Consider the following 111,805-nt stretch of genomic DNA (forward strand, 5'->3'; position numbering starts at 1 on the left):
GCGGCTGTCCAGCGTGTAAGTCCACTGGCCGTCGCTGCCCAGTACCAGGCTGCCGTAGTTGCCCTTCACCGTCTCGCCCACGAAGGCCAGATCGGCGTTGTCCGCGTCGCTCGCCGTCAGCTGCCCGCCGATGCTCGGCTGGCTGTCTTCCACCACGCTGCCCGTGCCGCGGCTGATCACCGGCGCGTCGTCGGTGCCATTGATGGTGATGGTCACCATGTGTTCAGTGCCGTCCACACTCTGCACCTTGAAGCTTTCGGTACGGGTTGCGCCCGCGCCCAAGTACTGCACCTTGCTGTTATCGACGTTGTAGGTCCAGGTGCCGTCCGCCGTGATGGTGAGGCTGCCCAGTACTTCGCCCTGCGCCACGCCGGCGCCGGCCTTGAAGGCTATTTCGGTGGCGACCTTCAGTTGTCCGGAATCGCTCAGCGTCGGAATCGCTGCATCTTCGGTGACTGCCCCACTATCAGTCGTTCCAAATGATCCCAGTTGGGCACTATCGCTACCCGCACCCTTATTGCCTGCCGCGTCGGTCTGCACTGCGTCAACCTTCAGTTGCTCGCCTTCGGCCAATACGCCTTCGTTGAAACGGATCACACCTTGGTCATAGGCGTACCCCATCAGCACTTTCCCCTGCGCATCGGTGAACTGCACGGTCCCATCGACAAACTTGACGGTGACCACGCGTGCGTCGGGACTGCCAGCGCGGTCTATCGTCAGGGAGACCTGGCCACCAGATTGCAGCGCGGCGTGATCGACACGCACCTCCACCTGTGCATGGCCATCTCCCGCCTCCTTGCCGTTCAGCCAGCCATCGTTATTGGCATCGTTGACGATTTCCACAGTGATCTTCGGCGCGGTCACGTCAACGTTGCCGTTGTCGCTCGCCTGTCCCTTGTTGCCAGCCGGGTCGCTCACGCTGGCGTCTGCCTTGTAGCCACCTTCCGGCAGAGGCTTGCTCACATCCACGCTGTAGCTGCCGTCCGGTTTCACGGTGGTGGTCAGCATCTGCTTATCACCCTTGGCGTCGGTCACCACGATGGTGACGGTGCTACCGGCCGGCGCGTCGGTCTTGCCGGTGATGGTCGGCGTGGTGTCGTTGCTATTGTCCGGCGCGTTGACGGTAATGATCGGCGCGGTCACGTCAACGTTGCCGCTGTCGCTCGCCGTGCCGGTGTTGCCAGTCGGGTCTTTCACGCTGGCGTCCACCTTGTAGCCGCCTTCTGGCAAAGGCTTGCTCACATCCACGCTGTAGCTGCCGTCCGGTTTCACGGTGGTGGTCAGCGTCTGCTTATCACCCTTGGCGTCGGTCACCACGATGGTGACGGTGCTGCCGGCCGGCGCGTCGGTCTTGCCGGTGATGGTCGGCGTGGTGTCGTTGCTATTGTCCGGGGCGTCGACGGAGATGGTCGGCGCGGTGGTGTCGACCGGTGCGTCTTCGCGCGCGGCAGTGGCCACTTGGCCGTCAGCCTCTGGCACCACCCGCGCATCCACACGAGCGGTTTCCAAGTTCAGCTCGTTCAGGGTCTCGACGATGCGGCCCAGGCGGACGAAGCCGTGGCCGCCGTCGGCGCCGCTGCCGCCGGTCAGGCCGGCGGCGGTTTCTTCGAGCACGCCCAGCGGGTCTTCGTTGCTGTTGAGCGCGGCGATCACCTTCTCGGCTTCGGCACTCAGCGGAGCGACGCGCGCTTCGGTGGCGTCGACGGCGTTCGGCTGCAGGGTTTCTTCGGCCAGCAGCACGGTGCGGCCGCCGTCGAGGCTGACTTGCTGGCCACCGGGTCGTTCGAAGGTGAGCGATGCGCCATTGGCAAGCTCGATCCGCTCGCCGGTGGCGACCATGTCGCCCGCCTTGAGGATACGCACGCTGCCGTCGGCCGCGATGGCCCTGACTACACCCTGAATGGCGACCACTTTACCTTGAGCCATGACCCGTCCTTCGCTGACACGATTGAGATGCTGTCAGGGTAAGACGGCAAATGCGAAAGAAATATCGTACCGAAGGACAATACGGGGCCATGCCAAGCAAAACGGCAGCCTCGCGGCTGCCGTCCTTGCGCGCAGGCTGCGCTTAGCCCAGCTTGATCAACAGCTGCAGGCGGTCTTCGACGCCGAACTTCTCGAACAGGTGGCTCAGGTGCGCCTTGACGGTGCGCTCGGCGATCTCGAGTTCGCGCGCGATCTCCTTGTTGGAGAGGCCGCGGCGCAGCGCGGCGACCACCTCGGCTTCGCGCGCGGTCACCTTGTCGCGCCACGCGCCGTCGCCGGCGGGCAGGCGCCCGGCGAGCTGGCGGCACAGTTGCGCGAGCAGTTCGCGGCCGACCCAGCTCGCGCCCCCTTCCACGGTGGCGACCACCTGGCGCAGCACGTCTTCGGTCGAGTACGCGTGCGCGTAGCCGGCCGCGCCGCGGCCAAGCCAGGCGACGCCCTCGGCGTTGTCGGGCACCGAGCTCAACGCAACCACCCGGGCACGCGCGCACAGCACTGGCCAGTCGGCCGCGTCCACCCCGGGCATGGCGAGGTCGACCAGCACGGTCTGCCCTGGCTGCAGGCCGGCGGCAAGCGTCGCCGTGTCGGCGACCCGCCAGCAGCGCTCCGCCCCCAGCGCGGCGCGCCAGGTGTCGGCCAGCGCCTCGCTCAGGGTAAACAGCACGATCTTCATGGCAAGCCTCCTCGTGTCAGCGTTCGGTCAGCGCGGCGGCCTTGGCGCGCAGCACCGGCTTGAGCAGGTAGGACAGGATGCTCTTCTTGCCGGTCATGATGTCCACCTGCGCAACCATGCCGGGGATGATCGGCAGCTTCGCCTCGCCCAGGCTCGAGCCCTTGGTGCGCACCTTGACGATGTAGAAGGCGTTGCCCTTCTCGTCGGTCACGGTGTCGGCGCCGATGGTCTCGACCACACCCTGCATACCGCCGTACACCGTGAAGTCGTACGCGGTGTAGCGCACCACCGCCGGCTGGCCGGGGCGCAGGAAGGCGATATCGCGCGGCGTGATGCGCGTCTCCAGCAGCAGCGACTCGTTCAGCGGCACGATCTCGACGATGTCCTTGCCCGGCTGCACCACGCCGCCGACGGTGTTGTTGTACAGGCGCTTGACCTCGCCGCGCACCGGGCTGCGGATCTCGGACAATTTCACCTTGTCCTTGAGGCCGACGCTGCCCTCCGACAGCGCGCCGACCTTGCCCAGCGTCTCCGAGAGTTCGGTGCTCGCCTGGTTGCGGAACATCAGCTCCACCTCGTCGATCTTGCGCTGCGCCTCGGCGATCGCCGCCTGGATGCGCGGCACCTGCGCCGCGGCCATGTCGCGCTCGCCGCGGTAGCGGCTGACGTCGCGCTCGAGCCTGAGCAGGTCGACATCGGACACTGCGCCGGTCGCCTTCAGCGGGCGGGTCACCGACAGCTCCTGGCTGGTCAGCGCGAGGCCCTGCGCGGCCTGGTCGCGGCGGGCGATCGCCTCGTTCAGCTCCTGCCGGCGCTGCGCGAGCTGCTGGCGCGCGATCGACACCGACGCGTCCAGCTCCATCTTCTTGCTCTGGTAGAGGTCCATCTCCTGGCGGGCGATGTCGGGCGCCTGCTCGAGCACTTCCTGGGGCAGCGCGAACGCCTCGCCATTGGCGATCGCCTTCAGGCGCGCCGCCTTGGCCGCCTGCGACAGGTATTGCGCCTGGTTCTCGCGTAGCGACGACACGAAGCGGGTGTTGTCGACCTTGACGAGCAGCTGCCCCTTGTCGACCACCTGCCCCTCGCGCACCAGGATCTGCGAGACCACGCCGCCGTCCAGGCTCTGTAACACCTGGTTCTGGCCGGATGCGACCACTTTCCCCTCGCCGCGCGACACCTCGTCGACCTTGGCCAGCGCCGCCCACAACAGCGCCACCACCACCACGGCGAGCATCAGCCACACGAACACCCGCGGGCGCTGCGGCTGCTGCTCGAGGATCGCCCAGTCGGCGTCGGCCGCGAAGTCGTTGCGGTCGGCGATGTCGCGCGCGCCCGCCCAGTCCATCAGCCGGTCCCACCACGGCGCACAGCGCGCCTGCGCGGCCAGCGCCCAGGCCTTGAGCCGTTCCATCCAGCGTTTCATCACGCGGCCCTTCCTACGCGGCCCTGCTGCAGCGCGGCCACCACTTCTTCGCGCGGCCCGTCGGCGACGATGCGCCCCTGGTCGACCACGATCAGGCGGTCGACCAGGTCGAGCAGCGCGTTATGGTGGGTGACCAGCAGCACGGTGCGCCCCGGCGCGATCGCGCGCAGCGTCTCGCGGATGCGCGCCTCGGAAGTGTGGTCCATATTGCTGGTCGGCTCGTCGAGCAGCAGGATCGGTGGCGCGTTGAGCAAGGCGCGCGCGATGGCGACCGCCTTGCGCTGGCCGCCGGACAAAGACTCGCCGCGCTCGCCGATCAGCATGTCGAAGCCTTGCGGGTGCGCGCCGACAAATTCGGTGAGGCCGGCCTGCTCGGCCGCCGCCGCCACCGACGCGTCGTAGGCGTGGGGCGAGCCCATCGCGATGTTCTGCCTGAGCGAGCCGTAGAACAGCACCGGGTCCTGCGGCACGTAGCCGATATGGCGGCGCAGCTCGGCCGGGTCGATCTGCTTGATGTCAACACCGTCGACGCGGATCGACCCGCCGGACGGCTGGAACAGGCCGAGGATCAGCTTCTGCAGCGTGCTCTTGCCCGAGCCGACGCGGCCGATCACCGCGACGCGCTCGCCCGCGCGGATGCGGAACGACACCCCCTTCAGCGCGACCATCGGGTTTTGCGGGTAGCTGAAGCTGACGTCGGAAAACTCGATCTCGCCCTTGAAGCTGACCCGGTGGAAGAAGTTGGCATCCTGTTCACGCTCGACGGGCATCTTCATGAATCCGTCGAGCGAGGCGAGCGAAGTCTTGGCGTTGTGGTACTGGGTCAGCAGGCCGACCACCTGCCCCAAGGGCGCCATCGCGCGGCCGGACAGCATGATCGCGGCGATCATGCCGCCCATCGACAGCTGGCCCAGCATGATCATGTAGACGCCGGCCACCAGCATCGCGACCGACACCAGTTGCTGGATGAAGCCGGCAAAGTTCTGCGTGGTCGACGCCAGCAGCTTGAGCCTGGAGCCGACCTGCGCGAGAAATAGCGTCGAGCGCTCCCACTTGCCCTGCAGTTCGCCCTCGGCGCCGAGCACCTTGATGGTGTCGAGACCAGCCAGGCTCTCGACCAGGTGCGCGTTGCGCTGCGCGCCGGCGCGCAGCGTGGTCTCCGCCATCTCCTGCATCTTCGCCTGCACCAGCCACGCAAAGCCGACCATCAGCAAAGCGCCGACCAGCACCGGGATCGCCATCCACGGCGAGATCCACGCGATGACCAGCACGAACAGCAGCAAAAACGGCATGTCGATCAGCGCGGTGACCGACGCCGACGCGATGAAGTCGCGGATGGTCTCGAACGCGCGCAGGTTGGCGGCGAACGCGCCGACCGAAGCCGGGCGCGCCTCCAGCCGGATGCCGAGCACCCGCTCCATGATCAGCGCCGACAGGGTCACGTCGACCCGCTTGCTGGCCAGGTCGATCAGGTAGCCGCGCGAGACCTTGAGCAGGAAGTCGAACATGAGCACCAGCGCGCCGCCGACGGCGAGCACCCACAGGGTGTCGGTCGCCATGTTCGGCACCACCCGGTCGTACACGTTCATCGAGATGATCGGGAAGACCAGCGCGAACAGGTTGATCAGCAAGGCGGCGAGCATCGCGTCGCGATAGAGCGGCGCGCTGGCGAACACCGTCTGCCAGAACCAGTGCCGCGAGCGGATCTGCGCCATCTCCGGCGCGCGCTTCTCGTACTGGTAGCGCGGCTTGACCAGGATAGCGACGCCGGCGTAGCGCGCCTCCAGTTCGGCAAGCGCCACCTCGACCACCGCGTCGGGCAGCTCGGCGTAGCTCACGCGCAGGGTGTCGCCGTCGCGCTCGCGCAGGATGCACGCGTCGGTGCCGTCGATGAGCAGCACCGCCGGCAGCAGCGCCTCGCGCAGCGACGCGATCGTCTGCCGCGTCACCCGCGCGGCGAGACCGGCGCGGCGCGCCGAGCGCGCGAACATCGAAGGGGAGAGCCGGTTGTCGGGAAGCGGGATGCCGGCGGTGAGCGACTCGCGAGTGACCGCGAGGCCGTAGCCGCGGGCGAGCGCGAACAGGCAATCAAGCAGGGGGTCGACGTGGGTCGACTGACGGGAGAGCCCGGCGCCGTCGGCCGGTACTTGGGTATGAAAAGCCATGATGGGACTCGCAGACTGGGTCGGCTTTATCGGTTCGCTATAGTGATTTTATACGCGCCCCGCACTCTACACGGCTTTTTATTTGAAATGAATAGATTGAAGCTGTTTGTCGTAAAAATACAAAACCCCCGCCCGTGCCGCGTGGGCGGCCAGAGCGGGGGTGAGCCGGAAAAAGGGTTCAGGCGGCGGCGCGGCCGGCACGCACGAAGGCGAGCACCGACGCGAAGAACAGCGTGCACAAGGCCGCCTGCGCCCAGCCGAAGGTGCTGGAGAGGCCGCTGTCGGCCCAGCCGCGCATCACGCCCTCGGCGAAGAAACCGAGGATGAACATGCTCGCCCACTGGTAGGTGTAGCGGCGCGCGCGCAGGATGCCCGGCAGCGGCAATAACAGCAGCGCGGCCTTCAAGACCAGCCAGGAGCCGCCCTCGCGCAGCGGCGCCCACCACAGCTCCCAGCCCACGTTGAGCAGGATCAGCGCGATCAGGCTGCCAATCGCGCCCCAGTGCGCCCACTGCCTCATGCCGCCTCCCCGTCCGTCTTGGCGGACGGCTTGCCGAGGAACACCGACAGCAGGATGCCGAGCTCGTAGAGGATCCACAGCGGCACCGCCAGCATGATCTGCGAGAGCACGTCGGGCGGGGTGACGATGGCGGCGATCACGAAGGCGCCGACGATCACGTAAGGCCGCCCCTCGCGCAACTGCTCGACGCGCAGGATGCCCATGCGGGTGAGCAGGATCACCACCACCGGCACCTCGAAGGTGACGCCGAAGGCGACGAACATGCCAAGCACGAAGGACAGGTACTTGTCGATGTCGGTCATCATCGACACGCCGTCCGGGGTGACCGAGCTCATGAAGCCGAACACCACCGGGAACACCAGGAAGTACGCGAAGGCCATGCCGATGAAGAACAGCAGCACGCTGGAGACCACCAGCGGCGCGACCAGCTTCTTCTCGTGCTGGTAGAGGCCGGGCGCGATGAACGCCCACACCTGGTACAGCGTGTTCGGCAGGGAGATCAGGAAGGCGACCAGCATGGTCACCTTGACCGGCACGAAGAACGGCGCGGTGACGTCGGTCGCGATCATGCTCGCGCCGGCGGGCAGCACGTCCATCATCGGTTTGGCCAGCAGCCGGTAGATGTCGCCGGCCCAGTGGAACAGGACGACGAACACGATCAGGATGCCGGCCGCGATGCGCACCAGTCGGGTTCTGAGCTCGATCAGGTGCGCCAGCAGCGGTTGTTCTGTCATGGACGCGGGGGAGGTTCGGGTGACGGGGCCGCCGCGGCAGGCGCGGCGGGTGCAAACAGGTCGGGCTGGTTCTCGTCGCGCGCCAAGGCGGCCGGCGCTTCGTCGTCGCGGTGCGCGGCGTCGATCAGCGCCTGCGGGTCAAGCTCGCGGGCGGCGTCGTCCAGCGCGGCGCCGACTTCGGCGTGCGCGTCGGCCACCGGCTGCGCCGCCTCGGCCGCCAGTGCCTTCAGTTCGCCCTGTTGGGCGCGCAGCACCTCGTTGACCTCGTCGACCTGGCCCTGCACCTGGCTGCGCAGCCCCTCGGCCGCGCTACGCAGGTCTTCTTGCAGGCCGGTCAGGCCGGTGGCGGCCGCCTGTGCGTGCATGTCGGCCTTCACGCCGGAGACGAAACGCTGCATGCGGCCGATCAGCGCACCCAGGGTGCGCGCGACGGTCGGCAAGCGCTCGGGCCCCAGCACGATCAGCGCGATCATGCCGATGAGCACCAGCTCGCCAAAGCTGATCTCGAACACGGCTGCGACTTACTTCTTGTCTTCGGTTTCGGCCTTGACGTCGATCACGCGGCCGCCCTCGGCCGGCTTCTGCTCTTCGTCGCCCTTCATGCCTTCCTTGAAGCCCTTGACCGCGCTGCCCAGGTCTTCACCGACGTTGCGCAGCTTCTTGGTGCCGAACACCAGGACGACGACGACCAGAACGATGATCCAGTGCCAGATGCTGAAAGAACCCATGATATGTCTCTACCCGATTGATGTATTGGTATGGACGCCAGCCGCGGGCTGGCGCGGGAAAACTCAGGCCTTGTGGCCGAACACGTGCAGGTGCAGGTGCGGCACTTCCTGGCCGCCGGCGCGGCCGGTATTGATGCCGCACTTGAAGCCGTCGGTCATGCCCTGCTCGGCGGCGATCTTGGGCGCCAACAGCAGCATGCGGCCCAGCATCGCCTGATGCTCGGGCTCGCAATGCGCGAGGCTGTCGACATGTGCCTTGGGAATGATCAGCACGTGCACCGGCGCGATCGGCCGGATGTCGTGGAAGGCGACGAAATCGTCGTCCTCGTAAACCTTGGTGGCGGGGATGTCGCCCGCCACGATCTTGCAGAAAATGCAGTCGCTCATTCGGATAGTCCTGTGTTACTCGGCCCGGCGCGAGGCCTTCTCGTCGATGCCGGAGATGCCCTCGCGGCGCTTGAGTTCCATCAGCACGTCCTCTGGGCGCAAGCCGTGATGGGCAAGCAGCACCAGGGTGTGGAACCACAGGTCGGCGACTTCGCGCACCAGGTGCAGGCGGTCGCCGTCCTTGGAGGCGAGCAGCACCTCGGCCGATTCCTCGGCCACCTTCTTGAGGATCGCGTCCTCGCCCTTGCGGTACAGGGACGCGACGTAGGAAGACTCGGACGCCGCCTCGCGGCGGGCTTCGAGCGTGTCGGCCAGCTTGCTCAGCACCTCGGTATCGATCATCGGGCAGCCCTTCGGGACGGTTCGAAAAGTATAAGGTGATTTTATTGCAGCAACGTGAATTTTCGATAGGGAAAACCCGCGATGCCTTGTCCGCCGTCAAGCGGACGGGCCGTGTCCGTAGATCTCGGCCGGGTCCTTGCGCACCGGGTCGGTCACCTGCCACGCGCCGTCCCGCCACACGCGGTAGAAGCAGGATTCTCGCCCGGTATGGCAGGCGATGCCGCCGGCCTGCGTGATCTGCAGCACGATCACGTCGCCGTCGCAGTCGAGCCGCATCTCGCTGACCGTCTGCAGGTGGCCGGATTCCTCGCCCTTCTTCCACAGGCGGCCGCGCGAGCGGCTGTAATAGTGGGCGACGCCGGTCTCGGCCGTCAGCGCGAGCGCCTGGCGGTCCATCCACGCGACCATCAGCACACGCTGGGTCGCCGCGTCCTGCGCGATCGCGGTGACCAGGCCCTTGTCGTCCCAGCGCACCGCGTCCAGCCAGCTGGCGGTTTCCATCTGTCCGTCCTTGCCTGCGCTCATAGCCGCACCTCGACGCCGGCCGCGCGCATCGCCGCCTTCGCCTCGCCGACCGTGTGGTCGCCGAAGTGGAAGATGCTGGCGGCGAGCACCGCGTCAGCCTTGCCTTCCTTCACGCCGTCGACCAGGTGCTGCAGGGTGCCGACGCCGCCGGAGGCGATCACCGGCACCGGCACCGCCTCGGACACCGCGCGGGTCAGCGCAAGGTTGAAGCCCTGGCGGGTGCCGTCGCGGTCCATGCTGGTGAGCAGGATCTCGCCGGCGCCGTATTCGGCCATCTTCACCGCCCACTCGACCGCGTCCAGCCCGGTCGGGCGCCGCCCGCCGTGGGTGAACACTTCCCAGCGCGTGTTGTCCGCGTTGACCGCCTTGGCGTCGACGGCGACCACGATCGCCTGGCTGCCGAAGCGGCCGGCAGCGTCGCGCACCAGGTCCGGGTCGGTGATCGCCGCTGTATTGATGCCGACCTTGTCGGCGCCGGCGTTGAGCAGGCGGCGCACGTCGGCGACGCGGCGCACGCCGCCGCCGACGGTCAGCGGGATGAACACCTGGTCGGCGACCGCCTCGATCACGTGCAGGATCAGGTCGCGGTCGTCGGAGCTGGCGGTGATGTCGAGGAAGGTCAACTCGTCGGCGCCCTGCTCGTTGTAGCGGCGGGCGATCTCGATCGGGTCGCCGGCGTCGCGCAGGCCGACGAAGTTGACGCCCTTGACCACGCGGCCGGCGGTCACGTCGAGGCAGGGGATGATGCGTTTGGCGAGCATGGCAAAAACCGGGAGAAAGTGCGGAGGGCGCCGCCGCCGGACAGGCCGGCAGCGGCGCAAGGTCAGGCGGACAACTCGTCGGCCAGCGTCTGCGCTGCGGCGAAGTCGATGGTGCCTTCGTAGATCGCGCGACCGGTGATCACGCCCTCGACGCCTTCGCTCTGAACCGCGCACAGCGCGCGCACGTCGTCGAGACCGGTCAGGCCGCCGGAGGCGATCACCGGTACGGTCAGCGCCTGCGCGAGCTTCACCGTCGCCTCGACGTTGACACCGTTGAGCATGCCGTCGCGGCCGATGTCGGTGTAGATCACCGACACCACGCCGTAGTCCTCGAAACGGCGGGCCAGGTCGACCACGTTGTGCTGGGTCACTTTCGCCCAGCCGTCGGTCGCGACCTGGCCGTCCTTGGCGTCCAGGCCGACGATCACGTGGCCGGGGAAGGCATCGCACGCATCGTGCAGGAAGCCGGGGTTCTTCACCGCGGCGGTACCGATGATCACGTACTTGAGGCCCATGTCGAGGTAGGCCTCGATGGTGTCCAGGTCGCGGATGCCGCCACCCAGTTGCACCGGCATGTCGTTGCCGACCTCGCCCAGGATGTCGCGGATCACGCCGCGGTTCTTCGGCTTGCCGGCGAACGCGCCGTTCAGGTCAACCAGGTGCAGGCGCCCGGCGCCCTGGTCTCGCCAGTGCACGGCCATTTTCACCGGGTCGTCGGAGAACACGGTCGCGTCGTCCATCACGCCTTGCTTGAGGCGTACGCACTGTCCGTCCTTGAGGTCGATAGCGGGTATCAGCAGCATGGTGCATTCATCTACGGAAGGTTAAACACTGCCATCCCAGGCGAGGAAGTTCTTCATCATCTGAAGGCCCGCCCGGTGGCTTTTCTCGGTGTGGAACTGCGTGGCAAAAATATTATCGCGGCCGACGATGCACGCGAAGCGGTCCGGGTATTCGGATTCGCCCAGCGTCAGCGCGCCGGTCGCCGGCGCGAAACGGTAGCTGTGCACGAAGTAGAAGCGCTCGCCGTCTTCGATGCCGGCAAACAGCGGGTGCGGCCGCGTCTGGAACACCCGGTTCCAGCCCATGTGCGGCACCTTCAGCCGCTCGCCCGCAGCGTCGGTCAGCCCCGGCGCGAAGCGCACCACGTCGCCGGCGAAGAGGCCGAGGCCCGGCGTATCGCCTTCCTCGCTGTGTTCGAACAGGAGCTGGGCGCCGACGCAGATGCCGAAGAAGGGCTTGCTGCGCGTGGTCTCCAGCACTGCCTCGGCGAGCCCGTGCGCGTTAAGTTCGCGCATGCAGTCGGGCATCGCGCCCTGGCCCGGGAACACCACCTTGTCGGCGCGCACCACCTCGTCCGGGTCGGAGGTGAGGAACACCTCGGCGCCGGCGTCGTTGACCGCCTGCACCGACTTCAGGACCGAGTGCAGGTTGCCCATGCCGTAATCGATGATCGCGACCTTCATGCCGTCAGCGTCCCCTTGGTCGACGGCATGCGCCCGGCCATCCGCTCGTCAAACTCGACCGCCATGCGCAGCGCGCGGCCGAAGGCCTTGAACACCGTCTCGGCCTGGTGGTGGCTGTTCACCCCGCGCAGGTTGTCGATGTGCAGGGTGACCATCGCATGGTTGACGAAGCCGTGGAAGAACTCGGAAAACAGGTCGACGTCGAAGCTGCCGATCGCCGCGCGGGTGAACGGCAGGTGGTACTCGAGCCCCGGCCGGCCGGACAGGTCGATCACCACCCGGCTCAAGGCCTCGTCCAGCGGCACGTAGGCGTGGCCGTAGCGGCGGATGCCCTGCTTGTCGCCGATGGCGCGCGCGAAGGCCTGCCCCAGCGTGATGCCGATATCCTCGACCGTGTGGTGCGCGTCGATGTGCAGGTCGCCGACCGCGTGGATGTCGAGGTCGATCAGCCCGTGGCGGGCGACCTGGTCGAGCATGTGTTCGAGAAAGGGCACGCCGGTGTCGAAACGGGCAATGCCGGTGCCGTCGAGGTTGACCGAAACGGTGATCTGCGTCTCGGCGGTGTTGCGGGTGACAGTCGCGCTACGCATGGTTCACGCCAGTTCCTGTTGCAGTGCGGACAAGACCGCGTCGTTTTCTTCGGGGGCGCCGACGGTGAAACGCAGGCAGTTTTCCAGCAACGGATGCGCGCCGTCGAGCTTCTTGATCAGGATGCCGCGCGCCTTGAGCGCGGCGAACAGCGCACCGGCGCCCGCCACCCGGCAGGTGACGAAGTTCGCTTCGCTCGCGAACACCTCGACCCCCGGCAGCGCGGCCAGACCGGCAAACAGCCGCGCACGCTCGGCGCGCAACAGCGCCGCCTGCTCGTCGAACAGCGCGAGGTGATCGAGCGCGAAGTGCGCAGCTTCCTGCGTCAACACGTTGACGTTGTACGGCGGGCGCACCTTGTCGATTTCGGAGACCCAGGCGGCGGCGCCTGCCGCGTAGCCCAGGCGGATGCCGGCCAGCCCCACCTTGGAGAGCGTGCGCATCACCAGGAGGTTGTCGACCTCGCCGGCAAGGTCCATCAGGCTGTCGTCGGCGAAGGCCTGGTACGCCTCGTCGACCACCACCAGGCCCGGCGCGGCGGCGAGCACCGCCTCGACGTCGGCGCGCGCGTAGCGGTTGCCGGTCGGGTTGTTCGGGTACGCGATGAACACCAGCGCCGGCTGGTGCGCCTCGATGGCCGCGAGCAAGGCGTCAAGGTTGAGGCTGAAGTCCGCGTTCAGCGGGACGCCGACGTAGCGCATGCCGGCGAGCTCGGCGTTCACGCGGTACATCACGAAGGAAGGCTCGAGCGCGAGCATGGTGGCACCGGGACGCGCCAGCGCCTGCGTCACCAGCGTGATCAGTTCGTCCGAACCATTGCCCAGCAACAGTTGCGCGGCAGGCGGGATGCCGAAGGCGTCGGCGAGCCGCACCTTGAGTCCGCCGCCGGACGGGTCGGGATAACGGTTGACGGCGACGCGGCCGAGGCGGCTGCCCAGTTCTTCCTGCAGGGCGGGCGGCAACGGGAACGGGTTTTCCATCGCGTCGAGCTTGATCATGCCGCGCGCGTCGGCGACATGGTAGGCGTGCATGGCGGCCACTTCCGGGCGCACCCATGCTTGGGCTGCTGGTTTCATCGGTCTGCTTCGTCTGGTGCGCGTCATCTGGACGACACGCGAAATATCCGCATATCGTAACGGTTTATCGGCCGGCGGGCGAGCGCGTCGCCCGCCCGGCTCAGTCCTGACCTGTCAGCCGCAGCTCGGCGGCGCGCGCGTGCGCGGTCAGCCCCTCGCCGTGCGCGAGCACGCTGGCGATGCGGCCGAGCTTGTCCGCCCCCTCGCGCGACACGCGGATCAGGCTGGTACGCTTCTGGAAGTCGTACACGCCCAAGGGGCTCGCAAAGCGCGCGGTCCGGCTGGTCGGCAGCACATGGTTGGGGCCGGCGCAGTAGTCGCCGAGGCTCTCCGAGGTGAAGCGCCCCATGAAGATCGCGCCGGCGTGCTTGAGCGCCGGCAGCCACGCGTCGGGGTCGGCCACCGACAGCTCGAGGTGCTCGGGCGCGATGTAGTTGGCGATGCGGCACGCCTCGTCGAGGTCGGTTACCTGCACCAGGGCGCCGCGGTTCTCGAGCGACGCGGCGATGATGTCGCGCCGCGGCATGTCCGGCAGCAGCCGCTCGATGCTCGCCGCGACCGCGTCGAGGTAGGCGGCGTCCGGGCACAGCAGGATCGCCTGCGCGATCTCGTCGTGCTCGGCCTGGCTAAAGAGATCCATCGCGATCCAGTCCGGGTCGGTGCTGCCGTCGCACACCACCAGAATCTCGGACGGGCCGGCGACCATGTCGATGCCGACCACGCCGAACACGCGGCGCTTGGCGGCGGCCACGTAGGCGTTGCCCGGGCCGGTGATCTTGTCGACCTGGGCGATGCTCTGGGTACCGTAGGCAAGCGCGGCGACCGCCTGCGCACCGCCGACGGTGTACACCTGGTCGACGCCGGCGATATACGCGGCAGCCAGCACCAGGTCGTTACGCTCGCCCCCCGGGGTTGGCACCACCATGACGATCTCGCCGACACCGGCGACCTTGGCCGGCAGTGCGTTCATCAGCACCGAGCTCGGATACGCCGCCTTGCCGCCGGGCACGTAGATGCCGACCCGGTCGAGCGCCGTCACCTGCTGGCCGAGCAGGGTGCCGTCCTCGTCCTCGTACTGCCAGGAGTGCGCGAGCTGCTTCTCGTGGTAGCGGCGCACCCGCTCGGCGGCGGCGGACAGCGCCGCGCGCTCGGCTTCGGGCAGGCGCAGGAAGGCCGCCTCAAGCGCGTCGCGGCCCAGCGTCAGCTCGGCCATCGACGAGGCCTGCATGCGGTCGAAGCGGTTGGTGTACTCGATGAGCGCCGCGTCGCCGCGCGCCTTCACGTCGGCGCAGATCGCGGCGACACGCTCGTCGATGGCCGGGTCCTGCGCTGTCTCGAACGCCAGCAGCGCCTGCAGGCGTTCGCCGAAATCCGCGTCACCGCTGTTCAACCTTTGCATGCTGCCTCCCCCTGGCGGACCACCGACGAGAACGCGTCGAGCACCGGCTGGATCGCGCCGTACTTGAGCTTGAGCGCGGCCTGGTTGACCACCAGCCGCGAGCTGATGTCGAGGATATGCTCGACGGCAACCAGGCGGTTCGCCTTCAGCGTGCCACCGGTCGACACCAGGTCGACGATCGCGTCGGACAGGCCGACCAGCGGCGCCAGCTCCATCGAGCCGTACAGCTTGATGATGTCGACGTGCACGCCCTTCTTGGCGAAATGCTCGCGCGCGATCAGCGGGTACTTGCTCGCCACCTTCAGGCGCGCTCCCTTCTTCACCGCGGCGTCGTAGTCGAAGCCCTCGGGTACCGCGACCATCATCCTGCAGCGCGCGATATTGAGGTCGAGCATCTGGTACAGGCCGTCGCCGCCGTGCTCGATCAGCACGTCGCGCCCGGCGATGCCCAGGTCGGCGGCGCCGTACTGCACATAGGTCGGCACGTCGGACGCGCGCACGATGACGAGGCGCACGTCGTCGCGGTTGGTGCCGATGATCAGCTTGCGCGAGGACTCCGGGTCCTCGGCCGGGACGATGCCCGCCGCCGCCAGCAGCGGCAGCGTTTCTTCGAAGATGCGCCCCTTGGACAGCGCGATGGTCAGCTTCATGATGGTTTCTTGGTGTGGATGGTCAACGGGTCAGCGCTCGGCGTTCTCGCTCGAGCTGGGCGACGTAGCGCTGGACGAGGCCCTCGCGCGCCGTGCTCATGTTCAGGAACTGGCAACCGATACGCGTCGCCGGGTTGCCGTTGGTCAGAGTCAGCGCACGCCGGTTGCGCACCTCGATGCCGACCGGCAGCACGCCAAGCCCGGGCAACTCGACGCTGCAGTCGGCGTAGCGCTGGCCGTAGTCGAAGCCGGCCAGGTCGTGCTCGGGCAAGTCGAGCGCCATGCCGCCGATACTGATGTCGAACAGCGGCAGCAGCAACTCGCCGGCGGGGTGGTCAAGCACGCGGCAGTACACCGGGTTCGCCAGCGGCGTCTTCACGCGGAACATCTCGCGCCGCTGCAGGCGGATCATCGCGGCGGGCAAGGCGGCTTCGAACGCCGGCCGGCCCTCGAATTCGATTTCGCGCGGCTGGCCGGTCGAGAACTGGGTCTTGATGCCGTCGGGCGCGCAGGCGAACACATTGTGCGGGCAGGCGAGCAGGATGCGGTTGGCGGCCTCGTTGCCGCCCCAGTCGAACACCAGCGTGCCGGTTTGGGCGTCGGCGGCGAGCACGCGGGTCAGCACGCAGTTCTTGCCCTGGTTCGAGTAGACGGTAAGCATCACCCCCACCTGCGCGAGACCGCGCAGGTGGTGGACGATTTCCAGCGGGGAAGTCAGCGTGTAACGCTCGAGCTCGGTTGCGCCGCCCTGGCTGCCGGGTGCTGCACTCACATCAAAATCCTGTCGTTCGGTCTTCGTGTCGCCACAGTTTACCGCAACAAAATACGAATATCATGGGCGAGCGCGTCAGCCGGCGTGCCGTACGCCTGGTAGACGCGCAACTGGCCGTCGCGGCCGATCAGGTAGGAGCCGGCGCTGTGGTCCAGCGTGTAGCCGCCGCCCTCGCCCGCCACCCTGTTCGCGACCACCTTGAAGCGCCCGGCGACGGCGGCCACCTCGTCCGCCGTGCCGGTCAGGCCGACGAAGGCCGGGTCGAAATGCGGCACGTAGCCCTTAAGCACGGCCGGCGTGTCGCGCGCGGGGTCGAGCGAGACGAACAACACCTGCAAGCCGCGCCCGTCCTCGCCCAGCGCGCGGCGCGCGGCGGCGTACTCGAGCATCGTCGTCGGGCACACGTCCGGGCAGTGGGTGTAGCCGAAGAACAGCGCGACCACCTTGCCGCGGTAGTCGGACAGCGCGACGCGCTGACCGTCGTGCGCGGTCAGCGCAAAGTCGCCGCCGAAGGCGACGCCGGAGAGGTCGCTGCCCTTGAACGGCAGCTTCTGCACCGGCGGCTCGGCGGGCGAACAGGCGGCCAGCACCAGAGGCAGGCACACGAGGCGTAACAGGCGAAGCAGGCGGGACATCAGCTGACGGGGATCATCCAGTAGTGGTCGACGAGCAGCGCGGCGAACATCAGCGTCAGGTAGCTGATCGACTGCCGGAACATGCGCCGCGCGGTCTCGTCGGCGTAGTGTATATGCAATTTGCGTGCGATGCCGATAAAGCGCGCGTTCAGCAGCAGCGCTGCCGCGAGATACAGTGCGCCGCTCTCGCCCAGCGCGACCGGCAGCAGGCTGACAGCGGCAAGCAACCACGCGTAGAGCAGCATCGACAGCGTGGTGAAGCGCTCGCCGTGGGTAAGCGGCAGCATCGGCAGGCCGGCGGCGCGGTACTCGTCGCGCCGGTACAGCGCGAGCGCCCAGAAGTGCGGCGGCGTCCAAGCATAGATGATCAGGAACAGCACCATCGCCATCGCGCCGACTTCGCCGGTCGCCGCCGCCCAGCCGAGGATGGGCGGCATCGCGCCGCTGGCGCCGCCGATCACGATGTTCTGCGGCGTGTTCGGCTTGAGCAGCAGGGTGTAGACGATGGCATAGCCGACGAAGGTCGCGAGCGTCAGAGACGCGGTCAGCGCGTTGACGAAGCCGACCAAGAGCGCCATGCCCAGGCCCCCTGCAGTGAGCGCGACCGTCAGCACCAGCGCGAAGCCCGCCTCGCCGCTGGCGGTGGCGCGGCGCTGGGTGCGGCGCATCCGCGCGTCGATGGTGCGCTCGACCAGGCAGTTGACCATCGCGGCGGCGCCGGCGACCAGCCCGATGCCCAGCGTCGCGGCGATGAGCAGGCCCGGTTCCGGTAAACCCGGTGTCGCGAGCAGCATGCCGATCACCGCGCAGAACACGATCAGCAGTACCACCCGAGGCTTGGCCAGCCGCCACAGTTGCGCGGGCAGCGCCGCCACCCGTCCTGCCTGCATCGTCGTCATCGCACGCCTCCTTGCTGGCCGAATAGATAAAGACGGCGGCCGACCGCCGACGCCAGCGGCGCGCGGGCACGCACCGCCACCGACAGCACGCCCGCCGCGAGCAGCATCGCCCCCGCGTTATGCGCGACCGCCAGCGGCAGCGGCAAGGCGAACACCACGTTGGCGACGCCCAGGCCGACCTGCAGCGCCCACAGCGACACCAGCCACCGCCGGCTCGCCCGCCACGCAGGCACCCCGCGCGTGTGCCACACCAGCGCGATCAGCAGCATGCTCAAGAGCAGCGCGCCCGCCCGGTGCAGCCAGTGGATGGCGACCAGCGCACCCCAGCCAAGCGGCGTGCCGTCCGGCCCCTCGCCCAGCGCGCGCGTCACGTGCAGCGCGGCGGTAAAGTCCATGCCCTCCGGCCACCACGCGCCGTTGCACTGCGGGAAGCCCTGGCAGGCGGGCGCCGCATAGTTGGACGTCACCCAGCCGCCAAGCAGCACCTGCACGGCCACCGCCGCGACCAGCGCCCAGGCGAGCCCTCGCACCGGCTGCGGCGCCGGCAGCGGTGCGAGGCTGGCGCGGGCGAGCAGCGCCGCAATCAGCGCGACGATAGCGACGCCGCCGATCAGGTGCAGGCTGACGATCGCCGGTTTCAGCAGCAGGGTCACCGTCCACATGCCAAGCAGCCCCTGAAAAATCACCGCCGCGAGCAGCACGCCGGCGAGCAGCCGCTGCGTACGCTGGCGCCACGCCAGCCAGGCGATGCCGACGATCACCAGCCCCAGCGCCGAGGCGAGGTAGCGGTGGCTCATCTCCTTCCACGCCTTGGCGAGGCTGACCGGCCCGTGCGGGTCGGCCGCGTGCACGTCGACGATCACGTCGCGCGCGTGCGCCGGGCTGAGCTTGCCGTAGCAGCCCGGCCAGTCCGGGCAGCCAAGCCCGGCGTCCGACAGCCGCACGTAGGCACCCAAGGGCACCACCACGCAGGCGATTAGAAGCGCGAGCCACAACAGGCGGCGCATATTGGCAGGCATCCTTCGCATGCTCAGCCCTCCCGCCCGAGGCCGTTGTTGGTCTTGATCACCTTGCCCACCTCGCGGATCAGGCGCACCGGGTCGGCCGACGCCGGGTAGGCGAGCACCTGGTTGCCCCGCGGGTCGACCAGCACCCGGCTGCCCGGTGCCTTGCCGGCAGCGGAGAGATGCAGGGTCGATAGCCGGTTCGCCTGCTCGCCCTGCGCGACGCGGATGCGCTCGAGGCCGGCGAGCCGGTCGCGGCAGGCGGCGTCACAAGGCGCCGCCTCGTACTGCACCAGCACCCAGCGCCCGGCGGGCCAGGCGCCCGGGGCGGCGTCGGCGAACGGCCGCGTCGGCAACAGGGTGCCGTAGCTCTTGCCGCCCGCCGGCGGCGCGCCGAAATACAGCGCGGTCGACAGCACGACCGGCGAGATGCACAGCGCGAAGATCAACGCGAGTTTGCCGCGGGGAGTCATGGCGTGGTCCTCCTGGAGGGTACGGTCAGCCGCCACGCGAGCGGCACGAGCAGCAGCCCGAGCAGCAGCCACTGCAAGGCGTAGCCGTAGTGGCGGCGCGGATCGAACGAAGGGCGCAGCGGCGATGCGGTGAGCCCCGCAAGCGGCGGCGCCATCACCAGCACGCCCGCCAAGAGGCCCGGGTAGCGCACGGAGAGCGCGGCGACGTCCGGCGCGTCGACCTCGCCCGCCGCGCCGTGCACGGCGCCGGCGAGGGTGAACGGCCGCGGCCAGCGCTGCCAGGACCCGCTGCCCGCCAGCCGCGCAGGCAGCTCGCCCCCCGCCTCGCCCTGCCCCGCGTCGACCATCAGGTGGCGGCCGTCCGCCAGACGCAGCGGCAGCCAGACCCGTACCCGCCCGTCCATCTGCCGCCAGAACAGCGCCGGCCCCGCCAGCTGGCCCGCAAACGCGGCGCGCCGGCCGGGTTCGGCGGTAGCGAGCGCGTCCACCGGCAAGGGCGCACGAGCGGCGGCGGCGGCCAGTGCCGCAAGTTCCGCGCTGCGCGCCGCGCCGCGCTGCCACTGCCAGGCGGCCAGCGCGAACGGCAGCAGGCAGAGCAGCCACAGCGCACTAGACTTGAGCAAACGTCCCTGGGGGGAGCCTTTCGTGAAAGCCTTGCTCGCTGCCGTCGTCGTCGCCATCCTCTACGTCCTCTTCTCCGGCCTTGTCGCGCTGATGCGCCCGCAATCGGATCCTGCGCGCCTCGCGCGGCTGTTGACGGTGCGCGTCGCATTGTCCGGGCTGTTGTTCGCGCTACTCGTCGGCGGCGGCGCGCTCGGCTGGTGGGGCCGCTAGCCCTACAGCCAGTAGACGAACACGAACAGCAACAGCCACACCACGTCGACGAAGTGCCAGTACCACGCGGCCGCCTCGAAACCGAAGTGGTGACGTGCGTCAAAGTCGCCGCGCGCCACGCGCAGCCAGATCACCGCCAGGATCAGCGTGCCGACCAGCACGTGCAGGCCGTGAAAGCCGGTCATCATGTAGAAAGTCATCCCGTACGCGCCGGAGGCGAAGGTCAGCCCCAGCTCGTGCATCGCGTGCCGGTACTCGTACGCCTGTAGCAGCAAAAAGAGCACGCCGAGCAGCACGGTCGCGCCGAGGCCGGCCAGCAGCCGGCTGCGCCTGCCGGCGAGCAGCGCCCAGTGCGCCCAGGTCAGCGTCGCGCCGGAGGTGAGCAGGATGGCGGTGTTGAGCGCGGGCAAGCCCCACGCGCCCATCGCCTGGTAGCCCGCCGGCAGGCCCGGCGCGGTGACCAGCGGCCACGCCGGGTTGAAGTCCGGGTAGAGCAGCTTGTGCGCGGCGTCGCCCAGCTCTGGCACCGAGATCACCCGCACGTAGTAGAGCGCGCCGAAGAAGGCGGCGAAGAACATCACCTCGGAGAAGATGAACCAGCCCATCCCCCAGCGGAACGACATGTCCTCGCGCGCGCGGTAGGCACCGGCGCGGCTCTCGCGCACCACGTCGCCAAACCAGCCGATGAGCATCCACACGAGGATGGCGGCGCCGATGGCCAGCGACCACGGGCCGATCAGCACGCCGTTCAGCGCGAAGGCGGCACCCAGCCCCAGAAAGAACAGCGCGAGGGCGCCGACCAGCGGCCAGCGCGACGGCGACGGCACGTAGTAACGGGTCTGCCGCGCGGCAGCGTCGGCGCCGTGCCCGTTGTCGGCAACTTCATGAGATTGCATCCCTAGCCTCCCGCGGCGGCGACGACGCCGCGCACCAAACCCCACAACAGGACGGCGGCCAACAGCGCGACCAGCAGCGCCGCCACCACCACCTCCCACCCCTTCAGGGCACGGTCCGCACCCGCTGCGCGGCCGCGCCGCACGCCGAAGAACGCAGCGAGTACCGCGCGCAGCGCCTGCCCGAGCCGCACCTAGGGCTCCCGCCCCGGCAGCGAGAACACCGAATACGCCAGCGTGATGCGGCCGATCTCGCTCGGCAGCGCCTTGTCGACCACAAACACCACCGGGAAGCGGCGCGTCTCGCCCGGCTCGAACGCCTGCTCCTTGAAGCAGAAGCAGTCGAGCTTCTGCACATGCGGCCCGGCCGCCGCCGGCAGGTAGCGCGGCACCGCCTGGCCGATCACCCGCCTATCGCTGCGGTTGGTGATCTCGTAGTCGACGCGGATGAATTCGCCGGTGCGTCCCTCCACCCGGCGGACCAGCGGCACCACCTGCCACGGCAGGCCCGGCTGCACGGTGGCGTCGAAGTCCAACGTCACCGGCACGCCCGCTACCGGGTTCTCCTCTGGCGCATCGCCCGCCTTGACGAGCTGGTTGATGCCGGTCACCTCGCAGATCACCCTGTACAGGGGCACCAGCGCCCACGCGAAGCCGAACATCAAAAGCGCGATCAGCAGGAACTTGCGCAGCAGGATGCGGTTGTCGGTACGCGAGGCCATCGCCGTCTCCTTAGTGGTGCTCGCCGCCTTGCATGGAGAGGATCACCCCGTTGTCGCCGGCCTTAAGCTCGGGCGCCTCGACGAAGCTGTGGTAGGGCGCCGGCGTCGGGATCTTCCATTCGAGGGTGTTGGCGCCCTCCCACGGCAGCTGCGGCGCCTCCTTGCCGTGCCTGATCGAGCGCACCATGTTGTAGAAGAAGATCAGCTGCCCCAGGCCGAACATCATCGCGCCCACGCTGGAAATCGCGTTGAAGTCGGTGAACTGCAGCGCGTAGTCGGGGATGCGCCGCGGCATGCCGGCCAGCCCCAGGAAGTGCATCGGGAAGAAGGTGACGTTGAACCACAAGAGCGACCACCAGAAGTGCAGCTTGCCAAGCCCCTCCGAATACATCTTCCCCGTCATCTTGGGGAACCAGTAGTAGACGGCGGCAAACAGGCTGAACAGGGCGCCGGCGACCAGCACGTAGTGGAAGTGGGCGACCACGTAGTAGCTGTCCTGCAACTGCACGTCGACCGCCGCCACCGACAGGATCACCCCGGACAGCCCGCCGATGGTGAACAGCATCACGAAGCCGATCGCGAACAGCATCGGCGTCTCGAAGGTCATGCTGCCTTCCCACATGGTCGCCACCCAGTTGAACACCTTCACCCCGGTCGGCACCGCGATCAGCATGGTCGCGTACATGAAGAAGAGCTGCGCGGTCGCCGGCATGCCGGTGGTGAACATGTGGTGCGCCCACACCATGAAGCTCAGGATGGCGATGCTGGCCGTCGCGTACACCATCGACGCGTAGCCGAACAAGGGCTTACGCGCAAAGGTCGGGATCACCTGGCTGACGATGCCGAACGCCGGCAGCGCCATGATGTAGACCTCGGGGTGGCCGAAGAACCAGAAGATATGCTGGTACATCACCGGGTCGCCACCGCCGGCCGCGTTGAAGAAGTGGGTGCCGAAGTGGCGGTCGGTCAGCACCATGGTCACCACGCCGGCGAGCACCGGCATCACCGCGATGATCAGGTAGGCGGTGATCAGGCTCGCCCACGCGAACATCGGCATCTGCATCAGCCCCATGCCCGGCGCGCGCAGGTTGAGCACGGTGACGACGATGTTGATCGCGCCCATCACCGAGCTCACGCCGAGGATGTGGATCGCGAAGATGGTCAAATCCATCCCCATGCCGCCCTGCGTCGACAGGGGCGCGTACAGCGTCCAGCCGGCCGCTGCCGCGCCGCCGGGCACCCAGAACGACAGCATCAACAACAGCGCCGCCGGCGGCAGCAGCCAGAAGCTCCAGTTGTTCATGCGCGCGAACGCCATGTCCGGCGCACCGATCATCAGGGGCAGCATCCAGTTGGCGAGCCCGGTGAACGCCGGCATGATCGCGCCGAACACCATCACCAGGCCGTGCAGGGTCGTGAGCTGGTTGAAGAGCTCCGGTTGCCAGAACTGCAAGCCCGGCATGAACAGCTCGGCGCGGATCGCCAAGGCCATCACCCCGCCCGAGATGAACATGGCGAACGCGAACCACAGGTAGAGCGTGCCGATGTCCTTGTGGTTGGTCGCGTACACCCAGCGCGCCCAGCCGCCCGGTTTGCCGTGCGCGTCGTGGGGCAGGTGTGCGCTGTCTTCGACGGTCGCCATCGCTTTCTCCTTACGCCTGGCCGCCGCGGGCAGCCTTGATGTCTTTCGGCTGTACCACCTTGCCGTCCCGGTTACCCCAGGCGTTGCGCTCGTAGGTGATCACCGTCGCGATCTCGGTGTCCGACAGCTGCTTGCCCCACGCCGCCATCGCCGCGTTCTTGCGGCTGCCGTTGAGCACGATGTCGATATGCGCGGCGACCGGACCGGTCGTGATGGCGCCGCCGGCGAGCGCCGGAAAGGTGCCGGGCACGCCCTTGCCGTCTTCCATATGGCAGGCCACGCAGTTCTTGCGGTACACCTCCTCGCCGCGCCTGACCGCTTCGTCGAGCTTCCACACCTTGGCCGGGTCGTCCGCCTGCGCTGCCAGCTGCGCCTTCTTGGCCGTGAGCCAGCGCGCGTATTCGGCCTCGGGTTTCACCTCGACGACGATGGGCATGTAGCCGTGGTCCTTACCGCACAGCTCGGCGCACTGGCCGCGGTAGGTGCCCGGCTTGTCCGCCTTGAACCACGCCTCGCGCACGAAGCCGGGGATCGCGTCCTGCTTGACGCCGAAGGCCGGCACCCACCACGAGTGGATCACGTCGTTGGCGGTCAGGAGCAGGCGCACCTTCTGCCCGACCGGCACCACCAAGGGCTCGTCGACCTCGAGCAGGTAAGGCCCGCCCGCGGTCTTCAGCGTGCCGTCGCGCGGCGTCGAGAGGTGGCTCATGAACGCCACGCCGTCGTCCAGGTAGTCGTACTGCCACTTCCACTGGTAGCCGGTGACCTTGACCGTCATGTCCTCGCCGCGCGTCTGCTTTTGCGCGAGCACCACGCGGGTCGCCGGCCACGCCATGCCGACCAGGATCAGCAGCGGCACCACCGTCCAGATCACCTCGACCGTGGTGTTCTCGTGGAATTGTTTGGCCTGATGGCCCGCGGATTTGCGGTGGCGGACGATCGCGTAGAACATCACGCCGAACACCGCGACGACGATGGCGATCGTGATGTAGAGCAGCAGGGTGTGCAGGTCGTAGACATCGCGGGCGACCGATGTCACCGGCGTCTGCAGGTTGAGCTGGTTCGCGAGCACGGCGGGCGGCGCCAGCACGGCCAGCAGCAGGACAGGCAGGACAGGCGGCATGTTCCCCCCTTCGCGCAGGGGCAGCCGCCCCCAAATGGTCTGTTGCCGGCCATGTCATGCCAGCCGGTTTTTTTGATGCTAGGCTCGTTTCCGTATAAAACAAGAAACACTGATTGCGCCTTGCAACAGCGACCCGGGAGCGATACAACGGTGATCATCGCAACCTGACTGGAGAGAGCCATGAAGATCCGCCTGTTTGCCGCGCCTGCCCTGCTGCTGCTTGTCGCCGGCTGCCAGAGCATGATGGCGCCGACCTACCGCAACAATGTCGCCGCCTACGGCAGCCAGTGGTTCGCCGACGCCGGCCACCCGCTCGCCGGCCCGCTCGCCTGCGAGAACCAGGGCGACGCGGTGACCCTGGTGTGCACCGGCACCACCACCGCCGGCAAGGCGGCAACCATGAGCGGCGTGCTGCCCTCCGCCGAAAACCCGGGCGCGCCCTTCGTCGGCAGTGTCGCCGGCAACCGCGTGTTCACCGCGCGCATGCCGCAGTAAGCACCCGCCGCAAAAACAAAAACCCCCGCTGGCAAGCGGGGGTTTTGCCTTGGACGGGGCGGATCAGGCGAATTCGATCTTGCCCTCGGCGATGCTCTTGAGGATGGCCAGCGACTCGACGCGGCTGACGCCGGCCTCTTCGATCAGCGCGCGGCCGCTCTGGAAGCCCTTCTCGATCACGATGCCGACCCCGGCCACCTCGGCGCCGGCCTGGCGGACGATGTCGATCAGCCCGCAGGCCGCGTGGCCGTTGGCGAGGAAATCGTCGACGATCAGCACTTTTTCGCCGGCCGACAGGTAGCGGCGCGACACGCGCACGCGGTAGGTCTTCTGCTTGGTGAACGAGTAGACGTCGCTCTCGTACGCGTCCTTGTCCAGCGTCAGGCTCTCGGTCTTCTTGGCGAATACCACCGGCACGTTGCCGAAGTGGCGCGCGGCCATTACCGCCACCGCGATGCCGGACGCCTCGACGGTCAGGATCTTGTCGACCTGGACGCCGGCGAAGCGGCGGGCAAACTCGGCGCCCATCGCGTCGAGCAGGCCGACGTCGAGCTGGTGGTTGAGGAAGTTGTCGACCTTGAGGACGTAGCCGTCGAGCAGGCGGCCGTCGGTCAGGATCTTGTCTTTGAGTAGCTGCATGGCGGACAGGAGGCGGGCATTGAAATGCGCGTCATTGTACCACCGCCGCCCGCGCTCAGGCGGCGTCCGCGCCGCCTTCCCACGGCAATTCGAGCAGGGGCGGCATGCCGAGCGCCGCGCTGAGCGTCGCCAGGTTTTCCGCGTAGCGCGGCTGGCCGGACGAGAGCCGGTTGGCGACCCAGCCGGCGAAGGGGCAGCCGGACGCGCGGATCGCGCGCGCGCTCAATAGCGCGTGGTTGATGCAGCCCAGCTTCATGCCGACCACCAGAATCACCGGCAGGGCCAGCGCGCGGGCGAGGTCTTCCATATACAGGGTGTCGCTCAATGGCGCGAGCCAACCGCCGGCGCCCTCGACCAGCACGCAATCGGCCTGGCCGGCAAGCGCCCGGTAGCACGCGCCGATGTGCTCGAGCGAAATGTCGACGCCGGCCTCGCGCGCGGCGATATGCGGCGACACCGCCGGCTCGAAACGGTAGGGGTTCATCAGCGCAAGGTCGGTCTGCCCGGTCGCGGCGCACAGACGCGCGACGTCGTCGTTGTGCCAGCTGCCGTCCGCCAGGCGCTCGCAGCCGGAGGCGACCGGCTTCATCGCCAGCACCGTCTTGCCCTGCCGCTGCAACTGTTCGATCAGCCTGACCGCACTGTGCGTCTTGCCGATCTCGGTGTCGGTTCCGGTGATGAAGTAGTTGCCGTGCATCGTGAAGCCCTTTCCTATGCTGTTCCGCGGCCCTGTCGTACGCGCCGCCCGCACCATCCATGATAACCGCGGGATGTTTGCCGCTGCAGCCACCCGTCAAGCCGATAGCATTCACTTGAAACAACAATAATGAAATTGATTAGACGAAGTTCGTAGGCTATTCCGGTACGGCAGGAATCCTGCCGGACGGGTCATGCCCGCCGCAATGCATACCTACCAAGGAGTCATCCATGAAAAATCGCCTGATCTTGCAAGGCGGTCTGGCTGCTGCCCTGTGCTTGGCCGCCCCCTGGGCCTCTGCACTGACGGTGGACCTGGACAAGGCAGCCAGCCCGATGGCCAATATCTCCACGACCACCAACGGTGGCTGGGGCTGGAGCCACCACGGTGTCGGCCCGCTCAAGGGCACGCTGGACGGCAAGTCGTTCACCACCTACTGCGTCGAACTGAACCAGCCCCTGAGCTGGTATGCGAAAGAATACTCGCTGGCGAACTTCAGTCCGGCCGACAAGAACATGCTCGACCGGCTGTACACCGTCGCCAGCGACAAGGTGACCGACCTGACCAAGGGGATCGCCTTCCAGCTGGCGGTCTGGGAGATCACCCACGAGAGCCTGGACAAATTCCAGACCAAGTATGCGCCGGGCAGCTCCGGCCTGTTCGGCGGTACCAACCTCGACACGCAACACTCTACGGCATTCGCGACAGCCAACCAGTGGCTGGCCGACGCCAAGGCGCTGGACGCGTCGAAGATCAGCTGGTCGACCCAGAAGCTGACCAACGGCCACTATCAGGACTATGTGCTGGCGGTGGCAGTGCCGGAGCCGGAGACCTACGCGATGATGCTCGCCGGCCTCGGCCTGGTCGGCATGATCGCCCGCCGCAAGCAGGCCCGTGCAGTCAAGCAGGGAACACCGGCTGCGTGAAGGACGCCCGGACGCGGCGGCGCCGACCTCGTGGGTCGGCACGCTGGCGTCCGGGCCTTGTGAGCCGGCTTGACGATGGTTCGGCCTTGTGGGCCTGGGGTTTCAAACAGTGATCGGGTTGAAACCGATTGGCAGCCCTTTTCGGCGGCGCGTCTCCCGAACTTGCAACGGGACGGGAAGGCGTCGGCCACGCACCGGCCGGATAGGCTGCCGGATGAAAAAACCTCTCAGACGTCTCCTTGCGCCTTCAGGCGCTCTTCCTTGTTCGACAGCTTGTTCAGCGCCGACAGATAGGCCTTGGCGCTGGCGACGATGATGTCGGTGTCCGCACCCTGCCCGTTGACGATGCGACCGTCGCGCGCCAGGCGCACGGTGACTTCGCCCTGCGATTCGGTGCCCTTGGTGATCGCGTTGACCGAGTAGAGCTCGAGTTCGGCGCCGCTGCCCACCACGCCTTCGATCGCCTTGAACGCGGCGTCGACCGGGCCGGAACCGGACGACTCGGCGCGGCGCTCGACGCCGTGCTCGGCGAACACGATGGACGCCAGCGGCGCCTCGCCGGTCTCGGTCGCCACCTTCAGCGAAACGAACTTGTAGTCTTCCTGCTGTGCGCCGACCATCTCGTCGGACACCAGCGCGTGCAGGTCTTCGTCGAAGATCTCGCGCTTCTTGTCGGCCAGTTCCTTGAAGCGGGCGAACGCCGCGTTGACCGCCTCTTCGCTGTCCAGCGTGATGCCCAACTCGGAAAGCTTGGTCTTGAACGCGTTGCGCCCGGAGAGCTTGCCCAGCGTCAGGCGGTTGGCGCTCCAGCCGACCGACTCGGCCGACATGATCTCGTAGGTCTCGCGGTGCTTGAGCACGCCGTCCTGATGGATGCCGGACTCGTGCGCGAAGGCGTTGGCGCCGACGATCGCCTTGTTCGGCTGCACCGGGTAGCCGGTGACGGTCGACACCAGCTTGGACGCCGGCACGATCTGCGTCGCGTCGACGCGGGTGTCGACGCCGAAGATGTCGCGGCGCGTCTTCACCGCCATCACGATTTCCTCGAGCGCCGCGTTGCCGGCGCGCTCGCCCAGGCCGTTGATGGTGCACTCGACCTGACGCGCGCCGCCGAGCACCGCGGCCAGGCTGTTGGCGACCGCCATGCCCAGATCGTTGTGGCAGTGCGCCGACCACACCACGCGCTGCCCGCCGGCGGTCGCGCCGATCAGGTCGCGGAAGAACGCCTCGGTCACCCGCGGCACCGCGTAGCCGACGGTGTCCGGCACGTTGATCGTCGTCGCGCCGGCGGCGATCACCTCGCCGAAGATGCGCGCAAGGAAAGCCGGCTCCGAGCGCAGCGCGTCTTCGGCCGAGAATTCGACGTCGTCGGTGAATTCGCGGGCGAACTTCACAGCTTTGACCGCCGCCTCGACCACCTCGTCCGGGTGCATGCGCAGCTTCTTCTCCATATGGATCGGGCTGGTCGCGATGAAGGTATGGATGCGGCCGCGGGCGGCCGGGGCGATCGCCTCGCCGGCGGCGCGGATGTCGCGCTCGTTGGCTCGCGACAGCGAACAGACGGTCGACTCGCGGATCGCCTCGGCAATGGAGCGGATCGACTCGGCGTCGCCCGGGCTCGCCGCGGCAAAACCGGCCTCGATCACGTCGACGCCAAGCCGCTCAAGCTGGCGGGCCACGCGCAGCTTTTCCTCGCGGGTCATCGACGCGCCCGGCGACTGCTCGCCGTCACGCAAGGTGGTGTCGAAAATGATCAAACGCTCGCCCATGTCCGGATTTCTCCCGTATCCGCCGGCCGGCGCCGCGCCGACCAGATAGTCGCTGTAATCGAACCGCCTGCCCTGGCTGGCCGCCAGTTGCGCCAGCTTGTTCAGCTGCGCCAGCGGCAGGCTGCCGCGTTCCCGCCACTTGTAGATCGCCGCCCGCGATACCGGCTCGTCCGGATGCGCGCGGCTCAGCGCCTCGGCGATCGCGCCGGGGCCGCCAAAGTCGGCGATCAGTCGTTCGATATCGAGTTGCATGCGTCCCTCCCGGTGGCTGTTTGTCATAAACGTACGCCGACAGAGACATCCTGTCAAACAAACCGCCAATAAATTTTTATGGCATGGATTAATTCGTGTCAGACACGCAAAAATCAGACTTTTTGTCCAATTTTGGTCGCAAAAAACCGCCGAGAGGCGGTTTTGTAGAACAGGGCGCTACACCCGCTTGGGCAACTGGACGACACGGGTCGCCGCCAGCCTGTCGTGCAGGCTCAGTTTCGCCGGGTCGAACAGGCGGCAGGCAAACGGGACCGCTAGCCACAGCGGCAGCAGCCACAAGGGCGCCGCCTCGCCCAGCGCACGGCTCCAGCCGGCCCACACCAGCACCGGCACGCCGACAAACAGCGCAAGCACCACGAGGAAACGGCGCAGCGAGTCAAGCCACGACAGCGCGGCGCCGTCGGCGCGCTCGACGCGCAAGCGCCAGGTCTTCATCGCCAGCGTCTGCCCGCCGCGCGTCCAGCAAAAGCCGCAGTAGCCGAACATCAGGGCGGCCAGCGTCAGCCGGAACAGCCAGTCGGCGAGCAGCCCCGCGGGGAGCAGCGCCTTCAGCGGCGTCAGCACGGCGGCGAAGGCGAGCAGCACCGCGCAGCCCAGCAGGATTTCGTAGAACAGCGCGGCCAGGGTGCGCGCCAGGGTCGGCTCGGCGGATGGGATGGTCATGCGATGGGCAGGCAGGCACAGGGTTTGGAAGCCGCCATTCTACCGCAAGACAATGTCACATACGGTCAGCGCTGCGCGGTCGGGTGCGTCAGCTCGAACAGCAGCGCGGCACGCCGCTCGGGTGCCATTTCCTGCACGCGCTGCCAGTTGGCGCGCACCCGCGCCTGTTCGGCGGGCGACAGCTCGACCCAGCGCCGCAACTGGCGCTGCGCACGCTCGCGCGCATCCGGCGTCAGCCGCTGCAGCGCGTCGGCCAGTTCGACCAGCGCCTGTTTCTTCTGCGCCGAGTAACGGTTCCAGTCGCGGGCGAGCGGCGCGAGCGCCTGCCGCCTCGACTCGGCGAGCATGTCCCAGTCCGGCGACGCCGCGCTGCCGGCCCACGCAGGCGCGGCCAGGCAACAGGCCAGCAGCAGGCTCCATCCCTTGATCATCGCGCGCCCTCCTCCAGTGGTTGCAACAGCATCTCCAGCGGCCACTCCGACGACAGCATCGCCGCGTCGGACGCGGCGTCGTGCCCCAACTCGGGCAGCGCAGGCCAGAAGGCGGCCGCCACGCCCACCAGTACGACGACACCCGCCGCACGGCGCAGGTGGCCGCGGGCGAGCCACAGCCGCGCGCGCAAGCGGCGGGGTGCATCCGCAGCCCCGACGTCCCCGGCAGCGCCTTCGCCCGCGTAGGCGTCTGCCAGCACGGCGGCGACCGCCGCGTCCAGCGACGGGTAGCCGTCGGCGTCGCAGACGCCCTTCAGCTGCAGCATCGCATGCAGCGCGTGGCGCGCCGAGCGCAACTGGCGTTCGGCGCCGAACACCGTAGCGCCGGTCAGCGCCGCGATGCGCGCGGCGGGCCAGCCGCCGAGCCCGTGCATGAGATAAGCGACCTGCTCGTCGCGACGCAGCAGCGCGAGTGCGGCAAGGATCAGCGGCCGCGCCCCAGGCTGTCGCGTCCAGCCGGGCGCCGCCAGTGCCGGCAGCGCCTCGAATTCGATCGGCGTCTCGGCCGCGACGGGCGCGCGCCAACGGCGGGGCCGGGGCAAGCGCGCGAGCAGGCAGCCCAGCCACAGCGCATCTTCCCGGTCCGTACCGAAACGGCTGCGGGCAGCCTGGCGGGCAGCCTGCACGGCCGCCATGCCGTCGGCTCCATAGGGCAGCGCGACAGCCGCCAGCACGCGGGCGGCGGCAAGAAGGTGCGGTGAGCGGGAAGCGGCGTTCATCTGGCGGCGGAAAAAAGCTGGAAGTCGTTATCTTAACAAAGCGCCCGTCCCGGCGTCAGCGCGCCAAAACCCTGATTTTTCCGGCCTTGCAGCCGCTTGTGCGGCCGCACAAAAGCGCTTGACCGTATTTTGCCGGATAAGATATGGTCATTAATTGCAACGGGACACCACATACACAAGACAGAGGCAACAATGCAGATATCGGGCGCGGAAATCCTCGTCCGCAGCCTGCAGGAGGAAGGGGTCGAATTTATTTTCGGCTACCCCGGCGGCGCGGTCCTAGAAATTTACGATGCCATCTTCAGGCAGAACCAGTTCAAGCATGTACTGGTCCGCCACGAGCAGGCAGCTGTCCACGCGGCTGACGCGTATTCCCGTTCCAGCGACAAGGTGGGTGTCGCGCTGGTCACCTCCGGTCCCGGGGCGACCAACGCGGTCACCGGCATCGCCACCGCGTACATGGACTCGATCCCGATGGTGGTGATCTCCGGCCAGGTGCCGACCCCGGCGATCGGCATGGACGCGTTCCAGGAAGTCGACATGGTCGGCATCACCCGGCCGTGCGTGAAGCACAACTTCCTGGTCAAGGACGTCACCGAGCTGGCGTCGACCATCAAGAAGGCGTTCTACATCGCCAAGACCGGCCGCCCCGGCCCGGTCGTCGTCGACATCGCCAAGGACGTCACCCAGGCCAAACACGAATTTTCCTACCCGGACAGCGTGCAGATCCGCTCGTACGTGCCGGTCACCCGCGGCCACCCCGGCCAGATCAAGAAGGCCGTCGGCCTGCTGCTGGAAGCCAAGCGCCCGTACATCTACGTCGGCGGCGGCGCAGTGCAGGGCAACGCGGCAGCCGAGGTGACCGAACTTGTGCGCCTGCTCGGCGTGCCGTGCACCAACACGCTGATGGGGCTGGGCGCGTACCCGGGTTCCGACCGCCAGTTCCTCGGCATGCTCGGCATGCACGGCACCTACGAAGCGAACATGGCGATGCAGAACTGCGACGTGCTGCTCGCCGTCGGCGCCCGCTTCGACGACCGCGTGATCAGCGTGCCGTCACACTTCCTCGGCGCGCCGAAGAAGATCATCCACATCGACGTCGACCCCAGCTCGATCGCCAAGCGCGTCAAGGCCGACGTGCCCATCGTCGGCGACGTCAAACATGTCCTGGCCGAGATGCTCGAATTGCTGCGTGCAAGCAGCCAGCGCCCCGACGCGCAGGCGCTCGCCGCGTGGTGGCAACAGGTTGAAGCCTGGCGCGACCGCAAGAGCCTGTGGTACCAGCCGTCCGACGAGCTGATCAAGCCGCAGCATGTGGTTCAGACGCTGTACGAGGTCACCGGCGGCAACGCCATCGTCACCTCCGACGTCGGCCAGCACCAGATGTGGGCCGCGCAGTACTACAAGTTCGACCGCCCGAAGCAGTGGCTGAATTCCGGCGGCCTCGGCACCATGGGCTTCGGCCTGCCCGCCGCCATCGGCGCACAGCTGGCGAACCCGGATGCGACCGTCGCCTGCATCACCGGCGAAGGCTCGATCCAGATGAATATCCAGGAGCTGTCGACCGCCAAGCAGTACCACACCCCGGTCAAGGTGCTCAGCCTGAACAACCGCTACTTGGGCATGGTGCGCCAGTGGCAGGAGTTCTTCTACGGCACCCGCTACTCCGAGTCGTACATGGACGCGCTGCCCGACTTCGTGAAGATCGCCGAGGCCTACGGCCATGTCGGCATGAAGATCGAAAACCCGGCCGACGTCGAGCCGGCGATCCGCGAGGCGTTCAGCCAGAAGAACAGGGAACGCCTGGTGTTCATGGACTTCCGTACCGACCAGTCGGAAAACGTGTTCCCGATGGTGGGCAACGGCAAGGGCCTGGACCAGATGGATCTGCCGCCGCACATGCGCGAGCAGGGCGGCGAAGCGGCCGATCGCGACTACGGCAACCTGTGCTGACCCGGAGCGAAGCATGAGACATATTCTTTCCATCCTGCTGGAAAACGAGGCCGGCGCGCTGTCGCGCGTGGTGGGCCTGTTTTCCGCGCGCGGCTACAACATCGACTCGCTGACCGTCTCGACCACCGAAGATGCGACGCTCAGCCGGATGACCATCGTCACCCACGGCTCGGACGAGGTGATCGAGCAGATCACCAAGCAGCTGAACAAGCTGATCGAGGTGGTCAAGGTGATCGACCTGAACGAGTCCGAGCACATCGAACGCGAGATGATGCTGATCAAGGTGCGCGCCACCGGCAAGGAGCGCGAGGAGATGAAGCGCATGGCCGACATCTTCCGCGGACGCATCATCGACGTGACCGAAAAGACGTACACGATCGAACTGACCGGCACCAGCGACAAGCTCGGTGCCTTTATCGAGGCCGTCGACCGCTCGGTGATCCTGGAAACGGTCCGTACCGGCGCCTCGGGGATCGGCCGGGGCGAACGCATCCTGAAGATCTGACCTGCCTTACCACGAACAACGAAACATCAAGGAAAATCAAATGAAGGTTTACTACGACAAGGACGCCGACCTCTCCATCATCAAGGACAAGCGCGTCGCGATCATCGGTTACGGCTCGCAGGGCCACGCCCACGCCGCCAACCTGAAGGACTCCGGCTGCGAAGTGGTAATCGGCCTGCGCAAGGACGGTGCCTCGTGGCCGAAGGCCGAAGCGGCCGGCCACAAGGTGAAGGAAGTGGCTGACGCGGTGAAGAAGGCCGACGTGGTGATGATCCTGCTGCCGGACGAAAGCCAGCCTGACGTCTACCGCAACGAGATCGCCCCGAACCTGAAGAAGGGCGCGGCGCTGGCCTTCGCGCACGGCTTCAACATCCACTACAACCAGATCGTTCCGCCGGCTGACGTCGACGTGATCATGGTCGCGCCGAAAGGCCCGGGCCACACCGTGCGCTCCGAGTACGTGAAGGGTGGCGGCGTGCCGACCCTGATCGCCGTCTACCAGGACGTGTCGGGCAAGGCGCGTGACGTCGCGCTGTCGTACGCGGCAGCCAACGGCGGCACCAAGGGTGGCGTGATCGAGACCAACTTCCGCGAAGAGACCGAGACCGACCTGTTCGGCGAACAGGCCGTACTGTGCGGCGGTGCCGTCGAGCTGGTGAAGGCCGGTTTCGAGACGCTGACCGAAGCCGGTTACGCGCCGGAAATGGCCTACTTCGAGTGCCTGCACGAGCTGAAGCTGATCGTCGACCTGATGTACGAAGGCGGCATCGCCAACATGAACTACTCGATCTCGAACAACGCCGAGTACGGCGAGTACGTGACCGGGCCGGAAGTGGTGACCTCCGCCACCAAGGAAGCGATGAAGAAGGCGCTGTACCGCATCCAGTCGGGCGAATACGCGAAGATGTTCATCCTCGAAGGCAAGACCAACTACCCGAGCATGACCGCCCGTCGCCGCCTGAACGCCGAGCACCCGATCGAGAAGGTCGGCGCCGAGCTGCGCGCGATGATGCCGTGGATCGCCAAGAACAAGCTGGTCGACCAGTCGAAGAACTAAGCTTGGTTTGGTGCATGAAAAAAGCCGGGACGCTGTCCCGGCTTTTTTTCGCCTGCGCCCAGACGACGGCTCAGTCGGCCATCGCCTCGCCCATGCGCACCGCGCGTGCGGGCGCCCACTCGGGGTTGAACGCGAGGCCGGCGGCCTTGGGGAACAGCAGCACCACGGTCGAGCCGAGCAAAAAGCGCCCCATCTCCTCTCCCTTGGCAAGCTGGATGCCCTGCCCGCGGTAGTCCCAGCGCACCACTTCACCCGGGCGCGGCGGGTTGACCGCGCCGTGCCAGACGGTCGCCATGCTGCCGACGATGGTCGCGCCGACCAGCACCAGCGCAAACTCACCGACCGGAGAATCGAACAGGCAGACCACCCGCTCGTTGCGTGCGAATAGCGCGTCCACCCCGCGCGCGGTCGCCGGGTTCACCGAGTAGAGCTCGCCCGGCACATAGGTCATGCTTTTGAGCGTGCCCGCGCACGGCATGTGGATGCGGTGGTAGTCGCGCGGGCTCAGGTAGATGGTCGCGAACACGCCGTCGTCGAACGCGTGCGCGGCGGTCTTATCGGCCAGCAAGGCGGCGGCGCTGTAGTCGCGGCCCTTGGCCTGGAACACGCGCCCGGCGTGGATGTCGCCGAACTGGCTGATCGCGCCGTCGACCGGGCACACCAGGCGGCTGGCGGCGAGCGGACGCACGCCCGGCTTGAGCGCGCGGGTGAAGAAGTCGTTGAAGGTCGGGTACGCGGCCGGATCCGGCTGGGCCGCCTCGGCCATGTTCACGCCGTAGCGTGCGATGAAGCGGGTGATCAGGCGGCGGGTCAGCGCGCCGCCCTGCGCGCCGGCGATGCGGCCGGCCAGACGGGTCAGGGCGAGCTTGGGCAGCGCGTGCTGCAACAGCACAAATAGGCGCTCGGACAAGGACGTTCCCCTTATTTTCGAATCAAGCCGGGCATTATAAACGAAGGGGACGCGGCTGTCGGCCATGCCGATGGCCTAGCGCGGCGGCACGCCGGCTGCGCTACAATATGCCGACCGGTGCTCCGCACCGCCGTCCGGAGCCTGCACGATGCATCCCGATCCGTCCGACGAATCCCCGCAACGCCCGTCGCTCAGCCGCCAGGGCGTCTACCTGCTACCCAACCTGTTCACGCTCGCCGCGCTGTTCGCCGGCTTCTACGCGATCGTGCAGGCGATGGGCGGGCACTTCGAAACCGCCGCGGTCGCCATCTTCGCCGCGATGATCCTCGACGGCCTCGACGGCCGCGTCGCGCGCATGACCCACAGCCAGAGCGCGTTCGGCGCCGAGTTCGACAGCCTCTCCGACATGGTCAGCTTCGGCGTCGCGCCGGCGCTCGTCGCCTACGAGTGGCTGCTCAAGGATCTGGGCAAGATCGGCTGGATGATCGCCTTCATCTACTGCGCGGGCGCCGCCCTGCGCCTGGCGCGCTTCAACACCATGATCGGCAGCGTCGACAAGCGCTGGTTCATCGGCCTGCCAAGCCCGGCCGCCGCCGCGCTGGTCGCGGGCCTGGTGTGGATCTGCCACGCCTACGGCTACTCCGGTGCACCGGCGCTGCCAGCATTGCTCGCTGGCTTCACGCTGTTCGCCGGGCTGACCATGGTCAGCAACGTGCGTTACTGGAGCTTCAAGGAGATCCACCTGCGCCGCCGCGTGCCGTTCTACGTGCTGTTGGCGCTCACGCTCGGACTGCTGCTGGTGCTGTACGAGCCGCCCTTGGTGCTGTTCGGCTTCTTCGTCGGCTACGCGGCGTCGGGCTACCTCTTGTTCGCGTGGACGCGGCTGCGCCGCTAGCCCCTCCCCGCTTCTGCCCCTATACTTGCGCCCGACGGAGCGGGCGCCGGATTCCTTGCCGGTGGCCCGCCTAGCGCCCGACTGTCGCTCGGGACTTTGCAAACCCTTTCTCCGGACTCACGCATGCTGGAAAAACTCTTCCACATCCGTGCGCAAGGCTCGTCCGTGCGCACCGAAATCCTCGCCGGCTTCACGACCTTCCTCACGATGTCGGCCATCCTGTTCGTCAACCCCGACATCCTGTCCGCCGCCGGCATGGACCACGGCGCGGTATTCGTCGCGACCTGCCTCGCCGCCGCCATCGGCTGCTTCCTGATGGGCTTGCTCGCCAACTACCCGATCGGCCAGGGGCCGGGCATGGGCATCAACGCCTTCTTCGCCTTTGGCCTCGTCAAGGGCATGGGCCTGCCGTGGGAGACCGCGCTGGGCGCGGTATTCCTGTCCGGCCTGCTGTTCGTGCTGGTGAGCGTGCTGAAGATCCGCGAGTGGTTCGTCAACGCGATGCCGGCCTGCCTGAAGCACTCGATCTCGGCCGGCGTCGGCCTGTTCATCTCGCTGATCGCGCTGCAGCAAGCCGGCGTGGTCGTCCCCAGCCCGGACACCATGCTCGCGCTGGGGCCGCTGGGCACGCCGTCGGTGCTGTTCGCGGCGGCTGGCTTCCTGTTGATGGTGGTGCTCGACCGCCGCGGCGTGCCCGGCGCCATCATCATCGGCATCCTCGCCGTCACCGCAGCCTCGGTGCTGCTGGGCTTCACGCCGTACGGCGGCGTGATCTCCGCCCCGCCGTCGCTGGCGCCGACCTTCCTCAAGGCCGACATCGCCGGCGCGCTGCAACCGGCGGTGCTCGGCGTGGTGCTGTCGTTCTTCCTGATGAGCCTGTTCGAGACCTCGGGCACGCTGATCGCGATCGCCGAGCGCGGCAACTTCCTCGACAAGGACGGCCACCTGCCGCGCCTCAAGCGCGCGCTCTTGGCCGACTCGACCGCGATCAGCGCCGGCGCGCTCTTGGGCACCTCGAGCACCACCAGCTATATCGAGTCGACCACCGGCATCGCTGCCGGCGGGCGCACCGGCCTCACCGCCGTCGTCATCGGCCTGCTGTTCATCGCTGCGCTGGTGTTCGCGCCGCTGGCGGCGATGGTGCCGGGCTACGCGACCGCGCCCGCCCTGCTGTACGTCGCCATCCTGATGCTGCGTAGCCTCACCCACCTCGAGTGGGACGAGCTGACCGAGACCGCGCCGGCGATCGCCTGCATCGCGACCATGGCGTTCACCTTCTCCATCGCCGACGGCATCGCCTTCGGCGCGATCACCTACGTGGTGACCAAGCTCGCCAGCGGCCAGGGCAAGCAGCTGTCCTTGCCCATCGCGGTGATCGCCGCGCTGTTCATCGGGCGTTACCTGTTCCTGTAACGCTCCGCCGGATAAACAAGGGGAGGCCTCGGCCTCCCCTTGTTGCGTCCGCTTCAGGCGGGGTAGACCTGCTTGCCGGCGATGTAGGTCGCGGCAATCGCACGGTCGTCGCCCAAGGTCATCTGGACGAACAAGGCCTCGTGGATGTCGCGCGCGTACTTCATCCGGTACTCGATGATCGGCGTCGACTTGAGGTTCAGCACGGCAAGGTCGGCCTCCTTGCCCACTTCGATGCTGCCTACCTTGTCCTGCAGCCCCAGCGCCTCGGCCGTGCCACGGCTGGCAAGGTAGAAGGCATGGCCGGCGGACAGCGCAAAGCCGTTCAGCTGCGCGGCCTTATACGCCTCGTTCATGGTCTGCAGCATCGAGAAGCTGGTGCCGGCGCCCAGGTCGGTCGCGAGGCCGACCTTGACCGGACGGCTCGCGTCGCGGGCGGCCTTCACGTTGAAGTAGCCGGAGCCGAGGAAGAAGTTGGACGTCGGACAGTGCGCGATCGCGGTACCGGTGGCCGACAACACGTCGAGCTCGGCCTCGGACAGATGGATGCCGTGCCCGTAGATCGCGCGATCGCGCAGCAGGCCGAAGCGGTGGTAGACGTCGGTGTAGTCGCGACACTCCGGGAACAGCGACTTCACCCATTCGACTTCACCGCGGTTTTCCGACAGGTGAGACTGGATCAGCGTGGTCGGGAATTCGGCCGCCAGCGCGCCGACCATTTCCAGCTGCTCGGGGCTGGAGGTCGGCGCGAAGCGCGGGGTGATCACGTACTCGGCGCGGCCTTTGCCGTGCCAGCGTTCGATCAGCGCCTTCGATTCGTCGTAGGCACGCTGCGGCGTGTCGAGCAGCGCTGCGGGAGCGTTGCGGTCCATGCACACCTTGCCGGCCATGATGCGCATGTCGTAGCGGGCGGCCTCCTCGAACAGCGCGTCCACCGACTGCGGGAACACCGTGCCGAACACGGTGGCGCTGGTGACGCCGTTCCTGTGCTGTTCCTTCAGGAACACCGACGCGACCTCGGCCGCGTGCGCCTTATCGGCGAAGCCCTGTTCGGTGATGAAGGTGTAGTTGTTCAGCCAGTCGATCAATTGTTCGCCGTAGGCGGCGATCATCCGGGTCTGCGGGTAGTGCACGTGGCTGTCGATGAAGCCGGGCAGGATCACGCTGTCGGGGTAGCGGGTCACAGGCAGCTCAGCCGGCAGGGTGGGCAGGACCCCGGCGGCAGCGCCGACGGCGGCAATCTTGCCGTTTTCCATCACGACGACGGCGTCGTCGAGGTAGACCATGCAGTCCTGCAGGTCACGGACAAAGGGGTCGTCCTTGAAGGTGAGCAAGGCTCCCCGGATGGCTGTCTGCATCTTGCCTCTCCTGCACGGCACGCCCCACGCGGGCGGCTCACTCATCTTGGCAGTGCCGCCGGCAGCTTGCCGGACGGGGCGACTGTCTTGCTGTAAAGATTCTTTCAGTGAAGCAAGTTTTGCGCCACCACCCACCCGTGTTACCCTTGCCGCCGGATATCACCCCACATTGCCCAATACATACACAATGCACCCACCCAAAGACCAGATCGACCAGATCGTCGCACTGTGGAAGGCGGTCCGCCCCGAACTCGACACTTCCTCGACCGAAGTCATCGGCCGCATTGCACGCATGGAGTACTTCGTCACCCGCCGCGTGCTGCAGGACCTCGCCCGCCACAAGCTCAACGTCGGCGAATTCGACGTGCTCGCCGCGCTGCGCCGCGCCGGCGAACCTTTCCAGCTCTCGCCCAACCAGCTGCAAGGCATGGTGCTGATCTCTTCCGGCGCGCTGACCAACCGCATCAACCGGCTCGAGTCGGCAGGCCTGGTCAGCCGCAGCCCGGACCCGAACGACCGCCGCGGCGTGATCGTGACCCTGACCGCCCGCGGACTGGACGTGGTCGAGGACGCGGCGGTCCACCACCTGGAAGCCGAAGCCGAGCTGCTCTCGCCGCTTGACGCCGACGAGCGCGTGCAACTGGCGGGCCTGCTGAAGAAGCTGCTGATCGCGCAGGAGCGCTAGGCGGCACGCGGCCAAACAAGAAGGGGAGCCCGCGGGCTCCCCTTTTTTGCTTGGCCGGTGGCGGCTCAACGCGTGCCGGCGGTCCGGTTCAGGCCGGCCGGCGGCGTCCACGCCCATTGCTTCTGCCAGGCACCGAGCACCAGGTTCGGGTACTCGGCGCGGCCCAGGCTGCCGTTGTAGCGGCCGAGTGCACGGAACAGGTTGCCGCGTTCGATATCGAGGTAATGGCGCAGGATGGTGCAGCCGTAGCGCAGGTTGGTGGTGAGGTCGAACAGGTTGTGCTCGGCGGTGCCGATCGCGCGCGGCCAGAACGGCATCACCTGCATCAACCCGCGCGCGCCGGCGCTGGAGATCGCGTACTTCTTGAAGCCGCTCTCGACCTGGATCAGGCCGAGCACCAGCTGCGGGTCGAGCCCAGCGCGGCTCGCCTCGTAGTGGATCGCGGTGAGCAGCCGCTCTCGCGTCCACGCGTCGGGAATGCGCTTCTGCAGCCGGGCCGACATCTCGGCGAGCCAAGCCTGACCCTCGCGCGGGTCGGCGAACACCAGCCTGGGTGCGTTCACCTCGCCCACCGAGCGGCGCAGCGAGGTGGCCACGCTATGCGACAAGGCCTCCTCGCGCTGCGCGCCGGCCAAGGCCGGCGCGGCGAGCGCCACAAGCAAGGCCGCCAGGGCCGCCGCGCGCGCCGCCATCGGCTTAGCGGCCGAGCTTGCCGAGCACGAAGGCCGCGATGTCGGCAGCGGCGACTTCGGTCGACGCCTCGTCGCGACGGTGGCGGTACTCGACCTTGCCCTCCTTCAGGCCGCGGTCGCCGATCACCACGCGGTGCGGGTAGCCGATCAGCTCGGAGTCGGCCAGCAGCACGCCCGGGCGCTCTTCGCGGTCGTCCAGCAGCACGTCGACGCCCTGCGCCTTGAGCGTGGCGTACAGCCCTTCGGCCGCCTCGCGCACCGCTTCGCTGCGCGCCATGCCCATCGGCACGATCACCACGGTGAAGGGCGCGAGCGCGTCGGTCCAGATGATGCCGCGCTCGTCGAAGTTCTGTTCGATGGCGGCGCCCAGGATGCGGCTCACGCCGATGCCGTAGCAGCCCATCTCGAAGAACTTCGGCTTGCCGTCGTCGTCGAGGAAGGTCGCGTTCATTTCCTTCGAGTACTTGGTGCCCAGATAGAACACATGGCCGACCTCGATGCCGCGCTGGATCGCGAGTTCGCCCTTGCCGTCCGGGCTCGCGTCGCCGGCAACCACGTTGCGGATGTCGACCACCACCGGCTCGGGCAGGTCGCGGCCGAAGTTGACGCCGGTCAGGTGCACGTCGTCCTCGTTGCCGCCGGTCACCATGTCGGCCATCACCGCGACGGTGCGGTCGGCGTACACCTTGCCCTTGAAGCCGACCGGCCCCAGCGAGCCCGGGTTGGCGCCGAAGGCGGCGACGATGGATTCGGGCGTGGCGAAAGTCAGCGGGCTGGCGACGCCGGCGAGCTTGCCGGCCTTCACTTCGTTCAGTTCGTGGTCGCCGCGCACCAGCAAGAGCACCGGCAGGCCGTCCTCGCCGTCACCCTCGACCACCACCGCCTTCACCGTCTGCTCGACCGGGCAGTTCAGGAAGGCGACCAGGTCGGCGATGGTCTTCACGCCGGGGGTCGACACCTTCTGCATGGCCGCACCCGGCGCCGGGCGGGCGTGGGCCGGCGCCACCGCCTCGGCCAGCTCGATATTGGCGGCGTAGTCGGAAGCCGGGCAGTAGACGATGGCGTCCTCACCGGTGTCGGCGATCACCTGGAATTCGTGCGAGCGGTCGCCGCCGATGGCGCCGGTGTCGGCCGCCACTGCGCGGTAGGTCAGGCCCATGCGGTCGAAGATGCGGCGGTAGGCGGCGAACATGTTGTCGTAGCTCTTGCCGGCGTCTTCGGCGCTGCGGTCAAACGAGTACGCGTCCTTCATGGTGAACTCGCGGCCGCGCATCACGCCGAAGCGCGGGCGGCGCTCGTCGCGGAACTTGGTCTGGATCTGGTAGAAGTTCTTCGGCAGCTGGCGGTAGCTCTTGAGCTCGCCGCGCGCGATGTCGGTCACCACTTCCTCGGAGGTCGGCTGGATCACGAAGTCGCGGTCGTGGCGGTCCTTGAAGCGCAACAGCTCGTCGCCCATCTTGTCCCAGCGGCCGGTTTCCTGCCACAGCACGGCCGGCTGCACCACCGGCATCGTCACCTCGATCGCGCCGGCGCGGTCCATCTCCTCGCGCACGATGGCCTCGACCTTGCGCAGCGTGCGCAGCCCCATCGGCATCCAGGTGTACACGCCGGCGGCGACCTTGCGGATCATGCCGGCGCGCAGCATCAGTTTCTGGCTGACGATGTCGGCGTCGCCGGGGGCTTCCTTGAGGGTGGAGATGAAGAACTGCGAAGCGCGCATGGTGAAAAATCCCTGAAATTCGGACACAGATGGCGTCGATTGTACTGCAAGGCGGCAGCGGCTGCCGAACGGCTCAGCCGCGGCAGATGCGTCCGCGCCCGCCCTGCTTGGCCGCGAGCAGCGCGTGGTCGGCACGGCGGATGGTCTGCGTGAAGCTCTCGCCCACCCGGTGGGTGGTGACACCGACGCTCGCACCCACGGGCGCGGGCAGCGCAAGCGCCTGCCCCAGCGCCGCGAACGACGCCCGGATCCGTTCAACGCGCAGCGCGGCCTCGTCGGCGCTCGCGCCGAAGAGCAGCAGCAGGAACTCCTCGCCGCCCCAGCGGCAACACAGCTCGCCCTCACGCAACTGCCCGGCCAGGTGCTGGCCGACGCCGGCGAGCACGCGGTCGCCGACATCGTGGCCGAAACGGTCGTTGAAGGTCTTGAAGTGGTCGATGTCGAGCATGGCCAGCGCCAGCACGCTTGCCGTGTCCACCGTGCGCGCCTCGGTCTCGCGGCGCAGGCGCTCGAGCATCGGCCGCCGGTTGGGCAGGCCGGTCAGCGCGTCGTGGTGGGCGAGGCGCGCGAGCTGCGCCTCGTGCGCCTTGCGGCGGGTGATGTCGATATGCGCGCCGAGGATGCGCAGCGGCCGGCCGTTTTCGTCGCGTTCGACGACGCGACCGCGGTCCCATAACCAGGTGACACCGCCGTCCGGGTTCAGCGTGCGGTACTCGGCCTCATAAAATGGCCGCTCGCCGGCGAGGTGGCCGTAGTAGTGCTCCAGCGTCGACGCCCGGTCGTCCGGGTGCAGCTTGGCGAGCCACGCCTGGAAATCGGGTGCCATGTCGCCGGCGTCGAAGTCCTGCAGATTGAACACGGTCAGCCGCCCGCTCTGCGGTTCGCCCTGCCACAGGCAGACGCCGGTACCGTCGAGCGCTGCCGCGAGTTTCTCCCGCAAGGCGGCGTTTTCCTCGCGCAAGCTCGCCAGCTCGGCGCGCAGCGCGGCCAAGTCTTGGTCGGCCATCCTTCCCCCTCGTTGCTATTCTGTGCCGTACAGGCGGCCCCGGCTGTCGGCTATGCGGGATTGTCGCACAACACCGGCCTTTCGGCGCGCACATGTCATAAGCCCCCGCGCACGGGTGGCCGCCGCCGCCGCCGCGGTGTTAGAGTGCGAGCCCTCTTGGAACCTCAACCGCGATCGCGCAGGAGCGCGCCATATGTCCCATACCCTGCCCGGCAAGGATGCCACCCTCGAAGACACCATCGCCACCTTGCAAGGCCGGCTCGCCGCGCTCGGCTTCCATCCCGAAGAGGTGTCCTGGCTGCACCCGGTCGACGGCTGCTGGTCGGTCCACTTGAGGGAGCGCGACTGCCCGCTGATCTACACCAACGGTAAGGGCGGCTCGGAACTCGCCGCACGCGCCAGCGCCCTGGGCGAAATGTGCGAGCGCCTGGGCAACCACTACTTCTGGACGCACTACTACCTCGGCCGCGCACGCAGCGAACGCGCGTGGGTGCACTTCGCGCGCGAGCGCTGGTTCGATGCCTGCGAAGAAGGCTGGCCGGACGGTCTGCTGGACGACGAGGCGCTGCGCGACTTCTACGACCCGGACGCCGCGCTCGCCGCAGCCCAGTTGACCGACTTCAACAGCGGCGACAGCGGCCGCGGCGTGTGCGCGCTGCCGTACACCCGGGTGTCCGACGGAAAGACGGTGTGGTTCCCGGTCAACCTGATCGGCAACCTTTATCTCTCCAACGGCATGGCGGCCGGCAACACCGCGTACGAGGCGCGCACGCAGGCGCTGTCCGAGGTGGTCGAACGCGCGGTGAAGTTCCGCGTACTGCGTGACGGCTTGTGCCTGCCCGACATCCCGCCCGCGGTGATCGAGCGCCACCCGGCCATCGCCGCCGGCATCGCCTCGCTGCGCGCGGCGGGCTTCCATATCCTAGTGAAGGACGCGTCGCTCGGCGGCCGCTACCCGGTCGCCTGCGTGACGCTGGTCCACCCGCACGACCGCGGCGTGTTCGCCAGCTTCGGCGCGCACCCCTCGTTCGCCGTCGCACTGGAACGCGCGCTGACCGAACTGCTGCAGGGCCGCGCGCTCGACGCGCTTGCGGGCTTCCCCGAACCCGCGTTCGACCCGGAAGAAGTCGCCAGCCCGGCCAACCTCGAGCTGCACTTCATCGATTCGAGCGGCAGCGTCGGCTGGCCCTTCCTCGGCGCTGCGCCCGACTTCGCCTTCTGCGACTGGAACTTCGAGGGCAGCACCGCCGCCGACTGGGACAGCCTGTGCGCACTGCTTCACGAAGACGGCAACGAGATCTACGTCGCCGACTTCGAGGAAACCGGCGTCTACTGCTGCCGCGTGATCGTGCCGGGGCTCTCCGAGATCTACCCGGTCGACGACCTCGAATGGGAAAACAACAATATCGGCAACCCGCTGCGCGCGCCGATCGCCCGCCTGCCCGAATTGTCCGACGCCGAGTGCCGGGCGCTCGCCGACGCGCTGGACGCGGCGTCTCTCGCCGACGAGAAGCCGGTGTGGGAGCTGATCGGGCTCGCCGCCGACCCGGACAGCGCGTGGGCCAGCCTGCGCGTGGGCGAGCTGCGCGCGCTGATCGCGCTGGCGCTCTGCGACGAGGAGAACGCGCGCGCGCAAACCGAGTGGGTGTGCCGCTTCGGCCAGCTGCCCGCGCCGCGCATGGCGGTGTGGCGCGTGCTGGAGGCGGTGTTCGAGTTCGGCGCGTCGCTGCCCGACTACCGCGCGATGCTCGCCACCCTGTGGGGCGAGCACGCGGTTGCCACCGCCGAGGCGCTCAAGGACGGCCGCGAACGCTTCTTCGGCCTGAATGCACTCGGCGAGAACTTCGAGGGCAGCGAGAGGCACCGCCAGCTGCTCGCCGCCTACGACAAGCTGACGGCGGCGTAAACAGCACCACCGACCGGACCCGCCGCATGACAAATGGACATGGCGCTTGGCGCGCCACGGCGACAGGCGTAAGCTTCGCGCGAGTCCGGTGCCCTGCTGCACCGCCACAGAATCCGCTGCCCTCCTGCCATAAAGGGTAATCATGCAACAACAAGAACATAACAAGGCCACGCTCGGCGTCACGCTGGCGGCGCTCGGTGTCGTCTACGGCGACATCGGCACCAGCCCGCTGTATACGCTGAAGGAAGCGTTCGGCCCCCACCTCGGCCTCGTCCCCAACCACGACAACGTGCTCGGCATCCTGTCGCTGGTGTTCTGGGAGCTGATCATCGTCGTCTCGATCAAGTACCTCGCCTTCGTGTTGCGCGCAGACAACCGCGGCGAGGGCGGCATCCTCACGCTGATGGCGCTCGCCCGCCGCCGCATCGCCGGCGTGCCCGGCTGGCTGCTGATGATCCTCGGCATCACAGGCGCCGGCTTCTTCTACGGCGAGGTGATCATCACTCCGGCGATGTCGGTGCTCTCGGCGGTCGAGGGCCTGGAGGTGGTCACCCCCGCCTTCAAGCCCTACGTGCTGCCGGTCTCGCTGGTGGTGCTCACCTTGCTGTTCCTGATCCAGAAGCACGGCACCGCGCGCGTCGGCACGCTGTTCGGGCCGGTGATGGGGCTCTGGTTTATCAGCCTCGGCGTGCTCGGCGTCGGCGGCATCCTGGACAACCCCGAGGTGCTCGGGGCGCTGAACCCCGTCTGGGGCTACCGCTTCATGGTCGACAACGGCATGCTCGCCTTCCTGACGCTGGGCGCGGTGGTGCTGGCGATCACCGGCACCGAGGCGCTGTACGCCGACATGGGCCACTTCGGCAAGCGTCCGATCCGCCGCGCGTGGTTTGCGCTGGTGCTGCCCTCGCTGGTGCTCAACTACTTCGGCCAGGGCGCGCTGGTGCTCGCCGACCCCGCCGCCGTGAAGAACCCCTTCTTCAACCTGGCGCCGGACTGGGCGCTGTTGCCGCTGGTCGGCCTCGCCACGCTGGCGACGGTGATCGCGTCGCAGGCGGTGATCTCCGGCGTGTTCTCGCTGACCCGCCAGGCGGTGCAGCTGGGCTACATCCCGCGCCTGTCCATCCTGCACACCTCGGAGATGGAGATCGGCCAGATCTACATCCCGATGGTCAACTGGTTCCTGTTGGGCGCCGTCGTGCTGGTCGTGCTGTCGTTCGGCACTTCGAGCAACCTGGCCGCCGCGTACGGCATCGCGGTGACCGGCACCATGGTGATCACCACCTTGCTGTCGACCACGGTCGCGCTGCGCAACTGGCGCTGGCCGGCCGCCGCCGTGCTGCCGGTGGCCTTCCTGTTCCTGTGCATCGACGTGCCGCTGTTCGCCGCCAACGTCCACAAGATCGTCGCCGGCGGCTGGCTGCCGCTGGCGATCGGCGCGCTGATGTTCACGCTGATGACCACCTGGAAGCGCGGCCGCGAGATCCTGATGCAAAGGCTGGACGAGCAGGCGATCCCGCTGGAGGGCTTCATCGAGAACATGGAAACCTGGCCGCCGACCCGTGTGCCCGGCACCGCGGTGTTCATGACCAGCAGCAGCCACGGCGTGCCGCACGCGCTGCTGCACAACCTCAAGCACAACAAGGTGCTGCACGACCGCGTGGTGCTGCTGACCGTGCGCACCCGCGAGGAGCCTTACGTCGACCCGGCCGAACGGCTGACCGTCAGCCAGCTCTCCGCGTCGTTCTGGCAGGTGATCGCCGAGTACGGCTACAAGGAGGCGCCGGACGTCAACGAGATCCTCGCGCTCTCCGAGCCCTACGGCCTCGCCTTCGAGGTGATGGACACCTCGTTCTTCCTGTCGCGCGAGACGCTGATCTCGACCGAGCGCCCGGGCATGGCGCGCTGGCGCGAGAAGCTGTTCGTGTGGATGAGCAAGAACGCGCTGAAGGCGACCGACTTCTTCCGGATCCCGACCAACCGCGTGGTCGAACTGGGCGCGCAGGTCGAGCTGTAAGCCGCCACCGGCGCGCCGGTTGAACGGATTTTGGCGGGTGCCGACCGGATTTTGACAGCCGGCACCGCCGCCCTTCCCTATCATTTTCCACACGGAAACCGACAGGGAATGTCATGCCTACCCCCGCCACTGCCGGGCGCGGCACGCTGGTCGTCAAATACGGCGGCAACGCGATGACCGACGCCTCCTTGCAACACGCCTTCCTCAAAGACGTCGCCGCGCTCGCCGCCGAGGGCTGGCGGCTGGTCGTCGTCCACGGCGGCGGCCCGCAGATCGACGCCATGCTCGGCCGGCTCGGCCTCGACGGCCGCTTCGTCAACGGCCTGCGCGTCACCGACGAGACGACCATGGCGGTCGTCCAGCTGGTGCTCGCCGGCGCGGTAGGCCCCGACCTGGTCGCCGGCCTGCAGCGCGCCGGCGCGCGCGCGTTCGGCGTCAGCGGGGTGGACGGCGGCCTGCTCGGCGCGCGCAAACGCTGGGGCGAAGGGCCAAACGGCCGGCCGCTCGACCTCGGGCGGGTCGGCGAGGTGGTCCGCGTCGACACCGATGTGCTCGCCACCTTGCTGGACGCCGGCTACCTGCCGGTGGTCGCGCCGTTCGCGCTGGCCGAGGACGGCGCGCCGTGCAACGTCAACGCTGACTTCGCGGCCGCGGCGATCGCCCGCGCGCTCGGAGCCGACGCGCTGCTCATGCTGACCAACACCGCCGGCGTGCTGGACCGGGACGGCGTCGTGCTCGCCGAACTGGACGGCGAGGCGGTGGCCAGCCTCATCGCGGCGGGGACCATAGGTGGCGGCATGCTGCCCAAGGTCGAGGCCGCGCTCGCCACCGCCCGCCAGGGCGTGGGCTACGTGCGCATCGTCGACGGCCGTGTGGCCGGTGCGCTGACCGCCGCCGTGCGCGAGGGCCGCGGCGGCACCGCGATCCGCGCCTGAGGCCGCCGCGATGGACACCGACGCCCGCTTCATCCCGCTGTTTCGCGAGGCCGCGCCGTATATCCACGCCTTTCGCACGCAGACCTTCGTGATCGCCTTCAACGGCGGCCTGGTCGACTCGCCGCGCTTCGCCCTGTTCGCACAGGACCTCAGCCTGCTGGCAGGGCTGGGCATCCGCATCGTGCTGATCCACGACGCGCAGCCTCAGGTGCGCGCCCAACTGGCGACCCAGCAACTGCAGGGCGGCTTTTACGGCGGACGCTGCATTTTCGGCGGTGCGTCGATGCGTGCGTTCAAGCAGGGCGTCGGCGGCGTGCGCGCCGAGATCGAGGCGCAACTCTCCGCCGGCGCGCCGCACTTCCCGATGGCCGGCGCCAAGCTCAGGGTCGCCGGCGGCAACTATCTGGTCGCCAGCCCCTTAGGCGTGCTCGACGGCGTCGACATGCTGGGCGCCGGCTGCCTGCGCCGCATCGACGACGAGGGCATCCGCCAGCGGCTGGATGCCGGCGAGCTGGTGCTGCTCTCGCCGCTCGGTTACTCGCCCACCGGCGAGAGCTTCAGCCTCGCGCTGGAAGACGTCGCCGCGGAGACGGCCACGGCGCTTAAAGCCGACAAGCTGATCTTCCTCCTCGACATCGACGACGGCATCCGCGACGCGCAAGGCCAGCTGCAGCGCGCGTTCACCCCCGCCGATGGCGGACGCTGGCTGCACGAACAGGGCGGCCACCTCGCCGAAGGCGTGCGCCTGTGCATGGCCGGCGCGCTCCGGGCGGTGGCCGCCGGCGTCGCCCGCGCCCACCTGATCGGCGAAGCCTGCGACGAGGCGCTGCTGCGCGAACTGTTCACCCGCACCGGCAGCGGTACCGCCATCTCCGCCGCGCCGCTGGTGAACGTGCGCGCCGCACGGGACACCGACCTTGACGCGCTGGTCGCGCTGACCGCGCCGCTGATCGACTGCGGCAAGCTGGTCGCCCGCGGCCGCGCAGAGCTCGCGCGCTCGCTTGAGCACTACTTCGTGCTCGAACACGACGGCCAGGCCGCCGGCTGCGTCGCGCTGCATCCCTTCCCGGCCGACGGCATGGCCGAACTGGCCTGCCTCGCGGTCGGCACCCGCTGGCAGCGGCGCGGCTTCGGCGATTTGCTGCTTGACCATGTCGAGCACGCCGCGCGCGACGCCGGCCTGAGCCGGCTGTTCGTGCTGACCACCCAGACCGCGCAATGGTTCGTCGAGCGCGGCTTCACCGAGGCGTCGCCCGCCGCGCTGCCCGCCGCCAAGCGCGCCGCGTACAACGCGCGCCGCCGCTCCAAGGTATTCGTGCGTCCGGTCGCCGGTTAACGCGCACCACACCGTTCGTTTTATTCAACACCCTGCACCACCGCAGTGCAGCACCCCGCCAACTGATGCAAAAAACATACGCATCAGCCACTTGCAGCCGATTGGCAAGGCTTTTTTTGCGTCGTCCCCTTCTCTTTTGGCCGTAGCCATTCAATAAATTAAACACCGCGAGGCGCACGCAGAGGCGCCCGTCCGCCAGGCATCCCTTACCGGACTGGACCCCAAGCAAGGAGAAGAGAAGACATGAAGCAGACCCTCGTGCTCGCCGGCACCCTGATCGCCGGCACCCTGACCGCCCACGCCGCGCCCCTGGCCAAGCTGGGCGCCCCCGAAGGCCGCCTCGACATCATCGCGTGGCCCGGCTACATCGAGAACGGCAGCACCGACAAGGCCTACGACTGGGTGACCCCGTTCGAGAAGGCGACCGGCTGCAAGGTCAACGTCAAGACCGCGGCCACCTCGGACGAGATGGTCAGCCTGATGAACAAGGGCGGCTACGACCTGGTCACTGCTTCGGGTGATGCCAGCCTGCGCCTGGTCGCCGGCAAGAAGGTGCAGCCGATCAACCTCGCGCTGATCCCCAGCTACAAGAACGTCGACAAGCGCCTGCAGGGCGCGCCGTGGTACACGGTCGGCGGCGCAGCCTACGGCGTGCCCTACCAGTGGGGCCCGAACGTGCTGATGTACAACACCAAGGTGTTCAAGACCCCGCCGACCTCGTGGGCGGTGGTGTTCGAGCCGCAGAACCTGCCGGACGGCAAGCCGAACAAGGGCCGCATCCAGGCTTACGACGGCCCGATCTACATCGCCGACGCCGCGCTCTACCTGATGAGCAAGCGCCCCGACCTCGGCATCAAGGACCCGTACGAGCTCAACGACAAGCAGTACGCCGAGGCGCTCAAGCTGCTCAGGCAGCAGAACGCGCTCAAGCACCGCTACTGGCACGACGTGACCGTGCAGATGAACGACTTCAAGAATGAGGGCGTCGCCGCGTCCAGCGCCTGGGGCTACCAGGTCAACGCGCTGAAGGCCGAGAAGCAGCCGATCGCGTCGGTGGTGCCGAAGGAAGGCGTCACCGGCTGGGCGGACACTACCATGCTGCATGCCGACGCCAAGCACCCAACCTGCGCGTACAAGTGGATGGAGTACTCGCTGAACCCGAAATTGCAGTCGGCGCTGGCCGAATGGTTCGGCTCCAACCCGGTCACCCCGGCTGCGTGCAAGGAGAAGGCGCCCGGCGGCAGCAACTTCTGCCAGAGCAACGGCTTTGACAACTTCGCCAAGGTCCGTTTCTGGAAGACACCGACCGCCAAGTGCGCCAGCCAGGGCAGCTGCGTGCCGTACAGCACCTGGACGCGCGACTACATCGGCGTGATGGGCGGCAAGTAAACACCCGCAGCAACGATCACCTGCCTGTGCCGCGCGGCCAGGCAGGGCCTTGCCACGCCCACCCGCACCCGGAGTCCGTCCATGAAACACGCCGTCGAATTCGACCGCGTCCGCCGCAGCTATGGCGCGGTCAACGCGGTCGATGATGTCAACCTCGCCATCCGCGAAGGCGAATTCTTCTCCATGCTCGGGCCGTCCGGCTCGGGCAAGACCACCTGCTTGCGCCTGATCGCCGGCTTCGAGCTGCCGAGTAGCGGCCGCGTGCTGATCGACGGCGTCGACGCCAGCCGCCTGCCGCCGTTCGAGCGCAACGTGAACACCGTGTTCCAGGACTACGCGCTGTTCCCGACCATGAACGTGCTGGAAAACGTCGCCTACCCGCTGATGATCAAGGGCGTCGCCAAACGCGAGCGGTACGCGCGCGCCGAAGAGGCGCTGGCGATGGTCGCACTCGATGGCTTTGCCGCGCGCAAGCCCGGCCAGCTCTCCGGCGGCCAGCGCCAGCGTGTGGCGCTGGCGCGCGCGCTGGTCGGCCGCCCGCGCGTGCTGCTGCTCGACGAACCCTTGGGCGCGCTCGATTTGAAGCTCAGGGAGCAGATGCAGGGCGAACTGAAGGCGCTGCAGCGCCAGCTCGGCATCACCTTCGTGTTCGTCACCCACGACCAGTCCGAGGCGCTGTCGATGTCCGACCGCGTCGCGGTGTTTGCCCGTGGCCGCATCGAGCAGGTCGACACCCCGCAGGCCTTGTATAGCCAGCCGGCCAGCCGCTTCGTCGCCGACTTTGTCGGCACCAGCAACGTGGTCGACGGCGCGCTGGCCGAAACGCTTACCGGCCGCCGGGGCGCGTTCGCGATCCGCCCCGAGCGCATCCGGCTGGGGCGCTTCGACGGCGCCATCAGCGTACGTGGCGTGGTGCGCGAAGTCGCCTTCCTGGGGCCGGTCAACCGCGTCGACGTCGAGGTGGCCGGCCGGTACCTGTCAGCGCAACTGCCGAGCTTTTCGCTGCAGATGCCCGAGGTCGGCACCGAGGTCGAGCTTGCGTGGGAACGTGACGCCGCGCACTGGCTGCCGGAGGCGGCATGAGCAGCATGGCCATCTCCCCCACCTCCCCGGCCCCCCGCACGTCACTCGCGCGCCGCGTCTCGGCGCTGCTGTACCGGCGCACCACGCTGGCGCTGCTGTTGCTGCTGACCCCGCCCTTGTTGTGGTTCGGCGTGGTGTACCTGGGTTCGCTGCTAACGCTGATCGCGCAGAGTTTCTACACCTTCGACGACTTCAGCATGCAGGTGACGCCCGAGTGGACGCTGGCCAACTACCGCGCGCTGCTGGATGCGGCCAACCTCGACATCGTGCTGCGCACGGTGTCGATGGCGCTGGCGGTGTCGGCGATGAGCGCGCTCTTGGCCTTTCCGCTCGCCTACTACATGGCGCGCTACGCCAAAGGCAGCGAAAAGGCGTTCTTCTACGTGGCGGTGATGCTGCCGATGTGGGCGAGCTACCTGGTCAAGGTGTACGCGTGGACGGTGCTGCTGGCCAAGGGCGGCATCAGCTGGTGGCTGATCGACAAGCTCGGCCTCACCCCGCTGTACGAATGGATGCTGACGCTGCCGGGAATAGGCGGCAGCACGCTGTCGACCTCCAACTTCGGCCGCTTCTGGGTGTTCGTCTACATCTGGCTGCCATTCATGATCCTGCCGATCCAGGCGGCGCTCGAGCGCATCCCGGACAACCTGCTCGCCGCGTCGTCCGACCTCGGCGCGCGGCCGTGGCAGACCTTCGTCCATATCATCCTGCCGATGGCGGTTCCCGGCGTGGTGGCCGGGTCGATCTTCACCTTCTCGCTGACGCTGGGCGACTACATCATCCCGCAGCTGATCGGCCCGTCCGGTTTCTACATCGGCAATATGGTGTACAGCATGCAAGGCTCGGTCGGCAACATGCCGATGGCCGCCGCGTTTACCGTGGTGCCCATCGTGCTGATCGGCGTCTACCTGACCCTCGCCAAACGCACGGGAGCCTTCGATGCACTCTGAACGCACGCCCTGGGCCCTGCGCCTGGCCGCCTACGGCGGCCTCGCCTTCCTGCACTTCCCGATCCTGGTGATCTTCGCCTACGCGTTCAACACCGAGGAGAGCGCGTTCTCCTTCCCGCTGCAGGGCTTCACCCTGCACTGGTTCGCCGACGCCTTCGCCCGCCAGGACATCTTCGACGCCATCACCGTCTCGCTAAAGGTCGCCGCCGAGGCGACGGCACTGGCGCTGGTGCTGGGCACGCTCGCCGCGCTCGCGCTGTCCCGGCGCGACTTCTGCGGCAAGAACGGCATCACCCTGCTCTTGATCCTGCCGATCGCGCTGCCGGGCATCATCACCGGTATCGCGCTACTGAACGCGTTCAAGGTCGCCGCGCTTGAGCCGGGCATGCTGACCATCGTGGTCGGCCACGCCACCTTCTGCGTGGTCATCGTCTACAACAACGTCGTCGCGCGGCTCAGGCGCCTGCCCGCCTCGCTGATCGAGGCATCGATGGACCTGGGCGCCGACAGCTTCCAGAGCTTCCGCCACGTGGTGCTGCCGTCGCTGGCGACGTCCTTGCTGGCCGGCGGCATGCTGGCGTTCGCGCTGTCGTTCGACGAGATCATCGTCACCACCTTCACCGCCGGCCATGAAGTGACGCTGCCAATCTGGATGCTCAACCAGTTGGGCCGCCCGCGCGACGTGCCGGTGACCAACGTGGTCGCCATGCTGGTGATGGCGGTGACCACCCTGCCCATCCTCGGCGCGTGGTACCTGACGCGCGACACCACCGACACCGCCGGCAGCGGCAAATGACCCAGTTTCCACCAGGGGGAGAAGCACCCATGTACGAGCACACCCTATTGATCGGCGGCGAACGCGTCGCCGGCACGGGCGAGACGCAGCCCGTCTACAACCCGGCCACCGGCCAGGAAATCGCGCGCATCGCCGAGGCCGGCCCCGAGCAGATAGACGCGGCGGTCGCCGCCGCGCAGGCCGCCTTCCCCGCGTGGCGGCAGACGCAGGTGAAAGCCCGCGCCGAGGCGCTGCTCGCGCTGGCTAACCGCATCGAAAACCACGCCGAGGAGCTGGCGCGGCTGGAGTCGGACAACTGCGGCAAGCCGTACGCGGCGGTGCTCGCCGACGAGATGCCGGCCATCGCCGACACCTTCCGCTTCTTCGCCGGCGCCTGCCGCACCCAGCACGGCCAGGCGGCCGGCGAATACCTGGCCGGCCACACCAGCATGATCCGCCGCGATCCCGTTGGCGTGGTCGCGTCGATCGCGCCGTGGAACTACCCGCTGATGATGGCCGCGTGGAAGCTCGCGCCGGCGCTGGCCGCCGGCAACACCGTGGTGCTCAAGCCGTCCGAGCAGACGCCGCTGACCACGCTCAGGCTGTGCCAGTGGCTCGCCGAGCTGTTCCCGCCCGGCGTCGTCAACGTGGTGTACGGCCGCGGCGCGACCGTCGGCGCGCCGCTGATCGGCGACGCGCGCGTGCGCATGGTGTCGGTCACCGGTAGCGTCGCCACCGGCCGCCACGTGCTCGCCGCCGCGCAAAACGGCGTCAAGCGCACCCACCTTGAACTGGGCGGCAAGGCGCCGGTGATCGTGTACGACGACGCCGACCTTGCCGCAGTGGTCGACGGCATCCGTACCTTCGGCTTCTACAACGCCGGGCAGGACTGCACCGCCGCCTGCCGCCTGTATGTGCACGAGAAGGTGTACGAACGGCTGGCGGCGGACCTCGCCAGCGCGGTGTCGACCATCAAGGTCGGCACCCAGCACGAGGCCGGCGTCGAGATGGGCCCGGTGATCACCCGCGAGCACCTCGCCCGCGTCGAGGCCCATGTCGAGCGCGCCCGCGCCCAGCCGCACATCGAATGCCTGACCGGCGGCAACCGCGCAAGCGGCAGCGGCTGGTTCTTCCAGCCGACCGTGCTCGCCGGTGCGCACCAAAGCGACGAGATCGTGCGGCGCGAAGTGTTCGGCCCGGTCATCAGCCTGACGCCGTTTGGCGACAACGACGACGTGATCGCGTGGGCGAACGACTCCGACTACGGCCTCGCCTCCAGCGTGTGGACGCAGAACATCGGCCGCGCGATGGACGCCAGCGCCCGCCTCGAGTACGGCTGCACCTGGGTCAACACCCACTTCATGCTGGTCAGCGAGATGCCACACGGCGGGCTCAAACAGTCCGGCTACGGCAAGGACATGTCGGTGTACGCGCTGGAAGACTACAGCGTCGCCCGCCACGTGATGATCAGGCACTAAGCCGTCAGGCCGGGGGCGCCCGCCCCCGGCCTTGCCGCCCCTTGCGCGCATCTTCGCAAGAATCGGCTTGTCCGCCGCTGGGCGCCTCCCTATCGTCAGGGTGATCCCGCAGACGGAAGCAATGTCATGAGCGCCAACGATACCGCTACCCGCCACTACGCCCTGGTCGAGGCGGCGATCCGCCACCTGCGCGCGCACGCGCACGAACAGCCGACGCTGGAAGACCTTGCCCGTGCGGTACACCTCAGCCCCGGCCACCTGCAGCGGGTGTTTTCCGAGTGGGCCGGCGTCTCGCCCAAGCGCTTTTTGCAGTACCTGAGCAAGCAGCACGCGCTTTCCGCGCTTGCCACATCGCAGGACATGCTGAGCGTCACCCACGCGCTGGGCCTCAGCAGTGGCAGCCGTCTGCACGAGCTGATGGTCACCTGCGAGGCGATGACGCCGGGCGAAATCCGCGCAGGCGGACAGGGTGTCACCGTCGGCTACGGCTGGGGGCCGTCGCCGTTCGGCGGCGCGCTGATCGGCTGGACGACCCGCGGCGTCTGCCACCTGGCCTTCGCCGGCGCGCCGCGGGCCGAACTCGAGGCCCGCCTCGCCACCGCGTGGCCGCGGGCAGCGCTCCGGCGCGACGACGCCGCCGCCCGCGCCTGGCTCGAGCGCGTGTTCGCGCCGGCCACGTCCGGCGCCCCGCTGCCCCTGCTGCTCAAGGGCAGCAACTTCCAGCTAAAGGTGTGGGAAGCACTCTTGGACACCGGCTGCGGCCGGCTCGTCTCCTACCGCCAGCTGGCGGGCATGGCCGGAGCGCCGCGCGCGGCCCGCGCCGTCGGCAGCGCGCTCGCCGCCAACGACCTCGCCTACCTGATCCCCTGCCACCGGGTGATCCGCGAAGGCGGCGAGGTTGGCCAGTACCGCTGGGGCGGCGAGCGCAAGCAGGCGATCCAGCTGTGGGAGGCCGCCCGCCTGGACGGCGACGGGTGCTGATACAAAAACCGGGCGGGTTTCCCCCGGCCGCCCTTTGCGTCAAACTGTCATCTTTCTGTAATGCCCCGTCCTTATCCTTGCGCTGACCATAGAACGGGAACGTCTCGCACATGCCAGCCAATATCCTGCTCGTCGAAGACGAGCCGGCGATCCAGGAACTGATCGCCTTCAACCTGACCCAGGCCGGTCACCACGTGCTGCGCGCAGGCAGCGCCGAGGCCGCGCATACGCTGATCAACAGCGCGCTGCCCGACCTGATCCTGCTCGACTGGATGCTGCCCGGCGCGTCCGGCGTCGATATCGCGCGCCGCCTGCGCAGTGACGAGCGCACCCGGCAGATTCCGATCATCATGCTGACCGCGCGCTCGGACGAGCAGGACAAGGTGGTCGGGCTGGAGACCGGCGCCGACGACTACATCACCAAGCCGTTCTCGCCGCGCGAGCTGCTCGCCCGCATCAAGGCGGTGCTGCGCCGGCGCGCACCGCAGATGACCGACGACGCGGTCGAGGTGAACGGCCTCAGGCTGGATCCGGTCACCCACCGCGTCAGCGTCGGCGGCCAGCCGCTCGACCTCGGCCCGACCGAGTTCCGCCTGCTGCACTTCTTCATGACCCACCCCGAGCGCGTACACTCGCGCACCCAGCTGCTCGACCAGGTGTGGGGTGACCACGTGTTCGTCGAGGAGCGCACGGTCGACGTGCATATCCGCCGCCTGCGCGGCGCGCTGGAAGCCACCGGCCACGACGCGCTGGTGCAGACCGTGCGCGGCGCCGGCTACCGTTTCTCCAAGGAAGCCTGAGGTCAGCTTGCGGGAATTCGTCCAACGATCGCTGTCGATCGCGCTCTTCGTCACGCTGGGCGCGCTGGCCCTGGCGCTCGCCTTCGGCGCGGCCGTCGCGCTTGCCGCCGCGCTCGCCGCCACCCTCGTCTGGCTGGGCTTTCACCTGTGGCATGTCGCGCGGCTGATCGCGTGGATGCAGCACCCCAGCCCCTACCATATGCCCGAGGGCTACGGCTCGTGGCACGCGGTGTTCATGGGGCTGTACCGCCAGGCGCGCAAGCAGCATGAAGGGCGCAAGAAGCTCGCCGGCACGCTCGAGCGCTTCACCAGCGCGGGCGAGGCGATGCCCGACGGCGTGCTGGTGCTCGATGAACACGAGCGCATCGAGTGGATGAACCCGATGGCGGTCGAACATTTCGGCCTCGACCGCAAGCGCGACACCGGCAGTCAGGTGCTCAACCTGATCCGCCACCCGGCGTTCCACGGCTACCTCGCCGCCGGCCGCTTCAACCAGCCGCTGACGCTGGTCACCGGCCACGCGCGCGAACGCGTGCTGTCGATCCAGCTGGTGCCGTTCGATTTGTCGCGCAAGCTGCTGCTCTCGCGCGACATCACCCAGCTCGAACGCGTGCAGACCGTGCACCGCGACTTCGTCGCCAACGTCTCGCACGAATTGCGCACGCCGCTGACCGTGGTCGGCGGCTTTATCGAGACGCTGTCCGACATGGACCATGTCGACGACGCCACGCTGCGCCAGTTCCTGCCGATGATGCTCGAACAGTCGCGCCGCATGCAGCGGCTGGTCGAGGACCTGCTGGCACTATCCCGGCTGGAAAACGAACCGAGGCAGACCGAACTCGAACGCGTCGACATGGCTGCACTGATGAACACCTTGCGCGTCGAGGCCGAAGGCCTGTCGCAGGGCCGCCACCGCGTCGAGGTGCTCGACGCCGCACCCGACGCACTGTGGGGCAATCCGTTCGAATTGCACTCGGCGTTCGGCAACCTGGTGTCGAACGCGGTGCGCTACACGCCGGAGGGCGGCCGCATCACGCTCGCGTGGCGCGCCGGCCCCGACGGCGGGCGCTTCACCGTCACCGACACCGGCATCGGCATCCCGCGCGAGCATATCCCGCGCCTGACCGAGCGCTTCTACCGGGTCGACCGCGGCCGCTCGCGTGCCAGTGGCGGCACCGGGCTGGGTCTCGCCATCGTCAAGCATGTGCTGGCACGCCACCGCGCGCGCCTGGACGTAGAGAGCAAACCCGACCAGGGCAGCAGCTTCAGCGTCAGCTTCACCCGCGAACAACTGTGTGGGGCGGCAAAGACGGGGACAGACCCGGCCTGAGCATTCCGGCGCAACAATTCCTCCTGATGACTTACGGGTGTCTATAGCAGATGGGCAACACCTATGTTTCACAGGAGACCATCATGCATAATGCGCCAAAAAAAGCCGCTCCCATCCGGAACCTGTCCCTGCTCGCGCTGGGTAGCCTCACCCTCGCCGGCTGCCTGGGGTCCGGCACCGGGGACATCCCCAGCAGCATCGAAATCAAGACGTCCGGCCAGAGCGCGTCGGACAGTCCCGCCACCCCGTTCACGGTCACGTCTGTCAAGCCAGCCACCCCGTTCAGTACAACCACGGCAAACCTGGCGATCACACCCACTGTCGGCACATCGACCAGCACGGGTAGCACGTCCACCAACCCGTTTATCGTAGACGCTACCAACCTTGCCGCCTTGTCCGGTACCGGCGCGTCCAGCTTTTCGATTACCCCGACGCTGACGTCCACCTCAAGTAGCAACAACAGCACCCTCTCCGCCCAGTTTTACGCGGCACTGAACACGTTTTTCTCCAATGCCAACCTGTACGGTTTCCTAGCCAATTACTTCAACCCGTCTTGCCAGAATGCATTCGGGACTTTCAGCCCCGGCAACTGGCCGGGGGCTTGCTGGCGGCCATTTAACAGCAGCAGTCCGTTCAACCGCCCCATCCCCGCCAATCCCACAATTGCCAGCAACTCCGCCCAGATCGTTGCATGGCTCAATAGTGGCACCGGCACCCCAAACGACCTGCAGGTGATCGATGACTCGGTGGCGCCGCAACTCGACTACGGCCATCCGACCTACTACTCCAGCCCGACCGACCCAGTATTCACTGTCCAGTACTCATACAGCTGGGGGGCGTCAACGACACTGCCGGCGGGCTCTACGCTGCGCATCCCCGATGCAGCCAAGCCCGCCGGCGGCGAAGATGGCCATATGACCGTCGTCGATCAGGCCAACGGAATGGTCTACAGCTTTTGGTCTGTTACCAGCAAACCTGCTGGTGGCGGCATCCTGCAAGTCGGCGGGGGGGGCGCTGCCAGCATCAACGGCACTGGCATCAGCCCCAACCTGCAAGACACGGTCGGCACGACCTCGGCCGGCTACAGCAACCTCGCCGGCATCATCCGCGCGCAGGAGCTGATCGATGGCCAGATCAACCATGCGCTGTTCGTCAACATCAGTTGCTCGGCCAGCACCTTTGTCTACCCGGCGGTCGAGGTGGCTTACCAGTGTCCGAATAACCCAGGAATCCCCAACGGTACCCACTTCTACCTTGATTACACCCTTGACGAGATCAACGCACTGGCAGTGCCCAACTGGAAGAAAACCATCCTGCGCGCAATGGCGACCTACGGCATGTACGTCGGCGACACCTCCGGGCCGGGAGGTGCAACCTGGGCGCTGGAGGTCGAGTCCGGCCAGACCTATCTCAGCCTGGGTTACCCGCAACCCTTGGTGACCTTCGCCCAGTTGAACAACATCCCGTTCGCCAACGGCCAGCAGTATCGCTTTCCCCTGCAGGCGGGAGTGGACTGGACCCGCCTGAAGGTGCTCGACCCTTGCGTCGCGCAGGGCACCTGCAGCAACTGACCCGGCTTGCCCCACCCTCAGCTTCTTGCGGGCGGTGCACCCCGCAAATGCAACACTTCCGGCACGCGGCGGGCGCCACAGCGGTGCCTGCCGTTGCCGGCGCTTGGCAGCGTCCGCGCGTCGGGGCTAGCATTACGCTCCAGAGACAAGACCACATAAAGACAAAAGCATGAACCGTGTACGCGCCATCCTCCCGTTCGGCCAGCGAGTCTGGCTGGACAACCTGTCCCGCGAACTGATCGCCTCGGGCGAACTCGCCCGCCTGCTCGCCGACGACGGCATCGCCGGCGTCACCTCCAACCCGGCGATCTTCTACAAGGCGATCGCGAACGACGCGCGCTACCGGGACGACCTCGCCCGCCTGAAGGGTGACGCATCGCTCAGCGCCGAGGCGCGTTACGAGGCGCTGGTGGTGCCCGACATCCAGGCCGCGTGCGACCTATTGGCGCCTCTGTACCGCGAAACCGCCGGCGCCGACGGCTACGTCAGCCTCGAAGTGTCGCCGCACCTCGCCCACGACGAGGCCGGTACCCTCGCCGCCGCGCGCCGCCTGTGGGCCGAACTCGCCCGCCCGAACGCGATGATCAAGATCCCGGCCACACCGGCCGGCATCCGCGCCTTCGAAGTGCTGACCCGCGAGGGCGTCAACGTCAACATCACGCTGCTGTTCTCGCTCGCGCAGGTCGACGCGGTATGGGACGCGTATATCGCCGGCCTCAAGGCGCGCCACGCCGACGGCGCGCCGCTGGGCCACGTCAAGGCGGTCGCCAGCTTCTTCCTGTCGCGCGTCGACTCGCTGCTCGACCCGCTGCTGCCGGCCGAACTACAGGGCAAGGTTGCCGTCGCACTGTCCAAGGCCGCGTACGCGCGCTACCACGAGCGCTTCAACGGTGAGGAGTTCGCTCAGCTCAAGGCCGCCGGCGCGCGCGCGCAGTACCTGTTGTGGGCGTCGACCGGCACCAAGAACAAGGCCTACTCCGACGTGCTGTACGTGGAGAGCCTGATCGGCGACGAGACGGTCAATACCATCCCCGACGCGACGCTCGCCGCGTTCCGCGACCACGGCGTCGCCGCCGCCACGCTCGCCACCGGCATGGATGATGCCTTCGTCGTGCTGCAGGGCGCGTCCGATGCCGGCGTTGACTTGGCCGCCACCGGTGACCAGTTGCAGGCCGACGGCCTCAAGCTGTTCGACGAGGCGTTCGACGCGCTGCTCGCGCTTACCGCGTAAGCGCTGCGTTCCGGCAAAACAAACGGGCGGCCTCGGCCGCCCGTTTTGCGTAGGACAGAAGGGGATCAGCCCTGGCGGCGCGCCGCCATGTGCACGCCGGCTTCCTTCAGCTCGTCCTCGCTCAGGAGTTCGCTCGCCAGCGGAAACAGCCATGCCTCCTCGATCGCCGCGTGCTCGCGGTAGAGGCGGACGAAATCGGCAATGTCGATGCGGCTGAGGGCGCTCGCGTCGCCGTCGCGCAGCGCGACCAGGTCGTCGCGGATCGCGGTCCAGCGCGAAATCAGGTAACCGTGCTCGGCCTCGAGCTGCTCGAGCTTGGGCAGGGCGTCCGGACGACGCGCCTGCAACAGCGGGAACAGCTCGTCCTCCTCGTCCTGATGGTGCTGCGGGCCGGCGGTGTCGAAATAGCGCAGCGCGGCGTCGACCGCGCCGACCACCTGCGCGTTCACCCCATGTGCGGCGACGTACGCCGGCAGCTTCTCCAGCTGGTCGCAGAAACCGCGGATCTTGTCGTGGCAGGCCGTCAGCATCTCGATCGGTTCGTCGAACGAAGGGCCGGTCCGGCCCAACTGGTCCAGGGACAGCATGGCAAGACTCCTCAAGCAAATGAACAATGACCCAGTTTGCCAAGCGAAATCGGCAGCGACCATGATCCCGCTCAAGCCGTGGCCGCCTTTTTAAGCTAAATTGCTGGCCTGTCTTCATCATGCACCCGCGCGCGCACCATGCAAGCCGACCCCGCACCCGAACTGACGCTCTCGCCCGACGGCCGCGTCCACCCCGCCCGCCACCTCGCCTCGCCCAACTGCGACGACTACCCGCAAGGTGCAGCGCCGACGCTCTTGGTACTGCACAACATCAGCCTGCCGCCGAACGAGTACGGCGGCCCCGGCGTCGAGCAGCTGTTCGGCAACACGCTCAACCCCGATGAACACCCGTACTACGCGGGCATCGCGCACCTCAGGGTGTCGGCGCACTTCTTCATCCGCCGCGATGGGGAGCTGGTGCAGTTCGTGCCGGTGAACCGCCGCGCCTGGCACGCCGGCGTGTCGGCCTACTGCGGGCGCGAGCGCTGCAACGACTTCTCGCTCGGCGTGGAAATGGAAGGCTCGGACTTCGAGCCGTTCACCGACGCGCAGTACGCGACACTGAACCGGCTCGCCTCACTGCTCGCGCGCGAGCTGCCGCTGAGCGCCGTCACCGGCCATCAGTACATCGCCCCCGGCCGCAAGACCGACCCCGGCCCTTGCTTCGAGTGGGACAGGCTGGCAGGCACGCTGCCCAAGTGGCTGGGCGAGGCGGAAACCGGCGCCTGAGCGCTACCGCGCAGCCAGCCAGTCGGCGCGGCGGTGCAGCTTGTCGCGCCAGGCGGCGGTCAGCGCCGGCACCGCCAGCGCACGCAGGTGCGCCGGGTCCGGCCGGTGCTCGGCCATCGCCTGCAGCAGCTCAAGCAGGGTCGGCGCGGCCGGGTCGACCACCTGCAGCCGCACTTCGCTGGCCGCGTCGATACGCGCGCCCTGCAATACCCGGCAGTACCAGCCGGTCAGGTGGTGGCGGTCGATATGAGCGGCGACACCGTCCTCGCCCGCGCGCGCGTCTATCTTCCAGCACGGGCTGCGTGGCTGGCTGACTTCCAGCACCGCGTCGCCGACCAGCAGGCGGTCGCCCAGCCTGAGTCCGCCCTCGGTCAAGCCGGCCAGCGCGAGGTTCTCGCCGAGAAAGCCGGCGCCCCACGCGGCCGGCGCATGCGGGAACGCGGCGGCGAGCCGCGCGTAGTGTTCGGACGGGAAGCAGTGCACCGCCTTGTCGACGCCGCCGTGCACCCGCAAGTCGGCCTGCTCGTCCTCCAGCGGGCCCGTCGCGCCCAGCGTCAACGCCGGTACCGCCGCCTTGACGATGGCCGATGGCCGGCTGCCGTCGCCCAGGGGCGCGGCACGGCCGGCAAACAGCCCCAACAGCCTGATCTGCATCGTTTTCCTTTCTGCCTCGCCCGGGTCGAGGCACGCACCGCCGAGGCCAACCGCAGGCTCGCCGCGCCAAGCAGGGCGGCACCGGGTCGAGGCGGGCGGCCTGCCGGTCAGCCCTTCTTCCAGCTGATCAGCACTACGGCGGTGACGATGACCGCCATCGCGGTCAGCTCGTGCGCGCCGACATGTTCGCCGAGGAAGGCGACGCCCAAGAGCACGGCGATGATCGGGTTCACGTAGGCGTAGCTGGTCGCCGCCGCGGCCGATACGTTCTTCAGGAGGTAGAGGTAGGCGCTGTACGCGACGATAGACCCGAACACCACCAGATACCCCACGGCCAGCCAGCCTGGCAGGGGCGGCAGCGCGGTCAGCGTCTCGCCCTTGGCGAGGCTCGCCAGCAGCAGCGAGGCGCCGCCGAACACCATCATCCACGCGCTGCCGGCGATGCCCTTGGGCTGCGCGAGGTGGCGGCTCCACGCCGAGCCGAGCGCCCAGCCGGCCGACGCGGCGAGCAGCAGCACCGCGCCCGTCGGGCTCGCCTGCAGGTTGGCGCCCATATTCAGGAAGACCATGCCGGCGAAGCCCAGCGCGATGCCGGCCCACTCAAGCGAACGCGCCTTCTGGCGGAACAGCAGCTGGGCGAACAGCGTCGCGAACAGCGGCACGGTGGCGACCACCAGCGCGGCAACACCACTGGAGACGTCCTTCTCGGCCAGCGTCACCAGCCCGTTGCCGACACCCGGCATCAGCACGCCGAGGATGGCCGCGCCCTTCAGTTCCGCCGCCGACGGCAGCGACCACTGGCGGGTGACCAGCAGCACCGCCATCAGGATCAGCCCGGCGCAGAAGAAACGCACACCGGCCATCATGAACGGCGGCCAGTACTCGACGCCGATGCGGATCGCGAAATAGGTCGACCCCCAGATCACGTACAGGCAGAAGAAGCAGAACAGCAAGAGCAGGCGGTTGGGGGCGGTGGCGGGCATCGGTCTTCCAAAAACGGGCCAAACGGCGGGCAAAAAAAGGGCAGCCGTGACACGGCTGCCGGTGGCGGGTCAGCGGGTGGCGAGCCGCTGCAGGATGTTGGAGAACTCTTCCATATAGGTGTCGTAGCGGGTCGCCAGACGGTCGACGTCGGTCGCGAAGCGGTTGTACGCGATCACCGCCGGGATCGCGGCGAACAGGCCGATTGCGGTGGCGATCAGCGCCTCGGCGATGCCCGGCGCGACGGTGGCGAGCGTGGCCTGGCCGGCGTTTCCCAGCCCGATGAAGGCGTGCATGATGCCCCACACCGTGCCGAACAGGCCGACGTAGGGGCTGACCGAGCCGACGGTGGCGAGGAAGGCGTTGTGGCTCTCCAGTTCGTCCAGCTCGCGCTGGGCGGCGGCACGCATCGCGCGGCGGCTGCCGTCCATGATGTCGGACAGCTCGGCACCCGGCCGGCCGCGCAGCTTGAGGAACTCGGCGAAGCCGGCGTGGAAGATGGTCTCCATGCTGCCGCGCTCGCTGTGGCGCGCGGCGTCCTCGTACAGGCGGGTCAGGTCGGCGCCGCTCCAGAATTTCTGCTCGAAGCTCTCGGCCTCGCGCCGCGCGCCGCGCAGCACCGACACCTTGTTGAAGATCAGCGCCCACGACAGCACCGAGGTGAGCACCAGGCCGGCCATCACCAGCTGGACGACCAGGCTGGCGTTGAGGATCAGGCTGACGACGGACATTTCCTGCATGGGGTTTCCTTGGTCTTAACGCAGCACGCGGCCGCTTTCGAGGTCGATGATGGTCGAGGGTTTGCGCCGGCTGCCGACGCGGCCGGGCAGCGTCAGCACCTGCGCGCCGAACGCGTGCCGGCAGGCCGCGGCGCTTCTGAGTGCACGTTGGCCGGCGCGGTTGGCCGAGGTCGACACCAGCGGGCCCAGCGCGTGGCACAGGCTGGCGGTCTCGCGGTGCGCGGTGACCCGCACCGCGATCTTGCGGTGGCGGCCGCGCAACAGCGGCAGCACCTTGCGCGAGGCGGGGATCAGGAAGGTGGTCGGCCCCGGCCAGTAGCGCGCGACGGTGGCGCGCTCGGCCGCGCTCAAGGGCCGGATCAGGGGCGCGAGCTGTTCGAGGCTCGCGCCGACGACGATCAGCCCCTTGTAGTTGGGCCGCCCCTTGAGCGCGATCACCCGGCGCAGCGCCTGCGCGTTCAGCGGGTCGCACCCGAGCCCGAAGCAGGACTCGGTCGCGTACGCGAGCACGCCGCCGCCACGGTAGACGGCACGGGCCCGCGCAAGCAGCGCGGCGCTGGGTAGCTTTCTAATCGGCAAAGGGTCGCCCTCGGGATGAAGGCGACATTGTAGCAACCGGCGGCCGAGCTGGGCAGCCGCCGCGTTGCAGTGCAGCGCTTAACGGCCGATCGCGCGGTAGCCGATATCGCGGCGCAGCTGGCAGCCGTCAAAGTGCACGGCGTCGGCCACTTGGTATGCACGCGCCTGCGCGTCGGCGACAGTGTCGCCCAGGCCCACCGCGCACAGCACGCGGCCGCCGGACACTACCGCGCGCCCTTCCGCGTCCTCAGCCGTGCCGGCGTGGAACACCATGCCGTCGGCCGTCTCCGCCGGGATGCCGCTGATCACGGCGCCCTTCTGCGGTGCGTCCGGATAACCGGCGGCAGCCAGCACCACGCCCAGCGCGACGCGGCTGTCCCACTTTGCTTGCACCTGATCCAGCTTGCCGTCGACGCCGGCGTCCAACAGTTCGGTGAAGTCCGACTGCATGCGCGCCATGATAGGCTGGGTTTCCGGGTCGCCGAAGCGGCAGTTGAACTCGATGGTGTAGGGCTGGCCCTGCTTGTCTATCATCAGCCCGGCGTACAAAAAGCCGGTGTACGCGTGGCCGTCCTTCTTCATCCCTGCCACCGTCGGCAGGATGATCTCGCGCATCGCGCGCTCGTGCACCTCGGGCGTCACCACCGGTGCCGGGCTGTACGCGCCCATGCCGCCGGTGTTCGGACCCTGATCGCCATCCAGCAGCCGCTTGTGGTCCTGGCTGGTCGCCATCGGCAGCACATGTTCGCCGTCGACCATCACGATGAAGCTCGCCTCCTCGCCCTCGAGGAAGTCCTCGATCACCACGCGCGCGCCGGCCGAACCCATCTTGTTGCCCAGCAGCATGTCGTCGATCGCGGCATGCGCCTCATCGAGCGTCATTGCGACCACCACGCCCTTGCCGGCGGCCAGGCCGTCGGCCTTGATCACGATCGGCGCACCCTTGGCCGTCACATAGTCGCGCGCGGCGGCGGCGTCGGTGAAGGTCTGGTAGCCGGCGGTCGGGATGCCGTGGCGCTGCATAAAGGCCTTGGCGAAGTCCTTCGAGCTCTCCAGCTGCGCGCAGTACTGCGTCGGCCCGAAGATGCGCAGGCCGGCGGTGCGGAAGGCGTCGACCACGCCGGCGGCCAGCGGCGCCTCGGGGCCGACCACGGTCAGCGCGACGTCGTTTTCCTTGGCGAAGGCGGCCAGCCCGGCGATGTCGCTGATCGCGACGTTGGTGAGACGCGTGTCCAGCGCGGTGCCGGCGTTGCCCGGCGCGACGAAGACTTTGGCGACGCGCGGCGACTGCGCGATGCGCCAGGCGAGCGCGTGCTCGCGCCCGCCGGAACCGATGACGAGGATGTTCATGTAAAGCTTTCCGTATGCTGAATTCTTGAGCGACGGCGTAGGGTGGGTTAGGCGGCGACGCCGCCGTAACCCACCTGCCCGGGCCGTCTGCGCATGGCGGTAGGTGATGGTGGGTTACGGCCTGCGGCCTAACCCACCCTACCCCCTCTTAGTGGCGGAAGTGGCGCACGCCGGTAAGCACCATGGCGATGCCGTGCTCGTCGGCGGCGGCGAACACTTCTTCGTCGCGCATCGAGCCGCCCGGCTGGATGATGGCCTTGATGCCCTGCTCGGCGATCACGTCGATACCGTCGCGGAACGGGAAGAAGGCGTCAGACGCGGCGACCGCGTTCTGCAGCGACAGGCCGGCGTCAGCGGCCTTGCGCGCGGCGATACGGGTCGAGTCGACGCGGCTCATCTGGCCGGCGCCGATGCCGGCGGTCTGGCCGTTCGCGCAGAACACGATGGCGTTGGACTTCACGTACTTGGCGACGCGCCACGCGAACAGCAGGTCCTGCATTTCCTGCGCGGTCGGCGCGCGCTTGGTAACCACGCGCAGCTCGTCCAGGCCGACATTGCGGATGTCCGGCGTCTGCACCAGCACGCCGCCGCCGACGCGCTTGAGCTCGTAGTGGTTGGCGCCCGCTTCCAGCGGGATCTCCAACACACGCACGTTCTTCTTGGCGGCGATGATGGCCTTCGCTTCGTCGGTGAACGCCGGCGCGATCAGCACTTCGAGGAACTGGCCGGTCACCGCCTCGACGGTGGCCGCGTCGACCGGGCGGTTGAATGCGATGATGCCGCCGAAGGCGCTGGTGGTGTCGGTCGCGAACGCCAGGCGGTACGCACTCAGCGTATCGGCGGCAATGGCGACGCCGCACGGGTTGGCGTGCTTGACGATCACGCACGCCGGCGCGTCGAAGGTCTTCACCGCTTCCCACGCCGCATCACTGTCGGCGATGTTGTTGTACGACAGCTCCTTGCCCTGCAGCTGGCGGTAATTGGCGATGGAGCCGGCCGCCGGCTCGAGGTCGCGGTAGAACGCGGCCGCCTGGTGCGGGTTCTCGCCGTAGCGCATGTCCTGCACCTTCACCCACTGCGCGTTCAGACGGTTCGGGAAGGCGACGCGGTCCGGCGTGCCTTCCAGCGCGTCCGGCGCGAGGCTGGTCAGGTAGTTGGAGATCGCGCCGTCGTAGGCGGCGGTGTGGGTGAACGCCTTCTTGGCCAGCTCGAAGCGGGTCTTCTTGGCGAGCTTGCCGCCGTTGGCGGCCATTTCCTCGGCCAGCGCCGCGTAGTCGGCGGCGTCGGTGACGATGGCCACGTGCGCCCAGTTCTTGGCGGCGGAGCGCACCATGGTCGGGCCGCCGATGTCGATGTTCTCGATCGCGTCCTCGATGGTGCAGCCGTCACGGGCGATGGTCGCGGCGAACGGGTACAGGTTCACGCAGACCAGGTCGATATTGCCGATCTCGTGCTCGGCCATCTTGGCGACATGCTCGGGCAGGTCGCGGCGGCCGAGGATGCCGCCGTGCACCTTCGGGTGCAGCGTCTTCACGCGGCCGTCGAGCATCTCGGGGAAACCGGTGTAGTCGGAGACCTCGATCACCGGCACCGCGTTGTCCGCCAAGAGCTTGGCGGTCCCCCCTGTCGAGAGGATCTCGACGCCCTGCGCGGCCAGCGCGCGGGCAAACTCGAGAACACCGGTCTTGTCGGATACGCTGATCAGCGCACGTTCGATCTTGGTCATCTGCTTCTTCCCTTTAGTGCTTCCACAAAAAAACGGCCAGTCCGCTGTGGATTGGCCGTTTATCTTCAAATCAAATCGTAGGTTTTCATCTTCTTGCGCAAGGTGTTGCGGTTGAGCCCCAACACCTCCGCCGCCCGCGTCTGGTTGCCCTGCGTATACGTGAGCACGACTTCGATCAGCGGTTTCTCGACACACGCGAGCACCATCTCGTACACCGCCGCCGGCGCTTCGCCGTCCAGGTCGCGGAAATACTGCTCCATCGCCAGTTTGACGGAACGGGAAATATGATCGTGCTCGTGCATGGTTCGCTGTCTTGTTGTTCAGGTCGCTGCGTGTGAACCGGGCCGCCTACGCGGCGTCCCGGGCCTGGTCTGCCGCCGAGTAGTCGAGGCGCTCGGAGCGCCCGGCGAGCAGGTCGAAATAATCGGCGACCGCCTGCCGCTGCCCAGCAGTCTCCTCGAGCTGGTACATCGCCTGGCGGAACGCGTTGGCGTCGTACAGGCCGCGGGTGTACCACGCGATATGCTTGCGCGCGACGCGGCAGCCGGAGTACTCGCCGTAGAAGGCGTACAGCTCGTCCAGGTGCGCGAGCAGGAGCGCGCGGATCTCGGCCACCCGCGGCGCCGGCAGCAGCTCGCCGGTGTCGAGGTAGTGCTGGATCTCGCGGAAGATCCACGGACGGCCCTGCGCGGCGCGGCCGATCATGATCGCGTCGGCGCCGGTGACGTCCAGCACGTGGCGCGCCTTCTCGGGGCTGTCGATGTCGCCGTTGGCGATCACCGGGATGGCGATCGCCTGCTTGACCGCCGCGATGGTCTCGTACTCGGCGTCGCCGTTGTACATGTCCTCGCGGGTGCGCCCGTGCAGCGCGAGCGCGGCGATGCCGGACGCCTCGGCGATGCGGGCGACGGTCAGCGCGTTGCGGGTGTCGCGGCTCCAGCCGGTGCGCGTCTTCAGCGTGACCGGCACGTCGACCGCGCGCACCACCGCTTCCAGAATACGACCGACCAGCGCCTCGTCGCGCAGCAGCGCGGAGCCGGCGGCGACGTTGCACACCTTCTTGGCCGGACAGCCCATATTGATGTCGATGATCTGCGCGCCCTGCCCGACGTTCATGCGCGCGGCCTCGGCCATCTCGGCCGGGTCGGCGCCGGCGATCTGCACCGAGACCGGCTCGGTCTCGCCGCTATGGTCGGCACGGCGCAGCGTCTTGGCCTTGTGCCACAGCGTCTTGTTCGACGTGATCATCTCGGACACCGCCATGCCGGCCCCCATCGCCTTGCACAGCACGCGGAAAGGACGGTCGGTCACGCCGGCCATGGGCGCGACGATCAGTCGGTTCTTCAGCGTGTAGGGGCCGATCTGCATGATGTGTGGTGGGTGGCGTCTGCGAGCGAGGGGCGCCATTGTAATGCTTTTTAAACCCGCGGGGGAGGGGTAACTGCCTGTTTTTTGGGCGCTTGCCGCGCCGCCTCAGGCGATGTGCATAAGAAGGGAGGTGGAAAGTCGACCGATAAGCCGGGTTCTGTCGTTGGACAGTCATTCCTCTAGGCCTGCCGTTGCCGGCAGGCTCAAGCAACCTACCCGGGTACAGCGCGGGCCACGCCAATGTACCCCTATTTGGTCTTGCTCCGGATGGGGTTTAGCCTGCCGTCCGTGTTGCCACGTCCGCGGTGCGCTCTTACCGCACCTTTTCACCCTTGCCTGTGCCGTGCGACAGCGTGCTGGCAAGCCAGCGCTGGTGCAGGACGTACGCCCTGGAGGGCGCGTATCCTGGCCTGTCGCGGCGGAGCCGCACCTTGCGGTGGGGCCCCCGGCCATCGGCGGTTCAGCTCTCTGTTCCACTTTCCGTCGCCTCACGGCGCCCGGTCGTTAACCGGCATCCTGCCCTGCGGAGCCCGGACTTTCCTCCCCGTGCAAGCACGCGGCGACTGTCTGGTCGACTTTCCGCGGCGGATTGTAGCAGAACTGGCCCCCTTCAGTCGAAGCGCACCGTGTAGCGGGTCTCGACGTCGACCGTGGTGCCCGCCTTCGCCTGCACCGACCAGCCCTTGGACAGCCGGTAGACGACCTTGACCGCCTGCGACGCGCTGGTGATGCCGTACTCGTAACCGAGGTACAGCGACTGCGTCAGCTGCCGCCCCAGCGTCACCACCTGCTCGGCCGGGCTGACCGTGCCGTTGGATAGCGTCTTCTCCTCGGTGCTGGTGAGGCCGATGTCGTCGAACAGGCCGATCTGGTCGTTGAGCGCGCCGGCGAGGAAGCTGCCGGCCGACGCGGCGAGCGCCGCGTTGTCCTGGCTGCCGCCACCGGTACCGCGGCCGAGCACCAGCCACGAGAAGCGCTCCTTCTCCGGCATCGGCTCGTCGCTGATCAGCGCGACCTTCGGGTAGAGCACCGACCCGGTTACCTCGACGCCGGCGCCGACCGGTGAGTTGCGGCGCAGCGCGCGGATGGCGAGGCCCGGGTTGTCCGGCGGCCCGTTGAACACGATCTGCCCCTTGTCGATGTCGAGGTCCTGCCCGTACGCCTTGAAGCGGCCCTCCTCGGTATCGACCACGCCGAACACCGACAGCGGCGCGCCGGGTTTGGCGATCAGCCGCAACTGGCCGGTCAGCCCGGTGGTCAGCCCCTTGCCCGAAAAGCGCACCTTGTCGCCCAAATCGACGCCGACGTTCAGCGCGAACGGCAGCGTCGTCTCGCCGTCCTCTCGCTTGGGACGGCCGACGACGACCACGTCCGGCCCGAGCGCGGGCGCGCCAAGCTTGGGGAAGTCCAGCCGCGCGCGGTCGACCTTGAGCATGCCGTCGACGCTGACCGCGTCCTCGCCCAGCGCGAGCGTGGTCTGCCCGGAGACGACCACCCGCATGCCGGGGCGGGACAGCGCGACGAAGCGGTTGAAGCGCACGGCGATGTCGGCGGTCGGCCGCGCGCCGGCGAGCGAAACGCTGCCGCTGGCGCTCACGCTGTCGTCGCGGCCAAAACTCAGGCGCTGCAGCGTCAGCGTGCGCCCGGCAAACACGGCGTCGAGCGTGCCGTCCTGCAAGGCGACGCCGGCCAGCCGGTCGGTGAAGGCGAGGTTCGCTGCGCGCAGGGGGCCGGAGAGTTGCGGCTCGCCGAGTGTGCCGGCAAGGTTCAGCGTCGCATCCAGCTTGCCTGCGACCCGCTGGCCGATGGCAAGCCAGGGCTGGGCGAGCGAAAGGTCGGGCAGCGCAAGCGCCACGCGCCCGGACAACGGGGACGCCGCACCGAACGCGCCGCCCAGCGCGCGCAGGTTTGCGTCACCCGATGCGCTGCCCAGCGCGCTTTGCAGCCGCGCGTTCAGCGCGGCACTGCCGCCGTCCAGCCGCAAGGCCGCCTCCAGCGCCGACAGGCCGAGCGGCCGCGTGCCGCCGCCCTTCAGCGGCAGGGTGACGTCGCCCGACTCGCGTACGAAGCGCACGCTGCCTTGCGGCAGGGCGCCCTGCCCGCGCAGCGACCATTCGCCGCCGATGCTCAGGTCGGTCGCCACCGGCAGCTTGTCGACGAAGGGCTGCACGGCGTCGGCGCCCAAGCCGCGCACACTGCCCGCGCTATACCAGCCGTCGCTCCGGCGCCAGCCGCTGTTGTCCAGGCGCCAGTCGGCGCCCAGCGCCTGCCAGCGCCCGCCGCCCAGGCGTACCTCGTCGGCACCGGCGGTAAGCAAGACCGGCTGCAGCAGCACAAGCGACGGTGCGCCGTCCAGCTGCAGGCGCGAGAGCGTCCCCTGCCACAGGTAGGCGTCGGACAGGCCGCCCGCGAGGTTGGCCTGCACCGCGTACGGCCGCTCGGCGAGCGAGAGCTTGCCGGTGAGCGCCAGCGTGTGCCGGCCGCGGGTGCCGGCCGCGGCGAGCGTCAGGGTTTCGACGCGGGCGTCGCCTGCACGCGCGCCGGCCACCTTCAGCGCGAGCTCGAACGGGGTGCCGGCGCCGCTGGCAAGCTCACCGCGCGCGGCAAGCGACGCCACCGACACCTCGCCCGGCAGGCGCAGGTCCGCCGCGTCGGCGCGCAGCGTAAAGAGCGGCGCGCGCGGCGTACCGGCAAGCTGCAGCGCGGCGTTGGCACGGCCGCCGAAGGCCGGGCCCAGCAGTTCGAGCTGGTCGGCGGCGAGCGTGAGCGAGAGCCGGTCGCCAGGCTCCCCCCACGCGCCGGTGGCCGAGAGGCGGTTGCCGCCGAGCGCGAGCCTCACGTCGACACCGTCCACCTCTACACCCTGCCAGCGCGCGCACGCATAGCCGGACAGCGGCGCGCCGGACAGCGTGCTCGGTGCGAGCGAAAACGCGAAGCGCCCGGCGCTGCCGTCGGCGAGCCGCGCGTCGACGTCGAGCTTGCCATCGATGCGCCCGGCCGGAAGGCTGGGCGACACCCTGGCCGGGTCGAACGCGGCGAGCGAGCCCTTGAGCGCGAGCGGCAGCTCGCCGGTGAGCCCCAGCCGGCCGCCGAGCGAGACGGATCCTGCGCCGGCTACAAGCGCGAGCGTCCGGATGTCGAGCGCGGCCGCGCCGCTGCGCTGCCACAGCGCCTCGCCGGTAAGACGGTTGCCGCCGGCAGCCAGTGCGAGCGAAAGCGTCGGTGCAAGCTTGGGGCCGGCGAGCCGCGCGTTGCCCGACACGGTCAGCGCCGGCGCAGCGGGTTCGATGCCCTTGAGCGCGAGCTGGTCGACGCCGACCCTGAGGTCGAAGGTGCGCGGGTTGAAGTCGCCGGCGAAGGTCAGCCGGCCGGACCCCAGGTCGGCGAACGCGTCCGACAGCACCAAGCGGTCGTCATCCACCCTGAACGCGGCGACCGCCAGCTTCAGCGGCAGCTTGCCCGCGGACACCGCGCCGGCGGCGGTGTTGATCAGCGACAGGCCACCCTGCAGCCCGTCGCCCTCGGGCTTGGCCTCGATCGCCAGCGAGATGCGCGCGGCGGGCGCGCCGGGCATGAGCCGCGCCGGGTCGACGCCGGCCATGCGCACGGTCAATGCGTCGACCTTGCGGAAGAGTACCGGCGCAAACGGCGCGAAGCGCCCGTCGACGTCGATCAACACGCCGGCAGAGACCGCGTTCGCCTTCAGCGTCGGTGCGACGAGCGTACCGCCGACGTCGGTTTGCGCGCGCACCGAGTGGCCCTCGAGCTCGCCCTTGAGGTCGACGCGGCCGGACAGCGCAAACGGCGCGGCGCCACCCAGCGCGAGCGCGCCGGCCGCCTCGCCCCACGGCGCGACAAAGCGCTCGAGCGCGACCGTATGGAACCCCGACTGGTAGCGGTAGCTGCCGGCGATCTGCTGGAAGGTGAGTTTGGGGCCGGCGAGCACCACCGCATCAACCGACAGACGCGCCACCTCGACGTCCAGCGGCAGCGCAAGCGACGTCGGCGCCGCGGTGGGCTTGCCCGACGCGGGCGTGCGGTCGTCGACCAGCACGCTGCCCACGCTCAGGCGGTCGACCTTGAGTTCCCCCTGCCACAGCGCGCGCGGCTGCCAGGCCAACATGAGGCGGCTAACCTCAAAACGCTGGAGCGGCTGCTGCCAGCGCGCGTCCTCGAGCGTGAAGCCGCGCCACAGCGTACCCTCGACGCGGGCCACCGACAGCGCGCCACCGCTCGCGCGCGCCGCAAGCTGCCACAGCCGTGCGAAGCCGGCTTCGCTGCCGGTCAGCCACGCCAGTGACCCCACCAGCGACGCGAGCAAAGCCACGCCGGCGAGCAGGACGATACGCCAGCGCCTGCGTTTGGGCGGTCTGGCAGCGGGTTCGGTGGTCGGGGTGTCCCCCGGGGACGGCAGTGTCGGTTCGGTCATCGTCAGGTCAGAACGGCAGGCCCAGGCTCATGGTCCAGCGCCACTTTTGTTCGGATTCGCCGCGCGCGATATCGAAGGAGATCGGCGCGACCGGGCTCAGCCACTCGACGCCGAAGCCGTAGCTCTTTCTCGCGCGGTAGCTGTCCCAGCTGTCGGCGGCGTCGCCCAGGTCGTGGAACAGCGCGAGCCGCCAGCCCGGGCGCACGGTGAACATGTACTGCAGCGAGCCAGTCGCCAGCACGCGCCCGCCTTCGACCGCACCGCCCGGGCCGGCGACGCCGAGGCTCTCGTACTCGTAACCGCGCACGCTGCCGGCGCCGCCGGCGCGAAACAGCAGCGACGAAGGCACCGACGCCGTCTGCTGCGCCCACACTTCGCCCACGTCGCCGCGCATGAGCCAGGTGCCGGGAAAGAACGACGGCGACCAGTACAGCGCGGCACGCGCGCGGCCGCGCACGAAGGCGGTGTCCGACAGCGCGCTCCCGAGCGTGGACGACAGGCGGCCGTCGAGCAGGTAGCCGTTGCGCGGGTCGAGCACGTCGTCGAGCTTGCGCTGCGTCCAGCCGACGGTCGCGAACACCGCCTGGTTGCGCTTGTCCTCGACGCCACCGACCGTCTCGCGGTCGAGCACGTATTCGACGCCGATGCGCGCCTCGATGTCGCCGCGCTGGCGCAGCCGCCACACGCCGCCCTCGACCGAGTCGCGCTCGACGCCCTGCACCTCGCTCTTCTTCAGCGCGACGTTCGCGGTATGCGAGTAGCCGTCGCGGGTACGCGGCAGCGCGAGGCCGAAGTTCAGCGAGGACTCGTCGCGGTTCCAGTCGAACAGGATGGAGCCGACGTAACCGCGGCGGAAGATGTTGTAGTGTTCGTAGCCGATGCGCGTCCCCGGTCCCTGCTCGCTGTCCCACTTGAGGCCGAGCTCGGCCTTCTGGCGCGGCAACTCGACCACGCGCACCAGGATGGGCATGCGTCCGTCGGCAACCTCGTTTTTCAGCGGCACGACGATCGCCGACGAGAAGTGCGGGTCGGCCTCCAGCGCGCTCTGGAACGCGGTGAGCTTCTCCAGGCTGTACGCGCTGCCGCGCTGGAAGTCGGCCTGGCCGGTGACGACCTTCTCCGGGTAGCGCTTGAGGCCCTCGACGCGGATGCGGCCGAAGTCGACGTGCTCGCCGCTGTCGATGGTGACGGTCAGCGCCGCACCGTGGGTTGCCGGATCTATCTTCGCCTCGGCCGAGGCGATCTTCGCCAGCGGGTAGGCGCCGACCGCGATCAGCTGCAAAGCGAGCTTCTTGGCGTCGTCCCAGCCCTCCTGGGTGAACACCGCGCCGTCGGCGAGCGGCCACTGCCCGGACAGCTCGCCCTGCACGGCAGCGAGCGCGGCGGCGTCGCCGGCGATCGCGCCCTGGTAGTGCACCTGCCAGCGGTCGATACGCACCGGCTCACCGGGACGCACGTCGACGCGCACGCTGTCGCCGTCACGGCGCACCTGCACCTCGGCGCCGAAATAGCCGGCAGTCTCCAGAAGACGCCTGGCCGCGGCCGGGGTCTCCTCGAGCAGCGCCGCGAGCGTGCCCTCGTCCATCTCCGGGTCCTTGGCAAGCGTGACGAGTTCGAGGTTGTCGGCGAGCAGCGGCTTCAACGCGTCCGGCGCTTCGATGTCGACGCGGTAGGACAGGGCGGCGTGGGCAGGGCCCGCCAGGCAGGCGAGCAGCAGGTAGAAGACTGGGCGGCGCATATCCCTAATGGTATAGGAAACCGCACAGGCACGTTACCGGCAGCATCCGTAAACCCATGAAGCATAGGGCGTTCCTGCCGACCGCACGCAAAAACGGCCCGGGCCGGAAACCGGCGCGGGCCGCTGGCACGCGGTGACTTAGCGCTTCTTCTGCGGCGGCAGGTCGGTGCAATGGCCGTCAAATGCCTCGGCGGCCATGCCCAGGCTCTCGCCCAGCGTCGGGTGCGGGTGGATGGTCTTGCCGATGTCGTCCGGGTCGCAGCCCATCTCGATCGCCAGCGCGACTTCGCCGATCATGTCGCCGGCGTTGGGGCCGACGATGGCGCCGCCGACCACGCGGCGCGTCTCCTCGTCGAACAACAGCTTGGAGAAGCCGTAGTCGCAGCCGTTGGCGATGGCACGGCCGGACGCCGCCCACGGGAACTTGCCGACGCCGACGCGGATGCCCTGCGCCTTCGCCTCGCGCTCGGTCAGGCCGACCCACGCCACTTCGGGCTCGGTGTACGCGACCGACGGGATCACCCGCGCGTCGAAGTAGCGCTTATGGCCGGCGGCCACCTCGGCGGCGACGTGGCCCTCGTGCACGCCCTTGTGCGCGAGCATCGGTTGGCCGACGATGTCGCCGATCGCGAAGATGTGGCCGACGTTGGTGCGCTGCTGACGGTCGACCGCGATGAAACCGCGCTCGTCGACGGCGACCCCGGCGTTTTCGGCGCCGATCAGCTTGCCGTTCGGGCGGCGGCCGACCGCGACCAGCACCAGGTCGTACTTCTGCTCGGACTCCGGCGCCTGCTCGCCCTCGAACTTGACCATCACGCCGTCCGGCCGGCAGGTGACGCCGACGGTGCGCGTACGCAGCATCACGCGGTCGAAACGGCGCGCGTTGCGCTTCTCCCACACCTTGACGAGGTCGGCGTCGGCGCCGGCCATCAGGGTGTCGGCCATCTCGACCACGTCGATGCGCGCGCCCAGCGCCGAGTACACGGTCGCCATCTCCAGGCCGATGATGCCGCCGCCGATAACCAGCATGCGCCCCGGCACCTCGCGCAGTTCCAGCGCGCCGGTCGAATCGACGATGCGCGGATCACTCGGCATGAAGGGCAAGGCAACCGGCTGGCTGCCGGCGGCGATGATCGCCTGCCTGAAGCGGATGACCCGGCGCTCACCGGTCTCGTCCTTGCCCTCGCCCGCGGTCAGGCTCACTTCCAGATGGTTGGCGTCGACGAAGCGGCCGTTGCCGCGCACCACTTCGACCGCGCGCGCCTTGGCCATGCCGGCAAGGCCGCCGGTCAGCTTGCCGACCACCTTTTCCTTGTGCGCGCGCAGTGCGGAAAGGTCGACCTGCGGCGCGCCGAAGGCGACGCCGCAGTCGGCGAAGTGGCTCGCCTCCTCGATCACCGCGGCGACGTGCAGCAGCGCCTTGGACGGGATGCAGCCCACGTTCAGGCAGACGCCGCCCAGCGTGCCGTAGCGCTCGACGATCACGGTCTTCAGCCCGAGGTCCGCCGCGCGGAACGCCGCGGAGTAACCGCCCGGCCCGCCGCCCAGCACCAGCATGTCGCACTCGATATCGGCGTCTCCGGATGGCGCCGGTGCCGCTGCGGGTGCGGCGGCGGCCGGCTGCACCGGCTCGCCGGCGGCCTCGACCAGCGCGATCACGTCGCCGGCCGACACCTTGTCGCCGACGGCGACCTTGAGCGCTCGCAGCACGCCGCCCGCCTCGGCCGGCACGTCCATGGTCGCCTTGTCGGTCTCCAGCATGATCAGGCTGTCGCCCGCGCCGATCGCGTCGCCCGGCGCGACAAACACCTCGATCACGCTGACGCCGGTGTGGCCGCCGATCTCGGGCACCTTAAGTTCAATCACTTTGCTCATGCGCGTCCCCTTACAGCATCAGCCGGCGGATGTCGGCCAGCACCTGCGCGAGGTAGCTGGTGAAGCGCGCGGCGGCGGCGCCGTCGATCACGCGGTGGTCGTAGGACAGGCTCAGCGGCAGCATCAGCCGCGGCGCGAAGGCCTGCCCGTCCCACTTGGGCTTGATCTCGCTCTTGGACACGCCGAGGATCGCCACCTCGGGCGCGTTGATGATGGGCGTGAACGCGGTGCCGCCGATGCCGCCCAGGCTCGAGATGCTGAAGCAGCCGCCCTGCATGTCGGTCGGCAACAATTTGCCGTCGCGCGCCTTCTTGGCGAGCAGCGAGGTCTCCTGCGCGATCTCGATCAGGCTCTTCTTGTCGGCGTCGCGCACCACCGGCACCACCAGCCCGTTCGGCGTGTCGGCGGCGAAGCCGACGTGGTAGTACTCCTTGAGCACCAGTTGGTCGCCGTCGAGGCTGGCGTTGAATTGCGGGTACTTCTTCAGCGCGGCGACCACGGCCTTGACCAGGAAGGCGAGCGGGGTCAGCTTGACGCCGTCGGCCTTCAGCTCCTCGCCCATGCTCTTGCGGAACGCCTCCATCTCGGTGATGTCCGCCTCGTCGAACTGCGTGACGTGCGGGATCATCACCCAGTTGCGCGCGAGGTTGGCGCCGGACAGCTTCTTGATGCGGGAGAGCGGCTCGGTCTTGATCGGGCCGAACTTGGCGAAGTCGACCTTGGGCCACGGCAACAGGTCGAGCCCGGCGCCGGACGGCGCGGCGGGTACGGCGGCCTGCGCGGGAGCGGCGAGCACCGCCTTGACCCACGCCTTGACGTCCTCGTCGGTGATCCGCCCCTTGCGGCCGGAGCCCGGCACGCGGCCGAGGTCCACCCCCAGTTCGCGCGCGAGCTTGCGCACCGACGGGCCGGCGTGCGCCTTCACGAAGCCGGCCTCGTCGACGGCGGCGGCCTTGACAGGCGCCGCCACCGGCGCGGCAGCTTGAGCGACGGGTGCTGCGGGCGCGGGGGTTGGGGCTGGGGCTGGGGCGGGCACGGCAGGCTGGGGCGCCGGCTGCGCGGCGCTGGCGCCGGCCACCGCCTCGACTACCGCGATCAGGTCGCCCTGCGCCACCTTGTCGCCGACCTTGACCGCGACTTCCAGCACGCGGCCGGCGGCCACCGCCGGCACGTCCATGGTCGCCTTGTCGGTCTCCAGCGTGATCAGCGTGTCGTCGAGCGCGACGACGGCGCCGGGCGCGATGGCGACCTCGATCACGTCGACGCCGGCGTGGCCGCCGATGTCGGGCACGCGCAGTTCGACACGGCCGGTAGCCGCAACGGGCGCCTGAGCCGCGACGGGTACTGCCGCCGGTGCAGGTGCCGGTGCAGCTTCAGCCTGTACGGCCGCTGCCGGCTTGGCGGCAGCCGGAGCGGCCACCGCGCCGGTGACTTCAAGCAGCGCGATCACGTCGCCCTGCGACACCTTGCCGCCGACCGCGACGCGCACTTCGCGCACCACGCCTGCCTTGTCGGCCGGCACTTCCATGGTCGCCTTGTCGGTCTCCAGCGTCAGCAGGCTGTCGTCGACAGCGACGGTGTCGCCCGGCTTGATAAACACTTCGATCACGTCGACGCCGTCATGGCCGCCGATATCGGGCACTTTCAGTTCGATCATCTCGCTCATTTCACACCTTCCAGCTCGGCAGCTTGTCGACGTTGACGCCGTAACGCTTGATCGCCTCGGCGACGCGCACGGCGTCGACCTTGCCCTCGCGGGCGAGCGCCGACAGCGCGGCGACGGCGACGTGATAGCGGTCGACCTCGAAGAACTCACGCAGCTTGGCGCGGCTGTCCGAACGGCCGAAGCCGTCGGTGCCGAGCACCACATAGCGGCCGGGCACCCACTCGCGGACCTGTTCGGCGTACGCGCGGATATAGTCGGTCGCGGCGACGAACGGACCTTCGCGGCCGGCGAGCGCCGTCTCGACGTAGGACGCCTCGGCCGGCGCGGCCGGGTTGAGCAGGTTGTGGCGCGACGCGGCGCGGCCGTCGCGGGCCAGTTCGTTGAACGAGGTGACGCTCCAGATGTCGGATGCGACACCGAAGTCGTTGCGCAACAGGTCGGCAGCGGCGATCACCTCGTTGAGGATGGTGCCCGAGCCCATCAGCTGGACCTTGACCGCCGAGTCACCGCCGTCGCGCAGCAGGTACATGCCCTTGAGGATGCCCTCTTCGGCGCCGGCGGGCATCGCTGGGTGCGCGTAGTTCTCGTTCATCAGCGTGATGTAATAGAACACGTCCTGCTGCTCCACATACATGCGCTTGAGGCCGTCCTGCACGATCACCGCCAGCTCGTACGCGAAGGTCGGGTCGTAGCTGATGCAGTTGGGGATCAGGCCGGCCTGGATATGGCTGTGGCCGTCCTCGTGCTGCAGGCCCTCGCCGTTGAGCGTGGTGCGCCCGGCGGTGCCGCCCAGCATGAAGCCGCGCGCGCGCATGTCGCCGGCCGCCCAGGCGAGGTCGCCGATGCGCTGGAAGCCGAACATCGAGTAGTAGATGTAGAACGGGATCATCGGGATGCCGTGGTTGGCGTAGCTGGTCGCCGCAGCGATCCAGCTCGACATCGCGCCCGGTTCGTTGATGCCTTCCTGCAGCATCTGGCCGTCCTTCGACTCCTTGTAGAACATCAGCTGGTCGGCGTCCTGCGGCACGTAGTTCTGGCCCTGGCTCGACCAGATGCCGTACTGGCGGAACATCCCTTCCATGCCGAAGGTGCGCGACTCGTCCGGCACGATGGGCACGATCTGGCGGCCGATGTTCTTGTCCTTGAGCAGGGTACCCAGCATGCGCACGAAGGCCATGGTGGTCGAGAACTCGCGCTCGCCGGAATCCTTGAGCATGGAATCGAACACGTGCAGGCCCGGCACCGCGAGCGGCGCCTTGACCGGGCGGCGCGCCGGCAGGCTGCCGCCCAGCGCGGCGCGGCGCTCGCGCATATAGGCCATCTCCGGGCTATCGTCGGCCGGCTTGTAGTAGGGCACGTTCTCCAGGTCGGCGTCGGACACCGGGATGCCGAAGCGGTCGCGGAATTTGCGCAGGCTCTCCAGGTCCATCTTCTTCGCCTGGTGCGCGATGTTCTGCGCCTCGCCGGAGGAGCCCATGCCGTAACCCTTGATGGTCTTGGCGAGGATCACCGTCGGGCGGCCGCCGGCGTTATGCACCGCCTCGTGGTAGGCCGCGTACACCTTGTGCGGGTCGTGGCCGCCGCGGTTGAGGTTCCATACCTCCTCGTCCGACATGTTGGCGACCATCTCGCGCAGTTCGGGGTACTTGCCGAAGAAGTGCTCGCGCACGTAGGCGCCGTCCTTCGACTTGAAGGTCTGGTAGTCGCCGTCGACGCACTCTTCCATCCGCTTCCGGAGCAGGCCCTTGCTGTCCATCGCCAAGAGCGGGTCCCAGCGGCTGCCCCAGATCAGCTTGATCACGTTCCAGCCGGCACCGCGGAAGTCGCCTTCCAGTTCCTGGATGATCTTGCCGTTGCCGCGCACCGGGCCGTCCAGCCGCTGCAGGTTGCAGTTGATCACGAACACCAGGTTGTCCAGCCCCTCGCGCGCGGCCAGCGCGATCGCGCCCAGGCTTTCCGGCTCGTCCATCTCGCCGTCGCCGCAGAAGCACCACACCTTGCGCCCCGGCGTGCGCGCGAGGCCGCGGCTCTCCAGGTACTTGAGGAAACGCGCCTGGTAGATCGCCATCAAGGGGCCAAGGCCCATCGACACGGTCGGGAACTGCCAGAAGTCCGGCATCAACCACGGGTGCGGGTAAGACGACAGGCCCTGCCCGTCGACTTCCTGGCGGAAGTTGTCGAGGTCGGCCTCGGACAGGCGGCCCTCGAGGAAGGCGCGCGCGTAGATGCCCGGAGCGATGTGGCCCTGGAAGAACACCAGGTCACCGTCCTGCTCGTCGTTCGGCGCGCGCCAGAAATGGTTGAAGCCGACGTCGTACAGCGTCGCGGAGGACTGGAAACTGGCGATATGGCCGCCGAGCTCGAGGTTCTTCTTGCCGGCGCGCAGCACCATGGCGGCGGCGTTCCAGCGGTTGATCGAACGGATGCGGTGCTCGAGCTCATGGTTGCCCGGCGACTTCTTCTCGCGGCCGACCGGAATGGTGTTCAGGTACGCGGTGGTCGCGTCGAACGGCAGGTAGCCGCCCTGGCGGCGCGCCTGTTCGACCAGCGTCTGCAGCAGGAAGTGCGCGCGCTCGGGGCCTTCCACGGCGAGCACCGACGCGAGCGCGTCGGTCCATTCCTGGGTCTGCTGGGGGTCGAGATCGTCGGGAAAACGTTCAGCCATTGTTGCTCCTTCACGGATGTCGGTGCGGCGCGGGCTCGTGACCCCCGCCGTCGCTTGTGGCGCCGACCGCGCACAAAGACTTCGCAGTCGAACACAAATTCACGCTGTCATGCTCGGATACGAACACAAATGATCAGCACTCGCGAGTTTAATCGGGTGGCACGACATTTGGAATAGGGGTTTAGTGCAGCGGCTCTACGCGGCCGGCAAAAAAGGCGGATGCCGCATTGCAGCATGTTGCATTTGGGCGAATCAGCGCGGCGTGCGGCTTGCACCGCCGCCCTTGACCAGCGGCTCGAGCTCGCGCAAGCGCGCCTCGATGGTCGAGCGCAGGTAGAAGTTGTCGCCGGAGGCCGCGTTGGCAAGCCGGTACTGGATCAGCGCGGGTTCGAACGCGTTTTCGAAATAGAACGCGTTGCCCAGCGCGGCGTGGTAGTTCAGCGGGTCGCCCTCGCCGTACAGCCGGGCCGACAGCCGCCACAGCGCGGAATCGGTCGGGTAGCGGGCGAGCAGCGCGCGCACGCGCTCGAGCGCGGCGGCACGCAGCCCGGTCGCCTGCAGCGCGTCGACCTCGCCGGCGAACAGCACGCGCTGCTCGGGGAAGGCGGCGAGCCCCTTGCGGTACGCGGCCAGCGCCGCCTGCGGCTCTCCGGCGGCAAGCGCGATCTCGCCCTCGAGCGCGAAGAGCATCGCGTCGTCGGGGAGCGTCTGCCGCGCGCGCGCGAGCGACTGGGCCGCGTCGGCGAAGCGGCGCCCGGCCAACTGGGTGCGCGCGAGGCCGTACCACTGCGCGCCTTCGCTGATGAAGCGCCGCTCCCTGAGCGCGCCCTGGTAGTAGCGCTCGGCCTCGGCCGGCCCCAGTTGGGCGATGCGCAGCTTCTCGCGCACCAGCAGGAAGTCGGTGCTGTCGGGTTTCATGCGCACCGGCGTCTGCTGCGCGCGGGTCTGCCCCTCGCTGATGCGCTCGCCGGTGACCGGGTGGGTACGCAAAAAGGACAGCGCCTGGTTGTCGTCGTAACGGCTGGTCTGCTGCAGGCGCTCGAAGAAGGCGGGCATCGCGCGCGCGTCGAAGCCGGCACCGCCCAGGTACTGCATGCCGATGCGGTCGGCCTCGCGCTCGAAGTCTCGGCTGTAGGAGAGCTGGCTTTGCTGCGCCATGCCGAGGCCGGCGTTGATCGCGCCGAAGGTCGCGTCCGAGTTGCCCGAACGCGAGGCGAGCACGCCGGCCAGGATGGCGGCGAGCACCCACAACTGGCTCTGCGTCGACGTCTCGCGCATCCGCGCGAGGTGGCGCTGGGTGACGTGAGCGACTTCGTGCGCGAGCACCGAAGCGAGTTCCCCTTCGCTTTGCGCAGCGAGGATCAGCCCGGTATGCACGCCGATCACGCCGCCGGGCATCGCGAACGCGTTGATCGACGGCGCCTCGACGGCGAAGAAGGTGAAATCGGAACCGGTGCCGGCGGCCGAAGTGATGCGCCGGCCGAGCCTTGCGAGGTAGGCGTTGACCTCGGGGTCCTGCACGACGCCGCCGGCGTCCCGCAACTGCGACAGGATCTCGCGGCCGATGCGCGCCTCTTCGGCCTGCGACAACGCGCCCTCGCCGGCGACGCCGATATCGGGCAGCGGCGCCGCGTGCGCGGCGGGGAAGGCGAGCGCGACGGCGAGCACGCCGGATACCAAGACTTTCCTCATCATGTCCTTATGATGCGCCACGCCGCCGGAAGTTGCGCGGCGTCAGCGGCTGGCCAGTTGCAGCGCGACGCCGTGCTCCTGCATCATCTTGGTCATCGCCTGCGACGGCGCGGTGTCGGTGAACACCATGTGGAAGTCGCTCAAATGACCCATGCGCACCAGCGCGTTACGGCCGAACTTGCTGTGGTCGGCGGCGAGGAAGCGGTGGCGGGCGTTGGCCATCATCGCCTGCGCGACGCGCACCTCGCGGTAGTCGAAGTCGAGCAGGGAGCCGTCGGTCTCGATCCCCGACGCGCCGATGATCGCGTAGTCGACCTTGAACTGGTTGATGAAGTCCAGCGTCGCCACCCCGGTCACGCCGCCGTCGGACGCGCGCACCACGCCCGAGGTGATCATCACCGTGAAGTCGGGGTTGGCCGACATGATGGACGCGACGTGGATGTTGTTGGTGATCACGCGCAAGCCCTTGTGCTTGAGCGCAAGCGCCTGCGCGACCGCCTCGATCGTCGTGCCTATGCTCATGAAGATCGACGCGTGGTCGGGAATATTCGCCGCGACCAGCTGCGCGATATGCGCCTTTTCGCTCTGGAACTTGCCCTTGCGCGCGAGGTAGTCCTCGTTCTCGACGCTGTTGCCCAGCGCGGCGCCGCCGTGGTAGCGGCGCAGGAGGTTGGCTTCGCACAGCTGGTTGATGTCGCGGCGGATGGTTTGCGGCGTCACGTCCAGCAGGCGTGCCAGCTCCTCGATCGGCATGAAGCCGTTTTCGCGGACGAGTTGCAGGATCTTGTCGTGACGGGGGGATCGGCTCATGTTGATTCGGAAACGAACAATTCGAACCCCTGTCTTTATCATAATTTGTCGCCGGCATGCAAATCCGCGGCCGGCGTTTCACAAGGAAACCCCATGACGCCCAGCCTGCTCGCCATCGATCAGGGCACGACCAGCACCCGCGCGATGGTGTTCTCGACCGGCGCCGAGGTACTCGCCCGAGCCCAGCTCGAGCTGCCGCAGATCTTCCCGGCGCCGGGCTGGGTCGAGCACGACCCGGAGACGATCTGGGCGCATACGCTGAAAGTCTGCCGCGAGGCGCTTGCCACGCCCGGCGTCGGCCGCGTCGCCGCGCTGGGCATCACCAACCAGCGCGAGACGACGCTCGTGTGGGATCGCGCCACCGGCCGCCCGGTCTACCATGCGATCGTCTGGCAGGACCGGCGCACCGCCGGCCTGTGCGAGGCGCTGTCGACACCCGAGGCACAGGCGCTGGTCGCCGAACGCACCGGCCTGGTGCTCGACCCCTACTTCTCGGCGAGCAAGATCCGCTGGCTGCTCGACACCGTGCCCGGCGTGCGCGAACGTGCCGACCGCGGCGAGCTCGCCTTCGGCACCGTCGACAGCTTCCTGCTGTGGCGGCTGACCGAGGGGCGGGTCCACGCGACCGACGCGACCAACGCGGCGCGCACCCTGCTGTTCGACATCCGCCGCCAGTGCTGGGACGAGGACCTGCTCGCGCTGTTCGACATCCCGGCGTCGCTGTTGCCCGAGGTGCGCGACAACGCGGCGGATTTTGGCACCACCTACCTGTTCGGCGAACCGATCCCGATCACCGGCATGGCCGGCGACCAGCAGGCGGCGACCGTCGGCCAGGCCTGCGTGCACCCAGGCATGGTCAAGTCGACCTACGGCACCGGCTGCTTCATGGTGCAGAACACCGGCGACACCATCGTCGCGTCGCGCCACCGCCTGCTGTCGACCGTCTGCTACCGGCTGGACGGCCGCCCGACCTACGCGCTCGAAGGCAGCATCTTCATCGCCGGCGCCGCCGTGCAGTGGCTGCGCGACGCGGTGCGCCTGATCGACCACGCAGGTCAGACCGAGGCGCTGGCGCGCCAGGTCGAGAGCACCGGCGGCGTCTACCTGGTGCCGGCGTTCACTGGCCTTGGCGCACCGTACTGGGACCCGCTGGCGCGCGGCGCGATCACCGGGCTGACCCGCGACTCGGGCATCGCGCATATCGTGCGCGCGGCGCTGGAGTCGGTGTGTTACCAGAGCCGCGACCTGATGGCGGCAATGCAGGCGGACGGCGTGCAAGCACCGGCGTCGCTCAGGGTCGACGGCGGCATGGTCGGCAACGACTGGCTGATGCAGTTCCTCGCCGACATGCTGGACGTGCCCGTCGAGCGCCCGCGCATCAGCGAGACGACCGCGCTGGGCGCGGCGTGGCTGGCCGGCCTGGGCGCCGGCGTATTCGATTCGCTGGAGACGCTGTCGGACAGTTGGCAGCGCGCGGCACGCTTCGAGCCCGCGATGGCCGCGCAGCGGCGCGACCAGTTGTACGGCGGCTGGCGCGACGCGGTGGGGCGCACGCTCAGCCGCTAGGCATGTGCGGGCAGCTGGCGGACGAAGTCGGAGAGCGGCATCGGCCGCGCGAAGAAGTAACCCTGCAGCACGTCGACGCCGGCGGCGGCGAGGTAGTCGCGCTGGGCGGCCGTCTCGACGCCCTCGGCGACCAGCTTGAGGCCGAGGCGTTGCCCAAGCTCGATCACCGCGTCGAGCACCACCTTGCCCAGCGAGTCGCGCTCGATCGAGTCGACGAAGGCGCGGTCGATCTTCAGCGTGTGCACGTGCAGCTCGGACAGGTAGGAGAGGCTGCTCTGCCCGGTGCCGAAGTCGTCGATCGCCAGCTCCACGCCGAGCGCAAACAGCTCGGCGAGCTGGCCGCCGTGCCCGGCAAGGTCGAAGGTCTCGCGCTCGGTCAGCTCGAGCACCGGCACCACCGCGTCACCCAGCCGCTCGCGCAGCGCGCGGCACATGCCGGGTAGCGCAGGGTCGGCCAGCTGGGTGGCGGTGACGTTGAACGCCAGATGGAAGCCCTCCGGCAGGCGCGCGCCCGCGAGCCCGGTGGTGGTTGCGGCCATCAGGTCGCGGGTGATCGCGCCCAGGCAGCCGCTTTGCTCGACCGCGGCGATGAACGCGCCCGGCGCCAGCACATGGTCGCCGTCGTGCCAGCGCATCAGCACCTCGGCGCCCAGCCAGCGCCCGCTCAGCGGGCTGACCAGGGGCTGCAGGTAGGGCACGAACTCGCCGCGGGCCCGCGCCCGCTCGATCACCTCGCCCGCGGCCCGCGGCAGGCTCATCCAGTGGTAGGCACCCCACGCGCCGAACAGGCCGACCAGTACCAGGAGCACCAGCATCGGCTCGTACGCGCGCCAGGCGGCGAGCAGGATTTCATCGCCGTCGAGTGCGACGGCGACAGTGAACGGATAGACCGGGTCGGCCTTGCGCATGTCGAACAGCAGCTTGTGCGGAATAGCCCCGGCCTGCACCCGCCCCTTGCCGTCCATCCAGTTTGGGCCAACCTGCAGCATCACGCCCTGCCCCAGCACGCCGTGGCGCAGCGCGCTGCGCAGGTGGCCGCCGGAGACGCCGACCAGCACGGCGGCGTCGTCCGCAGCCGGCTCACGCCACACGAACACCGCCTCGTCCGGCGTCAAATCGTTGCCCGGCATCAGCCGCGCGCGGCCGTCGGCGTAGCCTTCCCGCTTGGCATCGCTGACCTGCCGGCCGAACAGCGACGAGCAGTACAGATGGTCGTTCCGCGCCAGGCTGACCGTGCGTACATAAAGCACGGTGGTCACCTGATGGCGCAAGCGGTGCACCACCTCGTCGGTACACGGCTGGCCGGCCTGCGGCAGCACCTGCCGCGCCGCGTGCTGCGCGCGCTCGAAGATCGCGTGCATCTCGCGGCCCGACTCGGCCAGCGCCCGCCCGGCGTCGTCACGCAGCCCGAGATAGGTGGTCGACACGGTGATGCCCCAGCCGACCAGCACCGGCAGCAACACGGCAAGCGAAGCAAGCGCCATGCGCAGCAGGCGGGACGGTACTCGCAGCTGGAGCAGCGGCATGGGGGACGACCCGGTTGAAGTCAAACCCCCATTTTATACGACCGTTCCGCTTACGCTCCCCGCAGCGCGCGGTGGCGGGCGATCTCGGCACGCACGCGCGCCGGCGCGGTGCCGCCGACATGGTCGCGCTGCGCCAGGCTGCCCTCGGGAGAGAGCACCGCGTACACGTCCTCACCGATCAGCGCGCTGAAGCCCTGCAGCACGGAGAGCGGCAACTCGGCGAGATCCACCCCCTGCCCTTCGGCGTGGCGCACCGCCAGCGCGACCACTTCGTGGCTGTCGCGGAACGGCAGGCCCTTCTTCACCAGGTAGTCGGCGAGGTCGGTCGCGGTGGCGAAGCCCTGCAGCACCGCTGCGCGCATCGCCTCGGGCTTGACCGTGATGCCGCGCATCATGTCGGCGTAGATGCGCAAGGTATCGATCAGCGTGTCGACGGTGTCGAACAGCGGCTCCTTGTCTTCCTGGTTGTCCTTGTTGTACGCCAGGGGCTGCGCCTTCATCAGCGTGACGAGCGACACCAGGTGGCCGACCACGCGGCCGGACTTGCCGCGCACCAGCTCGGGCACGTCCGGGTTCTTCTTCTGCGGCATGATGGAGGAGCCGGTGCAGAAGCGGTCGGCGATATCGATGAAGCCGACGCGCGGGCTCATCCACAGGATCAGCTCTTCGGACAGGCGCGAGAGGTGCACCATCACCAGGGACGCGGCAGCAGTGAATTCGATCGCGAAGTCGCGGTCGGACACCGCGTCGAGCGAGTTGTGGCAGACGCTATCGAAGCCCAGCAGCTCGGCGGTGTAAGGGCGGTCGATCAGGAAGGTGGTGCCGGCCAGCGCCGCGGCGCCCAGCGGCAGCCGGTTGACGCGGCGGCGACAGTCGACGAAGCGCTCGGCGTCGCGCGACAGCATCTCGACATAGGCGAGCAGGTGGTGCCCGAAGGTCACCGGCTGCGCGACCTGCAGGTGGGTGAAGCCCGGCATCACGGTGTCGGCGTGCTGCTCGGCCAAGTCGAGCAGGCTGCCCTTCAGTTCGCCGATCAGGCCGCCGATGGTGTCGATCTGCGCACGCAGCCACAACCGGATATCGGTCGCGACCTGGTCGTTGCGGCTGCGGCCGGTGTGCAGGCGCTTGCCGGCGTCGCCGATCTTGTCGGTCAGCCGGCGCTCGATGTTCATGTGCACGTCCTCGAGGTCGAGGCGCCACTCGAAGCGGCCCGCACGGATCTCTTCGACGATCTCGGCCATGCCGCGGCGGATCGCGGCGAGGTCGTCCGCCGACAGCACGCCGGCGCGCGCGAGCATCGCCGCGTGCGCGAGCGAACCTTCGATGTCGAATTCGGCGAGGCGGTAGTCGAAGCCGACCGACGCGGTGTATTTCTTGACGAGTTCGGAGACCGGTTCCGAGAAGCGGCCGGACCAGGCGTGTTGGTCTTGCATGGGGTTTCCCTTGTTGTCGATGCGGTATGGCTAGCCCCATACCATGCCATACGCAAGGAACGGCGGGAAGCGGGCGCGCTCAGATCTGGTAGTCGGCGCCGTTCGACAGGCGTATCCACGCGTCGTTGGCGGACAGGAAGGTACGCCCGGCGAAGCGTGCCTCGCTGCCGGCGCGGCCGAGCACCACGGCGACCGGCCCCTTGATGTCGGAGAGCCAAAGCGTGGTGCCGCGTGCGGCGAGCGCGTCGTCGAGCGCCTCGAGCATCATCAGCGCGGACAAATCGACCCGGTTCACCCCGCTCATGATCAGCACCAGCACCCGCGCGTCGGCGGCGAGCGCGCGCAAGGCCGCGTCGACGTTGCGCGCGTTGCCGAAGTACAGGCTCTCGTCGACGCGCACGAAGCGCACGCCGGGCAGGCGCTCGACGGCAAAGCGCGCGACGTTGCGAAAGTGCTCGCTGCCGGCGATGCGGCCGACCTCGGCGATATGCGGCTTGCCGCTGCCGGCGATCCACGCGCCGAGCGACACCAGAAGGCCCACCACGATGCCGCTGTCGACGCCCAGCAGCAAGACGGCGGCGAAGGTCGCGCCGAACGCGGCGGCGTCGGCGCGCCGGCTGCGCCACGCGCGCGCGAACAGGGAAAAGTCGACCATCCTCCACACCGACGCGACGATGGTCGCCGCCAGCACGGCCAGCGGCAGCCCGGCCAGGGCGCCGGTGGCGAACAGCACGATGGCGAGCATCAGCAACGCACTGACCAGCGACGAGAGCTGGGTATTGGCGCCGGCGTCGGCGTTGACGATGGAGCGGGTCAGCCCGCCGGTGACCGGAAAGCCGCCGGACAGGCCGGCGCCGAGGTTGCACAGCCCGAGCGCCAAGAGCTCGCGGTCCGGGTCCAGCCGCTCGCCGCGCCGTGCCGCCAGCAATTGCGCGACCGACAGGCTCTGCACGGTATTCACCAGCGCGATGAAGAACGCCGGCAACACCAGCTGCGCCAGCTCGGCGAACGACGGCAGCGCGAGCGACGGCGCAGGCAGGCCCGCCGGGATCACGCCGACGACCGCGACGCGGCCGGCCAGATCGAACGCATGCACCGCGAGCGCGCCGCCGGCCAGCGCGGCCACCGGCGCCACACGCTCGGCCAGCGTCGCCCAGAACACCGGCACGCCGGCGCGCGCCAGCGTCTCCGCCAGCGATGCGCGCGCCCAGAGCAGCCACGCGAGCGCCGCGCCGCCCAGCCACAGCGCCGGAGCCGACACGCCCTGTCCGAGCGAGGACGCGAGGCGGGAGAGCTGCGCGGGCAGCGTCGCGCCGCCGCCGGCCACCCCGGCAAGCGGCGCCAGCTGTGAGAGCACGATCATCAGCGCGGACGCGGAAACGAAGCCGGCGAGCACCGGCTGCGACAGGAAGTCGGCGACCAGCCCCAGCCGGAACGCGCCTAGCAGCACCAGCATCAGCCCGGACAGCAGCGCGAGCCAGATAGCGAACAACAGGTACTCGGCGCTGCCGGCCGGCGCGAGGCGGGCCAGGGTCGAGGCGACCAGCAAGGAGGTGACTGCCATCGGCCCGACCGACTGCGCGTGGCTGCGCCCGGCCAGCGCGTAGATGATGAGCGGCGCGAGGCTCGCGTACAGGCCGACCTCGGCCGGCAGGCCGGCGACCAGCGCGTAGGCCAGCGCCTGCGGCACCAACAGCAGGGTGACGACGACGCCGGCGACGAGGTCGCCGGCGAGAAATTCGCGCCGGTAGCCGGCAAGCCAGGGCGGCAGCGGCACGGCGCGCATGTTAACGCTTGCCGCGTTCGAGGAAGGTAAAGAGCGCCATGCCGGCGAGCATGGCGGCGACGAACAGCACACCCTGCGGCACGCCCATGCCCAGGAGCACCAGCGCGGGCCCCGGGCAGATGCCGGCCAGCCCCCAGCCGACGCCGAACAGCAGGCTGCCGCCGATCAGGCGCGGGGTGATCTCGCGGCTGGTCGGCAACTGCATCGCATCTCCCAGCAAGGCGCGCGGCCGCTGCCCGGCCACGCGGAAGGCGACGAGGCCGACGCCGATCGCACCGGCCATCACCAGCGCGAGGCTCGGGTCCCACCGCCCGGCGATGTCGAGAAAGCCGAGCACCTTGGCCGGGTTCGACATGCCGGAGACGATCAGGCCGACGCCGAACACGAGGCCGACGGCGAACGAGGTGAACAGTTTGCGGATGGTCATGGCGCGCTCCTTAGCCCAGCAGGTGACGGACGACGAAGACGGTGGCGAAACCCGCCGCCATGAAGGTCAGCGTCGCGACCAGCGAACGCGGCGACAGCCGCGACAGCCCGCACACGCCGTGGCCGCTGGTGCAGCCGGACGCGTAACGGGTGCCGACACCGACCAAGAGCCCCGCCACCACCAGCGTCAGCGGCGACGCGCTGACCTCGGGCACGGCTAGGCCGCCGGCCAGCAGCGCGTACAGCGCCGGCGCGGCGATCAGCCCCAGCACGAAGGCGAGCCTGAGCGGCCAATCGGCGGCACGCTCGATCAGCCCGCCCAGCATGCCGCTGATGCCGGCGATGCGCCCGAGCAGCAGCACGAAGGCCGCCGCGGCAAGACCGATCAGCACCCCGCCGGCGAGTGCCGAAAAAGGTGTGAACGCTTCAAAGTTGACCTGCATCTGCTTCCCCTTGTCGTGTCGCTGTCATGTTGTTGTCGTGCCGCCGGGCATGCCTCCTCAGGCCGCCGGCTGCAGCTGCCCCTCCGCACCGCAGAAGATGCCGTGCAGGGTGCCGAGGATCGCCAGCGCGTCGGCGCTGGCGACGCTGTAATAGATCCACTTGCCGTCGCGCCGCGTCGACACCAGCTTCTCGTTGCGCAGCACCCCGAGCTGCTGCGACAGCGTGGGCTGGCGGATGCCGGTCAGCCGTTCGAGCTCGGACACCGATTTCTCGCCGTCGACCAGCTGGCACAACAGCAGCAGGCGGTCCTCGTTGGCCAGGCTCTTCAGCAGGGATGTGGCGCGCGCCGCGTTGTCGCGCAAGACATTCAGTTCCATCGTGTCGTCCTCTGTCGTTGTTCGTTCATTATATTTACAGATATATTGACTTGCAATATAGTGGATTCATCCATTCGCCACGGAGTCCCGCCATGCAAGCTTCTGTCCAGGCCTTCTTCGAACCGGTCACCGGCACCGTCAGCTACGTCGTCTACGACCGCGACGGCGGCCACGCCGCCATCGTCGACCCGGTGCTCGACTACGACCCGAAGTCCGGCCGCACCCGCACCACGTCGGCCGAAGCGCTGGTCGGCTTCGTGCGCGAACACAAGCTTGCCGTGCAGTGGATCCTCGAGACGCACGCGCACGCCGACCACCTGTCGGCGGCGGCCTGGCTCAGGCAGCAAGTCGGCGGCAAGGTCGCGATCGGCGAGAAGATCACCGAAGTACAGCGCATCTTCGCTGGCGTGTTCGATCTCGGCGACGATTTCGCGCGCGACGGCAGCCAGTTCGACCACCTGTTCGCCGCCGGCGAGCGCTTCAGCGTCGGCGAGTTGACCGCCGAGGCGCTGTTCGTGCCCGGCCACACCCCGGCCGACATCGCGTACCGCATCGGCGACGCGGTATTCGTCGGCGACACGCTGTTCATGCCGGACGTCGGCAGCGCGCGCTGCGACTTCCCGGGCGGAGATGCTGCCACACTCTACCGTTCGGCCAAAGCGCTGCTCGCCCTGCCCGACACCACCCGCCTCTTCATGTGCCACGACTACCCGCCCGCCGGGCGCGCGCCCAGCTGGGAGACGACGGTCGCCGAACAGCGCCGTGCCAACATCCACCTGAACGACGGCGTCAGCGAAGCCGACTTCGTCGCGCTGCGCGAAGCGCGCGACGCGAAACTGGAGATGCCGGTGCTGATCCTGCCGTCGGTACAGGTGAATATCCGCGCCGGCGAGCTGCCGCCAAAATCAGCCAACGGCGTCGCCTACCTGAAAATTCCGCTCAACCTCATGTAAACTCGGGCGATCTGCAACAACCGGGCGCGTCCGACGCGCCCCCAAGCGATGGACCCCTCACCTCTTCTGCCCGCGCCGCGCCAACTGGTGCACGAGCGCGGGATTCCTGCTTTCGGCATGTACCAGGGCGTGATCCCGCACCTGAACTGGCACAGGCTGCCCCTTTCCCCCCTTGCGCGGCTGACGCGCAAGCTGCACCACAAGCGCTGGCAGTACGCCGCGCTCGCGCACGACGCGTGCTTCGCCGGCGTCGCCGTCGTCGACCTCGGCTGGAGCAGCGCCGCGTTCGCCTGGCTGTTCGACCGGGCCGCAGGCCGCGAGATCGCTGCGTTCTCGGCGACCGGCCTGCCCGGCGGCGCCCGCCTCGACGACACCGCGTTCGGCCACGCAACCTTCCGCTCGCGCGCAGGCCGGATCGCGTTCAGCCGCGACGGCGAGCGCGTCGGCGTCGAGGTCGACAGCCGCACGCTCAAGCTCGCCGCCCACCTCTTGCTTGACGACACCCCGGTGCTCGCCGCGGTCGCGCCGGCCAACTACCTCGCGCACGCCACGCACAAGAGCGGCGGACTCGAGGTGGTCGGCTTCGCCGACGCCGCCGGGCAACGCTTCTCGCTGAACGGCGCCGTCGGCAGCCTCGACGCGTCGAACGGCCTGCTCGCGCGCCGCACCGAATGGCGCTGGGCGAGCGCACACGGCCGGGGCCTGGGCTTCAACCTGCAGGCGGGCTATATGGGCGACGCCGAGAACGCCGTCTGGCTGGACGGCCGGCTGATCCGCGTCGGCGCGGTGCACTTCGACTACGACCAGGCCGACCCGGCCGCGCCGTGGCGGATCAGCAGCGACGACGGCGCGGTCGAGCTCGTGTTCACGCCGGAAGGCCTGCGCCGCGAGGACCGCGACCTGGTGATCGCCGCCAGCCGCTACGTGCAACCGATCGGCACCTTCAGCGGCGTGCTGCGCGACCCGGCAAGCGGCGCGTGCCGCGTCGTCGACCGCCTGTGCGGCGTGACAGAAGACCACCACTCGCGCTGGTAAGCCCGCGCCGCGCCGGTATCCCTACTGCCGGCGCGGACGGGTTCGGTGTACCATCCGCCCCCTGTTCGTGCATTTATTCCAGATACAGGAGACGCGCCGATGCGGCTGATGGACACCCTGCTCTCGCACAACCGCACTTTCGTCGAAAGCCGCGAGTACGAGGCGCTACGCACCGACAAGTTTCCCGGCAAGAACCTGGCGGTGCTCGCGTGCATGGACGCTCGGCTGGTCGAGCTGTTGCCGCGGGCGATGGGCCTGAAGAACGGCGACGCCAAGCTGATCAAGAACGCCGGCGCGATGGTGTCGCACCCGTGGGGCTCGGTGATGCGCAGCCTGATCGTCGCCGTCTACCAGTTGCGCGCCGAGGAAGTGTGCGTGGTCGCCCACCACGACTGCGGCATGGGCGGCATCGACCCGCAGCAGGTGCTCGCCAACGCGTGCGAGCGCGGCGTCAGCGAAGAGACGATCGCCACCTTGCGCGCCGCCGGCATCGACCTCGAAGGCTGGCTGCAGGGCTTTTGCTGCGTCGAGGACAGCGTGCGCCATACGGTGTCGACCATCCGCCAGCACCCCCTGATGCCGCGCGACGTGCCGGTGCACGGGCTGGTGATCGACCCGGCCACCGGCGCGCTGACCGTCGTCGTCGACGGCTACGAGGCAGCATGAAGCGCGTCGGCGTCTACGGCGGCACCTTCGACCCCTTCCACAACGCGCACCTGCGCCTGGCGCGCGCGCTGCGCGACGAGCTCGCGCTCGACGAGGTGAGGCTGATCCCGGCCGGCCGGCCCTACCACCGCGACAGCGGCCCGCACGCCGACGCCGGGCAGCGGCTGGCGATGGTCAGGCTGGGCATCGCGGGCGAAACCGGCCTCACCGCCGACGCGCGCGAAGTGGTAAGCGCGCGCAACGCGTACACGGTCGAGACGCTGGAGGCGCTGCGCGCCGAGCTGGGGCAGAACACCGAACTGTGGTGCCTGATCGGCTCGGACTCGCTCGAACACCTCGATCGCTGGCATCGCTGGCGCGAGCTGTTTGCGCTCGCCAACCTGGCGGTAGCGATCCGCCCGGGCTTCGACGCGGCACGCCTCGCGCCGGCGGTGCGCGCCGAATGGGACGCGCGCCAAGTCTCTGATTTTTCAAACCGAACGCCTTGCGGTACAATCCGCGCCCTGGCGCTGACGCCGGTCGCCCTGTCGGCGACCGAAATCCGGCGGCGTCTGGCCGCCGGCGACGACGTCGCCGACTGCGTGCCCGAGGCCGTCGCGGAGCATATCCGCAGGCTGGGGCTGTACCGCCCCGCATGAACGCTTACCGGGCCGCCGTCGCGGCCCGTGTACTTTTTACCCTGCAGCCCGGCCCAGCCGCTCGGCTGCCGCACCCGGAACCAGGAAAATGGACAATATCCAGGAAATCGTGAAACTCGCCGTCGAGGCGCTCGAAGACGTCAAGGGCAAGGACATCGTCTCGCTCGACACCCGTGAACTGACCTCGCTGTTCCAGCACATGATCGTCGCCACCGGCGACTCCAACCGTCAGGTCAAGGCGCTCGCCAACAGCGTCGCCGTCAAGCTGAAGGAAGCCGGCGTCGACCTGGTCGGCACCGAAGGCCAGGAGTCGGGCGAATGGGTGCTGGTCGACGCCGGCGACGTCGTCGTCCACGTGATGCTGCCCGCCGTGCGCGACTACTACGATCTCGAAGCACTGTGGGGCGGCCAGAAGCCGTCGTTCACCCCGGCCGGTGGCAAGCCGTGGTCGGCGCTGTAAGCCTGTCCCTTGCGGGCCGGCGCAAGCCGGCCCCGTCCGTATACGAAGCATTGCCATGAAAATCACCCTGCTCGCCGTCGGCACCAAGATGCCGCGCTGGGTCGACGAGGCGTTCAACGACTACGCCAAGCGTTTCGGCCGCGACATCAGCTTCGAGCTGAAGGAAATCAAGCCCGAGAAGCGCGGCGGCGGCGTGACCGCCGACAAGGGCATCGCCGCCGAGCATGCGCGCATTGTCGCCGCGCTGCCGGCGCGCTGCCGGCTGGTCGTACTCGACGAGCGCGGCCGCAACTGGACGTCGGTGCAACTGGCCGGGCAACTGAAGGAATGGATGGCCGGCGGCGACGATATCGCCTTCGTCATCGGCGGCGCCGACGGCCTGTCCGACGAGCTGAAAGCACGCGCCGACCTGCTGCTGCAACTGTCCGCGATGACGCTGCCGCACGGCATGGTACGCGTGATGCTGGTCGAGCAGCTGTACCGCGCGCACTCCATCCTCAACAACCACCCCTACCACCGCGAGTAAGCGCTGGCGCGATTTGACATTGGCAAGTCGCCGGCCTGCGCCTAGAATGGCTTTGTTTACAAGGCCTTGCAGAGGTTGTTGTCAATGAAGCGAATTTTCCGCGTTGGTTTGATAGCAACGGCTTTACTCGCCAGCGCCCAGGCTCGTGCCGACCTGTACGGCTACGTCGACGAGTCCGGCCGCATCCACCTGTCGCCCACCCGGGTCGACGACCGCTACCAGCTGTTCCAGAAGAGCCCGCCGGCCGGCTCGACGCCGACGCCGGCCGACTACCTGGCCGACGCGACGCGTCCCGGGCTGGGCGCGACGCAGAGCCAGGACCGCGCCCAGCAGCGTGCCGTCGCCGGCCTGCCCGCCGCCAAGCCGCGCCTCGTCAAGGCCCACATCAGCCAGCCGTACAACAAGATCATCGGCAAGGTCGCGCGCGAGTACCGCCTCGACCCGCAACTGTTGCACGCGATCGTCAGCGTCGAATCCGGCTACGACGCGCTGGCCGTCTCGCCCAAGGGCGCGATCGGCCTGATGCAGATCATCCCGGAAACCGGCGAGCGCTTCGGCCTGCCGGCCAGCGAGCTCTCCAACCCGCACGCCAACGTGCGCACCGGCGCGCGCTACCTGAAGTTCCTGCTGTCCACCTTCAACCACAACCTGCCGCTGGTGATCGCCGCGTACAACGCGGGCGAAGGCGCGGTGCAGAAGTACCGCAACACCATCCCGCCTTACCCGGAGACCCGCGACTACGTCGCCCGCGTGCTCGCCACCTACGAGGCGCGCGGCGGCCGCACGCCGCTGGCAGCCGGCGGCCTCGTCGAGACCGGCAGCCGCGGCCGCGTACACGCGACGCTCGCGCCGCTTTAAGGACGCCGAACGGCAAAAAGGCCGGCGCACGCGCCGGCCTTTTCCTTTTCGGGGTCCTGTGTTCAGCCGGCGAGCAGCTGCGCGAGCGCGCGCAGCGACTGCCACGCGTCACCTGGCTCGGCACCCTTGATCTGGCGGTCGACCTCGGCACAACGGGCGATCGCGTCCATCAGCTTGCGCGGGCCTATCCTGCGTAGCGCCGGCTCGGCGAGCTTCTGCCGCTCGCCCCACAGCTTGAGCTCGCGCTGCATCTCGCGGCTGTTGCGGCCGTCCTTCAGCCCCTGCCGCAGTTTCAGCAGCATGCGCACGTCCTCGGCGAGCGCCCACAACACCAGCACCGGCGCCTCGCCCTCGGCCTGCAAGCCGTCGAGCATGCGCGCGACACGCGCGCCGTCGCCGGACAGCCACGCCGACGACAAATGGAACACGTCGAAGCGCGCGACGTTGGCGACCGCGTCGCGCACTTCGTCGAGCGAGAGTTCGCGCTGCGGGTAGAGCAGCGCGAGCTTGTCGACCTCCTGCCGCGCGGCGAGCAGGTTGCCCTCGACCCGGTCAACGAAGAAGGCCAGCGCGTCGTCGCCTAGGCTCTGCCCCTGCGCCTTCATGCGCCGCGCGATCCACGCCGGCAGCTCGGCACGGCCGACCGCGCGCGCTTCGATCTCGACCGCCGCCTTCTGCAGCGCGACAAACCACTTCGCCTGCAGTTGCGTGCGCTCGAGCTTGGGCAGGATCACCAGCGTCACCGTGTCGTCCGGCGGACGCGCGGCCAGCCGCTGCAGCGCCTCGCCGCCTTCGCTGCCGGGCTTGCCGGTCGGGAGGCGCACCTCGAGCACCTTCAGCGACGCGAACAGCGACACGCTGCTCATCGCGTCGGTCAGCTGCGACCAGTCGAAGCCCGCCTCCACCGTCAGCACCTCGCGTTCGAGGTAGCCGGCACGGCGCGCCGCCGCGCGGATCGCGTCGGCGGCTTCCAGCGCGAGCAGCGCCTCCTCGCCGTGGATCAGGTAGAGGGGCGCAAGCCCGCGTCCAAGCAGGGTGGAGAGCGCCTCAGGGCTTGCGTGCGGCGGCATCGCCCTGCCCGGCCGAAGCCTCGCCCGCCTTCGGCGGCTGGATGAACGACAGGCGGCGTACCAGCATATTGGCCGCCTCGCGCTGCATGGACGCCCACAGCTGCGCCTCTTCCATTTCCTTGCCGAGCACCACGTTTTCCGAGTACGACAGGGTGCGGCGCACGGTCGCGCTCAGGGGCTGAGGCACGTCGGAGCCGGCGAAGGTCAACAGCGCGTGCTGGGTCAGCACCAGCTGGTACTCGTTGACCTTGCCCGCGCGGTTGACGGTCAGCACGTCCTTGCTGGTCTGCGGCGGCATCAGCGCGAGCACCGCCTGCGCGGTCTGCCCCTTGCCGGCCAGCTGCACGCGGCCGTCGCGGCGGATGTCGGCCATCAGCTGCTCGTAGACCGGGCCACTGCCGTCGACGCTCAGGCTGGCAAAGGACAGCGGGCGCAGCGGCTGGCCGACGCCACGCAAATGGAAGCCGCACGCGGCCAGCGACAGCGTCAGCGCGAACAGCGCGCCGTTTCTGCAAAGTCGTCTCATCGATCCCCCTTCAAGGTCAAAAAGGCCGGACAAGCCGGCCTTTCGTTCTGTGTCGTCAGACGACGACGTTCACCAGGCGTCCGGGCACGACGATGACCTTCTTCGCCGGCTTGCCTTCCATGAACTTCTGCACGTTCTCGTGCGCGAGCGCCGCTTGCTCGATCGCCTCGCGCGACGCGTCGGCCGCGACGACGATGCTGCCGCGCAGCTTGCCGCACACCTGCACCATCAGCTCGAGCTCGCTCTTCACCAGCGCGGCCTCGTCAACCGCCGGCCACGCCTGCGCGAGCAACTCGCTGCCCGGGCGCAACTCGTTCCACAGCGCCTCGCCCACGTGCGGGACGATGGGCGCGAGCAGGATCACCGCGGCTTCCAGCACTTCCTGCGCGACGGCACGGCCGGCGTCGCCGGTGCGCGCGGTCTTGTCGTAGGTGTTCAGCAGTTCCATCACCGCGGCGATCGCGGTGTTGAACTGCTGGCGGCGGCCGTAGTCGTCGGCCACTTTCTGGATGGTCGCGTGCAGCTTGTAGCGCAGCTCCTTGAGCGCCGCGTCGAGCTCGCCGCCCTGGTAGGGGGCGACCACGCCGCCGGCGACATGCTCGCCGACCACGCGCCACAGGCGCTTGAGGAAGCGGAACGCACCCTCGACGCCGGCGTCCGACCACTCGAGGCTCTGCTCCGGCGGCGCGGCGAACATCATGAACAGGCGCGCGGTGTCGGCGCCGTACTGCTCGATGAAGGCCTGCGGGTCGACGCCGTTGTTCTTCGACTTCGACATCTTCTCGACGCCGCCGACCGTCACCGGCAGGCCGTCGACGCGGTGCTTGGCGGCGACGATCTTGCCCTTGCCGTCGCGCTCGAGGATGACGTCGGCCGGCGCGATCCAGTCCTTGGAGCCGTTGTCGAGGTCGCGGTAGAAGGTCTCGCACACCACCATGCCCTGGGTGAGCAGGCTCTTGAACGGCTCGTCCGACGACACCAGGCCTTCGTCGCGCATCAGCTTGTGGAAGAAGCGCGCGTACAGGAGGTGCAGGATCGCGTGCTCGATGCCGCCCACGTACTGGTCGACCTGCAGCCAGTAGTCGGCCGCGGCCTTGTCGACCATCGCGGTGTCGCACTTCGGGCTCGCGTAGCGCGCGTAGTACCAGCTCGACTCGACGAAGGTGTCCATGGTGTCGGTTTCGCGCTTGGCCGCGCCGCCGCACTTCGGACAGGTGGTCTCGTAGAATTCCGGCATCTTGGCAAGCGGGCTGCCTGCGCCGTCCGGGATCACGTTCTCCGGCAGTACCACCGGCAGCTGCTCGGCCGGTACCGGCACGTCGCCGCAGCAATCGCAGTGGATGATAGGGATCGGGCAGCCCCAGTAGCGCTGGCGGCTGATGCCCCAGTCGCGCAGGCGGAACTGGGTCTTCTTGGCGCCGGCCGACTTGGCTTCCAGCGCGGACACGATCGCGTCGAACGCGCCCTGGAAGTCCAGGCCGTCGAATGCGCCGCTGTTGAGCGTCGACAGCGAGCCGTCCTTCGCCGCGTACCATTCCTTCCACACCGCCGCGTCGAAATCGTTGTCGCCGGCCTTGGGCGCGTACACCTGCTTGATCGGCAGCGCATACTTGTTGGCGAACTCGAAGTCGCGCTCGTCGTGCGCCGGCACCGCCATCACCGCGCCTTCGCCGTAGCCCCACAGCACGTAGTTGGCGACCCACACCGGCAAGCGTGCGCCGGTCAGCGGGTGGAGCACGGACAGGCCGGTGTCCATGCCCTTCTTCTCCATGGTCGCCACGTCGGCTTCCGCCACCGAGCCGGCCTTGCACTCGGCGATGAAGGCCTGCAGCGCCGGGTTGTTCGCGGCGGCCTGCGTCGCCAGCGGGTGCTCGGCGGCGACCGCGACGTAGGTCGCGCCCATCAGCGTGTCCGGGCGGGTGGTGTACACCTTCATCTCGCCGGCGTGGCCGATGCTCGCCTCGTCGTACGCGAACACTACGTCGGCGCCGAAGCTCTTGCCGATCCAGTTGCGCTGCATGGTCTTGACCTGCTCGGGCCAGCCGTCCAGCGTGTCGAGGCTGGAAAGCAGCTCGTCAGCGTACTTGGTGATCGCGAAGTAATACATCGGGATCTCGCGCTTCTCGACCAAGGCGCCGGAGCGCCAGCCGCGACCGTCGATCACCTGCTCGTTGGCGAGCACGGTCTGGTCGACCGGGTCCCAGTTGACCACGCCGTTCTTCTTGTAGATCACGCCCTTCTCAAAGAGGCGGGTGAACAGCCACTGCTCCCAGCGGTAGTAATCCGGCTTGCAGGTCGCAAGCTCGCGTTCCCAGTCCAGCGCGAAGCCCAGGCTGTCAAGCTGGCCCTTCATGTATTCGATGTTCGCGTAAGTCCACGCGGCCGGCGCGCCGCCGCTCTTCATCGCGGCGTTCTCGGCCGGCAGGCCGAAGGCGTCCCAGCCCATCGGCTGCAGCACGTTGTAGCCCTTGAAGCGCATGAAGCGTGCCAGCGCGTCGGTGATGGTGTAGTTGCGCACATGGCCCATGTGCAGCTTGCCCGACGGGTAGGGGAACATCGACAGGGCGTAGTACTTCGGACGCGCGGTGTCTTCGACGGCACGGAAGGCTGCGGTCGCCTTCCACTTCTGTTGCGCGGCGGTCTCGACCTCGCGCGGGCTGTAGTGTTCTTGCATGACGGTTGCGGCTATCGGATGAGTAGGCAGAATCGGATCATTATAACGAGGCGGCCGGCGAGCGGATACCGGTGCCGCGACGTGCTAGAATCCGCGTCCAGGCTGGCGCCGCGCCCCGCGCGCGGCATCGGGAAACGGCAAGGCATCCCCGCCCAAGCCGTGCTGCCCCCGCAACGGTACACATCCGGTCGCCCCGCGCGACACACCCTGTCACAACCCACGGCGCTCGCGCTGGAAGGGGGCAGGGTGGGGATGGAGCCCGGACACCGACCGGCCTGTCGTCAAGGGAAGCACCGCGGAGGGCGGGCTGAACCGCCTGCCGCGGCCATGGCCGCCCGCGCTTCCCCGTCGCCACACGCCATCCTCGGGGAGGAAACCATGTCCAGCCAGCACACCACGGGGAAACCGTGCGCGTGAGCCGCGCGTCCCTGCCGCTGACCCTGCTCGCGGCGCTGTCCGTGCTCTCCTTCGCCATCGCGCTCGGCGCAGGCTCGGTCGGTCTGTCTGCGGGCGAGCTCGCCGGCGGCGTCGCCGACTGGCTGACGGGCCGCGACAGTTCGCTCGCATCGACCCTGGTCACGTTGCGCGTCGAGCGCGCCGCCGCCGCCTGGCTGACCGGCGCCCTGCTCGCCAGCGCCGGCGTGATGATGCAGGCGCTGCTGCGCAACCCGCTGGCCGACCCCTACGTGCTCGGCCTGTCCGGCGGCGCGTCGGTCGGCGCGCTCGGCGCGCTGATGGCCGGGCTCGCCGGCGCGCTGGTCGATTTGTCTGCCTTCGCCGGCGCGCTCGCCGTCACCGCCCTCTTGTTCGCGCTCGCCCGCGACGGCATCGCCCGCGGCGCGCGCGCGACGCTGCTCTTGCTCACCGGCGTGATCATCGGCGCCGGCTGCGGCGCGCTGGTCACGCTGATGCTGGCGCTGGCACCGGACGAGAACCTGCGCGGCATGGTGTTCTGGCTGATCGGCGACCTCTCCGGCAGCGGCCCGGGCGCGCTGCCGGCGCTCGCGCTCGCCGCCGCGCTCATGTTCTGCGTGACTCGCGCCCGCTCGATCAACCTGATGGCGCTCTACGGCGACAACGCGCTGACCCTCGGCGTCGACGTCGCCCGCCTGCGCGTCGGCCTGTTCGCGCTCTCCGCGCTGCTGACCGCCAGCGCGGTGTCGATGGCGGGCAGCATCGGCTTTATCGGCCTGATCGTGCCGCACGCGTGCCGGCTCGCGCTCGGCCCCGACCACCGCGTGCTGCTGCCGTCGGCCGCGCTCGCCGGCGGCGCCCTGCTGGTGCTGGCCGACACCATCGCGCGCACCGCATTCGCGCCCCTGCAGCTACCGGTCGGCGTGATCACCGCGCTGATCGGCGTGCCGGCCTTCCTGTGGCAGCTGCGCCGCAGCCAGGAGGGCGCGCTGTGATCCGTTGCGAAGGACTGACCCTGAAAGCCGGCGCGCGCACGCTGATCAACGCGCTTGCCTGGCAGGCGAACGCCGGCGAGAACTGGGTGGTGATCGGGCGCAACGGCGCCGGCAAGAGCACCCTCCTGAAAACCCTGGCCATGCTGCATGCGCCGGATGGTGGCCGCGTGCTGCTGGACGGTGCGCCGCTGGGCAGCTTTCGCGCGCGTGAGCGCGCGCGCCGCATCGCCTACCTGCCGCAGGCCCAGCACGACGCGTTCGGCTACCGCGTGCTCGACGTGGTACTCGCCGCGCGCCACCCGCACGACGCCGGCTACTGGGAGAGCGACGCGGAGATCGAGCGCGCGCACGCGGCGCTCGCCGAACTCGACCTCTCCGGCTTCGCCGAACGCGACGTGCGTACGCTCTCTGGCGGCGAACGCCAGCGCGCGGCACTCGCCGCGCTTATCGCGCAGGACGCACCGCTATGGCTGCTCGACGAGCCGAGCGCCGCGCTCGACCTCGCGCACCAGATGGCGCTCGCATCGATGACCGCCCGCGCGCGCGCGGCAGGCCGCACCCTCATCACCGTCAGCCACGACCTCAACCTCGCGCTGCAAGATGCGACCCACGCGCTGTTGCTGATGGGCGACGGGCGCTGGCACGCCGGCGAGACGGCGACGCTCGGCGCCGAGTTGCTCGGCGACTGCCTCGGTTACCCGCTGGAGGCGCTGCGCCACCGCGGCCGCACCCTCTACCTGCCACGCGGGGCCGGGCCATGCTAGGCGGGCTGAGCGCACCGCTGACCGCCGCGCTCTTGTTCACGGGTCTCCTGCTCGACGCGCTGCTGGGCGAGCCGCGCCGCCTGCACCCGCTGGTCGGCTTCGGCCGCATCGCCCTGCGCGTGGAAGGCCTGCTCAACCGCGGCCGCTGGCGCCGCGTCGCCGGTGCCCTGGCATGGGCGCTCGCCGTGCTGCCGCCGGTGTGCCTCGTGCTGTGGCTGCAACGGCTACTGCCGGCGTGGGCAAGTTGGCTACTTGACGCCGCGCTGTTGTGGTTCTCGCTGGGCCTCTTCAGCCTGCGCGCGCATACCGCGCCGATCGCCGCAGCGCTGTCGGCCGGCAACCTGGCCGACGCGCGCGCACTGACCGCACGCATCGTCAGCCGCGACACCGGACACGCCGGCGAGGCAGAGCTGGCCAAGGCCGCGTGCGAATCGCAGCTGGAGAACGGCAGCGACGCGGTGATCGGCGCGCTGTTCTGGTTCGCGCTCGCCGGCGGCGCCGGCGCCCTGCTGTTTCGCCTCGCCAACACCCTCGACGCGATGTGGGGCTACCGCAACGCGCGCTTTGGCCGCTTCGGCAGCTTCGCCGCGCGTGCCGACGACGTGCTGGGCTACCTGCCGGCGAGGCTCACCGCGCTCGCGTACGCGCTGCTGGGCGACACCCGCCGCGCGCTTGCCTGTTGGCGCACGCAGGCGCCGGCGTGGCCCAGCCCCAACGCCGGCCCGGTAATGAGCAGCGGCGCCGGCGCGCTGGGCGTGGCGCTGGGCGGCACCGCCCGCTACGACGGCGTCGACGAGATGCGCCCCTCCCTGGGCGAGGGCCGCGCGCCCAAGGCGGCCGACATCGCCCGCGCCTGGCGTCTGGTCGCGTGCAGCGCGCTTATGTGGTGCACGCTGTTCGCGCTGGCCGCGCTACTCACAGGATGACCATGACCATCCCCTCCCTGCTGCCGCACGGCGGCAACCTCGCCGACGCGCGCCGCCGCTACGGCGACCTTGACTGGGTCGACCTCTCCGCCGGCCTGTCGCCGTACGCCTACCCGGTGCCGTCACTGGCCGCCGACGCGTGGCAGCGGCTACCCGAAGCCGACCCGGCGCTTACCGCCGTCGCGTCCCGCTACTACGGCGCGCCGTCGCTGCTGCCGGTCGCCGGCACGCAGGCGGCGATCCACGCGCTGCCCCGCCTGTTCGCGCCCTGCCGCGTGCTGGTCGCGTCTCCAACCTACGGCGAACACGCGCACGGCTGGCAGCTCGCCGGCCACCGTGTCGAGACGGTCAGCTTCGCCGGCTTCGGCGACGCGCTGGATCGGGCCGATATCGCCATCCTGTGCAACCCGAACAACCCGACCGGCGAGCGCACCGGCCGCAAAGAGCTGCTCGCGTGGGCGGACGCCCTCGCCGCACGCGGCGGCGTGCTGGTGGTCGACGAGGCGTTCGCCGACGTCGACCCCGCGCAGTCGGTCGCTGCCAACAGCGACAGGCCCGGCCTGGTCGTGCTGCGCTCGGTCGGCAAGTTCTTCGGCCTCGCCGGGCTGCGGCTGGGTTTCGTCGCGGCACCTCCCGCGCTGCTCGCCCGCCTCGCCGCCGAGATCGGCCCGTGGACGGTCAGCGGGCCGGCACAGGCGATCGGCCGCGCGGCACTGGCCGACAGCCGCTGGCAGCAGGCGACGCGCGCGCGGCTCACCGCCGACGGCGAACGCCTGCACGCGCTCTTCACCCGCCACGGCTGCCAAACCCGCGGCACCGCCTTGTTTGCCTGGTGGCCGCAGACGGACCCCGCCGACCTGCACGCGCACTTCGCGCGGCACGGCCTGTGGCTGCGCCTGTTCGACAACGCCGCGCGCGGGCTGCGCTGCGGCCTGCCGCCCGATGAAACCGCCTGGCAGCGCCTGACAGACGCGCTGGCCAGCTACGAGGCTCCGCGATGAAACACGCCTTCTGCCAGTCCGCCTTGCTCGCCCTGTTCGCCTGCGGCCCCGCCTTCGCCGCTGTCAGCGCGACCGACGACGCCGGCCACACCGTCACGCTCGCCGCACCGGCCAAACGCATCGTCAGCCTGGCGCCGCACGTGACCGAACTCTTGTTCGCCGCCGGCGCCGGCGGGCGGGTGGTCGGCGCGGTCGAGTACAGCGACTACCCGCCCGCAGCGAAGAAGGTGCCGCGCGTCGGCGACAACCGCCAGCTCGACCTCGAGCGCATCGCCGCGCTCAAGCCCGACCTGATCGTGGTCTGGCGGCACGGCAACGCCGGCAAGCAGCTCGCCCGCCTGCAAACGCTGAACATCCCGCTCTACTACAGCGACCCGCAGACACTCGGGGCCGTACCCGGCGCCGTCGAGCGGCTCGGCGTGCTCGCCGGCAGCGAGGCTGAGGCGCGCGCCGCCGCACAGGGCTACCGCCAGCGGCTGGACGCGCTCACGCGCCGCTACCAGGGGCGCGACAAGCTCTTGGTGTTCTACCAGGTGTGGGACAAGCCGCTCTACACCCTCAACGCGCACACCATCGCCAGCGACGCGATCCGCCTGTGCGGCGGCGTCAACGTGTTCGGCACGCTGCCGGTGACCGCGCCGGTGGTATCGGAAGAGGCGGTGCTCGCCGTGCGCCCCGAGGTGATCGTCTCCGGCGCGAGCAGGCCCCAAGACGACGCGTTCGCGCGCTGGCGGCGCTACCCGTCGCTAGCGGCGGTACGCGCAGGCAACCTGCTGGCGATCGACGCCGACCTGCTCAGCCGCGCAGGCCCCAGGGCGATTGCCGGCGCCGAGCAACTATGCGCCGCGCTCGACACGGCGCGGGCGCGCCGCCGATGAAGGGCCTGCCGTTTCCCGCGCTGATGGTGCAAGGCTGCACCTCGGACGCCGGCAAGAGCACGGTGGTCGCCGCGCTGTGCCGGCTACTCGCGCGCGACGGCGTCGCCGTCGCGCCGTTCAAGCCGCAGAACATGGGGCTCAACAGCGCGGTCACCGTCGACGGCGGCGAGATCGGCCGCGCGCAGGCGCTGCAGGCGATCGCCGCCGGCATAGACCCTGTCTGCGACCTCAACCCGGTGCTGCTCAAGCCGCAGGCGCACGGCATGCAGGTGATCGTCGGCGGGCAGGTGGTGTCCGGCATGGACGCGCACGGCTTTCACGCGTACAAGCCGCAGGCGCTGGCTGCCGCCTGCGCGGCATTCGCGCGCTTGCGAAGCCGCTACCGGACGGTGCTGGTCGAGGGCGCCGGCAGCCCGGCCGAGGTGAACCTGCGCGCGGGCGACCTCGCCAATATGGGGTTTGCCGAGGCGGTCGACTGCCCGGTAGTGCTGGTCGTCGACATCGACAAGGGCGGCGCCTTCGCCCACCTGGTCGGCACCCTCGCCTGCCTGTCCGCGTCCGAACGCGCACGGGTAGTCGGCTTCGTGATCAACCGCTTCCGCGGCCTGCCCGAACTGCTCGCCGACGGCCTCAGTTGGCTAGAACGCGAGGCCGGCAAGCCGGTGCTGGCGGTGCTGCCGCACCTGGACGGCCTCACGCTCGACGCCGAGGACGCGATCGACGCGCGGCAAAGCCGCGGCGCGTTCCGCGTGGTGGTGCCGGCACTGCCCTGCCTGAGCAACCATACCGACTTCGACGCGCTGCGCGCGCATCCCGGCGTCGACCTCAGCTACGCCCGCGCGGGCCAGCCCTTGCCGCCAGCCGACCTGATCGTGCTGGCCGGCAGCAAGGACACCCGCGCCGGCCTCGCCGCACTGAAGGCGAACGGCTGGGACGCCGACATCCACCGTCACCTGCGCTACGGTGGCAAGCTGATCGGCGTGTGCGGCGGCTTCCAGATGCTCGGGCAGAGCGTCGCCGACCCGGACGGCGTCGAAGGCCCGGCGGGGACGGACGCGGGGCTTAAGCTGCTGGAGATGGACACCCGGCTGGGAGCCAGCAAGCGCCTCGCGCGGGTGGCGGGGCACTGCGCCTTCGCCGACGCGCGCGTCGAAGGCTACGAGATGCATATGGGGGTCAGTAGCGGCCCCGCGCTGACACACCCCGCCTTTATGCTGGCGGACGGGCCGGAAGGCGCGCTCGGCGCGGACGGCCAGATCCTGGGCAGCTACGTGCACGGGCTGTTCGACCATCCCGAGGCGCAGGCGGCGCTGCTTCGCTGGGCAGGGATGGCAGACGCGCAGGCGGTTGACCTCGCCGCCCTGCGCGAAGCGAGCCTTGAGCGGCTCGCCGACGCCTGCCTGCCGCTGTACCGCGCGCTGCAGGGGCTGGGGACGAATTGATTACAGGCTTCGCTCGAAGTGGCCGACCAGCACGCGCAGCGCGTCGGCGTCTTCTGCGAGCGCGTCCACCGCGTCGTCGGTACGGCGCAGGCTGTGCGCGTTCTGCTCGCTCGCCGCGCTGATCGACTCCATGCTGCGCGCGACGTCGGCCGACGCCTGGCTTTGCTGGGCAAGCATGGTCGCGACGTCGCCGGCGGCAGCGGTGACCGCGTCGGCCGACAGCAGGATGTCGGCGAACACGCCGTGGCTCTCTCGGATCAGCGCTCCGCCCTCATCGACGCCGGTGGCCGCCTGCTGGGTCGACACCAGCGCGTCGCCGGTGCGCCCGACGATGGTGGAAATCGTGCTGCCGATCTTCTGCGTGCTCTCGCTAGTGCGCTCGGCGAGCTTCCTCACCTCGTCGGCGACCACCGCGAAGCCGCGGCCGGACTCGCCGGCGCGCGCCGCCTCGATCGCCGCGTTCAGCGCCAGCAGGTTGGTCTGGTCGGCGATGTCGCGGATCGCCTGCGTGATTTCGCCGACCGCGGCGACGTCGCTGCCCAACGCGTCCATCAGTTCGCGTGTCGCCTGCATGCGCGGCGCCAGCGCCTCGGTCACCGCCAGCGTCGAGCTCATCGAGCGCTGGCCCGCTTCGACCAGCGCCCGGGTCTGCCCGGCCTGGCCGGCGCTACGCGCTGTCGCGTCGTGGATCTCGCGCACCGACGCCGACAATTCTTCGAGCGCCGCGGCGACCGCCGCGAGGCCGTCCGCCTGTTCGCGCTCGCGTGCGCTGACTTCGCCGACGCCGCCTCTCGCCAACTGGGCGCGCTGGCGGATCCGCTCGGCGCCGGAGACCACGTCGGCGATGATGGCTCGAAGGCCCACCTGCATCGACTTCATCTCGATCAGCGCGCCGGAGAACTCGCGCGGCGCGCGCGCATTAATCTCGAAACGGAAATTGCCCTCGGCCAGTTGCTGCAGCGCATGGCGCAAATCGCGCAGCGGCCGGGTCAGCCCCGCCCAGAACCAGCTGGCCAGTGCGGCCGCGAGCAGTAACGCGGCCGGTGCGGCCAGCCACACGGGCACGCCCAGCAATTCGACCAGGCTGGCCAGCGAAACCGGCAGCACGGCCAGCAGCCCGACGCGCACGGCCAGTGCGGTTTGCGTACGGTAGCGGGTTGGGGACAGGGTCGCCTCGCGCCGGCGTACCGCCGCGTACAGGGCTTCGGCCGCGCGCACCTCCTCCGCCTTGGGCAGGCTGCGCACCGAGCGGTAGCCGACCTTCTGCCCGGCCTCGTAGACCGGCGTCACGTACGCCTCGACCCAGTAATGGTCACCGTTCTTGCAGCGGTTCTTGACGAGGCCGCGCCACGGCAGGTCGGCCTGCAAGGTCCGCCACATGTCGGCGAACGCCTCGGGCGGCATGTCCGGGTGGCGAACCAGGTTGTGCGGCTGGCCGATCAGCTCCTCGCGAGTGAAGCCGCTGATCTCGACGAAGGCCGGGTTGACGTAGACGATGCGGCCCTTGAGGTCGGTGCGGGAGACGATGGGAAGCTTGGGGTCGAGCCTATGCTCGACGCCGGTGACGGGCTGGTTGACGCGCATGCCAAGACTCGCAGGAAGGGAAAATCAAACAAAGCCAAAAATCTTATACAAAATATGATATTTGGCTTTTTATATTGATTCAACCGCACCATTGGCATGGTTTTGCTTGAAAGACAGCCCTGCCCGCCGCCTCAGCGGCAGGGCTGCACGCCCCAACCGGCACGGCCGCGCCGGCAGGAAAAATCCTCGCGCAGCGTGTCGATCCGCCAGCGTCCGTCGGCCGTGCGGTTGACGTCGAAGCGCCAGCGGTTGCCACGCACGCTGTCGTCGAGCAGCCCATCGCGCACCACGATGACGCGCGCGTGATCGAACGCTTCCGGCCGGCTGTGCTGCTCGATCTTCAGCGTCGAATACTCGAAGCGGCCCGCTTCGCCAAGCCGATGGCCGAGGAAGTCGACCACCACCTGTACCGGCAGCTGGCCGGCCTGCCCGGTATACGGCAGCCTGGCCTCGTCGCTATACGCGGCGGCCGGCGCTGAGAGCGCGCAGCCGAGCAAGATTCCGATCAATTTGCGCATGCTTGTTCTCCCGTTCATCGCAGCAGCGTCCACAACATCTGCGTCGCCATCACCGCCATCAGCAAGGCGAACGCCTTTTTCAGCTTCGCCACCGGCAGCCGGTGCGCGGCGCGCGCGCCGATAGGCGCGAGCAGCACCGTCATCACCATCAGCACCAGCATCGCCGGCAGGTAGATGTAGCCGGCCGCCCCCCAAGGCAGGCCCTGCTCGCCCCAACCGGTATAGAGATAGCCCAGCGCGCCGGACAGCGCGATCGGCCAGCCCAGCGCGGCACTGGTGCCGATCGCGGTGTGCACCGGCACGTTGCACCAGTTCATGAACGGCACGCTCATCGAGCCGCCGCCGATGCCGACCCAGCTAGAGACCATGCCGATCAGGCTGCCGGCGCCGAACTTGCCGGCGGTGCCCGGCATCTCGCGGCTGCCCTTGGGCTTGGCGCCGAAATACATCTGCGCGCCGATGATGTAGGCGTAGAGCACGAAGAACCAGCGCAGGGCGGCGCCGGGGATCCAGCCGGCAACCAGGCTGCCGGCGAGCGTACCCGCGACCATCGCCGGCGCCATGCCCCGCACGATGGTCCAGTCGACCGCGCCCTTGGCGTTGTGCGCACGCACGCTGGAAAAGCTGGTGAACACCATCACCGCGAGCGAAGTGCCGACCGCCAGGTGCTGCACATGCCCCTCGCCCAGATGGGCGGCGGAGAGCACGCCGACCACCACCGGCACGATCACCAGCCCGCCACCGACGCCGAGCAGCCCAGCGAGGAAACCCGCGGCGGCGCCGCACACCAGCAATACCACAATCAACGACAGGGACAGCATCAGCCGAAATACTCCATGATGAGTGCCCATTGTTCGGGCGTGACAGGGGTGATGGACAGGCGGTTGCCGCGGCGCAGCACCTGCATGGCCTCGAGGCCGGGCTCCGCGCGCAGCCGTGCGGGCGACACCAGCGCCAACTTGCGCACAAAGCGCACGTCGACGCAGTGCCAGCGCGGCGCGTCCGGCGTCGACGCCGCGTCAAACCACGGGCTTGCCGGGTCGAACTGGCTGCTGTCCGCGTGTGCGGCCGACACCACCTCGGCGACACCGGCGATGCCGGGCGCCGGGCACGACGAGTGCCAGAACAGCACCAGGTCGCCGACGTGCATCGCGTCGCGCATCATATTGCGCGCCTGGTAGTTGCGCACGCCTGTCCACTCGAACGCGCGAGCAGGTTCCCTCGCTAGGTCGTCGATCGACGTGTCGTCCGGTTCCGACTTCATCAGCCAGTAAGCCACTTCAATTCCTTCTGCAAAGCACAATGCCGGCGTCAAGCCGGCATTGTGTGGGGGTGGGCACCCCGGCGCAAGCCGGGTTCGCCCTCAGCGGAACACGTCGCTGAGCACGTCGGCGATCAGCATGCTGCCGAGCGCGACCAGCACCAGGTCGCGCCCGGCGACCTGCCACTCGTACCCGGAGTGCTTGGGCAGTTCACTCAGCAGCGGCATCGGCACTGCCTTCTTGGCGATGCCCGGCGGCAGCGGCTTGCCGCGCGCGAGGTTCTTGCGGATGCCCGGCGGTAGCGCCGAGTAGCCACCCAAGTCCAGATGGCGCTCGCCGATGATCGCGCGCACGGCGGCGGCGGTGATGCCGGCACGCACCAGGTCGCGGGCGGCGTCGGCGCTGT

General features: G+C 68.9%; 107 protein-coding genes, 1 other RNA gene, 1 pseudogene and 1 riboswitch (1 of these 110 cut by a window edge). Of the genes and pseudogenes, 38 read left to right on the forward strand and 71 right to left on the reverse strand.

Features of this window, described 5'->3' with window-relative positions; translation table 11 throughout:
* From GZH52_RS12290 to GZH52_RS12405, 24 genes and pseudogenes are all read right to left on the reverse strand, one after another.
* A partial coding sequence (locus GZH52_RS12290) for a retention module-containing protein (protein WP_163316755.1) occupies positions 1 to 1,926 on the reverse strand: 1,926 nt, incomplete at its 3' end.
* 142 nt (positions 1,927 to 2,068) lie between these two features.
* Entirely contained in the window at positions 2,069 to 2,659 is a 591-nt protein-coding gene (locus GZH52_RS12295; RefSeq protein ID WP_163316756.1) for a response regulator transcription factor, read from the reverse strand.
* A 16-nt stretch (positions 2,660 to 2,675) separates the two neighbouring features.
* Positions 2,676 to 4,070, reverse strand: a complete 1,395-nt coding sequence (locus GZH52_RS12300) for an HlyD family type I secretion periplasmic adaptor subunit (protein ID WP_432417438.1) — start codon at positions 4,068 to 4,070, stop codon at positions 2,676 to 2,678.
* Positions 4,071 to 4,081: 11 nt separating this feature from the next.
* A complete protein-coding gene (locus tag GZH52_RS12305) occupies positions 4,082 to 6,247 on the reverse strand; it encodes a type I secretion system permease/ATPase (protein WP_163316758.1) in 2,166 nt (721 codons plus the stop codon).
* Between the two features lie 178 nt (positions 6,248 to 6,425).
* The gene (locus tag GZH52_RS12310) at positions 6,426 to 6,767 is read right to left on the reverse strand and encodes a DUF2069 domain-containing protein (RefSeq protein WP_163316759.1); all 342 of its coding nucleotides are present in this window, start codon (positions 6,765 to 6,767) and stop codon (positions 6,426 to 6,428) included.
* The gene (gene tatC, locus GZH52_RS12315; RefSeq protein WP_163316760.1) at positions 6,764 to 7,501 is read right to left on the reverse strand and encodes a twin-arginine translocase subunit TatC; all 738 of its coding nucleotides are present in this window, start codon (positions 7,499 to 7,501) and stop codon (positions 6,764 to 6,766) included. Before tatC ends, GZH52_RS12310 begins: the two co-directional genes overlap by 4 nt.
* A 370-nt stretch (positions 7,502 to 7,871) precedes the next feature.
* Positions 7,872 to 7,974, reverse strand: a pseudogene (locus GZH52_RS16880) (Sec-independent protein translocase subunit TatA/TatB); the annotation flags it as partial.
* 48 nt (positions 7,975 to 8,022) lie between these two features.
* Complete coding sequence (gene tatA / locus GZH52_RS12325) at positions 8,023 to 8,229, reverse strand: Sec-independent protein translocase subunit TatA (RefSeq protein ID WP_163316761.1); 207 nt, start codon at positions 8,227 to 8,229, stop codon at positions 8,023 to 8,025.
* A 63-nt stretch (positions 8,230 to 8,292) separates the two neighbouring features.
* Entirely contained in the window at positions 8,293 to 8,616 is a 324-nt protein-coding gene (locus GZH52_RS12330; RefSeq protein WP_163316762.1) for a histidine triad nucleotide-binding protein, read from the reverse strand.
* Positions 8,617 to 8,631: 15 nt separating this feature from the next.
* A complete protein-coding gene (locus tag GZH52_RS12335; protein WP_163316763.1) occupies positions 8,632 to 8,958 on the reverse strand; it encodes a phosphoribosyl-ATP diphosphatase in 327 nt (108 codons plus the stop codon).
* 96 nt (positions 8,959 to 9,054) lie between these two features.
* A complete protein-coding gene (gene hisI, locus GZH52_RS12340; protein ID WP_432417437.1) occupies positions 9,055 to 9,483 on the reverse strand; it encodes a phosphoribosyl-AMP cyclohydrolase in 429 nt (142 codons plus the stop codon).
* Entirely contained in the window at positions 9,480 to 10,244 is a 765-nt protein-coding gene (hisF, locus tag GZH52_RS12345; protein ID WP_163316764.1) for an imidazole glycerol phosphate synthase subunit HisF, read from the reverse strand. Before hisF ends, hisI begins: the two co-directional genes overlap by 4 nt.
* Positions 10,245 to 10,306: 62 nt before the next feature.
* A complete protein-coding gene (gene hisA / locus GZH52_RS12350; protein ID WP_163316765.1) occupies positions 10,307 to 11,047 on the reverse strand; it encodes a 1-(5-phosphoribosyl)-5-[(5-phosphoribosylamino)methylideneamino]imidazole-4-carboxamide isomerase in 741 nt (246 codons plus the stop codon).
* 21 nt (positions 11,048 to 11,068) lie between these two features.
* The gene (hisH, locus tag GZH52_RS12355; RefSeq protein WP_163316766.1) at positions 11,069 to 11,710 is read right to left on the reverse strand and encodes an imidazole glycerol phosphate synthase subunit HisH; all 642 of its coding nucleotides are present in this window, start codon (positions 11,708 to 11,710) and stop codon (positions 11,069 to 11,071) included.
* Complete coding sequence (gene hisB / locus GZH52_RS12360) at positions 11,707 to 12,300, reverse strand: imidazoleglycerol-phosphate dehydratase HisB (RefSeq protein WP_163316767.1); 594 nt, start codon at positions 12,298 to 12,300, stop codon at positions 11,707 to 11,709. Before hisB ends, hisH begins: the two co-directional genes overlap by 4 nt.
* Before the next feature lie 3 nt (positions 12,301 to 12,303).
* Positions 12,304 to 13,374: a histidinol-phosphate transaminase gene (gene hisC, locus GZH52_RS12365; RefSeq protein WP_163316768.1), complete on the reverse strand. Its 1,071-nt coding sequence runs from the start codon at positions 13,372 to 13,374 to the stop codon at positions 12,304 to 12,306.
* A 100-nt stretch (positions 13,375 to 13,474) separates the two neighbouring features.
* The gene (hisD, locus tag GZH52_RS12370) at positions 13,475 to 14,773 is read right to left on the reverse strand and encodes a histidinol dehydrogenase (RefSeq protein ID WP_163316769.1); all 1,299 of its coding nucleotides are present in this window, start codon (positions 14,771 to 14,773) and stop codon (positions 13,475 to 13,477) included.
* Positions 14,761 to 15,423 carry an ATP phosphoribosyltransferase gene (hisG, locus tag GZH52_RS12375; RefSeq protein ID WP_163316770.1) on the reverse strand — a complete coding sequence of 221 codons (663 nt, stop codon included), beginning with the start codon at positions 15,421 to 15,423 and terminating at the stop codon, positions 14,761 to 14,763. The genes hisD and hisG overlap by 13 nt, the downstream gene beginning before the upstream one ends.
* Positions 15,424 to 15,445: 22 nt before the next feature.
* Positions 15,446 to 16,195: a flagellar brake protein gene (locus GZH52_RS12380; protein ID WP_349290658.1), complete on the reverse strand. Its 750-nt coding sequence runs from the start codon at positions 16,193 to 16,195 to the stop codon at positions 15,446 to 15,448.
* Positions 16,196 to 16,233: 38 nt separating this feature from the next.
* Positions 16,234 to 16,830 carry an SCO family protein gene (locus GZH52_RS12385; protein WP_163316771.1) on the reverse strand — a complete coding sequence of 199 codons (597 nt, stop codon included), beginning with the start codon at positions 16,828 to 16,830 and terminating at the stop codon, positions 16,234 to 16,236.
* Positions 16,830 to 17,729, reverse strand: a complete 900-nt coding sequence (locus GZH52_RS12390) for a heme o synthase (protein WP_163316772.1) — start codon at positions 17,727 to 17,729, stop codon at positions 16,830 to 16,832. Before GZH52_RS12390 ends, GZH52_RS12385 begins: the two co-directional genes overlap by 1 nt.
* Entirely contained in the window at positions 17,726 to 18,757 is a 1,032-nt protein-coding gene (locus GZH52_RS12395; protein WP_239058118.1) for a COX15/CtaA family protein, read from the reverse strand. The genes GZH52_RS12390 and GZH52_RS12395 overlap by 4 nt, the downstream gene beginning before the upstream one ends.
* 2 nt (positions 18,758 to 18,759) lie before the next feature.
* Entirely contained in the window at positions 18,760 to 19,206 is a 447-nt protein-coding gene (locus GZH52_RS12400) for a hypothetical protein (protein WP_163316773.1), read from the reverse strand.
* Positions 19,203 to 19,829: an SURF1 family cytochrome oxidase biogenesis protein gene (locus tag GZH52_RS12405; protein WP_239058119.1), complete on the reverse strand. Its 627-nt coding sequence runs from the start codon at positions 19,827 to 19,829 to the stop codon at positions 19,203 to 19,205. Before GZH52_RS12405 ends, GZH52_RS12400 begins: the two co-directional genes overlap by 4 nt.
* Positions 19,830 to 19,851: 22 nt before the next feature.
* Here GZH52_RS12405 and GZH52_RS12410 point away from each other — a divergent pair, with 22 nt between their 5' ends.
* Positions 19,852 to 20,040: a twin transmembrane helix small protein gene (locus GZH52_RS12410; protein ID WP_163316775.1), complete on the forward strand. Its 189-nt coding sequence runs from the start codon at positions 19,852 to 19,854 to the stop codon at positions 20,038 to 20,040.
* Between the two features lie 2 nt (positions 20,041 to 20,042).
* Here GZH52_RS12410 and GZH52_RS12415 read toward each other — a convergent pair whose 3' ends face one another.
* Genes GZH52_RS12415 through coxB form a run of 5 tightly spaced genes read right to left on the reverse strand, consistent with a single transcriptional unit; the run spans position 20,043 to position 24,420 of the window.
* Positions 20,043 to 20,936, reverse strand: a complete 894-nt coding sequence (locus GZH52_RS12415; protein WP_163316776.1) for a cytochrome c oxidase subunit 3 — start codon at positions 20,934 to 20,936, stop codon at positions 20,043 to 20,045.
* Positions 20,937 to 20,938: 2 nt separating this feature from the next.
* Positions 20,939 to 21,127 carry a DUF2970 domain-containing protein gene (locus tag GZH52_RS12420; RefSeq protein WP_163316777.1) on the reverse strand — a complete coding sequence of 63 codons (189 nt, stop codon included), beginning with the start codon at positions 21,125 to 21,127 and terminating at the stop codon, positions 20,939 to 20,941.
* The gene (locus GZH52_RS12425; protein ID WP_163316778.1) at positions 21,128 to 21,655 is read right to left on the reverse strand and encodes a cytochrome c oxidase assembly protein; all 528 of its coding nucleotides are present in this window, start codon (positions 21,653 to 21,655) and stop codon (positions 21,128 to 21,130) included.
* 10 nt (positions 21,656 to 21,665) lie between these two features.
* On the reverse strand, positions 21,666 to 23,297 hold the full coding sequence (ctaD, locus tag GZH52_RS12430; RefSeq protein WP_163316779.1) for a cytochrome c oxidase subunit I: 1,632 nt from the start codon (positions 23,295 to 23,297) through the stop codon (positions 21,666 to 21,668).
* A 10-nt stretch (positions 23,298 to 23,307) separates the two neighbouring features.
* On the reverse strand, positions 23,308 to 24,420 hold the full coding sequence (gene coxB, locus GZH52_RS12435; RefSeq protein ID WP_163316780.1) for a cytochrome c oxidase subunit II: 1,113 nt from the start codon (positions 24,418 to 24,420) through the stop codon (positions 23,308 to 23,310).
* A 180-nt stretch (positions 24,421 to 24,600) separates the two neighbouring features.
* Between coxB and GZH52_RS12440 the strand changes: the two genes are divergently transcribed.
* A complete protein-coding gene (locus GZH52_RS12440) occupies positions 24,601 to 24,915 on the forward strand; it encodes a hypothetical protein (protein ID WP_163316781.1) in 315 nt (104 codons plus the stop codon).
* Between the two features lie 63 nt (positions 24,916 to 24,978).
* Here the strand turns inward: GZH52_RS12440 and GZH52_RS12445 are convergent, their stop codons facing one another.
* Positions 24,979 to 25,554, reverse strand: coding sequence for a xanthine phosphoribosyltransferase (locus GZH52_RS12445; protein ID WP_163316782.1), 576 nt, complete (start codon positions 25,552 to 25,554; stop codon positions 24,979 to 24,981).
* A gap of 55 nt (positions 25,555 to 25,609) precedes the next feature.
* Entirely contained in the window at positions 25,610 to 26,251 is a 642-nt protein-coding gene (bioD, locus tag GZH52_RS12450) for a dethiobiotin synthase (RefSeq protein ID WP_163316783.1), read from the reverse strand.
* Positions 26,252 to 26,481: 230 nt separating this feature from the next.
* On the opposite strand from bioD, the gene GZH52_RS16885 reads away from it, so the two are divergent.
* The gene (locus tag GZH52_RS16885; RefSeq protein WP_239058120.1) at positions 26,482 to 27,177 is read left to right on the forward strand and encodes a PEPxxWA-CTERM sorting domain-containing protein; all 696 of its coding nucleotides are present in this window, start codon (positions 26,482 to 26,484) and stop codon (positions 27,175 to 27,177) included.
* Between the two features lie 227 nt (positions 27,178 to 27,404).
* On the opposite strand, the gene GZH52_RS12460 is transcribed toward GZH52_RS16885, so the two are convergent.
* The 4 genes from GZH52_RS12460 to GZH52_RS12475 form a co-directional block, all read right to left on the reverse strand.
* Positions 27,405 to 29,198, reverse strand: coding sequence for a 2-isopropylmalate synthase (locus GZH52_RS12460; RefSeq protein WP_163316784.1), 1,794 nt, complete (start codon positions 29,196 to 29,198; stop codon positions 27,405 to 27,407).
* 177 nt (positions 29,199 to 29,375) lie between these two features.
* Positions 29,376 to 29,882: an RDD family protein gene (locus tag GZH52_RS12465; protein ID WP_163316785.1), complete on the reverse strand. Its 507-nt coding sequence runs from the start codon at positions 29,880 to 29,882 to the stop codon at positions 29,376 to 29,378.
* A 65-nt stretch (positions 29,883 to 29,947) separates the two neighbouring features.
* The gene (locus tag GZH52_RS12470) at positions 29,948 to 30,313 is read right to left on the reverse strand and encodes a DUF3106 domain-containing protein (protein ID WP_163316786.1); all 366 of its coding nucleotides are present in this window, start codon (positions 30,311 to 30,313) and stop codon (positions 29,948 to 29,950) included.
* Positions 30,310 to 31,092, reverse strand: a complete 783-nt coding sequence (locus GZH52_RS12475) for a hypothetical protein (RefSeq protein WP_163316787.1) — start codon at positions 31,090 to 31,092, stop codon at positions 30,310 to 30,312. The genes GZH52_RS12470 and GZH52_RS12475 overlap by 4 nt, the downstream gene beginning before the upstream one ends.
* A gap of 192 nt (positions 31,093 to 31,284) precedes the next feature.
* Here GZH52_RS12475 and ilvB point away from each other — a divergent pair, with 192 nt between their 5' ends.
* From ilvB to ilvC, 3 genes are read left to right on the forward strand one after another with little or no spacing between them, the layout of a single operon-like run.
* On the forward strand, positions 31,285 to 33,045 hold the full coding sequence (gene ilvB / locus GZH52_RS12480; protein ID WP_163316788.1) for a biosynthetic-type acetolactate synthase large subunit: 1,761 nt from the start codon (positions 31,285 to 31,287) through the stop codon (positions 33,043 to 33,045).
* A gap of 13 nt (positions 33,046 to 33,058) precedes the next feature.
* Positions 33,059 to 33,550, forward strand: coding sequence for an acetolactate synthase small subunit (ilvN, locus tag GZH52_RS12485; protein WP_163316789.1), 492 nt, complete (start codon positions 33,059 to 33,061; stop codon positions 33,548 to 33,550).
* A 25-nt stretch (positions 33,551 to 33,575) separates the two neighbouring features.
* Positions 33,576 to 34,607 carry a ketol-acid reductoisomerase gene (gene ilvC / locus GZH52_RS12490; RefSeq protein WP_349290660.1) on the forward strand — a complete coding sequence of 344 codons (1,032 nt, stop codon included), beginning with the start codon at positions 33,576 to 33,578 and terminating at the stop codon, positions 34,605 to 34,607.
* Positions 34,608 to 34,677: 70 nt separating this feature from the next.
* On the opposite strand, the gene asd is transcribed toward ilvC, so the two are convergent.
* Positions 34,678 to 35,517, reverse strand: coding sequence for an archaetidylserine decarboxylase (gene asd / locus GZH52_RS12495; protein ID WP_163316791.1), 840 nt, complete (start codon positions 35,515 to 35,517; stop codon positions 34,678 to 34,680).
* Positions 35,518 to 35,665: 148 nt separating this feature from the next.
* Between asd and pssA the strand changes: the two genes are divergently transcribed.
* Both pssA and GZH52_RS12505 read left to right on the forward strand, forming a co-directional pair.
* Positions 35,666 to 36,412 carry a CDP-diacylglycerol--serine O-phosphatidyltransferase gene (gene pssA, locus GZH52_RS12500; protein ID WP_163316792.1) on the forward strand — a complete coding sequence of 249 codons (747 nt, stop codon included), beginning with the start codon at positions 35,666 to 35,668 and terminating at the stop codon, positions 36,410 to 36,412.
* A 123-nt stretch (positions 36,413 to 36,535) separates the two neighbouring features.
* Positions 36,536 to 37,825 (forward strand): NCS2 family permease, encoded by a 1,290-nt coding sequence (locus tag GZH52_RS12505; RefSeq protein WP_163316793.1) that lies wholly within the window; start codon positions 36,536 to 36,538, stop codon positions 37,823 to 37,825.
* A 53-nt stretch (positions 37,826 to 37,878) separates the two neighbouring features.
* Here GZH52_RS12505 and guaD read toward each other — a convergent pair whose 3' ends face one another.
* Positions 37,879 to 39,180, reverse strand: coding sequence for a guanine deaminase (guaD, locus tag GZH52_RS12510; protein ID WP_163316794.1), 1,302 nt, complete (start codon positions 39,178 to 39,180; stop codon positions 37,879 to 37,881).
* Positions 39,181 to 39,367: 187 nt separating this feature from the next.
* On the opposite strand from guaD, the gene GZH52_RS12515 reads away from it, so the two are divergent.
* On the forward strand, positions 39,368 to 39,865 hold the full coding sequence (locus tag GZH52_RS12515; protein WP_163316795.1) for a MarR family winged helix-turn-helix transcriptional regulator: 498 nt from the start codon (positions 39,368 to 39,370) through the stop codon (positions 39,863 to 39,865).
* Positions 39,866 to 39,930: 65 nt separating this feature from the next.
* Here GZH52_RS12515 and GZH52_RS12520 read toward each other — a convergent pair whose 3' ends face one another.
* The 3 genes from GZH52_RS12520 to GZH52_RS12530 all read right to left on the reverse strand — a co-directional run bounded on the left by GZH52_RS12520 (position 39,931) and on the right by GZH52_RS12530 (position 43,283).
* Positions 39,931 to 40,557 carry a lytic transglycosylase domain-containing protein gene (locus tag GZH52_RS12520; protein WP_163316796.1) on the reverse strand — a complete coding sequence of 209 codons (627 nt, stop codon included), beginning with the start codon at positions 40,555 to 40,557 and terminating at the stop codon, positions 39,931 to 39,933.
* A gap of 4 nt (positions 40,558 to 40,561) precedes the next feature.
* Complete coding sequence (locus GZH52_RS12525; RefSeq protein WP_163316797.1) at positions 40,562 to 42,277, reverse strand: proline--tRNA ligase; 1,716 nt, start codon at positions 42,275 to 42,277, stop codon at positions 40,562 to 40,564.
* A 73-nt stretch (positions 42,278 to 42,350) separates the two neighbouring features.
* Positions 42,351 to 43,283 carry a sensor domain-containing diguanylate cyclase gene (locus GZH52_RS12530; protein ID WP_163316798.1) on the reverse strand — a complete coding sequence of 311 codons (933 nt, stop codon included), beginning with the start codon at positions 43,281 to 43,283 and terminating at the stop codon, positions 42,351 to 42,353.
* Between the two features lie 193 nt (positions 43,284 to 43,476).
* On the opposite strand from GZH52_RS12530, the gene ycaO reads away from it, so the two are divergent.
* From ycaO to tal, 14 genes are all read left to right on the forward strand, one after another.
* Positions 43,477 to 45,189: a 30S ribosomal protein S12 methylthiotransferase accessory factor YcaO gene (gene ycaO, locus GZH52_RS12535; RefSeq protein WP_163316799.1), complete on the forward strand. Its 1,713-nt coding sequence runs from the start codon at positions 43,477 to 43,479 to the stop codon at positions 45,187 to 45,189.
* Positions 45,190 to 45,331: 142 nt separating this feature from the next.
* Positions 45,332 to 47,203, forward strand: coding sequence for a low affinity potassium transporter Kup (gene kup, locus GZH52_RS12540; protein ID WP_163316800.1), 1,872 nt, complete (start codon positions 45,332 to 45,334; stop codon positions 47,201 to 47,203).
* 113 nt (positions 47,204 to 47,316) lie between these two features.
* Positions 47,317 to 48,138 (forward strand): acetylglutamate kinase, encoded by an 822-nt coding sequence (gene argB / locus GZH52_RS12545; RefSeq protein WP_163316801.1) that lies wholly within the window; start codon positions 47,317 to 47,319, stop codon positions 48,136 to 48,138.
* 10 nt (positions 48,139 to 48,148) lie between these two features.
* A complete protein-coding gene (gene argA, locus GZH52_RS12550; RefSeq protein ID WP_163316802.1) occupies positions 48,149 to 49,474 on the forward strand; it encodes an amino-acid N-acetyltransferase in 1,326 nt (441 codons plus the stop codon).
* 243 nt (positions 49,475 to 49,717) lie between these two features.
* Complete coding sequence (locus tag GZH52_RS12555) at positions 49,718 to 50,863, forward strand: ABC transporter substrate-binding protein (RefSeq protein WP_163316803.1); 1,146 nt, start codon at positions 49,718 to 49,720, stop codon at positions 50,861 to 50,863.
* Positions 50,864 to 50,944: 81 nt separating this feature from the next.
* Positions 50,945 to 51,946 carry an ABC transporter ATP-binding protein gene (locus GZH52_RS12560; RefSeq protein WP_163316804.1) on the forward strand — a complete coding sequence of 334 codons (1,002 nt, stop codon included), beginning with the start codon at positions 50,945 to 50,947 and terminating at the stop codon, positions 51,944 to 51,946.
* Positions 51,943 to 52,896 (forward strand): ABC transporter permease, encoded by a 954-nt coding sequence (locus GZH52_RS12565; protein ID WP_163316805.1) that lies wholly within the window; start codon positions 51,943 to 51,945, stop codon positions 52,894 to 52,896. Before GZH52_RS12560 ends, GZH52_RS12565 begins: the two co-directional genes overlap by 4 nt.
* Positions 52,886 to 53,692, forward strand: coding sequence for an ABC transporter permease (locus GZH52_RS12570; protein WP_163316806.1), 807 nt, complete (start codon positions 52,886 to 52,888; stop codon positions 53,690 to 53,692). Before GZH52_RS12565 ends, GZH52_RS12570 begins: the two co-directional genes overlap by 11 nt.
* 29 nt (positions 53,693 to 53,721) lie before the next feature.
* Positions 53,722 to 55,149: a gamma-aminobutyraldehyde dehydrogenase gene (locus GZH52_RS12575; protein ID WP_163316807.1), complete on the forward strand. Its 1,428-nt coding sequence runs from the start codon at positions 53,722 to 53,724 to the stop codon at positions 55,147 to 55,149.
* A gap of 126 nt (positions 55,150 to 55,275) precedes the next feature.
* On the forward strand, positions 55,276 to 56,130 hold the full coding sequence (locus tag GZH52_RS12580) for a methylated-DNA--[protein]-cysteine S-methyltransferase (protein ID WP_163316808.1): 855 nt from the start codon (positions 55,276 to 55,278) through the stop codon (positions 56,128 to 56,130).
* A 110-nt stretch (positions 56,131 to 56,240) separates the two neighbouring features.
* A complete protein-coding gene (gene phoB / locus GZH52_RS12585) occupies positions 56,241 to 56,930 on the forward strand; it encodes a phosphate regulon transcriptional regulator PhoB (RefSeq protein ID WP_163316809.1) in 690 nt (229 codons plus the stop codon).
* A gap of 7 nt (positions 56,931 to 56,937) precedes the next feature.
* Entirely contained in the window at positions 56,938 to 58,260 is a 1,323-nt protein-coding gene (gene phoR / locus GZH52_RS12590; protein WP_163316810.1) for a phosphate regulon sensor histidine kinase PhoR, read from the forward strand.
* 50 nt (positions 58,261 to 58,310) lie between these two features.
* A complete protein-coding gene (locus GZH52_RS12595; RefSeq protein WP_163316811.1) occupies positions 58,311 to 59,831 on the forward strand; it encodes a hypothetical protein in 1,521 nt (506 codons plus the stop codon).
* 169 nt (positions 59,832 to 60,000) lie between these two features.
* On the forward strand, positions 60,001 to 61,062 hold the full coding sequence (gene tal, locus GZH52_RS12600) for a transaldolase (protein ID WP_163316812.1): 1,062 nt from the start codon (positions 60,001 to 60,003) through the stop codon (positions 61,060 to 61,062).
* A gap of 65 nt (positions 61,063 to 61,127) precedes the next feature.
* Here tal and GZH52_RS12605 read toward each other — a convergent pair whose 3' ends face one another.
* On the reverse strand, positions 61,128 to 61,649 hold the full coding sequence (locus GZH52_RS12605; protein ID WP_163316813.1) for a hemerythrin domain-containing protein: 522 nt from the start codon (positions 61,647 to 61,649) through the stop codon (positions 61,128 to 61,130).
* Between the two features lie 138 nt (positions 61,650 to 61,787).
* On the opposite strand from GZH52_RS12605, the gene ampD reads away from it, so the two are divergent.
* Positions 61,788 to 62,378, forward strand: coding sequence for a 1,6-anhydro-N-acetylmuramyl-L-alanine amidase AmpD (gene ampD / locus GZH52_RS12610; RefSeq protein ID WP_163316814.1), 591 nt, complete (start codon positions 61,788 to 61,790; stop codon positions 62,376 to 62,378).
* 3 nt (positions 62,379 to 62,381) lie between these two features.
* Here the strand turns inward: ampD and GZH52_RS12615 are convergent, their stop codons facing one another.
* The 16 genes from GZH52_RS12615 to GZH52_RS12690 form a co-directional block, all read right to left on the reverse strand.
* On the reverse strand, positions 62,382 to 63,032 hold the full coding sequence (locus GZH52_RS12615) for an MOSC domain-containing protein (RefSeq protein WP_163316815.1): 651 nt from the start codon (positions 63,030 to 63,032) through the stop codon (positions 62,382 to 62,384).
* Positions 63,033 to 63,139: 107 nt separating this feature from the next.
* Positions 63,140 to 64,015: a drug/metabolite exporter YedA gene (yedA, locus tag GZH52_RS12620; protein WP_163316816.1), complete on the reverse strand. Its 876-nt coding sequence runs from the start codon at positions 64,013 to 64,015 to the stop codon at positions 63,140 to 63,142.
* Between the two features lie 69 nt (positions 64,016 to 64,084).
* Positions 64,085 to 64,753: a protein TolQ gene (gene tolQ / locus GZH52_RS12625; RefSeq protein ID WP_163316817.1), complete on the reverse strand. Its 669-nt coding sequence runs from the start codon at positions 64,751 to 64,753 to the stop codon at positions 64,085 to 64,087.
* 15 nt (positions 64,754 to 64,768) lie between these two features.
* On the reverse strand, positions 64,769 to 65,332 hold the full coding sequence (locus GZH52_RS12630; RefSeq protein ID WP_203525745.1) for an L-threonylcarbamoyladenylate synthase: 564 nt from the start codon (positions 65,330 to 65,332) through the stop codon (positions 64,769 to 64,771).
* 78 nt (positions 65,333 to 65,410) lie between these two features.
* Positions 65,411 to 66,682, reverse strand: a complete 1,272-nt coding sequence (gene purD / locus GZH52_RS12635) for a phosphoribosylamine--glycine ligase (RefSeq protein ID WP_163316818.1) — start codon at positions 66,680 to 66,682, stop codon at positions 65,411 to 65,413.
* A gap of 148 nt (positions 66,683 to 66,830) precedes the next feature.
* Positions 66,831 to 68,408, reverse strand: a complete 1,578-nt coding sequence (purH, locus tag GZH52_RS12640) for a bifunctional phosphoribosylaminoimidazolecarboxamide formyltransferase/IMP cyclohydrolase (RefSeq protein WP_163316819.1) — start codon at positions 68,406 to 68,408, stop codon at positions 66,831 to 66,833.
* Positions 68,409 to 68,473: 65 nt separating this feature from the next.
* Complete coding sequence (fis, locus tag GZH52_RS12645) at positions 68,474 to 68,710, reverse strand: DNA-binding transcriptional regulator Fis (RefSeq protein WP_136554168.1); 237 nt, start codon at positions 68,708 to 68,710, stop codon at positions 68,474 to 68,476.
* Between the two features lie 46 nt (positions 68,711 to 68,756).
* Positions 68,757 to 69,776, reverse strand: a complete 1,020-nt coding sequence (gene dusB, locus GZH52_RS12650) for a tRNA dihydrouridine synthase DusB (RefSeq protein WP_163316820.1) — start codon at positions 69,774 to 69,776, stop codon at positions 68,757 to 68,759.
* A gap of 130 nt (positions 69,777 to 69,906) precedes the next feature.
* Positions 69,907 to 70,355, reverse strand: an RNA gene (gene rnpB / locus GZH52_RS12655) — RNase P RNA component class A.
* A gap of 31 nt (positions 70,356 to 70,386) precedes the next feature.
* Positions 70,387 to 74,205 carry a translocation/assembly module TamB domain-containing protein gene (locus GZH52_RS12660; protein WP_163316821.1) on the reverse strand — a complete coding sequence of 1,273 codons (3,819 nt, stop codon included), beginning with the start codon at positions 74,203 to 74,205 and terminating at the stop codon, positions 70,387 to 70,389.
* Positions 74,206 to 74,212: 7 nt separating this feature from the next.
* Positions 74,213 to 75,943, reverse strand: a complete 1,731-nt coding sequence (locus GZH52_RS12665; RefSeq protein WP_163316822.1) for an autotransporter assembly complex protein TamA — start codon at positions 75,941 to 75,943, stop codon at positions 74,213 to 74,215.
* 138 nt (positions 75,944 to 76,081) lie between these two features.
* Positions 76,082 to 77,818: a dihydrolipoyl dehydrogenase gene (lpdA, locus tag GZH52_RS12670; RefSeq protein WP_163316823.1), complete on the reverse strand. Its 1,737-nt coding sequence runs from the start codon at positions 77,816 to 77,818 to the stop codon at positions 76,082 to 76,084.
* A 10-nt stretch (positions 77,819 to 77,828) separates the two neighbouring features.
* Positions 77,829 to 79,484: a dihydrolipoyllysine-residue acetyltransferase gene (gene aceF, locus GZH52_RS12675; RefSeq protein ID WP_163316824.1), complete on the reverse strand. Its 1,656-nt coding sequence runs from the start codon at positions 79,482 to 79,484 to the stop codon at positions 77,829 to 77,831.
* Position 79,485: 1 nt separating this feature from the next.
* Complete coding sequence (gene aceE, locus GZH52_RS12680; protein WP_163316825.1) at positions 79,486 to 82,149, reverse strand: pyruvate dehydrogenase (acetyl-transferring), homodimeric type; 2,664 nt, start codon at positions 82,147 to 82,149, stop codon at positions 79,486 to 79,488.
* 252 nt (positions 82,150 to 82,401) lie between these two features.
* The gene (locus tag GZH52_RS12685) at positions 82,402 to 83,844 is read right to left on the reverse strand and encodes a M48 family metalloprotease (RefSeq protein ID WP_239058121.1); all 1,443 of its coding nucleotides are present in this window, start codon (positions 83,842 to 83,844) and stop codon (positions 82,402 to 82,404) included.
* 39 nt (positions 83,845 to 83,883) lie between these two features.
* Complete coding sequence (locus tag GZH52_RS12690) at positions 83,884 to 84,651, reverse strand: DeoR/GlpR family DNA-binding transcription regulator (protein WP_163316826.1); 768 nt, start codon at positions 84,649 to 84,651, stop codon at positions 83,884 to 83,886.
* 93 nt (positions 84,652 to 84,744) lie between these two features.
* Between GZH52_RS12690 and glpK the strand changes: the two genes are divergently transcribed.
* A complete protein-coding gene (gene glpK, locus GZH52_RS12695) occupies positions 84,745 to 86,217 on the forward strand; it encodes a glycerol kinase GlpK (RefSeq protein ID WP_163316827.1) in 1,473 nt (490 codons plus the stop codon).
* Here the strand turns inward: glpK and GZH52_RS12700 are convergent.
* The 6 genes from GZH52_RS12700 to GZH52_RS12725 all read right to left on the reverse strand — a co-directional run bounded on the left by GZH52_RS12700 (position 86,214) and on the right by GZH52_RS12725 (position 92,209).
* Positions 86,214 to 87,743, reverse strand: a complete 1,530-nt coding sequence (locus GZH52_RS12700; RefSeq protein WP_163316828.1) for an EAL domain-containing protein — start codon at positions 87,741 to 87,743, stop codon at positions 86,214 to 86,216. The genes glpK and GZH52_RS12700 overlap by 4 nt on opposite strands.
* A 50-nt stretch (positions 87,744 to 87,793) precedes the next feature.
* Positions 87,794 to 89,176, reverse strand: coding sequence for an argininosuccinate lyase (gene argH / locus GZH52_RS12705; RefSeq protein WP_163316829.1), 1,383 nt, complete (start codon positions 89,174 to 89,176; stop codon positions 87,794 to 87,796).
* Positions 89,177 to 89,255: 79 nt separating this feature from the next.
* Positions 89,256 to 90,962: a SulP family inorganic anion transporter gene (locus tag GZH52_RS12710; protein ID WP_163316830.1), complete on the reverse strand. Its 1,707-nt coding sequence runs from the start codon at positions 90,960 to 90,962 to the stop codon at positions 89,256 to 89,258.
* Position 90,963: 1 nt separating this feature from the next.
* On the reverse strand, positions 90,964 to 91,389 hold the full coding sequence (locus GZH52_RS12715) for a DUF6691 family protein (protein WP_163316831.1): 426 nt from the start codon (positions 91,387 to 91,389) through the stop codon (positions 90,964 to 90,966).
* A gap of 10 nt (positions 91,390 to 91,399) precedes the next feature.
* The gene (locus GZH52_RS12720; RefSeq protein WP_163316832.1) at positions 91,400 to 91,831 is read right to left on the reverse strand and encodes a YeeE/YedE family protein; all 432 of its coding nucleotides are present in this window, start codon (positions 91,829 to 91,831) and stop codon (positions 91,400 to 91,402) included.
* Positions 91,832 to 91,888: 57 nt separating this feature from the next.
* Positions 91,889 to 92,209, reverse strand: a complete 321-nt coding sequence (locus GZH52_RS12725; protein ID WP_136554139.1) for an ArsR/SmtB family transcription factor — start codon at positions 92,207 to 92,209, stop codon at positions 91,889 to 91,891.
* Positions 92,210 to 92,301: 92 nt separating this feature from the next.
* Here GZH52_RS12725 and GZH52_RS12730 point away from each other — a divergent pair, with 92 nt between their 5' ends.
* The 7 genes from GZH52_RS12730 (at position 92,302) to GZH52_RS12760 (ending at position 97,345) form a co-directional block, all read left to right on the forward strand.
* The gene (locus GZH52_RS12730; RefSeq protein ID WP_163316833.1) at positions 92,302 to 93,162 is read left to right on the forward strand and encodes an MBL fold metallo-hydrolase; all 861 of its coding nucleotides are present in this window, start codon (positions 92,302 to 92,304) and stop codon (positions 93,160 to 93,162) included.
* A gap of 48 nt (positions 93,163 to 93,210) precedes the next feature.
* A complete protein-coding gene (locus GZH52_RS12735; RefSeq protein WP_163316834.1) occupies positions 93,211 to 94,197 on the forward strand; it encodes a DUF2804 domain-containing protein in 987 nt (328 codons plus the stop codon).
* A 99-nt stretch (positions 94,198 to 94,296) separates the two neighbouring features.
* Positions 94,297 to 94,863, forward strand: a complete 567-nt coding sequence (locus GZH52_RS12740; RefSeq protein WP_163316835.1) for a beta-class carbonic anhydrase — start codon at positions 94,297 to 94,299, stop codon at positions 94,861 to 94,863.
* Complete coding sequence (gene nadD, locus GZH52_RS12745) at positions 94,860 to 95,501, forward strand: nicotinate-nucleotide adenylyltransferase (protein ID WP_163316836.1); 642 nt, start codon at positions 94,860 to 94,862, stop codon at positions 95,499 to 95,501. Before GZH52_RS12740 ends, nadD begins: the two co-directional genes overlap by 4 nt.
* An 88-nt stretch (positions 95,502 to 95,589) precedes the next feature.
* Positions 95,590 to 95,961, forward strand: a complete 372-nt coding sequence (gene rsfS, locus GZH52_RS12750) for a ribosome silencing factor (protein ID WP_136554129.1) — start codon at positions 95,590 to 95,592, stop codon at positions 95,959 to 95,961.
* Between the two features lie 55 nt (positions 95,962 to 96,016).
* A complete protein-coding gene (rlmH, locus tag GZH52_RS12755) occupies positions 96,017 to 96,487 on the forward strand; it encodes a 23S rRNA (pseudouridine(1915)-N(3))-methyltransferase RlmH (RefSeq protein ID WP_163316837.1) in 471 nt (156 codons plus the stop codon).
* Between the two features lie 84 nt (positions 96,488 to 96,571).
* Positions 96,572 to 97,345: a lytic transglycosylase domain-containing protein gene (locus tag GZH52_RS12760; protein ID WP_136554125.1), complete on the forward strand. Its 774-nt coding sequence runs from the start codon at positions 96,572 to 96,574 to the stop codon at positions 97,343 to 97,345.
* 62 nt (positions 97,346 to 97,407) lie between these two features.
* Here GZH52_RS12760 and holA read toward each other — a convergent pair whose 3' ends face one another.
* From holA to leuS, 3 genes are read right to left on the reverse strand one after another with little or no spacing between them, the layout of a single operon-like run.
* Positions 97,408 to 98,415: a DNA polymerase III subunit delta gene (gene holA, locus GZH52_RS12765; RefSeq protein WP_163316838.1), complete on the reverse strand. Its 1,008-nt coding sequence runs from the start codon at positions 98,413 to 98,415 to the stop codon at positions 97,408 to 97,410.
* Positions 98,393 to 98,941 (reverse strand): LPS-assembly lipoprotein LptE, encoded by a 549-nt coding sequence (locus GZH52_RS12770; protein WP_136554121.1) that lies wholly within the window; start codon positions 98,939 to 98,941, stop codon positions 98,393 to 98,395. Before GZH52_RS12770 ends, holA begins: the two co-directional genes overlap by 23 nt.
* A gap of 55 nt (positions 98,942 to 98,996) precedes the next feature.
* Positions 98,997 to 101,615, reverse strand: coding sequence for a leucine--tRNA ligase (gene leuS / locus GZH52_RS12775; RefSeq protein WP_163316839.1), 2,619 nt, complete (start codon positions 101,613 to 101,615; stop codon positions 98,997 to 98,999).
* Between the two features lie 85 nt (positions 101,616 to 101,700).
* Positions 101,701 to 101,904: riboswitch (cobalamin riboswitch) on the forward strand.
* Positions 101,905 to 102,028: 124 nt separating this feature from the next.
* On the opposite strand from leuS, the gene GZH52_RS12780 reads away from it, so the two are divergent.
* The 6 genes from GZH52_RS12780 to GZH52_RS12805 are packed head-to-tail and all read left to right on the forward strand — an operon-like array spanning position 102,029 to position 108,035.
* Positions 102,029 to 103,024, forward strand: a complete 996-nt coding sequence (locus GZH52_RS12780; protein WP_349290659.1) for a FecCD family ABC transporter permease — start codon at positions 102,029 to 102,031, stop codon at positions 103,022 to 103,024.
* Positions 103,021 to 103,788, forward strand: a complete 768-nt coding sequence (locus GZH52_RS12785; protein WP_163316841.1) for an ATP-binding cassette domain-containing protein — start codon at positions 103,021 to 103,023, stop codon at positions 103,786 to 103,788. The genes GZH52_RS12780 and GZH52_RS12785 overlap by 4 nt, the downstream gene beginning before the upstream one ends.
* Positions 103,782 to 104,714, forward strand: coding sequence for an adenosylcobinamide-phosphate synthase CbiB (gene cbiB, locus GZH52_RS12790; protein WP_163316842.1), 933 nt, complete (start codon positions 103,782 to 103,784; stop codon positions 104,712 to 104,714). Before GZH52_RS12785 ends, cbiB begins: the two co-directional genes overlap by 7 nt.
* A 2-nt stretch (positions 104,715 to 104,716) precedes the next feature.
* On the forward strand, positions 104,717 to 105,715 hold the full coding sequence (cobD, locus tag GZH52_RS12795; RefSeq protein WP_239058122.1) for a threonine-phosphate decarboxylase CobD: 999 nt from the start codon (positions 104,717 to 104,719) through the stop codon (positions 105,713 to 105,715).
* Complete coding sequence (locus GZH52_RS12800; RefSeq protein WP_163316843.1) at positions 105,712 to 106,593, forward strand: cobalamin-binding protein; 882 nt, start codon at positions 105,712 to 105,714, stop codon at positions 106,591 to 106,593. Before cobD ends, GZH52_RS12800 begins: the two co-directional genes overlap by 4 nt.
* Entirely contained in the window at positions 106,554 to 108,035 is a 1,482-nt protein-coding gene (locus GZH52_RS12805; RefSeq protein WP_239058123.1) for a cobyric acid synthase, read from the forward strand. Before GZH52_RS12800 ends, GZH52_RS12805 begins: the two co-directional genes overlap by 40 nt.
* On the opposite strand, the gene GZH52_RS12810 is transcribed toward GZH52_RS12805, so the two are convergent.
* From GZH52_RS12810 to GZH52_RS12830, 5 genes are all read right to left on the reverse strand, one after another.
* The gene (locus tag GZH52_RS12810; protein WP_163316844.1) at positions 108,036 to 109,619 is read right to left on the reverse strand and encodes a methyl-accepting chemotaxis protein; all 1,584 of its coding nucleotides are present in this window, start codon (positions 109,617 to 109,619) and stop codon (positions 108,036 to 108,038) included.
* Between the two features lie 131 nt (positions 109,620 to 109,750).
* On the reverse strand, positions 109,751 to 110,137 hold the full coding sequence (locus GZH52_RS12815; protein ID WP_163316845.1) for a hypothetical protein: 387 nt from the start codon (positions 110,135 to 110,137) through the stop codon (positions 109,751 to 109,753).
* A gap of 14 nt (positions 110,138 to 110,151) precedes the next feature.
* Positions 110,152 to 110,958: a sulfite exporter TauE/SafE family protein gene (locus GZH52_RS12820; RefSeq protein WP_163316846.1), complete on the reverse strand. Its 807-nt coding sequence runs from the start codon at positions 110,956 to 110,958 to the stop codon at positions 110,152 to 110,154.
* Positions 110,958 to 111,416, reverse strand: coding sequence for an EVE domain-containing protein (locus GZH52_RS12825; protein WP_163316847.1), 459 nt, complete (start codon positions 111,414 to 111,416; stop codon positions 110,958 to 110,960). The genes GZH52_RS12820 and GZH52_RS12825 overlap by 1 nt, the downstream gene beginning before the upstream one ends.
* Positions 111,417 to 111,500: 84 nt before the next feature.
* Positions 111,501 to 111,805, reverse strand: the 3' portion of a protein-coding gene (locus GZH52_RS12830) for an anti-virulence regulator CigR family protein (protein WP_163316848.1). The gene runs 157 nt beyond the window's last position; only the last 305 of its 462 coding nucleotides appear in the window; the start codon falls outside the window, past its right edge — the gene reads right to left on this strand; the stop codon is at positions 111,501 to 111,503.

Source organism: Crenobacter caeni, assembly GCF_010435965.1.
GTDB lineage: Bacteria > Pseudomonadota > Gammaproteobacteria > Burkholderiales > Chromobacteriaceae > Craterilacuibacter > Craterilacuibacter caeni.

Excerpts from the sequence above, each read along its gene's own strand:
- argA (WP_163316802.1), top strand. The coding sequence starts at position 48,149 with ATGGACACCGACGCCCGCTTCATCCCGCTGTTTCGCGAGGCCGCGCCG.
- ctaD (WP_163316779.1), bottom strand. The coding sequence starts at position 23,297 with ATGGCGACCGTCGAAGACAGCGCACACCTGCCCCACGACGCGCACGGC.
- GZH52_RS12395 (WP_239058118.1), bottom strand. The coding sequence starts at position 18,757 with ATGCGAAGGATGCCTGCCAATATGCGCCGCCTGTTGTGGCTCGCGCTT.
- GZH52_RS12725 (WP_136554139.1), bottom strand. The coding sequence starts at position 92,209 with ATGGAACTGAATGTCTTGCGCGACAACGCGGCGCGCGCCACATCCCTG.
- GZH52_RS12475 (WP_163316787.1), bottom strand. The coding sequence starts at position 31,092 with ATGAACGCCGCTTCCCGCTCACCGCACCTTCTTGCCGCCGCCCGCGTG.
- kup (WP_163316800.1), top strand. The coding sequence starts at position 45,332 with ATGCAACAACAAGAACATAACAAGGCCACGCTCGGCGTCACGCTGGCG.
- glpK (WP_163316827.1), top strand. The coding sequence starts at position 84,745 with ATGACGCCCAGCCTGCTCGCCATCGATCAGGGCACGACCAGCACCCGC.
- ycaO (WP_163316799.1), top strand. The coding sequence starts at position 43,477 with ATGTCCCATACCCTGCCCGGCAAGGATGCCACCCTCGAAGACACCATC.
- GZH52_RS12615 (WP_163316815.1), bottom strand. The coding sequence starts at position 63,032 with ATGCAGATCAGGCTGTTGGGGCTGTTTGCCGGCCGTGCCGCGCCCCTG.
- GZH52_RS16885 (WP_239058120.1), top strand. The coding sequence starts at position 26,482 with ATGAAAAATCGCCTGATCTTGCAAGGCGGTCTGGCTGCTGCCCTGTGC.
- hisG (WP_163316770.1), bottom strand. The coding sequence starts at position 15,423 with ATGAAGCTGACCATCGCGCTGTCCAAGGGGCGCATCTTCGAAGAAACG.
- aceE (WP_163316825.1), bottom strand. The coding sequence starts at position 82,149 with ATGGCTGAACGTTTTCCCGACGATCTCGACCCCCAGCAGACCCAGGAA.
- argH (WP_163316829.1), bottom strand. The coding sequence starts at position 89,176 with ATGCAAGACCAACACGCCTGGTCCGGCCGCTTCTCGGAACCGGTCTCC.
- hisH (WP_163316766.1), bottom strand. The coding sequence starts at position 11,710 with ATGAAGGTCGCGATCATCGATTACGGCATGGGCAACCTGCACTCGGTC.
- GZH52_RS12385 (WP_163316771.1), bottom strand. The coding sequence starts at position 16,830 with ATGTCCCGCCTGCTTCGCCTGTTACGCCTCGTGTGCCTGCCTCTGGTG.
- GZH52_RS12730 (WP_163316833.1), top strand. The coding sequence starts at position 92,302 with ATGCAAGCTTCTGTCCAGGCCTTCTTCGAACCGGTCACCGGCACCGTC.
- GZH52_RS12555 (WP_163316803.1), top strand. The coding sequence starts at position 49,718 with ATGAAGCAGACCCTCGTGCTCGCCGGCACCCTGATCGCCGGCACCCTG.
- GZH52_RS12470 (WP_163316786.1), bottom strand. The coding sequence starts at position 30,313 with ATGATCAAGGGATGGAGCCTGCTGCTGGCCTGTTGCCTGGCCGCGCCT.
- bioD (WP_163316783.1), bottom strand. The coding sequence starts at position 26,251 with ATGCACGGCAACTACTTCATCACCGGAACCGACACCGAGATCGGCAAG.
- GZH52_RS12445 (WP_163316782.1), bottom strand. The coding sequence starts at position 25,554 with ATGCAGCTACTCAAAGACAAGATCCTGACCGACGGCCGCCTGCTCGAC.
- GZH52_RS12805 (WP_239058123.1), top strand. The coding sequence starts at position 106,554 with ATGCGCCGCGCTCGACACGGCGCGGGCGCGCCGCCGATGAAGGGCCTG.
- purD (WP_163316818.1), bottom strand. The coding sequence starts at position 66,682 with ATGAACATCCTCGTCATCGGTTCCGGCGGGCGCGAGCACGCGCTCGCC.
- GZH52_RS12665 (WP_163316822.1), bottom strand. The coding sequence starts at position 75,943 with ATGCGCCGCCCAGTCTTCTACCTGCTGCTCGCCTGCCTGGCGGGCCCT.
- tatC (WP_163316760.1), bottom strand. The coding sequence starts at position 7,501 with ATGACAGAACAACCGCTGCTGGCGCACCTGATCGAGCTCAGAACCCGA.
- GZH52_RS12565 (WP_163316805.1), top strand. The coding sequence starts at position 51,943 with ATGAGCAGCATGGCCATCTCCCCCACCTCCCCGGCCCCCCGCACGTCA.
- GZH52_RS12570 (WP_163316806.1), top strand. The coding sequence starts at position 52,886 with ATGCACTCTGAACGCACGCCCTGGGCCCTGCGCCTGGCCGCCTACGGC.
- GZH52_RS12575 (WP_163316807.1), top strand. The coding sequence starts at position 53,722 with ATGTACGAGCACACCCTATTGATCGGCGGCGAACGCGTCGCCGGCACG.
- aceF (WP_163316824.1), bottom strand. The coding sequence starts at position 79,484 with ATGAGCGAGATGATCGAACTGAAAGTGCCCGATATCGGCGGCCATGAC.
- GZH52_RS12700 (WP_163316828.1), bottom strand. The coding sequence starts at position 87,743 with ATGCCGCTGCTCCAGCTGCGAGTACCGTCCCGCCTGCTGCGCATGGCG.
- ilvN (WP_163316789.1), top strand. The coding sequence starts at position 33,059 with ATGAGACATATTCTTTCCATCCTGCTGGAAAACGAGGCCGGCGCGCTG.
- lpdA (WP_163316823.1), bottom strand. The coding sequence starts at position 77,818 with ATGAGCAAAGTGATTGAACTTAAGGTGCCCGAGATCGGCGGCCACACC.
- ilvB (WP_163316788.1), top strand. The coding sequence starts at position 31,285 with ATGCAGATATCGGGCGCGGAAATCCTCGTCCGCAGCCTGCAGGAGGAA.
- GZH52_RS12740 (WP_163316835.1), top strand. The coding sequence starts at position 94,297 with ATGCGGCTGATGGACACCCTGCTCTCGCACAACCGCACTTTCGTCGAA.
- GZH52_RS12820 (WP_163316846.1), bottom strand. The coding sequence starts at position 110,958 with ATGCTGTCCCTGTCGTTGATTGTGGTATTGCTGGTGTGCGGCGCCGCC.
- GZH52_RS12515 (WP_163316795.1), top strand. The coding sequence starts at position 39,368 with ATGCACCCACCCAAAGACCAGATCGACCAGATCGTCGCACTGTGGAAG.
- argB (WP_163316801.1), top strand. The coding sequence starts at position 47,317 with ATGCCTACCCCCGCCACTGCCGGGCGCGGCACGCTGGTCGTCAAATAC.
- tatA (WP_163316761.1), bottom strand. The coding sequence starts at position 8,229 with ATGGGTTCTTTCAGCATCTGGCACTGGATCATCGTTCTGGTCGTCGTC.
- tolQ (WP_163316817.1), bottom strand. The coding sequence starts at position 64,753 with ATGCAGGAAATGTCCGTCGTCAGCCTGATCCTCAACGCCAGCCTGGTC.
- dusB (WP_163316820.1), bottom strand. The coding sequence starts at position 69,776 with ATGCAGATCGGCCCCTACACGCTGAAGAACCGACTGATCGTCGCGCCC.
- GZH52_RS12460 (WP_163316784.1), bottom strand. The coding sequence starts at position 29,198 with ATGCAACTCGATATCGAACGACTGATCGCCGACTTTGGCGGCCCCGGC.
- pssA (WP_163316792.1), top strand. The coding sequence starts at position 35,666 with ATGCATCCCGATCCGTCCGACGAATCCCCGCAACGCCCGTCGCTCAGC.
- GZH52_RS12425 (WP_163316778.1), bottom strand. The coding sequence starts at position 21,655 with ATGGCCTCGCGTACCGACAACCGCATCCTGCTGCGCAAGTTCCTGCTG.
- tal (WP_163316812.1), top strand. The coding sequence starts at position 60,001 with ATGAACCGTGTACGCGCCATCCTCCCGTTCGGCCAGCGAGTCTGGCTG.
- GZH52_RS12335 (WP_163316763.1), bottom strand. The coding sequence starts at position 8,958 with ATGATCGATACCGAGGTGCTGAGCAAGCTGGCCGACACGCTCGAAGCC.
- GZH52_RS12295 (WP_163316756.1), bottom strand. The coding sequence starts at position 2,659 with ATGAAGATCGTGCTGTTTACCCTGAGCGAGGCGCTGGCCGACACCTGG.
- GZH52_RS12390 (WP_163316772.1), bottom strand. The coding sequence starts at position 17,729 with ATGACGACGATGCAGGCAGGACGGGTGGCGGCGCTGCCCGCGCAACTG.
- GZH52_RS12735 (WP_163316834.1), top strand. The coding sequence starts at position 93,211 with ATGGACCCCTCACCTCTTCTGCCCGCGCCGCGCCAACTGGTGCACGAG.
- holA (WP_163316838.1), bottom strand. The coding sequence starts at position 98,415 with ATGCCGCCGCACGCAAGCCCTGAGGCGCTCTCCACCCTGCTTGGACGC.
- GZH52_RS12690 (WP_163316826.1), bottom strand. The coding sequence starts at position 84,651 with ATGAGCCGATCCCCCCGTCACGACAAGATCCTGCAACTCGTCCGCGAA.
- yedA (WP_163316816.1), bottom strand. The coding sequence starts at position 64,015 with ATGCCCGCCACCGCCCCCAACCGCCTGCTCTTGCTGTTCTGCTTCTTC.
- GZH52_RS12720 (WP_163316832.1), bottom strand. The coding sequence starts at position 91,831 with ATGCAGGTCAACTTTGAAGCGTTCACACCTTTTTCGGCACTCGCCGGC.
- GZH52_RS12605 (WP_163316813.1), bottom strand. The coding sequence starts at position 61,649 with ATGCTGTCCCTGGACCAGTTGGGCCGGACCGGCCCTTCGTTCGACGAA.
- purH (WP_163316819.1), bottom strand. The coding sequence starts at position 68,408 with ATGACCAAGATCGAACGTGCGCTGATCAGCGTATCCGACAAGACCGGT.
- GZH52_RS12770 (WP_136554121.1), bottom strand. The coding sequence starts at position 98,941 with ATGAGACGACTTTGCAGAAACGGCGCGCTGTTCGCGCTGACGCTGTCG.
- hisF (WP_163316764.1), bottom strand. The coding sequence starts at position 10,244 with ATGCTCGCCAAACGCATCATCCCCTGCCTCGACGTGACCGCCGGCCGC.
- hisI (WP_432417437.1), bottom strand. The coding sequence starts at position 9,483 with ATGAGCGCAGGCAAGGACGGACAGATGGAAACCGCCAGCTGGCTGGAC.
- GZH52_RS12815 (WP_163316845.1), bottom strand. The coding sequence starts at position 110,137 with ATGCGCAAATTGATCGGAATCTTGCTCGGCTGCGCGCTCTCAGCGCCG.
- fis (WP_136554168.1), bottom strand. The coding sequence starts at position 68,710 with ATGCACGAGCACGATCATATTTCCCGTTCCGTCAAACTGGCGATGGAG.
- cobD (WP_239058122.1), top strand. The coding sequence starts at position 104,717 with ATGACCATCCCCTCCCTGCTGCCGCACGGCGGCAACCTCGCCGACGCG.
- GZH52_RS12660 (WP_163316821.1), bottom strand. The coding sequence starts at position 74,205 with ATGACCGAACCGACACTGCCGTCCCCGGGGGACACCCCGACCACCGAA.
- cbiB (WP_163316842.1), top strand. The coding sequence starts at position 103,782 with ATGCTAGGCGGGCTGAGCGCACCGCTGACCGCCGCGCTCTTGTTCACG.
- GZH52_RS12760 (WP_136554125.1), top strand. The coding sequence starts at position 96,572 with ATGAAGCGAATTTTCCGCGTTGGTTTGATAGCAACGGCTTTACTCGCC.
- GZH52_RS12505 (WP_163316793.1), top strand. The coding sequence starts at position 36,536 with ATGCTGGAAAAACTCTTCCACATCCGTGCGCAAGGCTCGTCCGTGCGC.
- GZH52_RS12300 (WP_432417438.1), bottom strand. The coding sequence starts at position 4,070 with ATGGAACGGCTCAAGGCCTGGGCGCTGGCCGCGCAGGCGCGCTGTGCG.
- GZH52_RS12400 (WP_163316773.1), bottom strand. The coding sequence starts at position 19,206 with ATGACTCCCCGCGGCAAACTCGCGTTGATCTTCGCGCTGTGCATCTCG.
- GZH52_RS12710 (WP_163316830.1), bottom strand. The coding sequence starts at position 90,962 with ATGCGCGCCGTGCCGCTGCCGCCCTGGCTTGCCGGCTACCGGCGCGAA.
- hisD (WP_163316769.1), bottom strand. The coding sequence starts at position 14,773 with ATGCAAAGGTTGAACAGCGGTGACGCGGATTTCGGCGAACGCCTGCAG.
- GZH52_RS12305 (WP_163316758.1), bottom strand. The coding sequence starts at position 6,247 with ATGGCTTTTCATACCCAAGTACCGGCCGACGGCGCCGGGCTCTCCCGT.
- GZH52_RS12685 (WP_239058121.1), bottom strand. The coding sequence starts at position 83,844 with ATGATGAGGAAAGTCTTGGTATCCGGCGTGCTCGCCGTCGCGCTCGCC.
- GZH52_RS12440 (WP_163316781.1), top strand. The coding sequence starts at position 24,601 with ATGAAGATCCGCCTGTTTGCCGCGCCTGCCCTGCTGCTGCTTGTCGCC.
- GZH52_RS12800 (WP_163316843.1), top strand. The coding sequence starts at position 105,712 with ATGAAACACGCCTTCTGCCAGTCCGCCTTGCTCGCCCTGTTCGCCTGC.
- GZH52_RS12595 (WP_163316811.1), top strand. The coding sequence starts at position 58,311 with ATGGGCAACACCTATGTTTCACAGGAGACCATCATGCATAATGCGCCA.
- rlmH (WP_163316837.1), top strand. The coding sequence starts at position 96,017 with ATGAAAATCACCCTGCTCGCCGTCGGCACCAAGATGCCGCGCTGGGTC.
- GZH52_RS12560 (WP_163316804.1), top strand. The coding sequence starts at position 50,945 with ATGAAACACGCCGTCGAATTCGACCGCGTCCGCCGCAGCTATGGCGCG.
- GZH52_RS12580 (WP_163316808.1), top strand. The coding sequence starts at position 55,276 with ATGAGCGCCAACGATACCGCTACCCGCCACTACGCCCTGGTCGAGGCG.
- GZH52_RS12810 (WP_163316844.1), bottom strand. The coding sequence starts at position 109,619 with ATGCGCGTCAACCAGCCCGTCACCGGCGTCGAGCATAGGCTCGACCCC.
- GZH52_RS12520 (WP_163316796.1), bottom strand. The coding sequence starts at position 40,557 with ATGGCGGCGCGCGCGGCGGCCCTGGCGGCCTTGCTTGTGGCGCTCGCC.
- GZH52_RS12465 (WP_163316785.1), bottom strand. The coding sequence starts at position 29,882 with ATGACCATCCCATCCGCCGAGCCGACCCTGGCGCGCACCCTGGCCGCG.
- GZH52_RS12530 (WP_163316798.1), bottom strand. The coding sequence starts at position 43,283 with ATGGCCGACCAAGACTTGGCCGCGCTGCGCGCCGAGCTGGCGAGCTTG.
- GZH52_RS12715 (WP_163316831.1), bottom strand. The coding sequence starts at position 91,389 with ATGACCATCCGCAAACTGTTCACCTCGTTCGCCGTCGGCCTCGTGTTC.
- GZH52_RS12525 (WP_163316797.1), bottom strand. The coding sequence starts at position 42,277 with ATGCGCGCTTCGCAGTTCTTCATCTCCACCCTCAAGGAAGCCCCCGGC.
- hisC (WP_163316768.1), bottom strand. The coding sequence starts at position 13,374 with ATGAAACCAGCAGCCCAAGCATGGGTGCGCCCGGAAGTGGCCGCCATG.
- GZH52_RS12330 (WP_163316762.1), bottom strand. The coding sequence starts at position 8,616 with ATGAGCGACTGCATTTTCTGCAAGATCGTGGCGGGCGACATCCCCGCC.
- ampD (WP_163316814.1), top strand. The coding sequence starts at position 61,788 with ATGCAAGCCGACCCCGCACCCGAACTGACGCTCTCGCCCGACGGCCGC.
- guaD (WP_163316794.1), bottom strand. The coding sequence starts at position 39,180 with ATGCAGACAGCCATCCGGGGAGCCTTGCTCACCTTCAAGGACGACCCC.
- rsfS (WP_136554129.1), top strand. The coding sequence starts at position 95,590 with ATGGACAATATCCAGGAAATCGTGAAACTCGCCGTCGAGGCGCTCGAA.
- coxB (WP_163316780.1), bottom strand. The coding sequence starts at position 24,420 with ATGCCGCCTGTCCTGCCTGTCCTGCTGCTGGCCGTGCTGGCGCCGCCC.
- hisA (WP_163316765.1), bottom strand. The coding sequence starts at position 11,047 with ATGCTGCTGATACCCGCTATCGACCTCAAGGACGGACAGTGCGTACGC.
- phoB (WP_163316809.1), top strand. The coding sequence starts at position 56,241 with ATGCCAGCCAATATCCTGCTCGTCGAAGACGAGCCGGCGATCCAGGAA.
- nadD (WP_163316836.1), top strand. The coding sequence starts at position 94,860 with ATGAAGCGCGTCGGCGTCTACGGCGGCACCTTCGACCCCTTCCACAAC.
- hisB (WP_163316767.1), bottom strand. The coding sequence starts at position 12,300 with ATGCGTAGCGCGACTGTCACCCGCAACACCGCCGAGACGCAGATCACC.
- GZH52_RS12310 (WP_163316759.1), bottom strand. The coding sequence starts at position 6,767 with ATGAGGCAGTGGGCGCACTGGGGCGCGATTGGCAGCCTGATCGCGCTG.
- leuS (WP_163316839.1), bottom strand. The coding sequence starts at position 101,615 with ATGCAAGAACACTACAGCCCGCGCGAGGTCGAGACCGCCGCGCAACAG.
- GZH52_RS12415 (WP_163316776.1), bottom strand. The coding sequence starts at position 20,936 with ATGCAATCTCATGAAGTTGCCGACAACGGGCACGGCGCCGACGCTGCC.